The organism is Streptomyces sp. ISL-96 (assembly GCF_018614035.1).
Classification (GTDB): domain Bacteria; phylum Actinomycetota; class Actinomycetes; order Streptomycetales; family Streptomycetaceae; genus Streptomyces.
Genome location: NZ_JAGGPA010000003.1, coordinates 55,791 through 143,327, shown reverse-complemented (window position 1 = coordinate 143,327; position 87,537 = coordinate 55,791). Strand labels below are relative to the sequence as shown.

Sequence of the window (87,537 nt, the reverse complement as noted above, 5' to 3'; positions counted from 1 at the left end):
CAACCAGGTCTCGACGGCGATTCCGACCCTCGCGCCCGGCCAGTCCGCGACGATCAAGGCGCAGGTCAAGACCCCGATCAACTCCGACTCGGGCAACAAGCGCAACGACTACGTGTTGGGCTGGGACGTACGCAAGATCGCGGACGGCAGCTGGCTGTCGGCCGGCACCGGCGGCATACCCTCGCTCAAGCAGAACGTGGCGGTGGAGGACCCAACCTCCAACCAGCTGGGCCTGGAGAAGTTCTACTCGTACGCGGGCAAGAACACCGGCGCCGGCTCGACGGTGATGAACAACACCGCGTCCGGCAACAGCGTCTGGTCCTACAACGTGTTCACCAACCCCGGCCGCGGCCTGAACACCTTCGCCCGCCTCTCCTGCAACTCGCTGGACACCTCGGACACGGTGCTCGGCGCGGGCTGGTCGGGGCAGGCAGCCGGGCCCATCCGGATGGGCGCGCCGCTGGAACTGCACCCGAAGCCCAGCCCCACCGAGGTCAGGCTCCCGGACGGCGATGGTACGACGCACGTCTTCCGCAAGGAGCCGGACGGCAGCTGGAAGGCCCCGGCGGGTGTGCACTACAAGCTCACCCCGAAGCTGAACCTGGACTGCACCCCGGCGAAGGACCCGATCCCGGACGCCTGGACGATGACTCGTCCCGACGGCACCCGGTTCCTGTTCGGCTGCGACGGCTACCTCACGTCGGTGATCGACAAGAACGGCAACACGCAGTCGTTCACCTACGAGGAGCGCAAGGCGGGCGGCAAGCCGGTCAAGTTCCTGAAGTACGTCACCGACCCGGCCGGTCGACAGACGCTGACGCTCGACTACTACAACAAGGGCGACGCGACCTACGAGTACCTTGACGCCACCGGCGCCAAGGTCTCCGGCACGAACCTGAACAACTCCAAGATCATCGACCATGTGAAGTCCATGACGGACATCTCAGGCCGCAAGATCTCCTTCTACTACACCGGCGAGGGCTTGCTCGGGCAGTTCACCGACGGTGACGGCTCGGCTCAGCCCAAGGTGTTCAAGTTCACCTACGACGCCGTCCAGGGAAAGAAGAACGTCAAGCTGGTCAAGGCCACCGACCCCCGGGGCAACGCGACCGACCTGGCGTACTACTACCCCAAGGAGGGCGACGACCCGAAGTACCACTGGTGGACGCAGACGATCACTGACCGTCTGAAGGGCACCACGGGCTTCACGTACGCCCCGAACGCTACCAACACCAAGTTCACCGACACCAAGGTCACCGACGCCGAGACACGCACCACGGCATACGTGACGGACGACTTCGGCCGCGCCGTCCAGACCACCAACGCCAAGGGGCAGTACGGCAAGCTGGCGTGGGATGCGGACAACAACGTCACGTACCTCGAAGAGAACAACGGCGCCAAGACCGCCTACTGCTACGACCAGAAGACCGGATACCCGCTCTGGGAGCGCGACGCCGAGAACAACAAGGCGGGCGTACCGCCGTCCTCGGACTGCGCGCCTGGCACGTACCCGGCCAATGCGGCGAGGTACGAGTACCAGACCCGTCTGAACGGCTACTCCACCGACATCTTCCGCAAGACGTCTCCTGAAGGCCGCACCCACCAGTTCGGGTACGACACCTTCGGGAACCTGAAGTCGGTCACCGACCCCAAGGGTGTCGCCACTACCACGGCCGACGACTACACCGTGAGCTACGTGTACGACGCCTACGGTCAGTTGACCAAGGTAACGGACGCCAACGGCAACGCGACGGTGAACAGCGGTTTCAGGCCGGACGGTTACCCGGCGACGATCACCGACCCGCTCGGCAAGGCGACACTGTTCGCCTACGACTCCGTCGGCCGGGTCACCGAAGTGACCGATGCACTGGGCAAGAAGACCACTCAGGCATACGACGTGTTCGGGCGCAGGCTGGCTGGCTCCGTGCCGCAGGACCAGGACACGGGCGTTCTGATCACCACCCCTGCGCCGGTCTACGACGCCAACGACAACGTCACGCAGTCGACCTCCCCGAACGGGGCGGTCGCGACGGGTGTCTACGACGCGGCGGACCAGGTCACCTCGTCGACCGTGCCGAAGGACACCAGCACTCAGGAAACCCGGAAGGCGACCTACACGTACGACAAGGTCGGCAACCTAAAGGCCACCACGGAGCCAAAGGGCAACGTGGCGGGTGCGGTGGCGGGTTCGTACACCACCACCAACAGCTACAACGAGATCTACCAGCTCCTGTCCGTGGTCAACACGAACGGCGACAAAATCTCGTACGAGTACGACGACGTCGGCAACACGGTCAAGTCCGTCTCGCCGAAGAAGAACGCCACCTCGGACCCGGACGACTATGCCGGCAAGACCACCTACGACCTGAATCACCGGGTCGTGCAGGTCACTGACGCGATCGGCAAGTTCTCGTCGCGAAAGTACGACAAGGACTCCCTCGTCGTCGAGTCGACGGATGCGGAAAACAATACCTCGCTGATCAAGTACGACGAACGAGGCAAGCAGACCGAGGTCAAGGTGCCTTACTCAGGCGCCGGCACGATCACCTACCGGACGACCAAGTTCGAGTACGACCAGGTCGGCAACGCCACCAAGGTGATCAGCCCGCGCGGTGTAGAAACTTTGAGCACCGACGACTTCGCCGCCCGCACTGAATACGACCAGCTGAACCGGCCGGTCAAGCAATACCAGCCGTACGATCCGGCGGATCCGCGCTACAACAAGGCGGATGTCTACACGCAGACCACGTACGACGCGCTCGGCCGTGTCTCCAGAGTGTCCGCGCCGCCGTCGGAGGGCCAGACGGTCCGTAACGACACCACGCTCAGTTACTTCGACAACGGCTGGACGAAGTCTTCGACGGACCCGTGGGAGATCGTCACCGGCTATGAGTACAACCAGCTGGGCCAGCAGACCAAGCGGACCCTGACCTCGGCCGGCGGTTCCTCCGACCGCACCATGACCTGGGACTACTTCCCTGATGGCAAGCTGAGGTCGAAGTCTGACGACGGTGTGCCGGTGGGCAAGAGCGTGGTTCTGGTCGACAACACCGACACACAGAACGCCGGTTCCACGGGCACCTGGACGACGGGCAGCCTCGTCGGTCAGCAGGGCTACGACCACCGGGTCCACGCCGCCGGCACCGGCGCAGACGCCTTCACCTGGACCCTCAACATCCCGAAGGACGGCACGTACACCGCGTATGTGAAGTTCCCGAAGGTGACGGGGGTGGCGACCGCGGCAAAATACACGGTCACCGACTCCACGGGCCCGAAGGACACCACGCTTGACCAGAACACCGGCACCGGCAACTGGGTTTCGCTCGGCTCGTACAGCTTCAAGCAGGGCAATGACGCAACGCTGAAGTTGTCCCAGAACAGCGCGGGCGCGGTCGTCGCCGACAGCGTCAAGCTGGTGCGGGACACCAGCGGGGAGACGGACACCGAGAAGAAGTCCTACGCCTACGCCTATGACGTCAACGGCAACCTGACCTCGATCGACGACACCTCGTCCGGTGCCAAGATCGACGCCTACACGATGACCTATACCGGGCTCAACCAGGTCCAGAAGGTCACCGAGGCGCTGGCCGGCCAGGAGAAGAAGTCCTCCTCCTACATCTACGACGTCAACGGCCAGTTCGAGACCGTCACGCATCCCGATCAGTTTTCAAAGTACACGTACGACCCCCGGGAGCAGGTAAAGAGCGTCTCGGTCGGGGACACGCGACAGATCCGAATCCGAAGGTCAGCAGCTACACCTACACCGCCAACGGACGGAAGCTGCAGGAGACCAAGGCGAACAGCAACACCGTCGACTACTCCTACTACCTCAACGGCGCGCTGAAGAGCACGGCGGAGAAAAAGGCCAACGGGACGCTGGTCGCGTCACACAGCTACGCCTATGACACGAATGGCAACAAGGCGCAGGACGTGGCGAAAAAGATGAACGCCGACAACCACTCGGCGTACCTCGACTCCACTACCGACTACACCTACGACCCGGCCAACCGCCTCGCCAAGGCGGTCAAGACCGGTAACGGGGCGGGCACCGAGACCTACGTCCACGACGACAACGCCAACGTCATCAGCCAGAAGGTCAAGGGTGTCCCGGCCACCTTCAGCTACGACCGCAACAAGCTGCTGTCGTCCACCAATGACGGCACGTCCTTCAACTACAACTACGACCCGTTCGGCCGTCAGGAGTCGGTCACCTCGGGCGGAAAGGTGATCGAGCGAAGCGTGTACGACGGCTTCGACCACGTCGTGCAGTCCAGCAAGGCGGACAGCACAGGGGGGCTGAAGACGACGACGTACACCTTCGATCCGCTGGACCGGACCGCGAGCAAGACCGCGGACGGCAAGACGACCGACTTCACCTATCTGGGACTGTCGGACCAGGTTCTGGGCGAAGAGGTCGCAGGCAAGCTCAGCAAGTCGTACCAGTACAGCCCGTGGGGCGAGCGCCTCTCCCAGGTCACGAAGAACACCGACGGGACCAGCGAGGACGGCTACTACGGCTACAACGGCCACACCGACGTCGAGGACGTCACCACCAAGGACGGTGACGCCAAGGCGACGTACGGTTACACCGCCTACGGCTCCGACGACAAGTCCGAGTTCACCGGCATAGACAAGCCCGGCACCGCAGACCCGGCAAAGGAGCCGTACAACGCCTACCGCTTCAACTCCAAGCGCTGGGACGCCAATTCAGGCACGTACGACATGGGCTTCCGTGACTACAACCCGGGGCTGAACCGCTTCACCACCCGGGACATGTACAACGGCGCCCTCGCCGACATGAACCTCGGCACGGATCCCCTGACCGGCAACCGGTACGCCTTCACCGGTGGCAACCCAACCAGCTTCATCGAGCTCGACGGCCACAGGATCGACGACGGTGGCGGCAACACCAGCAGTGGCGGCGGGTTCTTCGAAGACATGATCGCCCAGCTCGAGGCCGGAATCCAGCAGATGATCTCGGCCGCCCAGCGTGCACAGAGTGCGGCTGGCCGTCATCCGATGGACCGAACATTCCCTCACAATCAGGCGCAGAATGTTGCCGCAGGGAAGATCAAGGAGCAGGCGGCCTCGCGCGGAGCCGACTTCGAGGTCGTGCAGGGTATGTCCATCCCCGGGGGGAGCAAGGACTGCCTGTACGGCCGCGCCACACCTCCCTGCGGCAATGGATTCGCCGACATCGTCGGCCACGACAAGTCGAGCGACGTCTACTTCGTCTGGGAGGTCAAGTCCGCGGGTGAGGCGTCCAAGGCCGTACCCGAGGCGCAGTGGTACGTAGACCGGCTGAAGGCCAGCGGTGAGAAAGCCGTCCTCGGATGGACCATTGGCGGCCCCTACAACGTCCCTACCACAGGCGATCAGGTGAACGGTCCCGCGCCGGGAGCCGTCATCTACGGAAGGGGAAAGCGGAGCAACAACAACACCACGCTGTCGTCCAGCCCGACCACCGCGGTCCAGCAGCAGCAACCGCAGCCGGTACCGTCGCCGAGCCCGGGCCCCGGTCCTGGCGCCTACCCGGGGATCGCGCACCAGCCCGGCCTTGGAAACGTCCCATTGTCCACGGAGGGTGTGAGCCATTGGCCGCTGCTGGTGCCCGTGGCCCTGGTCGCCATCCCCGCGGTAGCGGCAGGTGGCAGTGTGGCCACAGGAACGGCTATCACGGTTGGGGTCACTGCGGCCATGTTCCAACTGGCAGCATGACTGCGTCGGTGAGCGCGGAGGGAGAGCGATGATTTCGCAGAGTGCATGGCTTCGGCGGCACATCACGCCGGTGGCCAAGGCGGAAGGGCTGACGAAGAAAGGGAATGTGCTCCGGCTGACCGGTGAGCACGGCGATTGCGCGGTGCTGGAGTTCCATCCACACCTCATTGACCGGTCGATGGAGGTGTTCTTCGTCAGGGTCTCCATTGTTCCGGGCCCGCAGCGGGCCTGGGTGCACCGGGATGGCTGGGAGATCGCGCAACACTGGCTGCCGACCGCGTCCGCGCCCATGGTCCAGTGGGAGCTGATCCCGCCGGCAGAGGTCGCGTACGAGCCCGGGGCGGACATGCCGTCCCGCGGCTACTGGGCGTACGGTCCGCGGATCGATCCGAATGACTGCGCTCGTGCGATGGTCCGGATGCTACGTGAGGAGACGATTCCGGAAATGCGCCGGTTGCTGGACCGGGAGCAACTCTTCGCGGAGGTCCGAGCGCCCTCACCATGGATCCGCCGTCGGCGGCCGCCGGGCTGGGCCGAGGTGCTCCTGAAGGTGGACCGGCTGTCACCGGCCGAGCTGGAACCGCTGCTTCAGCGGGTTGAGCTCGACTATCCGGTGGCGGACGAATTCATCGCGTGGGCGCGCGGCTATGCGGCCAACCGGAGTGCAGGCATGTAGCCGGGTGTGGCTTCGCCCCTCTGGGCCGCCGGTCAGGTTTGCGGAGCCAAGGGGTCAGCGAAAACGTCGTGGCCACGCCAGATCGTCTTGGCGTGGCCACGGCCATGCCCACTCCGTGGCCGGTTGGCACCTCGCCTCGGCGCTCCGGTTCTGCTCGGACGGAGCCCGAAACCGTGAACTGTTATAAGGCAGAGGGCAAAAGCGACGCTGGCCGGGCCGAGCCGTTCATCAGGCACCGACCCCAAGTCGTTCGCCTACGCCTACGACGCCAACGGCAACACCACGTCGATCGACGACACCTCCAATGGCGCCAGGATCGACGCGTACACGATGACCTACGACGGCCTCAACCAGGTCCAGAAGGTTACCGAGGCGCTGGCCGGCCAGGAGAAGAAGGCGACGTCGTACACGTACGATGTGAACGGCCGACTGGACTCCGTTACCCACCCCGACCAGTACTCGAACTACACTTACGGCCTGCGCGAGTTGGTCAAGTCGGTGCAGGTCGGCAAGTCCGCGACCGACACCCCTCCTAAGGTGACCGAGTAAGAGCATGTCTCACGTGGCGAGTCGCTGATGCGGCATGATGCCGCACTGTGGCTGTTGATCTGTCCCGTCGGCTGGTGCCGGACGGGTTGTGGGAGTTGGCGGCACCGCTGCTGCCGAGGTTCAAGTCCCGTCCACAGGTTGGCGGTACGACTCCGGTGGACGAGCGGGCGGTGTTCACGGCGGTGGTGTACGTACTGACCAGCGGTTGCGCCTGGCGGCATCTTCCGCCGACGTTCGGGGTCTCCCCGGCAATAGCGCACCGCCGGTTCACGGTGTGGACCGAGTCCGGACTGTGGCGTCGGCTGCACCGGGCGGTCCTGGATGAACTCGGTGCCCGGGGTGAGTTGGACTGGACCTCGGCGATCACCGACGCGGCCTCCGTCCGCGCAAAAAGGGGGTCCCACTGACCGGGCCGAATCCGGTCGATCGCGGCAAGAACGGCAGCAAGTTACACGTCCTGTCCGAGGCCCAGGGCATCCCGCTGGCCCTCGCGGTCTCCGGCGCGAACGTCCACGACAGCCAGGCGTTCAAGCCGCTGATCCTTGGTATACCCGCCATCCGCTCGAGGCGCGGACCACGCCGAAGGCGGCCGGTCAAGATCCGCGCAGACAAGGCGTACTACTCCGCCGATCACCTCGCATGGCTCCGCACCCGGGGTCTGGTCGCGCGGATCGCGCGTCCGGGCATCGAGTCCGGCGAACGGCTCGGCCGCCACCGCCGGAAGATCGAGCGGTCGATCGCCTGGCTGTTCGGCTACCGCCGGCTCACTGTGCGATACGAGCGAAAGGGCAGCCACTTCCTCGCATTCCTCGGCCTCGCAGCCACCCTGGCCTGCTACAAGAAGCTCGCAAAACTCACCACGTGAGACATCCTCTAAACCTACACCGACAAAAGCAGTACAACTCCGGGTATCACGCGGCCGACTTCCCTTCCTCGGACAAGGAGCCGGGACTGGCGTACTTCGCGAGGAGTCGCAGCCTGGTGGAGGAAAAGTATGCGAGGTACTACGGGGACGGTGTAATCGAAATCCGAATCCCCGAGGACGAGTACAATCGCTACTTCAAGGGCTATGAGAGACAGTACGAGGATGGTCCCGAAATGAAAATGCCGATCCCGCACGGCGCTTTCGGTCAGCTGAATTCGTACGAAAGATTGTGCACAAATGACGCATGACGAATGGGTCGCCGTCAAGGAGAAATTCCCTTTCGGCGCAAAGGTGACGGGCGCCGTTTATCGTGTCGCTCCCTTCGGCATCTTCATTTCGATTGAAGGTGTCCGGCCGGGGCGGTGCTTTCGCCGATGTGGCCGGGATGCACCATGGCGGCGACGATGATTCGGTGGTGATCTGGCCCGAGGTGGGCGATGCGATCACCGGAGTCGTTGTGGACCATACGGACCACAACGAACAGCTCAAGCTTCATCTGACCTGATCGAGCCGAGACCGCCGTTCGCCTGGCGGTCACAGCAAAACTGGGCCGCCTCCTGGACCCCCGGGAGGCGGTCCCTATCGGTTTGAGGTCGGACCGTCATCACGGCGTGAGGTCCCCGCCGGATGAGAAGAAGGCGAATGGGCGTCGATCGGTGCATCAACCGCCCAAAATTGCGGCGCCGCTGGCCTTGTAGCCGACAACTCGCCGTCGCCTACAAGGCCGCGTGCGAACTTGCCGCCCTCCTCATACGGGCACGGCGATGACCAAATCCAGCCCGGTTACCTGATCCCGGCCCGCCGCGCGCGCAGCTCGGAGCGGACGAATTCGAGGAGACGGCCGGTCCAGTTGCGGCCGCGGTCGGCGTTGTCGCCCCAGAAGACGGAGTCGGCGTCGTCATAGATGAGCGTCCGCATGTTCTTCCGGGTGCCTCCGGTCGGCTCCGATGAATGGGCCGTCGGGGTCTACGAGTCGGACGAGGGCACCTATCACGAGTACGCGATGACATTCAATGACTGGATGTTGTCCTAGCTGAGAGGGGAGAACATGACCGTATGGTCTCGCAGTTTCGCCACTGACCGGCCCTTCTACGAGCAGCACCTCTAGAGCAGCTTGTCGTCTATCGGCCGCCATGCCGCGGGCGGCCGATAGACGACCTCGCGCCGGAATGCGAGCCGCGGAGCGATGAAGCCCGTCAGCCGCCTCCGTTGCGGTCGTTACAGTGCCGCGATGGCCAAGGGCTATCGCCGTGACAGGTGACAGCAGTTGAGTGAGTGGGCCCTGTTCCCCGTCGGTCACGACAGGGAACAGGGCCCATTTCTTCTCAGGGGCACGCCGACGATCAACTCCGTTGAGTCTCGCAGGCCGACGGCTAACGGCGACGTTCGCTCAGCCTTGCGTTTCCGTCACCCACCCCGGTGGCGCACCCGTTCCAGAGCTTGCCCCCACTGGAACATTCAGATCTGAAGCTGGAGTGCCAGTGGCGGTTTAGCTTGCCTGTCCGTACGCCCGCTATGGATGAGGTCCAGGCGCCGGGGCCGAATCAACACCGCTGCGGTCGCCCGAAGGTTTGTCTTCCGTCGGATGGCGCCCTGCCTGCTATCGACCGGACTGCCGCTGAGGCTTCGGTCAGTTGGCGAGCGCGGGTGGGGGTGGTCCCGTGCGGAGGGCGAGCTCGAACCAGATGGTCTTGCCGCCGGGTCCGTATGGTCCTTCTCCTATGGCGCACCCGCCCCAGCGGTCGGCGACAAGTTCAAGGATGGCGAGTCCGCGGCCTGCCTCGGCGTCGGGGTTGGCGGGTGGTGCGTACGGCTTGGGCATGTCGGGGCTCAGGTCCCAGACGCTGACTCGGAGTACGGGGTGCAACCACTGGAGACGTACGGCGGCCGGTCCTTTGGCGTGCTGCACGGAGTTGGTGGCCAGCTCGGACGCCAACAGCTCGGCGCGGTAACTGAGTTCGGCCAGGTGATGGGCGGCGAGGATGGCGCGGAGAGTGGTGCGGGCGATGCGGGGGCCGCGCGGGTCGCAGGGGAAGGTGAGTTCGTACTGCCAGGGGGCCGCGAACGGGATAGGCGTGGGGTGGATGTGGGGGGTGGCTTCTGTCCTCACGGGGCACCTCCTGGGGTGCGTGCGAGTGGCGTCAAGTGGGCGTGTGCCGCAGGCTTTGACGTCCGGCGGTGGCAATGCCGGCCTCCGTCCCTGGGGTAGGAGAAACGGTGCGCTTCCGCTGGCGACGGCCGAGCAAGTGGCGTGACTGACAAGCTAGACCACGACAACTCACATGTGAGTTACTTTTCACGAATGAGTGAGTAGTTAGTTGACTCACTGGACCGTGCAACAGCGTCCCTGCGAGACTGTGCGCGCGCGCACGAGAGAGGAACCATGGCTCCACGGAATCCACCCACAGGCCGTCAGCGCCGCTTGGCAGCCGAAGTGCGCCGCATGCGTGAGCAGGCCGGCATCTCGATCCAGGCGGCGGCTGCGATGCTCGGCGCGGACCGAACGATGATTTCCAACATTGAGGCAGGCCGCACCGGACTCAGTGAGGAGCGCGTGCGGCAAATCGCCTGCCACTACGGATGCCCAGACTCAGCGTTGGTCGACGCGCTCGCGGCGATGGCAGGCAGCCGCCGTACGCGACACTGGTGGGACGAATTCCGGGGCAAGCTCCCCGACGGGTTTGTCGACGTCTCCGAGATCGAGCACTATGCCACGCGCATCCGGACGGCACAGACTGTGCACCTGCCGGGCCTCTTGCAGATCGAAGAGCATGCACGGGCAATCTTCGATTTCGCGGTTCCGCAATTGCCCCGGTTGGAGGTGGAACTGCGGGTAGCTCACCGCATGGGGCGACAGGCCGTCCTCGCGGGAGAGAGCCCAACTCCGTACGTCGGCATCATTCATGAGGCCGCGCTGCGGCTGGAGTTCGGCGGCAGGGATGTGGCCCGTGCACAACTGGACCACCTCGCGGACGCATCCGAGCGGGATCACGTAACGCTGCTGGTCATCCCGTTCAACGCGGGCCCATTCCATGGTGCGGGTCAGTCGATCCTCTATACCGAAGGTCCCGTACCGCAGTTGGACACGGTCCAACTGGACACATCGTTCGGTGGCCAATTCGTAGATGCCCCGACACCATTGGCGAACTATCGTTCCCTTCTGGACCTGATGGAGCGCTCCGCGCTCCCTCCCGAAGAGTCGCAAAGGCTCATCCGGTCCATCGCTCGCGAGCTGTGAAAGGTCTAAGAGATGCCCCCACATGACTGGCAGCGTTCATCTTTCTGCGCAGGCGGCGGCAACAACTGTGTCGAGGTAGCCACGGCGGGAAGCGACGGTGTTGCGATACGGGAGAGCGAGAGCCCGGCCGACATCGTTTCGACGAACCGGGCAGCGCTGACGGCGCTGGTCCTCGGAGTGAAGGCCGGGGAGGTCCGGGCTCCCCGATCCTAGCCAGAGATTGGTTGAAGGAGTTCTTGTGCCCGGTAGCGAAGACCGCACAGCGGAGATCCTCGCGAGAGCCGAAGCGGGCGACACCGAGATGTTGTTGATGGCCGAGTCATCGGGTGTGGCGGATCGCGCACGATGGCTACTGCGGGCGGCTCAGGGTGAGAGCGAGACCGGCAGCCGCCGGCTGGCGCAGTTCCGCCCTGCTCTGGAGGAGGCCGCGCGGGGCGGCGATGCCGACAGTCAGAACGTCCTGGGCGGAGTGCTGCTCGCCTTGGACGAGAATGCGACGGAAGCCGCCGCCTGGTTCAGGAAGGCGGCCGATTCCGGAAGCAACGAGGCTCGCCGTTCTTTGGGATATCTCTGCGTCCAAGGAGACGGAGTCGCCCAGGACTTGGCGAAGGCAAGGGAGCTGTTTCTGGCTGCCGCGAGCGAAGGCGATGTGATCGCCGCGCACAATCTCGGGGTCTTCTGCCTGGAGGAGGGCGAAGGTCCGCCTGACCTGCCGGAAGCGATCCATTGGCTGCGGTTCGCAGCCGACGGGGGCGTGGACGAAGCCGCGGCGAAACTCGGCGATGTCCTCTCGGATCTGGACCGGGACGAGGAAGCGCTCTTCTGGTACGAGCGGGCTGCGGAATTGGGGCACATCGCGGCGATGCTGGCGACAGGGTGCTGGTACCGGGACGGAATCGGCACCTCGGAGAACCGGGTTGTCGCGGTCAAATGGTTCTTGCGGATGCTTGAGCATCACAACTTCGACGGTGTGCACGAGGTTTTCCAGATCGCCCCCTTGATGAGAGATTCGGAAATCAGGGAAGGCGGCCGACTGGCCGGGCGCGAGCCGGAGGCGGAGAAGATCATCCAGATGTGCAACAGCGGAGCGGGTCACCCCCCCCCCCACGGCGGGTCCGTGACTGGAGCCACATTGATTAGTTCGAGTGGATATTCAAAAATGTCGGATTCGGTTGATTGAATTTCGTACATCACGCATGAGGACCCGGTCTGGCGGCCGACGAGCAGCTATATCGCCATGGTCGACCTTGAGCCGTTCGGTTTCGAGAATGAGCAGTAGCATTACTGCATCATTACGAGAATGGGGACGACCGCCGGTGATTAACCATCGCTATTCAATCGAATACGTTGCGTGCGTGAGAAACCTTGCGATGCGAGAATACCTTTCTTCGGTCGGTCTGCCTGTTGGGCATGTCCTCTTTTCGGCTTCGGAAGCCACTGGTGGCGGTGCCAAGAATATTGAAGGCCGCGACCTCCTAAAATTGGGATCCGGAGGGGATGGTGCCGATGCATACTGCATTGACTGCGAAAGCGGGCAGGTGTTCAATGTCGACAATGATGGCCTGTCTCTATTTCTTGTGAATTCATCACCGCAGAACTTCTCTAAATGTTTGAATGTATTTGAACTTGAGATCGGTCAAACTGTAGGTGAGGCCGATCCGGCAGTGTTGGAGGGGCTCTCCGATCTGTTGGGAAGGTCACTCGCGGAGATTGATTCGTCGGCACTAGAAGACGATCCGGGTTTTTGGCGTTCAATTCTCTTTGATGTGGCAATTGGAGACTATGTGGATGACGAGGAGTGGTCTCATCGGGCATGCGACGTCGCCCCCGTTCGGCGGTGATCGAGTACGTCGCGTTCCAGACAGATCCGGCCCCCGCCCTCCAGACCACATCAGGAACCGTCCTTTATCAGCTGTCGCGGAACCACCACGGCCACCTCGTGCCAGGTTTGCAGTGGGCCTTCGGCGTCGAGCCGGACACTGGCAGGGTCTACTACGTCCCGCCGGGCGGGGAAGCCTGGTTTGCTAATTCCTCCATCGACCTCCATCGACCTCTGCCTTCAGACACTGCACCACTACGGCCGACACGTGAGCCAGTCTCCGATCCTCAACGACCCGGACGAGCAGGAGGACGAAGCCCTTGCCGAACTTCGCGGGCTGGCGGCGGAACTCAAGGCGATTGACCCACCCGCCTTCGAGGGCTACCTCGGCTTCATCTGGGCCGAGTTCCTCGAACGCTGGCTTTGGTGAGGGACGGTGTTTCGGTTGATCCGGCCCTGCTGTGATGTCGCCGCTCCGCCTGCCGTCAGCCACCACGCTGAAGGCTGTTCAAACGGCACGCGAAGGTTGCGCGGTGTTGAAATCCGTGACAGTTCAGCTCGAAATCTGGGATCCGGCACGCAGCGAGAGATTGATAGGACTCGGCGAGGTGAGGGAGGCGTATCGCAGTCTCCTGGACGGTGTATCGGCCGTCTTCACGTGGAACGACTGTGAAGAGGAGTGCCTCATCGTCGCAGTCGAACCCGAATTCTCCGTCGTGACCATGGGGCGTGACGCGTCATTCTGGAATCTCAAGATCTCCGACGACACGGAAGAGGTCGAGATCAGGATGGGGGTCGACGACTTCACCTGGGCCCGTGGCTGTCTGTTGCCGCGGGACATGGGGTTGGAGGTTCTGCTCAAGGTTGAACACTTCGACTCGTTGTTCTGGGACTACTCATGGGCTGATGGATGAGACCTTGACTGGGTGTGTCCTTGCTAGAGGGCTCGCCCTTCGTGTCGGCAGGCTAAGGTGTGCCGCCATTGGTGGGCGCGAGACGCACGCACGTACGTACGTGGACGTGCGGTCGTGCGACGGGATGTGAGCAGATGGTGAATTATGAATGGGACGCCGTCAAGCAGGAGTTCCCTTTCGGGGCCGAGGTCGCCGGCGCTGTTGAACGTGTCGCTTCGTTTGGCATCTTCATTTCAATTGAAGGTGTGCGACGGTACGGCGCCCTAGCGGATGTGGCTGGGATGCATAAACGTGACGATGACGATTCGGTGTTGATCTGGCCCGAGGTGGGCGAATCAATTACTGGAGTCGTGGTGGGTCATTCGGAACATAACCAACAGCTCAAGCTCCACCTGACGTGATACGCCTTTGGGGAGCCCGCGGCCGCTCATCGTAGTGTCCGGGCAGAACTTGCCTTGTGGTGGCGGGCATTGGATGCTTTGGTGCTTGCGGATGCCGGAATGCGAGCGGGGTTTGTGAAGCCGGCTCCGGCGACCTGGCTGGGGCTCATCCGGCTGAGCCGATGAGCAAACCGGCTGCTCCGCCGTTCATGGCTGTGGAAGGCAGGTGCCAATGAATTCCGTCCAGGCCGAAGCCGTCGTCACCGCGCGTCTGGACCTCCTGCCGCTGCGGGTCGCGTACGCCGAGGAAATGGCCGTCGTACTGTCCGATCCTGGCCTGCACGCCTTCATCGGCGGCGCTCCGGCGTCGTCGGAGGAGTTGCGGGAGCGGTATGTGCGGTTGGTGGCCGGGTCGGCCGATGCTGCCGTCTCCTGGTGCAACTGGGTCGTCCGGCTCCGGGGCGAGGGGTGTCTGGTGGGTACGGTTCAGGCCACCGTCAGTGCGTCCGGCGCCGAGATCGCGTGGGTCGTCGGGACTCCGTGGCAGGGGCGTGGCATCGCGTCCGAGGCCGCGTCCGGGCTGGTGGCGTGGCTTGCGCGGGGGGCGTCCGTACGTACCGTCATCGCCCACATCCACCCGGATCACCACGCGTCCGCCGCCGTCGCCGCGGCGGCCGGGCTCTCGCCCACCGAGCGTCGGCAGGAGGGGGAGGTCGTGTGGGAGGTGGGCGTGTGACTGCCCGGCGCCCGGCGTCTCCTCCGTGTCGCACGGCCGTGCGGTCGGGGACAGACTGGGAGGAGGCGGACAGTCCGAGCCCGCAACCGTCTCGCCCTGGAGGACTCATGCAGGCAACGACCCGGAATGATGCTCCTGTCGCGATCGAAGGCGGCGGAGTAGAGCTGCGTATGCAGGAGGTCGGGGGCGACATGACCGTCGCTTTCGCGCGGTTTCCCAAAGGTACGGACATGGGGCCGCTGGCCAAGGGCCTGCCCGATGACCTGTGTCAGTGCCCTCACTGGGGATACCTGTTCAAGGGCCGGCTGAAGATGCGGACCAAGGACGGCGAAGACATTTACGAGGCGGGGCAGGCCTTCTACTGGGCGCCCGGTCACGTGCCGGAGGCCCTCGAGGACTGCGAGTACATCGACTTCTCGCCGACCAAGGAGTTCAACGAGGTGATCGGGCACCTCAAGGCGCAAATGGGAGGGTGACCCACTACTGGCCGGCGTACAGCCGCTCCAGATCCACCAGCACCACCTCTCCACGCTCGCCCGCCGCCCGAAGTTCCGGAGCGAACCCCACGCCGCTGTAGCAGGCCGGTCTGGCGTGCGTCGTGTCCACGCCCCGGGCCGAGAGCAAGCGCAGGATGTGGCGCAGGCGTTCGAGATGGCGTACGTCCATCACCTTGTGCCACTTCGCCTCGCCGACCGAGAGCAGGATGCCCCGGTCCTGCCCCACCGCGCCGTGTACGACAACGTCGACCTCGTGGCTCGTGCGGGCCGCCGGGTCGGGAACCGTCCCCGCAGCGACGTCGATCGGCATGCCGCCGAACGTTTCGGGGTCGGCGTGCCATTCGACCCACTCGCGGCACAGGCGCTCGAAGTGCGGACCGACGACCTGACTCAGGAAGGTGGCCTGGCTGCGCTCCCAGACCCCGGCCGTGCCGCGCCTGCGGGCGAGCAGGGCCGATTCGGGGCGTACGACCGCGTGGTGGAAGGCGATCAGCGGCTCGGCGACGCGGTACATGGTGCGGTTCTTGCGGAACGCGTCCGGTTCGGCGGTGAGCAGCCCGCACCGCTTCAGCACGGTGAGCGGGAGCGAGATGTCGGTGGCCTTGCGGCCGACTGTGCTCGCGATGCCGCCGCTGGTGGTGTTGCCGGCCGCGACGGCCGCGAGCACTGAGTGGTACAGCGAGCGGTCGCGCAGGTCCGGTTCGGCCGCCAGTAGGAACGGGGCCTCGGCGTGGATGGGGCGGGCCGGATTGAGTACGGTCCGGCAGACCCAGTCGTCGAAGTCGTCCGGTCCGGATGGAACGTCGTCGTCGACGAACTCGCGGCGGTAGGCGGGGGTTCCGCCCACGATCGCGTTGGTGAGGACGGCCAGGCGGCGGTCTCGGATGCCCCAGAATTCGGCTGCCTGCCGGTACCCGAGCGAGTGCACGACCAAGTCGAGTCCGGCTCGCCCGTACAACGGCGACGTCCCGGACAGCAGGCCGCCCATGAACGACATGGCGCTGCCGCAGAGCAGGACCCGTGGGTGCCGCTGGAGGTGGCGGCCGGAGCGTACGCCGATGGCTGCCTGGAGGTGAGAGGGGAGAGCGGGGGCGTTCCGTACGAGGTACGGGAATTCGTCGATCACCACCGGGACCGGTCGGTCCGCCGCGAGGTCGAAGAGGAGATCCAGCGCCTCCTGCCAGTTCGCCGGGCGGGGTGGGACTGCCGCGCCCGTGTACCGGGAGACAGCTTCTCCGAGCAGGTGCAGCGATTCGGCCGCCGAGGCCTCGACAGCCGCGTAGTAAAAGCCGCCCGTGGCCTCGGCCAGGGCTTGCAGCAGGAAGCTCTTGCCTTGTCGGCGACGGCCGGAGACCACACCCAGCCGGGGGCCCAGGCCCTCGCCGGTGGCGAAAGCTGTGAGTTCGCTCCACTCCCAGTCGCGGTCGAACATGTCTTTGGGCTTCGGAAGGTTTCGCACCTTCGGCTTGGGCATGCCGCTGTCCGAATCTCTTAGAGGCGTACCTCGAATAAGTACACCTCTAAGAACGATTCCGGGGCCCGTACGGTGCGCTGCCAGACGCTCGAAGGCTGGTGATGGTTGTACGGAGATCGCGGAAATGTCGGATCTGGGGTCGTGACAACGAACACAGGGTGGTTAGCGTGATGTTCCTGAGGCTCCTGACGCTTGGTCAGTGGAAGGCGTTGATCGGCTGAGCCGGAGGGGCGTGGGTACATGGTTGAGCGCGTGGGGGAGGGCGAGCTGAGGCTGCCCGGTGCGTGCGGCATGCGCGGGTACGCCGCCGAGTTCGTCGAGCAGCTCACCGGGCGCAACCGGCTGCCGCTCGACTACTCCGTGGCCAGCCTGCGGCTCGTGGACCTCGTCGTCGACGGACTGCGGCGCAACGCGCCCGAGCGTGCGCAGATCGACGCGGTGCTGCGCGGGCTCGGGGCGTACACCGGTGAGGTCATCGTCCGCAGGGCGGGCGGGCGTTGGGTCGACTTCGGGGACGAACAGCGTGAGCTGTTCCGGCAGTCGGTCGGGGTGCGGATGCCCGACGGGCGGGTGTGGAACCCGCTCGGGAAGGTCGTCAACCGGTTCGAGGCCGGTTCCGAGGAGTCGGTGCAGCGGTTCTACCTGCTGCTTCACGGCCGGGCTCGCAAGGCCGTCTGCGAGGCGTGATGGGTGACCTTCTGATGGAAGTCTGAGCCGGGCGCGGCGAAGACGCTGTGACGTTTCTGTGGCTCCCGGCGCAGAGCAATGGGGGGCCTGGCTCCCAGGGGGCATGGGCACGGTGACCAGTGCCGAGTCGTACGAAGAGGGTCGTGTGGTCAGGGGCGGGGAGCGGCGTCGTACACAGGCGTACGACGCGGAGCTGGGTGCTGCCGTCGAGCGGGCCCAGCAGGGGGACGAGAGCGGGTTCGCTGCGGCGTACCGGCTCGTGCATCCAGGGCTGCTCGGATACGTGCGGGGGGTGGTGGGGGAAGACGCCGAGGACGTGACGTCCGAGGCGTGGCTGGAGATCGCCCGGGACCTGGGGCGATTCCGCGGCGACGGGGCGGGGTTCCGCGGCTGGACGGCGACGATCGCCCGCCACCGCGCACTGGACCACCTGCGCAAGCGGAAGCGAAGACCCCTTACCTCGCTGATCGAGCAGGACGTACTGGACCTGCCAGGCCGGCAGGACACCGCCGACGACGCGCTCGAAGCGCTGTCGACCGGTCAGGCGCTGGAATTGATCGCCACGCTGCCGCGCGAGCAGGCGGAGGCGGTGCTGCTGCGCGTCGTCGTCGGGCTCGACGGGCCCGCGGCGGCCCGGGTGCTGGGCAAGCGCAGCGGGTCGGTACGGACCTCCGCGTACCGCGGGCTCAAGCGGCTGGCCGAGCAGCTGGCCGCGGGGAGCCGGACGGGCGTTGTGACGTCTGCGGCGCCGCGCACGCTGAGAGATGAGACATGAGACGTGACGCATGAGACGTGACACATGAGACGGGTACGGAGACGGGCGCGGATGCGACAGCGGGCCGGGGCCGGGAAATGGGAAGCGGTGGGTGAGGAGGCGGTCACGCCTGAGGTCGAGGCGTTGCTGGCCGCCGTACGCCGATCCGCGCCTCGCCCCGGCGAGGCGGACGCGCAGGCGGCGCTCGCCGCGTACCGGGAGGCGCGCGACTCCGGCGTGCACGCCGGCCCGGAGCGCTGGTGGCAGGCGCGCAGGCGCGACGACTGGCGGCCGTCCCGGCGGTGGCGCGGCGTGCTGCCCGTCAGGGCGGCGTTCGCCTCGGCCGCGGCCACGGTGACGCTGGGCGGGGTGGCGCTCGCGGCCGGCACGGGAGCGATCCCGGCGCCGTTCGGGATCGGCGACGGTGGTTCGGGCGGCGGCGGGGCCGCCGCTGTGGCGACCGGGACCCACAGCAGTGCCCAGGCCACCCCCGGCGCGGCGCGGGGCAGCGCGGCAGGTGCGGCAGAGGAGGGCGCGGCGCGCCTTCCTTCGGCCGACGTCACCCGCTCGGGGCCGCCGCGCCCGGCACGGGCGCGGAACGACGTCGCGAACTGCGTCGCGTACCTGGTGTCCCACGGTCGCTCGGCCTCCGGCCGCGGTGCGGCTTCCGAGCAGCTGACGGCGGACGCCGAGGACGCCGGGCTGACGGTGGAGGCGTACTGCGAGGGCGTGCTGGCGGCCGAGAAGCGGCAGCCGGGGCCGGGCGCGGGTACCGGCGGCAAGGGCTCCACGAAGGCGCCCAAGGGCTTGAAGGCCTCGAAGCCGGGCGCGGCGCCCGGGACGCCGGAGGAGCCCCCGGCGAAGCCGGACGGCGACGCGGCCGCGGATCCTGCGGATCCGGGGAATCCCGCCGCGGATCCCACGCAGCCCGCCGACAGCGAAGAAGACGGCAACGACGGCCGTCAGAGCGCGAACGGCACCGAGGGCAACGGCGAGAGCGGCGAGAGCGGCGAAAGCGAATCCGGGAAGCCGTGAAAGACGTCACGGGCCGTCAGGAAGCTTCGGAAGATAGGGCCGCCGCAGGTCCTGGAAGGACGACCGGGGCCGCCACCCCCCACAGGAGAGGCCCCGGTCGCCGTCCGCGGACCGTGCGGCGGCCCGTACTACTCTCAGCGCCGTGGATGCGTTTTCTGTCACACCGCTCTCTGTCAGCGATCAGTCGCCCGTTGTGCAAGACGTGGACGGGACCCCTTCGAACGTCGTAGCGTGCTGACTCGCGCGGGGCTGCGCGGCAGTGGTGACCAGCTGCGACTTGGGACAGGTTGAGGGAGTGCTGGGGGACGACGCGGAGCTGACCGCCGCGGTGCTCGCGGCACAGGACGGGGACGAGAATGCCTTCCGTACTGTGTACCGCGCCGTGCACCCGCGGCTGTTGGGCTACATACGAACGCTGGTCGGCGACCCGGAGGCAGAGGATGTCGCCTCCGAGTCGTGGCTCCAGATAGCCCGTGACCTCGACCGGTTCAGCGGCGACGCCGACCGGTTCAGGGGCTGGGCCGCGCGCATAGCGCGCAACCGTGCCCTGGATCACATCCGGATGCGCGGCCGCCGCCCGGCCGTAGGCGGCGACGAGACGGAACTCGCCGCCAAGCCCGGCGCCTGCGACACCGCCGACGAGGCGATGGAAGCCCTCGCCACCGGCGACACCCTCGCGCTCATCGCCCAGCTCCCGCAGGACCAGGCCGAGGCCGTCGTCCTGCGCGTCGTCGTCGGGCTCGACGCCAAGAGCGCCGCCGAGACCCTGGGCAAGCGCCCCGGCGCCGTACGGACCGCTGCCCACCGCGGGCTGAAGCGGCTGGCCGAGCTGCTGAACGCGGCGGACGGCGGTCCGTACGGCGCCGGGGGTTTCGGCGGGGGGGAAGACAGTGACAGCAGCAGTAGCGGTACGTCGGCGGGCCTGCCCGGTGGAAGGCCGGAACTCGGCGCCGTACCGCCCCAGCGAGGCCCGCGACCGGGCCGGGCGACGTCCGCCGGTGTGACGCATTCCGGCGTGCGGACGCAGAGGGACATGTGATGGCCGACGAGCGTTACGAGTGGCTCGACAAGGACACGGCGGAGCGATTGCTGCGCGGAGAACCCGTCGGGCCTGTCGGCGACCACGCCCGCGCCCAGGCCGAGCGCCTCTCCGCCGCCCTCGACGGTGTGGCGCGGGCCGGTTGCCACGAGGCGGGCGAACTCCCTGGCGAGGCGGCCGCGCTGGCGGCTTTCCGCAAGGCCAGGGCCGCGGCCCCCGACACCTTTTCCGCTTCCGTTTCCGTTTCCGCGGTACGTCTCGGACGCAAGGTCTCCGTACCCGTGCGCTGGGCACGTCCCGTACGCCTCGGGCTGGCCGGGGCGCTCGCCGGTGTCGCGCTCGGCGGCGTCGCGGTGGCGGCGGGCACGGGCGTACTGCCGGGCCCTTTCGGACGCGGCGCCGACCCCGCGCCCGCGTCCTCCGTGTCCGCGGCCGCGACGCCCCAGCCGCTCACCTCCGGGACCGCCACGGGTGAACCGGGCGCCACCGGCGAGCCCAAGCCGGGCGCCACCGGCACTCCCGGCGGCGACGTCGAGACGTCCGGCGACGGGGCCGGCGAAGGCGAAACCGGCGGTACGCACGAGTCCTCGCCGGGGTCGGACACCGGCCTGCTCCCCACCTACCCGGGCTGGACCGGCGACGACTCACCGGGAACGGCACCGGGCGACGGTTCCGGCACCGGTTCCGGCGACTGGTACCGCAAGACGGGCAAGGCGTGCCAGGACTACCGCGCCGGCACCCTCACCCCCGACCGTGAGCGACGCCTGGAGGCGGCCGCCAACGGCGCCGACCGGGTGGACCGCTTCTGCGACCGCGTGCTGGACGGCTCCGCGAAGGGGAACGGGACCGGGGGCAAACAAGGCGGCGGCGAAGGCGAAGGCAGCAGCAGCGGCGGCGGAAACGGCGACGGCGACGGCCGCGGCAACGGCGGCGACGAGGGCGGCGACAAGGGCGACGGGAGCGACGGGACCCAAGACGACGCGCCCGGCGGGAGCCGCCACGCTGTGCCGCCCATCTCCTACACCCTGCCGCCCTCCCCGACCGTCGAGCCGTCCGCCACTGTCGGAGCCTCGCCGCAGCCGCACTCACTGCACTGACCTGCGCTTTTATTGCCGCGCTCACGCAGGTGTGACGTTTTTCGAGCGGGTGACGCAGTAGAGAGTGAGCCGACTGGTCATCGGCAGCGCGACGAGCCGGGGTTCCCCCCGTACCTTCGGCTCCGCGCAACAGGCGCGGGCGGGACACGTTCCCCCGGTCCCGCCCGCGCCACTTCTTCTCCCTCATCCGCTACCAGTAGATGACGACCTTGTCGCCGTTGCGCACCTGCGAGAACAGGCTCGCGATCTTCCCCTCGTCCCGGACGTTGACGCAGCCGTGCGAAGCACCGCTGTAGCCGCGGGCCGCGAAGTCCGACGAGTAGTGGACGGCCTGCCCGCCGCTGAAGAACAGGGCGTACGGCATGGGGCTGTCGTACAGCGTCGAGACGTGGTGGCGGGACTTCCAGTACACGGTGAACGTCCCCTCGCGGGTGGGCGTGTACTGCGATCCGAACCGCACATCCATCGCCGAGACGACCCGCCCCTCCACCATCCAGGACAGCGTGCGGCTGGTCTTGCTGATGCACAGGACCCGGCCCCGCATACAGCGCGGGTCGGGCTTGGCGACCGGGTTGGCGGTCGTCGGGTGCAGCTCGGCGCGCGTCGGCTTCCTGGTCATCCCGAGGAGCTTGTCCCAGGTGACGGTGTCGGTGGTGCCCGTGTGGGGCAGGCCGCGCTTGTCCTGGAACGAGGAGACGGCGGCGGCGGTGACCGAGGCGTAGTGGCCGGTCGGAGTGCGGTTGAAGTGGCCGATCTGGCGCAGCCGGGCCTGGAGCTCGCGTACTTGGGCGCCTTCGGATCCGCTGGCCATGAGGATCCTGGGCGCCGGCGCCGGCGGCTCGGGCCTGAGAGTGGGCGTGCGGTTGGGCGCGGGCGTCTGCGACTGGGTCTCGGTGGGGGCGGCTGTGTCCGGCGACGCGATCGCGGCTTCATGCGCGGGAGCGGGAGCCGCCGACTTCGTCACGCCCGCCGCCGCTCCCGCTCCCACCCCGCTCGCCCGCGCCGTACACCCCGCTGTCACGGCCACCACCGCTACCGCCGTCAACGCCACCGCTCTGCGCACGGCTCTGTTGCTCCGCTGGTTCTCGTCCATCCCCGCCCCCCGGCATCTCGTATGTCCCTATGGACTGTTTCCCGCTCTGCCCGGTTGCGAAAGCCCCCGCATGATGGGAACAGCGACCAACAGCGACGTTGTGAGCAAGGTCCCAGCCTGCGGCTCTCCACCGGCCGCACGCTCGCCGCTACAGTCCGTCGCGAGGGTCGGTTAATTACCAGCCAGTACGTTCAGCGGGAGGCACAGCAGATGGCGCGCGAGTCGGAGTCGGGACTGCCTATTGAGCCGGTGTACGGGCCGGACGCCCTGGAGGGCTGGGACCCCGCGGAGAAGCTGGGCGAGCCCGGCAAGTACCCCTTCACGCGTGGCGTGTACCCGTCGATGTACACGGGCCGGCCATGGACGATGCGCCAGTACGCCGGTTTCGGTACCGCCACCGAGTCCAACGCCCGCTACAAGCAGCTGATCGCCAACGGCACGATGGGCCTGTCGGTCGCCTTCGACCTGCCCACCCAGATGGGCCACGACAGCGACGCGGAGATCGCGAGCGGTGAGGTCGGCAAGGTCGGTGTCGCGATCGACTCGATCGACGACATGCGCGTCCTGTTCGGCGGCATCCCGCTGGACAAGGTCTCGACGTCGATGACGATCAACGCGCCGGCGGCTCTCCTCCTGCTCATGTACCAGCTGGTGGGCGAGGAGCAGGGCGTACCGGCCGACAAGCTCACCGGCACGATCCAGAACGACGTGCTGAAGGAGTACATCGCGCGCGGGACGTACATCTTCCCGCCCAAGCCGTCGCTGCGCCTGATCGCGGACATCTTCAAGTACTGCAAGACCGAGATCCCGAAGTGGAACACGATCTCGATCTCCGGCTATCACATGGCGGAGGCCGGTGCCTCGCCCGCGCAGGAGATCGCGTTCACGCTCGCGGACGGCATCGAGTACGTCCGCACGGCTGTTGCCGCCGGCATGGACGTCGACGACTTCGCGCCGCGCCTGTCCTTCTTCTTCGTCTCGCGTACGACGATCCTCGAAGAGGTCGCCAAGTTCCGTGCCGCGCGCCGGATCTGGGCGAAAGTCATGCGCGACGAGTTCGGCGCGAAGAACCCGAAATCGCTGATGCTGCGCTTCCACACGCAGACGGCGGGCGTGCAGCTGACGGCGCAGCAGCCGGAAGTCAACCTGGTGCGCGTCGCCGTGCAGGGCCTGGCGGCCGTCCTCGGCGGGACGCAGTCCCTGCACACCAACTCCTTCGACGAGGCGATCGCCCTCCCGACCGACAAGAGCGCCCGCCTCGCGCTGCGGACGCAGCAGGTCCTCGCGTACGAGACGGACGTCACGGCCACCGTCGACCCGTTCGCCGGCTCGTACGTCATCGAGAAGATGACCGACGAGGTCGAGGCGGCCGCCCTGGAGCTGATGGCGAAGGTCGAGGACATGGGCGGCGCGGTCAACGCGATCGAGCGCGGCTTCCAGAAGAACGAGATCGAGCGCAGCGCCTACCGCATCGCGCTGGAGACGGACAGCGGCGAGCGCGTGGTGGTCGGCGTGAACCGATTCCAGCTGGAGACGGAGGAGCCGTACGAGCCGCTGCGCGTCGACCCCGCGATCGAGGCCCAGCAGGCGGAGCGGCTGGCCAAGCTGCGGGCCGAGCGCGACCAGGCGGCGGTGGACGCGGCGCTGGCGGAGCTGAAGAAGGCGGCGGAGGGCACGGACAACGTCCTGTACCCGATGAAGGACGCGCTGCGGGCGCGGGCGACGGTCGGGGAGGTCTGCAACGCGCTGCGGGAGGTGTGGGGCACGTACGTGCCGACGAAAGCGTTCTGAGGTCCGTACCTCGGACGAGTGATCCCGAGCGGAATGCCGGTGGTGGTGGATACGCTCGAGAAGAGTGGTCTCGAATGGAGGTTGCCGTGGCCGTAATACTGCACGAGTCGTCGCTTGCTGATGCTGCCGACCGCCTCTGGGAAGAGCTGCCCGGGCACCGGGTGGAGATCATCAGGGGGGGCATTTTCGTGACACCGCCGCCGGACGGTCCGCATCAGGAGGTGCTGCTTGAAGTCAGCTGTGAGTTCCTGAGCGCCGGAGGCAGAGCACTCGGGCTCAAGGTCCTCCAGGGTATTGGTTTGTGGCTGCCGACCGGGCCGGACGACTATGCGGTCCCGGATCTGTCCATCGTCGACGCCGACTACAAGGACGCGCTGGTCGCGAAGAACTGCTACGCGCCGAACGTCTTCCGCCTGGTGCTGGAGGTTACGTCCTCCAATTGGGGTAACGACCTGGTGACCAAGGTCGAGACCTATGCCGAGGCAGGGATTCCGGCGTACATCATCGCGGACCGCAAGCACGACGAGGTGCTGGTGTATGTCGACCCCGAGGGGGACCGATATCGCACCTGCTCGACGTACAAGAGGGGGAGCAGTGTCCCGCTTCCTCCCTCGGTGGGCGTCGGCATGGAACTCTCCGTAGACCGGCTCCTCGACGGCGACGAGGACTGACAGGCGCCCCGGCTGCCTGCCATGTGAAACCCAGAGGCGGAGTGTCGCACGTACATGCGACACTCCGCCCATGCTGGGTGTCACCGATCTGCCGACCTACCTCGTTGGGCTCGTCCTGATCATTCTTCTGCCGGGTCCGAATTCCCTCTACGTCCTCTCCGTCGCGGCGCGACGCGGCATACGCACGGGCTATACGGCCGCCGCGGGCGTGTGGTGCGGCGACGCGGTCCTGATGGTGCTGTCCGCGGCCGGTGTGGCCTCGCTGCTTCAGGGGAACGCGCTGCTCTTCGGCATCGTGAAGTACGCGGGCGCCGGCTACCTGACGTATCTGGCGATCGGGATGATGCGCGCGGCCTGGTCGATGTGGCGCACGCGGAACGAGCGCGCGGACGACAGTACGGCCGTCGCCGAGGAAGCCCCGGCCGTGGAGCGCCCGTACCGGCGCGCGCTCGTGATCAGCCTGCTCAACCCGAAGGCGATCCTCTTCTTCATCTCCTTCTTCGTACAGTTCGTCGACCCGGCGTACGCCCACCCCGCCCTCTCGTTCGTCCTGCTGGGCACCCTCGCCCAGGTCGCGAGCGTGCTGTACCTCTCGGCCCTGATCTTCGGCGGCACCCGCCTGGCCGCCACCTTCCGCCGCCGCAAGCGGCTGTCGGCGGGCGCGACGTCGGCGGCGGGGGCCCTGTTCCTGGGCTTCGCGGCAAAGCTGTCATTCAGCAGCGTCTGAACCGGCTGCCGCACCGGCCGCACCGGCCGCACCGTTCCCGGCGGAGGTGTCGGCGGACGAGTGGTGCTCGTGTGCGACGACCCGTCGCGAGGCCGGCGAATCGGTGCCTCACTCGTGCCAGGCCTGGCCGCTGGTGTTGTGGATCATGCGCTGGAGGACCTTGAGCGTACGCACGTACTCCTCGTCCGTGATGTCGGCGTGGATCTCGTCACGCAGGACCTGCTGGCGTGTGGCGGTGGTCTTCTGGAGCGCCCGGCCCTCGTCGGTGATCCGAAGACGCTTGTCGTCGTCGCCCTGGGTGATGAGGTTCCTGGCGGTGAGGACGTCGATGTCGCCTTCCAGGGTGGCGCCCACGTCCAGGTAGCCCGCAAGGACGGCCACCACGTCCGCCCGGGACCTGCCTTCCGGGTGGTCGACGAGCTGGCTCAGGATCCACCACTGGGGCTGAGTGAGGCCGAGCTCCGCGAGGGCGGTGCGGATGTGGGTGACGACCGACTTGTGGGCCGCCCAGCTCCAGTAACCGATCGGCTGGCGTACGAGTCCTGCGTCGTCGTGCGAGTACTCCATGGCTCTGCCCTCAACTCGTCGTTGTAGTGCGGTGTTCACGCTGATGAGACCGACCGTAGAACCTCAAGCACACTTGACGTCAACGGCGTTGAGACCTGAACCCCTACCCTGGGCGTCATGCCGATCCAGGTGCCGATGAGTGACGAGTTACGTTCCGCTGTGGGCACACCCTCCCGGGCCACGCTGCTGGAGAGCAGCCCGCGTTCCCGGGTGTGGCGGGTGGAGCTGCGCGGGGGTGACCGGGTGATCGTCAAGCAGTCGGCCGGCGGGGGAGGGGCCGGGGCCAAGGCTGACGAGGACGCGCGGTACGCCCGTGAGGTCGCCGCACTGCGCCTCGCCGCCCGAGCCACCGGAGCCGGCGGACCGGCCGTCGCCCCCGCGCTGCTCGCCACGGACCCGGCGTCCCGGGTGATGGTCCTGGAGCACCTGGACGACCTCGGGGCGGCCGTGGACGACTGGATGCCGGCGTACGCCGAGACGCTGGCCCGCCTGCACGCGCTGACCGGTCCGGCCGACACCGGCACGCTTCCCGCCTGGTCGGGGCCGACGGCCGCCGACGCCGATTCCTTCCTCGCCCTCGCGAAGGCACTCGACGTAACCGTCCCGCCAGGACTCCCGAACGAACTCGCGGACCTGATCGACCGCCTGGACCCGGCCCCCCACCACGCCCTCCTCCACGGAGACCCCTGCCCCGGCAACGACCTGCGCACCGCCGAGGGCCTGCGCTTCATCGACTTCGAGCAGGCATCACTGGGCAACGGCCTCGTCGAACTGGCGTACTTCCGCATCGGCTTCCCGACCTGCTGGTGCGCCATGTCGGTGACCGGCACCCCGCTCACGGAGGTCGAGGACATCTACCGGTCCACCTGGCGCGGCCTCACCGGCACGGACGTCCCCGGCGACCTCGCCGACGCCTGCGCAGGCTGGCTGATCCGCGGCGACGCCCTCGTCCAGCGCGCCGAACGCGAGTCCACCGACCACCTCGCCCGCATCCCCGCCGAGGACTTCGCCTGGGGCTACGTCTCCGCCCGCGAACGCCTGCTCCACCGCCTGAACGCAGTCGCCGCCCTGACCCGCAGCCACGACCCCCTGCACACCCTCGCCCACCTCAGCAACACCCTGGCCACCCGCCTCCTGACCCGCTGGCCGACCCTGCGCCCACTGCCCACGCACGGCGAGCGGCCCTGGTTCTGACGTACGGGTACGGACGCGTACCCGTACGGCATCGTCGTCGGGTCGGTTCGGCGTCCGCTCCAGCCGGCGGTCGGCACGGGCCGCGTGGGGCTCACGTGGGCCGAAACACCCCCGTGGTGGCCGAAGGCATTGAGCCTGAGACGGGTGGGACTGCAGGGGCGATCTGCCGCGCAGCAACGAAACTCGGCGCCAGGAGGAGGCGAAGCCCTGGACGGCTTGAGCGGCTTGTCTCTGACTCCATCGGGCGCGGGTACGGGCGCGCCGTTTGGCTGAGGGAGGCCGTCGTCGCGGTCAGAACTTGCCGTAGGTGCCGGTCAGGTCGGCCTCCGGGCAGGTAATCGAGCCGACCAGGCACGAGGCGTTGGCGTACTTGCGGGTGTAGACGTTGGTGACCTTGCCACCGTCGTAGATGTAGATGTGGTGGTTGGGCATCAGGCGGTGCTTGCCGGAGCGGATGGTGTAATTCCCGCTCTTGGTCAGGTTGATGGTGAAGGCCCCGTTGATGGCACCCTTGACGCTGCCCAGACCCTTGCAGAAGGGGTTGGTGGCGTGCAGGGACATCCGCACGTCCACGTAGTTGCTGCCGGAGCCCAGCTTCTTGGCCGACATGTGCTTGCTGGTGGCAGTCTTGGTGGCGACCTTCCTGCCGGTCTTCTTCACGTAGACGTTGGTGGAGCGGACGTCCTTGTTGCCCACCACCTTCTTGGACTTCCACGTGACCGTGGCATGCAGGGCGGTGCGGTAATTGCTGGACTTCCAGTCGAACTTGGTGCGCCCGTCACCGCCGAACTGGAATTTGCCGCCGTAGTCGCATCCCACTGTGGGAGCGTTGATCTTCTTCTGTGGGATGAAGGTGACCCAGGAGAGGGTGGACGTCTTGGCAACGCCTGCGGCGGCCGCTTGGGAGACCGCCTGCGCGCGCAGTGCCGTCGGCGATCCGGAGACCGGGACGGACACCTTCATGCCCCACAGCCGTGCCTGCGGGTTTCCGCCCTTCGGCAGTACCGGTGCGACCTGGTAGTGGTAGTCGGCTCCCGGTGCCACGTTCGTGTCGCGGAAGGAAGTGACCCCCGCGTCCAAGCGGGCCACTTCCTTGCCGCCGCGGGTGACCACGTAGCGGGCGTCCTTCGCGTATCCCTTCCACGAGAGGTCCACGAAGGACTTGCCGGCTGCTGCGGTGATCCCTTCGCGGGCCGAGGAACGGTCCACAACAGCCGTCTCTCCGGAAGCCGCCCGCATCACGCTGAACCCCTGTGCTGCCAGCGTCTTGCCGTCCGCGCTGTTTGCGCTGACGCCGGACACGTCCTTCAGTTTGCCGGAGGACAGGGCGGATATGGAGAACGCCGAAGTGCCCAGCCGCGGGTCATGGTCGGGGGTGGCAGATGCGTGGAACCCGGTCGCAACAAGTGTGAGCGGGGCCAAGGACAGCGCCGCCGCCTTTGCGGAACGAGAAAGCTGCATAGATCTTCCCTTTCATCCTCTTCGACTGCTGATCTGTGGGAGCGGGCAGTCCCGCTCGTCCCTGCCAGGCCTCTGCGGGCAGCGCCGCCTACCGGCCGAAGGCCGGTGGACTACCGCTCCAGGCCGATGCCTCTGCGTTCGGTGAAGGTCGTGGGCTGGAGAGGTGCGGGGGCGGAAGGGTTAGCCGGCGTTGCCTTGTTTCGCCTGGGCCGGACTGAAGGCTGGCAATGCAACAGGCGCTGCTGACTGATCTGCACAGCGCTGACCTGTGGAGGGCAGAGCGTCGCGAGCGACGCCTCCTCCATCAGGGCCCCTTAAAGGGGGCTCGCACCTGCCTTCCTCCTTCTGGCAGGGGATGTATCAACGACCCTAAGAAGGAGGGGGATTGCGGCGTAAGTGTCTCCTGGGGCAGTGCCCTGGTGGGCAGTGCACGAAGGGGCGGCTGTCTTACGTGCCCATGACATTCTGTTCAATGTGAGGAACTGCGCCACGCCGCACTGAGTGAGCGGCTCTGCTGAGGCGCAGGGCTCCGGGAAAGGGGGTGGAACGCCGTGTACGCGGCGCTGCTGGTTGCTCCGTCTCCGTCCAGCGCCGTACGAACGGAGACCCGGTCAGGGTGTGTATCGAAAGCGGATCTTGAGCATTGGATGATCCCGCTTCGTGGGTGTGGGACCTCAATGTCGACTCCACGGTGTGCCGGGCCCATCATCGACACCTCGTGAGCTCATCGCTCCTGTCGCGATGAGAGGGAGGGCCCTCGGACAGGCCGCGGTGGAGTGTCCGGTGGGTGCTGAGCTCGTCAGGCGCTCAGGGCAGCGGCGAGGAAGATCGGGTAGAGCACGCTCAGGGATCCGGCGGTGAGGCCGATGGCGCACTGGCCTCGGTTGAGCTTGCGTGCCAGGCCGAGGAGCGCGAAAGTGACGGCGAGGCTGCCGAACAGGAACGGGATCGCGATTCCGATATAGCCGGCGAACACCGCGGCGATCAGAGCAACAGTGCCAAGGACGAGTGAGACGGGCCCGTAGAGGGTTGCGGGGCTGTCTGCGGATCCGGTGGCCATGTCGGGTTCCTCGCTGTTGGGTGTCGGCATCTTCGACACGCAGGTATGAGACTCCTGCAGGCCCCATCATGGCACTTTCCGGGCGATCTCTCGGATCTGCACCACACAGAGGGGCGCCTGTGAGATCAAGCTCACGCACAGTGTGACTGTCGGCAGCACGCTGCCGCGAGCCCGGCGGTCGGTGAATCCGCCTCCAGATGGGCGTCGAACCCGTTCGGGATCATGATCAGAGACCATGAGACGAGCTGTTGACAGCGTCTCCGAGCCAGAGATCCCAAAGGGTGACTGCCGCCGCCAGGGCCGCGGTCCCCGCGATCTTCGGCATCATGCGCATCTTCATGTGAGCCCCAGTCGGTCATGGCTGCCCATCCGGCAACCCGAGGCTCGAACGTAGACGCGAGTTCCTCATTCTCGCGACGTCCAGCAGGGAGGTGTACGAAAGGGCAATGCCCCTTGGGGATGCGTCCCGCCGCGGTAGGCGTCGCCCTTGAGCCGTCTGTCACGTAAGGCTTCGTTGGATACGCAGCACACCCTGCGAGATCGGCACAGTCGCATCACGCGCATACGCGGAGGCATTGCACCCTTGTCATGTGCAACGCTCAACTATTGCGCATGGCAAGGGCGCTGTCCGAGAAGCCCGAGTGACGCATGTGCACCTGAGGAGCCCTCGCTGTGGCATGTGAGAGTGAGGTGTACCAGGCAGGCAGTGTCCACACGGGGCGCCTTCGGGGAGGCCGCGCCCGACCCCGGGTCAGGGGGTCGGGCGCGACCCGCACTTACGCGGCAAACGCATTCCGGATGCCAGGCGGCAGCGCGGAGTGCCGGCACGGACACGATGGATCGACGCAGAGCACGCTGTGGGCGAGCACGGACAGCACTGCAGCCTGCAGTCGAGTTTCCTGCCCGAGTTTATCCACTATGCGGGCGACATGCGCCTTCACTGTCCGCTCCGCTATGCCCAGCTCACGCGCCAGTTGCCGATTGCCCAACCCCGTACCCAGCAGGAGAAGGACTTCCTTCTCCCGGCCCGTCAGCTCCTTGAGTCTCCCGATCCCACTCACTGGAGCGATTCCGGTTCGCCGGTAGGCGCAAGCCACATCTGCCGCATCGGACCGTTTGGACATGCTGGTCCTTCCTGATGCCGCTGTTCCCAGCAGAGCCCCGTGCCCTGGGTGCGGCGGCGATCACGACCCAACCTAGTCCCCGCCACTGACAAGAGCACGCCAGAAAAGCGGGGTCCCTCAAGGGCAGTGCCCCAAGAGACAATTTCGGCCAACCCGGCGGATTCATAGTGTCGTTCTGCGCAATAGCAAACATCAAAACCACCGGGAGACACCATGCACAGCCGCATATCCACGCGCCGCCTCGCAGCGTCCGCCGTCGCCGGCGCCGCTGCCCTCGCCGTCCTGGCCCCGACCACGTCCGCCATGGACGCCAACGCGCAGCCCAGCAACAACCAGGCCGTCCAGGCGGAGGCGCAGCCGGTTGCCGCCCAGCTCACCGTCAAGAGCTACACCGCCTACCTCAAGCAGCAGAAGACGCCCGAGGCCAAGAAGGCGCTCAACGCGTTCACCAAGCTGCCCACCAGCAAGCAGGCCCGGTTCGTCAAGTACCTCCAGGACCGGGACATCTACAAGGCCCTCATCGACCAGGCCAGGGGCAACATCGACCGCAGGCTCAAGGTCGTCGACCCCTACAACAAGGACGTCACGTTCATCACCGAGGTCACCGCCGGCAAGACCGCCATGGGCAAGAGCACCAAGCAGGTCTCGTTCACCGTGACCGAGACGATCTTCGGCATTCCGGTCACCAGTGAGACGCTCAACCTCCGCTACGAGATCTTCAAGGGCAAGGTCAGCGGCACTCCGCGCGCCAGTAGTGAGATCAAGAACGTCAACGCCGCCATCAGGATCACCAAGGGCAAGGTCGCCCGCACCGGCCACACCGGCGTGGCCACCGCCTCCACGGTCTGGAAGGCAGTCCCCCGAGTGCAGTCCTTCGGCAAGGGCGTGGACAAGGTCCAGGAGATCACCGCCGACACCCGCACCTGGAAGGCCAAGCTCGCCAACCGCTGATCCGCCACCTGTCGCATGGATGGAGAACGGTCACCCAAGGAGAGGCTGCTCGCCCTTCGTCAGCTCGGTGACTGAGCCTTTTCAGCGTTGCCTCTCCAGGGTGAGGACGGCCTTAGCGACTGACGTCATTCGGTTCGGGCTGATCCGGGATCTTCGGAAGATCCGCCAGGACTTCAGCCGTGCCATGCCGCGCTCGACGGGTGCCCGGGACGTGGCGAGCGCCCGGTTAATCGTTTCCTGTGTGGGAGAGAGCTGTCCGCCAGGCGGTCGTCTGCGTCCGGTGGTAACCCAGGGGCCAGCGCCCGTGTAGGCGCGGTCGGCAAGGACGGGGACTCCCTGGCGTTCGCAGATCCGGATGATCCGGTGGGTTCGTGCCGCGGTCAGGTCGTGGCAGCGGCCCGGGAGGGCCGGCGAGATCCACAGCACGTGCCCGGCTGGGTCGGTCACGACCTGCACGTTCACGCCGTGGCGGCGGTGCTTGTGGGAGTAGTCGGCTCGACCGTCGCCCACACGGTCGCAGTCGGCGAGCGTGCCGTCGAGCAGGGCGTACTCCGGTTCGTGCTCGCGCAGGACCTTGAGCAGGCCCGGAGCCCGGGCGGCCAGGAGGTCGATGACCGCGGCGGTGTAGGCGTGGGCGGTGCCGACCGAGATACCGAAGCCGGCGGCGATCTGGGCCAGGGTGTCGTGCTTGCGCAAGTACACCAAAGCGACGAGCGCGCGTTGGTGCGGCGGAAGCTTGCAGCGACGGTCACCCTGGCGGGTGACGATGAGCATGGTGACCCACTCGACCAGCGCATGCGGCAGGTCGAGTGCGGCAGGATAAGAGACCAACGAGGCACCTGCGCTGATGAGTTGAGGCTTCGAACACCTCCCTCAACGGCACGGGTGCCTCGTGCGCTGCGTCCTCGTCGCCGTCATGTGACTGAGCGCTTCAGTTGGCGGATGAACGCCCTACTTGGCGGGACTGGGCGATGCAATTGGCGTTCCGCGCGGCTGGCGGTCCTCCGAAGCGGTACGCGCGCCGTCGCGGGCGCGTCCCTCTACGAATTCACAACAATCTGATCTTCCCCGGCTGTGTGAGTGAACGCGACCGCCGGCAGCTCCGCTTCCGTCTCCTCCCAGGGGAGGTAGATGCCGAGCTCGCCCTCCAGGAACCGTAGGAACGCCACATCCCCTACCTCGTCACCACGGTGAACGAAACCGAGCGCCACCTCGGCCGGAGCGCCGTCCCCGAGATGGGGCAGACCCGGCTCGAACGATGACACAACCTCGCCGTGCAGGCCGTAGCTGACGCGGCTGAAACCCTTCGCATTGCGATGCACGACAAAAGCCCGTCCCCGCTCGGACAGCGCCGCGACGTAGGTACTGGTGTGACAGGTGAACTCCTCCAGCGCGTACGCCCAGCCCGCCACCGAACCCGCTCGGACGATGGCGTCCGGCGGGGCGGGAAGGAAGCCCCCGCTCGTCAATCGGGCCACTGCCGCGTCGTCTTCCCAGTCCAGGAAGTCCAGGTCGCTGATGTGGTCCTCTTCGGTTCTGAGTAGCAGGTCGTACGCCGCGTGACGGGTCAGCGGGACGATGTGGCGCTCCTCAGCTCCTACGCTGCGTAGCAGTTCGTACGGCGAGAGCCCCTCGCTGAGCGTGAGCGTGAAGCTGTCGCTACGTGGGTCCGCTACCCAGCGCAGCCCGTTCTCCCGAGATCCCCGGTTCATGACGCCCCCTGCCAATGGTCCACCACGATGGCGGCCCCGCGAGCAGAACCTAGCGCTCAGACCCGCCAAGTAGAGCGCTCATCCGCCATCTGTGATGCTCAGTCACACGTCACCCGATCGGTGGTCACGCTGAAAACGCTCACTGCCTGAACCTCTGCGGGCCCTCAACGGCTGGCCGTCAAGGGCCATTTACGGAAGGCAGCCGCTCCAGCTCTTGGTCTTCAGTTGGCGCGAAATCCGGTGGGGGTCCCGTTAGGGCGGTGCTCGAAAGGACACTGCCCTAACGGGACATCGCGGGCATGGCGCCCTCACGCCTTCGTTCGAACATCAATGGCGCGGATTCGGTCCCCGCATACAAGGTTGAGGTCACACGTCTTCAGAGTTCAGGCATCGAGTGTATTTCTTGATCGGCTCAACCAGCTTGGACAGGTCGACCAGGACGGCGTCCATGGCGGCGACCTTGTCGGAGACCACGGCTTCTACAGCCGGAGTCCGGCCGTAGGTGAGGACCACCTTCTTGCCGTCCTTGGAACGGTCTTCGAGGAAGACCCAGTCCACGCCGTTGACGTTGGCGCACGGGTCGACGGTCGGGGCCGGCGGCGTGAGGCCACAGCGCAGAACAATCGCGTCATCGCCCCACACTGCGACTCCGGGGCGTCCGGTGAAGGTCAGCCTCTGGCCCGCGAGACGGTCCGGGTAGCGGGACGCGGCCTTCTCGCATTCAGGCCGCTCGGCTCGCGGGGCGGACTCAAACCCGTATCCGGGCGAGCTCACCTGACGTGCCACCAGCACACCGCCAGTCAGGGCGCCGATCGCCGCCGCTGTGACGGCCATCCGCGCCCGCGAAACACGAACCACAGAAGGGAACCTCTCGTGAAGAAGACAGCCCGTACGCTCATCCTTGCCGCATCGGCCACCGCGCTTGTCGGTGGCGGCGTAGCTCCGGCCGCTGCTGGAGAGACAGGAACTACCGGAAGCTACACCAACGTCCGCCTGGGCAAGGTATGGGGTACCCCCAAGGGCAAGGACGTGTGCATCTCCAACGACGGCAAGAAAAACAGCGGCGCGGTCCTGGTGATCCGGCGGTGTGGCAGTGGCTCTGAACAGCGCTGGACGCTGAAGGGCAACAGCAGGGGCCTCTACACGATCAGGAACAAGAAGTCGGCCAAGTGCATGGGCGTGACCTCCAAGGCGTCCGGCACGCAGGTGAAGCAGTACGGCTGCAGCCCTTCCTCCACGAAGCAGCAGTGGGCGTTGAACGCCAGCAAGATCATCAACAAGTGGTCGGGCATGGCCATCACTGCCGAGACCAGCAAGAGCGGCAGGAAGCTGACCATCACCAAGTGGAACGACAGCAACAGCAAGCGCATCAAGCAGGAGTGGGGACTGAAGTAATGGTCGCCACGAAATGCCCATGATGGACCCGGGCATCATGGGGCGGCGAGATGGGCGGGACGGTCCGCCCGGTGATCAAGCGGATCTTCGAATCCCTTGCCGGTCGAGCTGCCCTGCGTTGCACAACCGCCTCTGATCGGCCGGCCCCGTCCCCAGCGGAAAGCCGCCGGGGACGATTCCTCCGAGGCCACTCGTGGCAGCTGTCGCCATCCTCGGGGTGCCTTCCTGTCCATCTGTTCCCAGCAGAGCCATGTTCCCCTGGGTGCGTCGCTGCTCAACGTACCTAGCAGCCAGCACTGATAGGAGCGCCCAGAAGCGGACAGTGACCTGAAGGGCAATGCCCCAAAAGACAATTACCGAATGCGCGCAGACGTGGTGTGATTATCACGCATCCCCGACCGGAGGTTGCCATTCGCCCCGCTGAATGCGGAGATAGCCCAAGGGGGAGACGTGCATCTGGACAGGTCCCGTAACGTCAAGACCATTTTCTCGGCTTTCGTTGTGGCCTCGGCTCTGACGATACCGGCGGCTGTGCCTGCGACCGCCGCGCCCTCTTCGTCGACTCAGGCTGCCGCCGACAGTATCGACGCGACGTGCAAAAGGAAGAACAGTAAGTACATCGTGAAGAAGTATCACCGTGGCCCCGGGGTGTACACCCTTCGTTGCGGCACGAAGACTTGGGGCTGGAAGCACATCAAGCGACGTCACGGCTGGAACAACACGATGGACAAGCGAATCAGGGCGGCCATCTGGTCCGGCAAGCCCAATGGCCGAGGCGGGTTCTCCACTTACGCCCCCGCGTGCCCTCCGAAGGAAAAGTTCCGCACCATCATCGGAACCCCCGCCGGAACCAATGACCTGCTCACCGCCTATACGGTGACCACCGGTTACGCTGCCAAGTGCTGACCGCAGCAAGAGGGGAAGCATTCCCTACCTGATGAGACGAAGGGGCGGGTGGGCCACATGCCGGCGCGGACACCAGCTGAGCGCGCTTTGGCCCGCTCGTACACCACGGGTGACCCACCAACCACGTACCACGTCTCCGGCTTGTCGGTCGATCATCACCCGAACCGCACGGTGACATTGACCTACCGGCTTACCGTGATGCGTCAAGGTCACCAGGACGAGCGCTGGGTCTTCACCCTGCCGTGGGACGAAAAATCCTTCACGGATGTATTCACCTCGCCCGCCCCTGATCCGGAACGTCTGGACCAACTCGTGCACCTGGTACACGCGCTCTTGGAAGAGTGGTGGGACACCAAGGACCATAACCGGAAATCGGCAAAGATGGGGCGCCGCATTCCAGACTGAAGCGTGTTGCAGAAGGCTGTGACTGCGCAGGTCAGGGCCGGGGTCGTGTCCGGGAGAAGGCGTGCTCGGCGCGGGCGTGCACCCGGCGATGCTCCGCGGTGTCCGCGCGGCGCGGAGCCGGCTCCGGGGCGAGAAGCGGCCGCAGCCGCTGGACAACCCGGCACACCGTTATCGGCGAGCATTCGAACAGCGGCGCGAGCTGCCGCATCCGCCACCCGGTGAACGTTTTCACCCACAACGGCTCAGCCCACAACTCCACACGCGTGCACGAGAGGGGCCCCGGTCGCAGCCTTCTGCAACACGCTTTAGGAACGGGTGGCCCTCAAGTGCAATGCCCCAAGAGTCAATATTGGCCAACTCGGCATATCCATAGGCTTGTTGCCCCCCCCCGCCAAATACCGCAGCCTCAGGGAGAACATCGTGCACAGCCGTATCGCCACGCGTCGCATCGCTGCCTCCGCCGTCGCCGGCGCCGCCGCACTCGCCGTCCTGGCCCCCACCGCGTCAGCCATGGACGCCACCGCGTATCTCAACAGCACGCAGGCCGTCGCCCAAGCCGAGGCGAAGCAGCCCGCCCAGCTCACTGTCAAGAATTACACCGCCTACCTGAAGCACCAGAAGACGCCCGAGGCCAGAAAGGCCCTCAACGCGTTCACCAAGTTGCCGGCCGACAAGCAGGCCCGGTTCGTCAAGTACCTCCAGAACCGGAACATCTACAAGGCCTTCAGCGGCCAGGCCAAGGGCAAGATAGACCGCCCGCTCAAGGTCGTCGACTCCTACAACAAGGACGTCAAGTTCGTCACCGAGGTCACCTCCAAGACCGACCAGGCCGTCCAGGGCAAGAGCGTTGAGTGGATCTCTTTCACCGTGACCGAAAGGATCTTCAACGTCCCGGTCACCAGCGAGACGCTCAACCTGCGCTATCAGTTCGACAAGGGCAAGGTCACTGACGTCCTGCGAGCCGGCAGCGAGGTCAAGAACGTCAACGCCGCCATCGCCATCCACAAGGGAAAGGTCGCCCGCAGGGGCCACCACGCGGCCGTCGCCACCGCATCCACCGTATGGACGATCTACCCCCTGGTGAAGTCCTTCGGTAAGGACTTGGACAAAGTCCAGGAGGTCGCCAGCGGCTCCGGCACCTGGAAGGCGAAGCTCGCCACCCGCTGATCTCCGAATTTCTCCCGCGTGTAACGGCGCGGCATCCCAGCCCTCGCTCAGGGCTCGCACGGCTTCCTGCCCTTCCGCCTGTAGCCGCGGTTCCCATGCGGTAACGGCCGATCGCAAGGGCCACTTATGAGCACACGCCAAGCGGCCCCCGTCACCCGGACCTCAATCCGGGCGGCGGGGCTGCTTTTTGCGGATTCTGCGGGCTCCGAGGCATCCGTCGTGCACGCCAAGGACGCACGCTCTTTCTGTAGTTGGATCCCCACGCACACGACCGCCCACGTAGGGGCAGTCGTTTTCCGGGGGGACGAGGGGAGTTCACCCTGGGGTCGTGCTGGGTTCCTAGGGTGACGCGGACCCGCCACCTGTCAGCGGGGTGGAAAGACCTTGGAGCATCATGACGAAGGCCCGCAACCGATGGCCGAGACCGCGCGACGGGGAGAATCCCACCGGCGCGCCGAACGGCCAGTCACCTCATGAGCCATCTGCCGGGATCAAGCCGACCGGGCTCGACGAGTGCCTGCGTGCGTGCGCCGTGCACAGCGGCAAGCTTGTCTCCGGGCTGGATCGACGGCGTACGGAACTTGCCGAGAAGTTGCGACAGTTGCTCGCTGTGCAGGCCATGACGCAGGAACCGGCGCTCGTGACCGCCGCCTCCGGTGCCACCGCCCTGATCCGGCGCGCCGCCAAAGGCGCGGGTGGTCCCGCCGATGTGTGGGGCGGTGAGCTGCTCGATGCGCTGCTTGCTGTGGGCAGTAAGGCTCTGGAGTGCGGGTACGACGACGAGCTGAGGCTGGCGCTGCTCATCAGCGACACCGTGCTGACCCGGCGGGCAAAATCGCGCGCCGGCTGGCGGCTGCGCGCCCGGACGCTGGACGCCATCGGGGACGAGGCCGCCGCCGTCGAGGCGTACGAGCGGTATCTCGCGCTCACCGACGACGACGGGTTCGGCGTCGCGCCGAAAATCGCCGGCATGCGGGCCGGCGGGCAGCGGCAGGACGAGCTGCTGCGGCTGCTGGAGCGCGAGTGCCCCAAGGCGAGGGAGTACTCCGCCGGGCCCGCCACCGATGTCTGGGCCGAAGGGCTCGCGCTGCACGCGCGTGGGGACTGGGCGCAGGGCGAGGCGCGGCTCGTCGGTGCGCTGCTCGCGATGGAGCGGAGCGGTAGCCCTGTTCAGGATATTCAGGAGGCTGTCGGTCAGTATCTTGATCTGCGGATCGGGATCAACGGGGGCGAAGCGGCAGGGCTGTGCGAGGTCATTACGCTCTACGCCGAGCAGCGCAGGAACCGCATGCGAGGGCCCGTCGCCGACCCCACCTTCGGCGGGGTGGAGTGGATCACCCTGGGGGAGTTCCGGAATCAGATCGCCGGCAAGTCCGTATGCCTTATAGCCAATTCTCAGCGGGTGGGGCGCAGCTCGCTGGGGAGCGAGATCGACGCGTACGACCTCGTCCTCCGCTTCAACTCGTACAAGATCGACGCGGCGGCGACCGGCAGCCGCACCGACATCCACGCCACCATCCACAAGCACGGCTTCAACTGGGAGCGGCCGGTCACGACGCGGCTCGTCTTCGGCGGCGTCTCCGGCGACTGGAAGCACTCGCTGCGCAACCGGCTGGTGCCCGGAGCACAGAAGTACCTCGGCGACGAGTCGCTGCGCTGGCCCCTGCGCAATGTCGGCAAGGTGGGACCGGATGTGTGGTCCTCCATCCCCACCAGCGGTTTCAACATGCTGTGGCTGCTCGACTTCCTGGACGTCAGCCCCACGCTCGATCTCATTGGCTTCGACTTCTACGAGAGCGGCGCCTACCGCCTTCAAGAGGCCATGCGGATGCCCATCACCTCCGTGCACGAATACACCAGCGAAAAGGCGTGGGTCATGGAACGCGCCCAGAGCGTCAGTGACATGAGGATTTCCCTGCGATGACATCCACCACCCATGCCCTTACCGGCAAGCGCCGCATCGCCTTCGCCAGCTTTGTCGACGAGAACTACCTGCCCGGCTTTCTTGTGCTGCTGCGCAGCCTCGCCCTGTCGAATCCCTGGCTGTGCGAGGACTTCATCGTTCTGCACGACGATCTGAAGCCTTCGTCCATTGCCCGGATACGGGCCCTGCACCCGCGCGTCGAGCTGCGCCGCGTCGATGCGGCGCACTACGACTCGTACGCCAAGGGGGGCCAGGACAATTACCTGGTACGCAAGGCTTACTTCATCCTCGACGTCTTCCGCATCCGCGACTACGACACCGTGATCACCCTCGACACCGACATGGTGGTGCTGGGGGATTTGAGTGAGCTGCTGAAGCTGCGGGAAGGGCTCGCCGCCGTACCGCAGTTCTTCTACGGGCAGCACAAACTCAACAGCGGGCTGCTGGTGATTCAGCGTGAGTATCTGAGTGACGAATTCTGCGCCCGCATCGACGAGACCGGCCGCAGTGGGGACTACGAGCTCGACAAGCACGACCAGGGCATCCTCAACGCCGTACTCGACGGAGACTTCGTCCAGCTCGACGCCCGCTACAACTTCGTCAAGCGGCGGCTGTCCGGTGACCTGCCGGTGCCCGACGACACCGCGATCCTGCACTTCACCGGACGCCACAAGCCCTGGCAGGGCGGCGAGGCCGGGTACGGGAAGGCCGAGGACCGCTGGCGCGAGTTCGAGCTGTCCGACGCGCAGTTCTACGCCGCCTGCCTGGCGCTGGGCAAGAGCATGCACCACGACCTGCTCGTCCACTTCGGCACCCCGCACGTCGAGCGCACCGGCGACGTCGAAAGCGCCCGCAAGGTCGCCGCCGCCCACATCGCCGCGGGCGAGTACCAGGAAGCGGTGGATCTGCTCGGGCGCGTACGCATCCCGCTCGACTGGTCCTGGCCGCACGAGGTGCTCGGCCACGCGCTGATGAGCGTGTCGCGTTACGACGAAGCCCGGGCGCAGCTGCTGCTCGCCACCGCCGCCCCCAACCGGGCCCCCACCGCCTTCGGCCGGCTGGCGCAGATCGCCTGGATCCACGGCGACGACGACGCGGCGCAGCGGCACGCGCTCGACGGGCTGCGGGTCGATCCGACGCACCGGGCCAACCGGCTCATGCAGCGCCGTACGCGAAATCCACGGCCCGCCGAAGTGGGTGTGCCCGGCGAACAGTTGGCGCACGTCGCCTTCTACATGGAGCAGCAGGGCAACGCCGGCGACAAGCTCCTGCCCGAGAGCGTACGGCTCGCCTTCGACACGGACGGCGACACCGGGCCGCGCACATGGCACTCCATCCACGCCCACCGCCTCTTCGACGAGGCCGCCCTGGAGCGCGTCAACGCCCGGCGCGGCCTGGTCATCGGCGGCGGCGGGCTGTTCATCCCCGACACCGCGCCCAACGGCAACAGCGCCTGGCAGTGGAACGTCCCCGACGCGCTGCTGAACCGCATCGACGTACCCGTCATGGTGTACGCCGTCGGCTTCAACGCCTTTGACGGCCAGTCCTACCGCGCCGACCGCTTCAACACCGCCCTGCGCGCCCTCGTCGAGCGCGCCTCCTTCTTCGGGCTCCGCAACCACGGCTCGATCGAGAAGGTACGCGCGCTGCTCCCCGCCGAGCTGCACGACAAGGTCCGCCTCCAGCCCTGCCCGACCACCGTCACCCGGCAGCTCGTCGACGGCTGGACCGACCCCCTCCACCGCGAGAACACCGTCCTCGTCAACGCGGCGTACGACCGGGCGGGGCTGCGCTTCGGCCACGACTACGGCCACTTCCTCTCCGAGATGGCGAAGGCGGTACGGGCGCTCGGCGCCCACGCCGAGGTGAAGTGCGTGGCGCACTCGCTCGACGACGAGAAGATCGCGTTCGACCTGCGGCGCGAGCACGGTGTCTCGCTGCCGGTCATCCCGATGTACGACTTCGACAACGACGCGATCAGGGACACGTACGCGCGCACGAAGCTCGTCATCGGGATGCGCGGCCACGCGGGGATGATCCCGTTCGGCTGCGGTACGCCGATCATCAGCCTCATCTCGCACCCCAAGATGGCGTACTTCCTGTCCGACATCGACCGGCCCGAGTGGGGCATCTCCGTACACGACAAGAACCTCGGCGCGGTGCTCACCGAGCGCGCGCTGGGCCTGCTCGACGACCACGCCGCATCGGTCGCCGACGTGCACGGCCGGCAGCAGGAGCTGTGGAAGGTGACCGAGGCGAACGCCGCCGATCTGAGGGCGATCCTGGGGCGCCCGGCTCGCTGATGGACAGCAGAAGGGTGGGGCACCCGTCCAGGGGGCGCCCCACCCTTCTCCTGCCCTCCCCTCTAGCGCCTCGCGGCGAGCGATCTGCGCAGCAGCGGAGTGAGCGGCTTCTCGACGCAACGGTTCAGCAGCTGGGCCAGCAGCAGCATCCCGGCGATCGTCAGCCCGAAGGTCGCGCAAGACGGCAGGCCCAGGCGCTGGTGCAGTACGTCGACCGCGACCCAGCCCAGGTGCTCGTGCACGAGGTAGAACGGATACGTCAAGGCGCCGGCCACCGTCAGCCAGCGCCAGTTCGCCCACCGGAAGTACCCCAGCGCTATCGCGCCGACGAGCACGAAGCCGGCCGTGACCACCGCGATGATCACCGAACCCGAGCGGTACGAGAAGAACTCCGGGCTGTCCGGGTGCCAGAGCTCCGCCACCGCGTAGTGCTGGCCGAGCAGCCAGCTCACGGCGACGATGCCCCAGGCGGTGGCGTCCCGGCGGTCGCGGTGCAGCAGATAGAGGCCCACGCCGCCGATGAAGAAGGGCGCGTACTCGGGCATCAGGACGACGTCGAGCAGCGGCTCGTTCGCGGCGTCCGCGAGGACGGCGGCCAGTGTCCACACGGCGCAGAAGAGCACGACGCGCTGCCGGCCGGCGCCGGGCAGCACGACGAACAGAGCGAACAGCGCGTAGAAGCGCAGTTCCGCCCAGAGCGTCCAGCACACGCCGAGCACGCGGTCGGCGCCGACCGGCTGCTGGAGCATGCTGAGGTTGACGAGCGCGTCGCTGGGCGAGACCGCCTCGTACGCCACCCAGGGCAGCGCGAAGACCGCCGTGACCAGCACTATGGCGGCCCAGTAGGCGGGGAAGAGCCGCGAGACGCGGGAGGCGAAGAAGGACCGCAGCGGGCGGCCCCAGCCGCTCATGCAGATCACGAAGCCGCTGATGACGAAGAAGACCTGCACCCCGAGGGAGCCGTAGGCGAACCACGCGTGGGCCGTGGGGAACTGGACCTTGGGCGAGGAGCCCCAGGCCGTGGTGATGTCACCGCCCCGGCCGCCGTAGTGGTACGCGGCGACCATCAGGGCGGCGGCCAGCCGCAGCCCGTCCAGCGCGCCCAGCCGCGCGGAGGGCGCAGGCTTGGTGTGGTGCTGCGGCTTGTCGTCGTACGTCGCAGGCTTGGAGTCGCGCGCGCCATCCGGTATGCGCGGCGGCCCGGCCAGCACGGCCTCGGCGGTGCTCATCCCACTGAGGCGTGCTTGAGCGCGGCCCGCTTCAAGGACCGCGCCCTGCGCACCACCCGCCGCAGCCCAGCACTGCGCGGAATGAACGCGAACTGCTTCGGGATCGCGCCCGGCAGCGCCAGGGTCGTCAGGCGGCGGCGCTTGAAGTAGCGCCAGGTGTGGCCGTCCAGATGCCGGGAGAGGAAGCGTTCGGCCGCCGGCCGCAGGTCGGACCGGATCTGCGGCTGCATCGCGAAGCCGACCGCCTGGAGGAGGCCCGCCAGGTCGGCCGGAGCCGGCTGCGGGGTGCCTTCCGCCAGGTCGGGCACCAGCGCGTCGACGATCGTGACCGGTACGCGGTTGCTGTTCTGGTACGGCGAGAGCCGTTCCAGCAGTACGTCGGTCCCGGTGCGGGCCACCGGGATTCCGTAGAACGTGCTCGCCGTCAGCAGCGCCGTCGAGAAGCACCCGACCACCAGCGCCGGCCGGTACCGCTGGTACAGCACCTCGGCCAGCACCGGGCTCTCCAGGACGGTGAGTTCGACCCCCAGCGTCCGCGCCTCGCGCTCCAGCATGCGTGACCAGCGGGCCGGCGCCGTGGGGTGCGGCTTGAAGACAATCTGCCGGTGGCCCCGCTCGACCGCCCCGAGCAACATCCTGACGTGGAGGTTCTCCTCCTCCTCGGCGGTGAGGATCGACAGCGCGGACAGGTACTGGCCGAGGAGGAGAGCAGAGTCGGCCGGGACCGGCAACCGCTCCTCCCCGTCGGCCAGTTCCGCGAGGACCTTCAGGAACGCCTCCGTCGGTACGAGCTCCGGCGGTACGTCGAATTCCCCCAGCAGCAGCGGAGTCAGGCCCGGCACCAGGTCCAGGTGGAGGAGGCGGCGTACGCGCGTGCCGACCAGCGGGTCGATCTTGTTGCGGGTCGGGCCGTAGCTCATGAGCCCGTCGGCGTACACCTCGATCGGCGCGTCCGTGAACAGCTGGGCGAGCGCCAGCGCCGGGTTGACCTGGATGGACTCGACGAACAGCTCCACCGTGTCGTCGCCGAGCCCCCACAGCAGCCGCAAGTGGCGTTCCCACAGTGGGATGTCGTCCGCGCGCGGCGACCAGCCGCCGGGGTGGAAGGGGGCGATGGTCTCGTTCCAGGACAGCACGCGGTCGAAGCGGCCGCGCAGCCGCTCGAAGCCCGGCATCTCGTCGAGGGCGGGCGTCGTCTCGGGCGTCGTGGTGTTGTTGCTGACGAGCAGCAGCCGCCGGGCGCCCGGCGAGAAGCAGTCGCTGTCGATCGCGGCGGCGAGCGTCGCGGCGCCGTACAGCGTGGAGGCGAAGAAGATCTGCGTGGTGGCCATCAGGCAGCGACCCCCGACGCGGCGGTCGTGCCGGGGGCCACGGGACGGCGGCGCAGCCGGCGCAGCCGCCCCGAACGCTCCATGTCCATCGAATCCAGCGCGTCCTTGAGGAAATCCTGCGGCATTCGCTTGAGGGCCGCCGTGCTCATCGTCCGCAATTTCCGTGCCACGGCCGGTTCGAACCTTTCGATACTTCCCAAGTGGTGGGAAATGATGGCGCAGTACGTACGCACCGCTTTCGGCAGAAGACGGTCCGCGTCCGGGTCCTTCGCCGTTTCCTCGATGACCTGATCGAAGGCCCGGATGAAATCGAGTTGGCGTACGTCGCCGATCTGCGTCAGCGAGGAAGCGACGCCCCGCCGGTAGAAGACCCCCAGCGTGCCGAGCGCCGCGAAGCTCTCGGCCTCCCGGTGCAGCCGCCAGATCCACGGCCGGTCCTCCGCCGTGCGCAGGCCGTCGGTGAAGTGCAGCAGCCCCCGGTCGGCGAGCCTGCGGTGGTACATGCCGGCCCAGGCGAACGCGTAGTCGACGGAGGTGGAGCGGGTGGCGGGCAGGATCGCCTCGCGCGGTGACATGACGACGCCGCGCCTGCCGTGCGGGACGCGGTGGACCGTACGCGTACGTCCGGTGCACTGCACATGGTCCGTACGGACGAAGTCGCAGCCCAGCTCCTCCATGGTGGCGAGGAGCCGCGCGTAGTGGCCGGGGGCCAGCCAGTCGTCGCCGTCGAGGAAGGTCAGGTACTCGCCGCGCGCGGCGTCGAGGCCGGTGTTGCGGGCGGTGGCCAGGCCGCCGTTGGTTTCGTGTCTGACCAGGACCGCCCCCGGGAGGTCGCGCTCGGCGCGCTGGAGGATCTCCGGCGTTCCGTCGCTCGAACAGTCGTCGACGAGGATGAACTCGAAGTCCTCGCGTGCGTTCGCGGCGAGGCTTCGAAGGGTGTCTGGGGCGTATGTCTGCACGTTGAAGAACGGCACGACGACAGAGAGCTTGACCACCTGCGTGACGCTAGGGCGCACCGCGGCATTCGTTGCGACCGCCGGAGAGATGGCGGGTGAACGAAGAATGGCGGAATGGTTAACCTGCCTTTTCTGCAAGGGCCGACGCCGATCGTCGATGTGCTGTTAACCGTTTGTTGCGGCTGAGTTGGGCCGTCAATCGGAATGCGTGCCTAACTTCGTCGATGTGCCAGCAAGTACCAGCAAAACCCTGCGGATCGCCGTGATCGCCGATTCCGATACGCGATGGAAATGGGGCGCCCTCACCGCCCGCCGTATCGCGCCGGAAGCCGAAATCGGCGGATTCCTGTTGCGCGGCCGGGCCACCCCCACACCGCGCCAGCTCGCCGAGGTCGGCGTGCCGGTCGACGGTGTGCGCGAGGTGACCGCCGCGGAATTCATCGGCGAGATCGAGCACGAGGCGTACGACGTCGTCCTGCTCGCCCTCGTCGGCGGCGCCGTACAGGCGATGCTGCACGGACTCGCGCCGCTGTGGCCGGACACCGGCCGCCGGCCCGTCATCGGCACCGGTTACGTCGGCGTCGTCTACGAGAAGCTCGCCGACGGGCTGCTGCTGCGCCACGGCGCGGACATCGTCATCGCCAACTCCCGCCACGACGCGGAACGTTTCCGCGCGGTGTACGAGGGTGTGGGCGCGGACGCGTCGGCGGTCACGGAGGCCGCGCTGCCGTTCCTGGGCGGCGACAGCTACACGGGTACGGACACCCGCACCGTCGTCTTCGCCGCCCAGCCCTCCGTGCCGCAGTCCCGCGCCGACCGCTCGTACCTGCTGCGCCGCCTGGTCCAGCACGCCCGGCTGCATCCCGGCCGTGAGGTGCTGCTCAAGCTCCGCAGCAAGCCGGGCGAGCACACCACGCACATCGAGGAGCTGCCCTACCAGAAGCTGGCGGCCCGTATCGAAGGCGGCCCGCCCCCCAACTTCCGGCTCGTCTACGGACACATGGGCGAGGTCCTGGACCGCACCGACCTCCTCGTCACGGTCAGCTCGACCGCCGCCCTGGAGTCTCTGCACCGCCGCATCCCGACCGCCGTCCTCACCGACCTGGGCGTGCGCGAGGTCCTCGGCAACCACCACTTCCTCGGCTCCGGGTGCCTCGCCTCCTGGGACCAGCTGGACGCCGGTCACCGGCCGCGGGCGGACGAGGAGTGGCTGGCGGGCCAGGGAGTGGCGGCGGACGGCTCGTACGGGACGGCCTTCGACGCCGTACGTAAACGAGTCACCGCACTCCTGGAGCGCCCCGGCCTGCCGCCGATCGCCCCCTACTACACCTCCGCCACCGCGCCGGGCTATCTCCCCGGCGTCCTCGCCCGCCACCGCCTCGACGGCACCCGGACCACCACCACCGATGTCACCGGCGTACGCCGCGTCCTGCGCGACGCCGTACGGGAGGCGGCGCGCGGGGCGTACCGCCACGGGGTGCAGCGCGTGGCCCCCGTCATCCGCCGCATGGGAGAACTATGAGCAGCCGGCCGCAGACCGACACCGACACCGCGTCCGTACGCCGCGTCCTGGCCGTCATCCCCGCCCGCGGCGGCTCCAAGGGCGTACCGGCGAAGAACCTCGCCCCGGTCGGGGGCGTGCCGCTGGTGGCGCGCGCCGTACGGGCGTGCCTGGGCGCCGGCCGGGTCACGGACGTCGTGGTCTCCACGGACGACCCCGCCATCGCGGCGGCGGCGCGCGGCGCGGGCGCCGAAGTGGCGCTGCGCCCGGCGGACATAGCGGGGGACACGGCGACCAGCGAGGCGGCCGTACTGCACGCCCTGGACACCCACGAGGCGCTGCACGGCGCGGTGGTGGACGTGGTGCTGCTGGTGCAGTGCACAAGCCCGTTCCTGACGAGCGAGGACGTCGACGGCGTCTGCGCGGCGGTCGTCGAGGACGGCGCCGACACGGCCCACACGGTGGCCCCCTTCCACGGCTTCGTCTGGCGGGAAGGGGACGCAGGGGACACAGCCACCGGCGTCAACCACGACAAGAGCTTCCGGCCCCGCCGTCAGGACCGGCCGCAGGACTTCCTGGAGACCGGGGCGGCGTACGCCATGGACGCCGCCGGATTCCGGAAGGCCGGGCACCGCTTCTTCGGACGGACCGCGCTCGTCGTCACGGACCCGGCCCGCGTCCTGGAGATCGACGACCCGCACGACCTGGCCCGCGCCCGCGCCCTCGCGCCGCTGCTGGATCCGCAAGCCACCGACCTCCCGACCCGCGACGACATCGACGCCGTCGTCATCGACTTCGACGGCACCCAGACCGACGACCGGGTGCTGATCGACTCCGAAGGACGCGAACTCGTCGCCGTGCACCGCGGCGACGGACTCGGCATCGCGGCCCTGCGCAACGCGGGGCTCAAGCTGCTGATCCTGTCCACGGAACAGAACGCGGTCGTCGCCGCACGGGCCCGCAAGCTGCGCGTCCCCGTGCTCCACGGCATCGACCGCAAGGACCTCGCCCTCAAGCAGTGGTGCGAGGAGCAGGGCGTCGCGCCCGAGCGCGTGCTCTACGCCGGAAACGACGTCAACGACCTGTCCTGCCTGGCCCTCGTCGGCTGGCCGGTGGCGGTCGCCAACGCCCACGACACGGTCCGCGGCGCCGCCCGCGCCGTCACGACCATCCCCGGCGGCGACGGAGCGATCCGCGAGATCGCCGCCTGGATCCTCGGCCCCTCCCTTACCCCCACCCCGTAACGCACATCCCCCCTCCGTAAGGAAATGAAAGACATGAGCACCAACTCCCGCCTGCGCACCCTCGGTTCCAAGACCGCGGGCCCCGGCCACCCCGTCTACGTCACCGGTGAGATCGGCATCAACCACAACGGCGACATCGAGAACGCCTTCGCGCTCATCGACGCCGCCGCCGACGCCGGCTGCGACGCGGTCAAGTTCCAGAAGCGCACCCCGGAGATCTGCACGCCGCGCGACCAGTGGGACATCGAGCGCGACACCCCGTGGGGCCGGATGACGTACATCGACTACCGCCACCGCGTCGAGTTCGGCGAGGACGAGTACCGCGCCATCGACGAGCACTGCAAGAAGCGCGGCATCGACTGGTTCGCCTCCCCGTGGGACACCGAGGCCGTCGCGTTCCTGGAGAAGTTCGACGTACCGGCCCACAAGGTCGCCTCCGCGTCCCTCACGGACGACGAGCTGCTGCGCTCGCTGCGCGCCACCGGCCGCACGGTCATCCTCTCCACCGGCATGTCGACGCCGCGGCAGATCCGCCACGCCGTGGAGGTGCTGGGCAGCAGCAACATCCTGCTCTGCCACGCCACTTCGACGTACCCGGCCAAGGCCGAGGAGCTCAACCTCCGGGTGATCAACACCCTCCAGGCCGAGTACCCCAATGTCCCGATCGGCTACAGCGGCCACGAGACCGGCCTCCAGACGACCCTGGCCGCCGTCGCCCTCGGCGCCGCCTTTGTCGAGCGCCACATCACCCTCGACCGCGCCATGTGGGGCTCCGACCAGGCCGCCTCCGTCGAGCCCGGCGGCCTGACCCGCCTGGTCCGTGACATCCGCACCATCGAGGCCTCCCTCGGTGACGGCGTCAAGAAGGTGTACGAGTCCGAGCTCGGCCCGATGAAGAAGCTGCGCCGGGTCGCGGGCGTCGTCGCCGAGGGCGCCGACCGCGAGCCCGTCGCGGTCTGACGGACAGACCCGACGGACGAACGGTCGTAGTCGCCGTGAACGGCACCGTTCCTAAACAGTGTCCAGGAGTGAGTCTTGGACCCACGTCCTGGAACTGTGCGCATCCCGAACGGTGTTGGATGCGCTGGTCACCCGCGTTCTCGTTCCCTCCGTCCGGCGGCGTGCATCGTGTGCACGCTCCGTGACGGGGTGGCGGGGTTCCTCGCGCCCTCGGATACCGCGGTCGGCCTGGACGGTCCGATGCCCACGACGATCACTCTGGTCGTCGTGGGGCGGTGCCGTCCGTCGCCGGATCGGGTGCCCGAGGGCGCGCCTGCCAATCGCCACCGAAGCGGCGTCATGGCGAGTCATTGTGCGGTTTGTGCTGGCCAGGGGCTTACGCCAGTGTTGGTCGCCCCACATCGAGGTGTATGCCGGATCGACTGCGACGATCGAGATGCCCAGCTCGGCGGCCATGGAGACGATGCGGGCCTTGAGCTTGCCGGTGGGCATGCCGGAGATCAGCTGCCGGAACCTTCTGCGCCGGCCGTGCTTTTCGCGGGTCTTCTCCGCGGTGAAGTCCAGGTTCTCGATACCGATCGCGGTCGCGCCGGTCTGCTTCGTCCAGTGCAGGAGCTGAGTGAGTGCGTGGCGGATCTGGGCGTCGCGGTGATCAGCCGCCCCGGACAGGTCGTAGGAGAACCGCTTGGGATCGCCGACAGGGTTGCCGTGCGCATCGAGCCGGTAGGCGGCGAAGTGGTCGGCGTTCGTATCGACGCCGACCATGCCCTTGGTGCGGGCTGTGGCCAGCGGGATCGTCTGGACGACCGGGCGTTGCCAGGAAGCGGTGAGGTACCAGCGTCCGCGTTGCACGTCGAGGTGGATGCGGTAGGCGACGGCCTGGTTCGCGCTGATGCGGTCGGCCCACTCTGCGCCCCGGTGCTGGAACGCGACCTTGGAGGCGAGGACGTACCGGCCGTGCTTCGCGTTCGCCAGGTCGGCCAGCGGGGCCGGGAGCTTGATGCTGACTTCGCCGTCGGGGTTGACGCGGATCGTCTCGTTCCCGAAGCGCTTGCCGGACTCGCCGTCAGCGGCCAGGAACCAGCGTTCCGCCTCCCAATGCTGACGCCACTGGGTCTCGGTGAGCTGCGCTGCCTGGAGATTGTGCCGGGTATTGAGGAGTCGCCGGCCACCGCGCACTACATGCACGACACCGGCCTCACGGTCTGCACGGGCCGCATCGAGCCGGTGTTTCAGAACCGTCAGGCGGCGCGTCTTGTGGAACCACTCGCCCTCGGACCGGTAGCCGCCCGGAGCCCGCTTGCTGCCCTTCTCCCCGATCGGCAGGGAGAGGCGGTGCATCAGCGTCTGCACACCGGCCTCAAGGCCCTGGATGTGCGCGATCTGACAGCGCCGGGAAAGCGCCCACTGGTCGTGGGTCGCCTTCGTGATGCTTCCGGCCCAGCGCGAGGAGCACTCTTCGGTCAGTTCCCGCTTGCGGGCCGCCCAGGTCTCGTTGGAGTGCTCCAGGCCATCTACGCAACGCTGCTTGAGGTCCTGCGATGCGAGGCGCCCAAGGTGCTCGCCGACCAGCCGCAACACCTTCTCGTCCTCGACGGTGAGGTGCTTGAGCCGGTCGCGTATCGCCACACCGGACGGACCGAGGGCGACGAACGGATCATCGATGGTTCGCAGCTGCTTCTTGTCAGTCATCGGCAGCCGCTGCCTCAAGGGCCTTCTTCGCGCGGTTTTTCGCCGAGCGGCCGCCGTACAGGCGGGCACAGAACGAGGTCACAACCTCCACCATGTCGCGCACCAGGTCGTCTTCGGCCTCGCCGTCTTCCAGCACCACCAGGCGGCGGCCGGTGGCGGACAGGGCGGCTTCGACGAGTTCGACGTTCATGCAGCCGAGGCGGTCCTTGCGCTCCACCACCACGGTGGTCACCACCGGGTCGGCCAGCAGGCGACGGGCCTTGGTACGGGCGCCGTTCACCCCCGAGGCGATCTCGGATTCGACCCGCACGACCTTGTGTCCGGCCTTGGCGGCCCACGCCGACAGCCGAGCCGTCTGCCGCTCCAGGTCGGCCTTCTGATCACGGGAGGAGACACGGGCATACAGACCCAGCCCACCAGTCACAGAAGGTGAAGTGTTCGCGTCCATGTTCACCAGGATCGTGCGCGGCCCCACTCGCTTGGCAGGGACCGGCAACGTGCCCTCACGGAACCAGCGGTAGGCGGTACGCGGGGCGATCCCCTGCGCGCGCGCCCATTCAGTCAGATTCACACACGAGATCATACATCACTTGTGATACCTAAAGGACACTCATGGACACTCATTTGGGAGTAGTTCCAACCCCCGCCACCGGGCCTCCAGGGACGCTCGCCTTCGTCGAGAGCCCGGTCCAGCTCCTGAACGTCCTGGAGTGGGCCCACGCGAAGGCTGATCCGAAAACGAACGACCTCACGGTCGTCGTCCTGTCACCCACCGACCCCATGACCCGCGGCCAGCTGCGGCGCATGGCGGAGCTCGCGCGCCACGAAGGCATGCGGGTGCGGTGGGAGGAGGCCCGGGGCGGGGCGGGGGCGCCGTTCCAGACCATCGGCGGGCTGGCGTCGGCCCTGCGCCGGGCGCGCCGCGTAGTGATCGGGGACCCGTTCTCGCGGTACGTACAGCTGCTGCTGACGATCACCCGCGCCCGTGATCTGGTCGTCGTCGACGACGGCACGGCCACCATGGAGTTCGTCGCCCAGCTCACCGGCGGCGAGCGCCTGGAGCGCTGGCACCGGCGCGGCGGCCGCCGGGGGCCGCGCGATCTGGTCTTCGGGCCGGTTTCGGCGATCGCGCGCCGCCGCCTCACCCCGTCCGGCGCCCGCACCGTCGAGGTCTTCACCGCGATGCCCCTGGGAGAGGCCCCGGGGATCACCGTCACCGCCAACGACTTCGGCTGGACGCGCGCCCGCTTCGGCCCGCCCCGCATCTCGCGGGGCGCCGACCTCGTCGGTACGTCGCTGGTCGAGACCGGCGTCGTCGACCCGGACCGGTACGTCGAGGCGGTCACCGCCCTGGCCCGCGCCCACGGGGCCACCCGCTACTTCGCCCACCGCCGGGAGAGCGCGGACAAGCTGCACCGCCTGGCCGTCGAGACGGGCCTGGAGATCGTCCGCCCCGACCTGCCGCTGGAGCTGATAGCCCGGCGCGGCCCGATCGGCCGCCTGATCCTGAGCTTCCCGTCCACCGTGGTCCACACGCTCCCCCTCGCCCTCGCGGGCACAGGCGTACAGGTCGCGGTCTGCGACGTGAACCCCCTGTGGCTGCGGGAGACGGCTTCGCCGCGCGCCCAGGGCTTCCTGTCGGGCGTCACGACCACGGCGCGCGACGTCCAGCGCCTGCCCGCGCTGGGGCAAATGTCTACTTAGTCACGTATGTGACCTTGCCCACGTGGATCACGCGTCCGGTCGGCGCCCGAGCGCGCCCGCGAACGGACCCGCTGGAGGGAAAAACACCAGGCCGGCACGGGGACGAGGAGCGGCGGAGCATACCCGCCCCCAGCGACGCTTATGCGCCCCGGAACCAGATTCTTTTCCCCTATGCGGCTGAAATTTCGTTGATCGCTGGTTAGTTACCCCCATAAGACGCCTACTCTTTCAGGGATGAGCCAGCTGATCTGCGAGTCCGAAGAAGCAGCCCTGCCGGTGGCGCCCCAGCTCCCCGGCACGCTGCACGAGAGCCTGCGCCGTGAGCTGATCGCCTTCCGTCGCGACCTGCACATGCACCCGGAGCTCGGCAACCAGGAATTCCGCACCACGGCCGCGATCAAGGCCCGCCTGGAGCAGGCAGGCCTCACGCCGCGTGTGCTGCCCTCCGGCACTGGACTCATCTGTGACATCGGCACCGGCGCGGCCGGCTGGGACGGCGTACGCCCGATGCTGGCCCTGCGCGCCGACATCGACGCGCTCCCCATCCCGGACACCAAGACGGACGTGCCGTACCGCTCCACGGTCCCGGACCGCGCGCACGCGTGCGGCCACGACGTGCACACCACGGTGGTGCTCGGCGCCGGCCTCGTCCTGGCCGAGCTGGACCGCCAGGGCGTGCTGATGCATCCGGTACGGCTGATCTTCCAGCCGGCCGAGGAAATGATGCCCGGCGGCGCGCTCGGCGTGATCGAGGCCGGTGGGCTCGACGGCATCGGCCGGATCATCGCGGTGCACTGCGACCCCAAGGTCGACGCGGGCCGCATCGGTCTGCGTACGGGCCCGATCACCTCGGCCTGCGACCGCATCGAAATCACGCTGGACGGGCCCGGCGGCCACACCGCCCGCCCGCACCTCACTACCGACCTGGTCACGGCCGTCTCGAGGGTCGCCACCGACGTGCCGGCGCTGATCGCCCGCCGCGTCGACGCGCGCGCCGGCCTGGCGGTGACCTGGGGCCGCATCGAGTCCGGTCACGCCTGCAACGTCATCCCGCAGCGCGCCGTCCTCGCCGGCACCGTCCGCTGCCTGGACCTCCAGGCGTGGCACGAGGCGCCGGACCTGGTCCATGCCGCCGTCGACGAGGTCGCGACCCTGCACGGCGCCAAGTCGGTGATCAACTACGTGCGCGGCGTCCCGCCGGTCGTGAACGAGCACGACGTCACCGAACTGCTCGTCGCCGCCATGACCGCCAGGCGGGGACTGCACTCGATCGAGGACACCGAGCAGAGCCTGGGCGGCGAGGACTTCTCGTGGTACCTGGAGCAGGTTCCCGGCGCGATGGCCCGCCTGGGCGTACGCACACCGGGTGACACGGCCCGGCGTGACCTGCATCGTGGTGATTTCGACGTGGATGAGGCCGCGATCGAGGCCGGCGTCGAACTCTTCACCGCTGCCGCGCTGCTTGACGAGCACCGTTCGTAATCAGCCACGGCGCCTTCCGTTCACGACGATCCGATAACAGCTGTCGTACGGTCGCTTATCCGGCATCTACGCGCGTTACGATCGCGGCGAAACCAGCGCCGGCAGAGGCGCTTCGGTCAGGTTGAAGGAGCCCTCCCTTGCGCCGCGTAACCAGGATCGCCACTGTGGCCATCGCGTCCACAGCCCTCGCAGTTTCCGCCACCGCGTGTGGCAAGACGTCCGACTCCGCTTCCGGCACGAAGGAACCCAGCGCCGCCATCGCGTACGACATCGGCGGCCGGGGCGACCAGTCCTTCAACGACGCGGCCTACGCCGGTCTGTCGAAGGCCGAGAAGGAACTCGACATCAAGGGCAACGACCAGGAGCCCTCCGAGGGCGAGTCGGACGCCGACAAGGTCCAGCGCCTCACCGAGCTGGCCCGTACCGGCAACAACCCGGTGATCGGTGTCGGCTTCGCCTACGCCCCGGCCATCAAGAAGGTCGCGCCGAACTTCCCGAAGACCACCTTCGGCATCATCGACGACACCTCGGTGACCGGTAAGAACATCGCGAACATGGTCTTCAACGAGGAGCAGGGCTCCTACCTCGCCGGAGTCGCCGCCGCCAAGGCCACCAAGACCGACAAGGTCGGCTTCATCGGCGGTGTCGAGGTCCCGCTGATCAAGAAGTTCGAGGCGGGCTTCGCCCAGGGCGTCAAGGACACCAAGCCCGGCGTCCAGGTGCTCAAGCAGTACCTGACGCAGCCGCCGAACTTCGACGGCTTCTCCAAGCCCGACCTCGGCAAGGCCGCAGCTGAGGGCCAGCTCGACAAGGGCGCCGACGTGATCTACCACGCCGCGGGCCTCGCGGGCTCCGGCTCGATCGAGGCGGCCGCCAACCAGGGCAAGTGGGCCATCGGTGTCGACTCGGACCAGTACAAGCAGCCCGGCCTGGCGAAGTACAAGGACAAGATCCTGACCTCGGTCACCAAGGACGTCTCCGACGCGGTCTACAACCTGATCAAGTCGGTCAAGGACGGCAAGCCGCAGTCCGGTGAGGTCCGCTACGGCCTCGAAGAGGACGGCGTCGCCCTCTCCGACTCCAACCCGGAGTACAAGAAGATGACGGACCTCGTCGCCGCCGTCGACAAGGCGAAGGCCGACATCATCGCCGGCAAGATCAAGGTCAAGACCGCGCCGTAAGGCCGGCCGGCCACGACGACGCGAGACCCGGGGGCCGGGGAGGCGGTTTTCCGCCGCCTCTCCGGCCCCGGGCCGCATCCGAATAAGCCCGCATCGCCCCGTCTTTTTGATATTTGGCAGTGCTACGCGCGTAGACACTCTCGCAGCACGATAGTTTCGCCGCGCCCCAGCCTCCCTGCCTCCCGCTCCTTTCCGCCAAGGAGAGTGCGTCATCAACGCGTCCAGCCCGCCCCCCGCCGTAGAACTGCACGGCATCACCAAGCGCTTCCCCGGCGTCGTCGCCAACCACGACATCGACATCACCATCCGCAAGGGCACCGTGCACGCCCTCGTCGGTGAGAACGGTGCCGGAAAGTCGACCCTGATGAAGATCCTCTACGGCATGCAGAAGCCGGACGAGGGCACCATCACCATCGACGGGGAGCAGGCCACCTTCCACAGCCCCGCCGACGCCATCGCACGCGGCATCGGCATGGTGCACCAGCACTTCATGCTGGCCGACAACCTCACCGTCCTGGAGAACGTCGTTCTCGGCGGCGAGAAGCTGTACGGCATCGGCGCCAAGGCCCGTAACAAGATCAAGGAGATCTCCCAGGCGTACGGACTGAACGTGCGGCCCGACGCCCTGGTCGAGAACCTGGGCGTGGCCGACCGCCAGCGCGTGGAGATCCTCAAGGTCCTCTACCGCGGCGCCCGCATCCTCATCCTCGACGAGCCGACCGCCGTCCTGGTCCCGCAGGAGGTCGACGCGCTCTTCGCCAACCTCCGCGAGCTCAAGTCCGAGGGCCTGACGGTCATCTTCATCTCGCACAAGCTGGGCGAGGTCCTGTCGGTCGCCGACGACATCACCGTCATCCGGCGCGGTACGACCGTGGGCACCGCCGACCCGAAGAAGACCACCACCAAGCAGCTCGCCGAGCTGATGGTCGGCACCGAACTCCCGTCGCCCGAGACCCGCGAGTCGACGGTCACCGACGTACCGATGCTCCGCATCCAGGACCTCCACCTGAACGCCATCGACCCCGACGGCGCCGTACGCGAGGTGCTGGCCGGGATCGACTTCACCATCCACAAGGGCGAAGTCCTCGGCATCGCGGGCGTCGAGGGCAACGGCCAGGCGGAACTCGTCGAGACGATCATGGGTCTGCGCACCCCCGACGGCGGCGCCATCACCCTCGACGACACCGACATCTCCCGCGCGCCCACCCGCAAGCGCCGCGAGCGCGGCATCGGCTACATCCCCGAGGACCGCCACCGGCACGGCCTGCTGCTGGAAGCGCCGCTGTGGGAGAACCGCATCCTCGGCCACGTCACCGAGGAGCCCAACTCCAAGCGCGGGCTGCTCGACCTGAAGGCGGCCCGCGCCGACACCGAACGGATCGTGCGCGAGTACGACGTCCGTACGCCCGGTATCGAGGTCACCGCGGCCTCCCTGTCCGGCGGCAACCAGCAGAAGCTGATCGTCGGCCGCGAGATGAGCCACGCCCCCAAGCTGCTCATCGCCGCGCACCCCACGCGCGGTGTGGACGTCGGCGCGCAGGCGCAGATCTGGGACCAGATCCGCGAAGCACGCCGCGAGGGACTGGCCGTACTGCTGATCTCCGCCGACCTGGACGAGCTCATCGGGCTCTCCGACACCCTGCGGGTCATGTACCGCGGCCGCCTGGTCGCGGACGCCGACCCGGCCACCATCACCCCGGAGGAGCTGGGCTCGGCCATGACCGGCGCCGCCAGCGGTCATCTGGAGCACGCCCCGGAGGACGAGGCCTGATGAAGAAATTCGACAAGGACCGGCTGATTCTGGGCCTCGCCGGCCCAGTGCTCGCGCTGGTCGTCGCCATCGCGCTCACCTCGGTGGTGCTGCTCGCCTCGGGCCGCGACCCGTTCGAGCCGTACACGCTGATGGTCGAGAGCGCGCAGTACGCCGACATCCAGGTGCTCATCCTGAACCAGGCCGGCACGTACTACCTGGCGGCGCTCGCCGTGGCCATCGGCTTCCGGATGAACCTGTTCAACATCGGCGTCGACGGCCAGTACCGGCTCGCCGCGATGATGGCGGCCCTGGCCGGCGCCGCCGTCGAGCTGCCGGGTCCGCTGCACGTCGCGATGATCGTGATCGTCGCGATGCTGACCGGTGCCTTCTGGGCGGGTATCGCGGGTGTGCTCAAGACCCTGCGCGGGGTGAGTGAGGTCGTCTCCACGATCATGCTCAACGCGATCGCCACCAGCCTCATCGCCTGGCTCATCCTCACCGACAACTTCGGTGTGCAGCTGCCGGGTTCCAACGACCTCACCACGGGTGAGATCGCGGAGTCCGGCTGGTTCCCGAGCGTCAGCATGGGTGACGGCGGCGAGATCTATGGCTTTACGTTCGTCGCCTTCGCACTCGGCGTCGTCTACTGGTTCATCCTCAACCGCACCCGCTTCGGCTTCGACCTGCGCGCCACCGGCGCCAGCGAGAGCGCCGCCGCGGCCTCCGGTGTCGACGCCAAGAAGATGATCCTCACCGCGATGCTCATCTCGGGCGGCGTCGCCGGTCTCGCCGGTATGCCGACGCTGCTGGGCGACACCCACACGTACAGCCTCAGCTTCCCGACCGGAATCGGCTTCACGGGCATCACCATCGCCCTGCTCGGCCGCAACAACCCGGTCGGCATCTTCTTCAGCGCACTGCTGATCGCGTTCCTGGACAAGGCGTCCGCCGCGCTCGACCAGTACGGCTACGAAAAAGAAATCGCCACGATCATGCAGGGCCTGATCGTGATCGCGGTCGTCGTCAGTTACGAACTCGTCCGCCGTTACGGGCTCCGCCGCCAGCAGCAGAAGGTGGGCGAGGAGCTCGCCGCAGCCGCCCGCAAGAACCGTGAGGAGGTGGCGGCGTAATGAGTACCAGCACTGTCTCCGCCGTGAGCGCGGCGCCGAAGAAGAGCGCCCGCCGCAAGCTGTCCGTACCCGTCATCCTGCTGATCATCGCGGGCGGTCTCGCCCTGATCTCGCTGGTCCGCCTCATCAGCGGCGCCGACGACCTGACCTCGGTCGGCCAGGTCTCCGGCGCGCTCCAGCTCGCCATCCCGATCGGCCTCGCCGGTCTCGGCGGCCTGTGGGCCGAGCGCGCGGGCGTCGTCAACATCGGCCTCGAAGGCATGATGATCCTGGGCACCTGGTTCGGCGCGTACGCCGGCTACCAGTGGGGCCCGTGGACGGGTGTCGCCTTCGGCATCCTCGGCGGCGCCATCGGCGGTCTGCTGCACGCGATCATCACGGTCACCTTCGGCGTGAACCACATCGTCTCCGGTGTGGCCATCAACATCCTGGCCGTGGGCGCCACCCGCTACCTGTCCAACTTCACCTTCGACAAGGTCGAGGGCGGCTCCTCCAAGCAGTCCCCGCGCATCGACGAGATCACCAAGGTCACCGTCCCAGGACTGTCCGACTGGCTACAGGACATCCAGGGCAAACACTGGTTCTTCATCTCCGACGTCGCCGGCGTCCTCGGCGGCCTGCTCACCAACCTCTCCCTGCTGACGATCTTCGCGCTGCTCCTGATCCCGGCGACCATCTGGATCCTGTGGCGTACGGCGTTCGGCCTGCGGCTGCGCTCCTGCGGTGAGAACCCGATGGCCGCCGAGTCCCTCGGCGTGAACGTCTACAAGTACAAGTACATCGCCGTCGTCGTCTCCGGCGGCCTGGCCGGCCTCGCGGGCGCCTTCCTCGCCATCGTCGCGACCGGCATCTACCAGGAGGGCCAGACCGGCGGCCGCGGCTACATCGGCCTCGCCGCGATGATCTTCGGCAACTGGATGCCGGGCGGAATGGCGCTCGGCGCGGGCCTCTTCGGCTTCACCGACAGCCTCAAGCTGCGCGGCGGCGCCGAGAACGTCCACGCGATGCTGCTCCTGCTGGCGATCCTGCTGCTGCTCGTGGTGTTCTGGCAGGTGTACAAGAAGAAGTACCTGCCCGCGGCGATCTCCGCCGTGGCCGCCGTGCTCCTCTTCACCTGGTACGCGTTCACCGACGAGGTCCCGAGCCAGTTCGTGGACGCCGCGCCCTACATCACCACGCTGCTCGTCCTGGCGCTGTCCGCGCAACGGCTGCGGATGCCCAAGGCCAACGGCATGCCGTACCGGAAGGGCCAGGGCAAATGACGGACGCCGCGGTACCAGCCGACTGGGAAGCCCTGCGGGAGGCGGCGCGTGAGGCCATGTCCCATGCGTACGCCCCGTACTCGGGCTTCCCGGTCGGCGCCGCGGCCCTCGTCGACACCGGCCGCATCGTCACCGGCTGCAACGTGGAGAACGCCTCGTACGGCCTCTCCCTGTGCGCCGAATGCGGCCTCGTCTCGCAGCTCAACGCCACCGGCGGCGGCCGCCTGACGCACTTCACCTGCGTCGACGGCCGGGGCGAAAACCTGATGCCGTGCGGCCGCTGCCGCCAGCTGCTGTACGAATTCGGCGGCCCGGCGCTTTTGCTCGACACGTCAGCGGGCATCCGTACGCTCGCCCACATGCTCCCCGACGCCTTCGGCCCCCAGCACCTGGCGCCCGGCACCCCGGAAGGAACCCGATAAACCCCATGGACGTCATCTCCGTCATCCGGACCAAGCGCGACAAGGGCGAACTGAGCCCCGAGCAGATCGACTGGGTCATCGACGCCTACACGCGCGGTGAGGTCGCCGACGAGCAGATGTCAGCGCTCGCGATGGCGATCCTGCTCAACGGCATGAACCGCGTCGAGATCGCCCGCTGGACCGCAGCGATGATCAACTCGGGCGAGCGCATGAACTTCGCGCAGCTCTCCCGCCCCACCGCCGACAAGCACTCCACGGGCGGCGTGGGCGACAAGATCACGCTGCCCCTCGCCCCCCTGGTCGCGGCCTGCGGCGCGGCCGTACCCCAGCTCTCGGGCCGGGGCCTCGGCCACACCGGCGGCACGCTCGACAAGCTGGAGTCGATCCCCGGCTGGCGTGCGCTGCTCTCCAACGAGGAGATGCTGCACGTCCTCGAATCCACCGGCGCGGTCATCTGCGCGGCGGGCGACGGTCTGGCCCCGGCCGACAAGAAGCTGTACGCCCTGCGCGACGTCACCGGCACGGTCGAAGCGATCCCCCTGATCGCGTCCTCCATCATGTCGAAGAAGATCGCCGAGGGTACGGGCTCGCTCGTCCTGGACGTGAAGGTCGGCTCCGGCGCCTTCATGAAGAACATCGAGGACGCCCGCGAGCTCGCCGCCACCATGGTGGGCCTGGGCACCGACCACGGCGTACGCACGGTGGCACTGCTCACCGACATGACGACGCCGCTGGGCCTCACGGCGGGCAACGCCCTCGAAGTCCGCGAGTCGGTCGAGGTCCTGGCGGGCGGCGGCCCGGCCGACGTCGTCGAACTCACCCTCGCGCTCGCCCGCGAAATGCTCGACGCGGCCGGCCTGAAGGACGCCGACCCGGCCAAGGCACTGGCCGACGGCTCCGCGATGGACGTCTGGCGCCGCATGATCGTGGCCCAGGGCGGCGACCCGGACGCGGCCCTCCCGGTCGCCCGCGAGCAGCACGTGGTCCACGCCTCCGAGTCCGGCGTCCTCACCACCCTCGACGCGTACGCCGTGGGCGTCGCGGCCTGGCGCCTCGGCGCGGGCCGCGCGCGCAAGGAGGACCAGGTCCAGGCGGGCGCGGGCATCGAACTCCACGCCAAGCCGGGCGACAAGGTCACCGCGGGCCAGCGCCTGATGACCCTGCACACGGACACCCCGGAGAAGTTCGAGTACGCCCTCGAAGCACTGAACGGCGGGGTCCTGACGGCCCCCGAGGGCACGGAGTTCACCCCGAACCCGATCGTGCTGGGCCGCATCGCCTGACACGTAACGACATGCACGACCGAGCGGGACCGGTGGAAGCCACCGGTCCCGCTCTTCTCGTCCACGTCCTCCACCGATGAGTTACAGCCGCGGCCCCGGTCTCCCTGATGTGGATGCCACGATGCCGGCCGTTCTCGTCGTCGTCGGCCGGGTGACCCCGGCCGACGTCCCTCGTCTGTGCGACGAACTCGACAGCCTGCTGTACGAGTCCGGGGCCACCGAGGTCATCTGTGACGTCACCGGACTGACCCACCCGGACCTCACCGCCGTCGACGCCCTGGCCCGCCTGCGGCTCACCGCCCGCAAAGCAGGCTGCCGGCTGCGGCTGTGCGGCGCCCGCCAGGACCTGCTGATGCTGCTGCGCCTGGTGGGCCTCAGCGACGTCGCCTAGGCCCGAGGCAGGACAAGCAGGACGGCCAGCGCGATGAGCAGCGAATCGATCCTGTCCAGGAGGCCGCCGGAGCCGGGCAGCCAGCGGCCGGCGTCCTTGGCCCGCGCACCTCTCTTGATCATGGATTCGAGAAGGTCGCCGGCCGGGCCGCCGACCGCCACCGCGACCGCCATCGGCCAGCTCAGCGCGGACAGTACGGCGAGCGCGCCGAGGCCGGCGGCGGCCCCCGCCAGAGTGCCGCTCCACCGCTTGGCCGGCGACAGTGGCGACAGCCGTGGCCCGCCCAGCCCCCGACCGGCGAAGTACGCCACGATGTCGGCGACCGAGACCGCCACGAACAACGCCAGCGCGCTCGCCCCGAGCGGCACCAGCGCGGCCGTCACACTCAGCCAGGCCAGCCCCAGCAGGCCGGCGCCGAGCCGGCGCAGGCCATGATCGGCGTCGCCCGCCAGGAGCGGCACCGCGGCCACCGCGAGTGCCCCGGCCGCGACCGCCCGGAGCACCTGTCCGGGCGCCAGCCAGGCGGCCAGCACCACGCCCACCACCGCCGCGGCGAGCACCACCCGGTCGACCCGGCCCAGCCGCATCAGCCCGCCGTACTCCATCACGGCGATCACCCCGACCACGATGGCGACAGCCGCGGCGCCCGGGCGGCCCAGCCAGAACGCACCGGTGACCAGCGGCACTCCGACCGCCCAGGCGCACCACCGGATCACCAGCTCACGGCGCCGGGACGCTGCCACCGCGAGGCCGCCCAGGACCAGCGCCCCACCGAGGTGGGGCGCCAGGGAGGCGACGGTGATCACCGAGCGGATCCGGCGGCGGAAGTGACCGCGGGCATCGCGACGAGCGAGTCCGAATCCGTCCCCAGCACCTCCAGGGCGGCCCGACACGCGGCCACGATGCGCGCGTTCTCGGCGGTGTCCCTGACCGCGATACGCACGGTCCGCCCCCGGTACTCCGGCGACAACGGCGACAGGTCGCGCAGGTAGACGTCGTGGCGGCGGCACTCGTTCACCAGTTGCGCGGCACTCGGCCCGCCGGCCGGCAGGGTCACGGTGAGGAAGTTCGCCACGCCCTCCTCGACCACCACGGCCCCGTCCAGCCCGGCGAGTCCGTCCAGGTCCCCGGCCAGCTGCCGGCGCAGCGCGTGGGTGCGAAGCCAGCAGCCGCGGTAGTGGGCCGGGTCGCGCAGGGCTGCCACCGCGGCCAGTTGCGCCGGGAGGCTCACCGGCCAGGGTGGCGTCCATCGGCGCAGCCGCCCGGCGGTCACCGGGTCGGCCACCAGATACGCGGCCCGCATGCCGGACAGCGCGTACATCTTCGACAGCGAGGTGCAGACCACCACCCGCGGATCCGTCGCGGCGAGCTGGGCGAGCGACTCGGCCAGGTCGACATAGCCCAGGTACGCCTCGTCGATCCACCAGCGGGTGCTGTCCGCAGCGGCGGCGATCACCGAGCGCAGCTCGGCGGCCGGCGCGTGGCGTCCGGTCGGGTTGTTCGGGTTGACCACCACCACGAGGTCGTAGCGACCGGATTCGACGGCAGCGGACAGCCGGGCCGGATCGATCCGCCAGCCGTCCTCACGGCGCAGCCGGAACCGGTCCACCCGGCAACCGATCACCTTCTCCGTGACGTGGGCATACTCGCCGTATCCCGGGTCTGTCAGAAGCACCCTGCTCTCCGGGGTCAGCCACTGGCCGAACGCCCTGAAGATCAGGTCGGAGGAACCGGCACCCACCGCGAGCGTCTCCACGGGCAGCGCCCGGGCCGCGGCGATTTCCGCCAACAGGCCCTCGGCGCCGCTCGGCGGCGATGTCCGGGCGGCCCAGTCCGGATCCTCCGCCAGCGCCGCCCGCACTCCGGGAGCCGGCGGGAACCAGGCGTCCAGCACGTCGGCCGCGACCACCTGATGGCGTCGGTGCAGGCTGCGGAAGTCCGTGCCGATGGCGGTGAACGAGGCGCCGCCGTGTTCGCAGCCGTCCGGCCGGGGCGCGAACGGCACGTCCAGCCGCCAGTCCACTTCGGACCTCAGACGCTCCAACGTCGTGCCGTAACGGTCCATCGTGACCTCTCTCAGCCCGGCCACGTCGCCGGTCAGCACCTCGAACGTCAGCGCACCGCTGTGGACCGTACGGCCGACCGGGCGCAGGCCGACGGCGAGGTACATGTCGAGCAGCTCGCTGCGCCCCATCGCCACCACCCGGCGCCCGCCCCGGGCGGCGATCCAGCGCAGCGCCGCGTACATCAGCAGTGGCGCCGCCGCGGTGGTCCGCCAGCGCGGTTCAACGGTGAGGACGCGCACCTCGAACAGGTCGCCGTCGGTCAGCAGCGGCAGCTCGTCTCGGGTCAGGTACTTGTCCAGCGCGTACCGCCCCAACCAGGGCGGAGTCAGGCTGACAAAGCCGATCCGGGCCGCTCCTCGCGCCGCGACCAGGTAGACGTTGTCGCCGTCCAGCCCGTCGCGAAGCCGCCCGGCCGGATCCGGCGCATGCTGGCCCAGCTCCTCCGCGTACACCCGGTGACGCAGTTCGTAGATCCACTCCAGATCCTCAGGAGTGGCAGCGCGCAGCTGCAGGCCCATGGGCACCTCTTTCAACACGGCGGGGGGCCAGGCCATCGTGGGGAACGGGGACCGGCCGCGTCAGGGCCGGGCGACGCAGTCAGCCTGAGTACGCGTACTCAGGCGCGGCAGTCCCACCCGTGGCAGCGATTCCGCTTACCGGGCCCTGCGGCGCGATCACCCGATGGGTTATTTCCGCAAAAGCAGAGAACGCCTGTTGACGCAAGTCAATGCCCCTGAAGAGGCGTCCCGGCCATAAGGCTCCAAATGGCCGAACAGGCGAGTCCAGCGTGATTTTCCAACCGGCTTTCTGACAAAGTTCACTCCTGATTTTGTCAACTTGTTTCAAAGCCGAATTCCGCGGTTGCTTTCTCGGTCAGGAGCCGCACGTGCCGCAAAGAAGTTGGACCGAGAGCCAACTGACGGTTTTTCACCTTGTTCAGCCCGTGGAGGGGGGAGTTGCGCGCGTTGTCACCGATCTCGTCAGAGCGCAGACACGTGAAGGCCTGCGCACCGTTGTCGCCTGCCCGCCGGGCGGAGCGCTGGCGACCGAGGCCGCCGAGGCAGGCGCGTACGTACACGCCTGGCCTGCCGTACGAGCTCCCGGTCCCACCCTGGCCGGCGAAGTCATGACCGCGGCCAGGCTGATCCGCCAGAGCCGCCCCCATGTCGTGCACGCCCACAGTGCCAAGGCCGGGCTCGCGGGCAGGCTGGCCGTACGCGGCCGGGTGCCCACGGTCTTCCAGCCGCACGCCTGGTCCTTCGAAGCCGTGCAGGGCCGTGAGGCGGCACTCGCCCTCAAATGGGAGCGGTACGGGACCCGTTGGACCTCCAGGACCCTGTGCGTCAGCGAGACCGAACGTAAAACAGGCGAGGAGGCCGGCATCGCCGCCCGCTGGTCGGTGATCCGCAACGGCATCGACCTCCGCCATTTCCGCCCCGACGAGGGCGCGAGCCGGGCCCCCGCCCGCGCCGCCCTGCCCCTGCTGACCGGGATGGCCGCCGGAACCCCGCTGGTGGTCTGCGTGGGCCGCCTGTGCCGTCAGAAGGGCCAGGACATTCTGCTGCGAGCCTGGCAACACGTGGCCCGGACGGTACCCGGCGCCAGGCTGGTACTGGTGGGCGACGGCCCGGACCGCGACCGGCTGATGTCGGACCCCCACCCCGGCGTTCTCTTCGCCGGCGCGAGCCGCGACCCCCGCCCCTGGTTCCACGCGGCCGACATCGTGGTCCTGCCGTCCCGCTGGGAGGGCATGGCCCTTGCTCCGCTCGAAGCCATGGCCTGCGGCAGACCGGTCGTGGTCACCGACGTCAGCGGCGCCAGGGAGAGCCTGCCGCCCGGCCACGAAGCCCACTGCCTCGTACCGCCCGAGGACCCGGCGGCCCTCGGGGCGGCACTCACCAAGCTGCTGACCAACCCCGGTCTCCGGGACGCGCTGGGCCGCGCGGCGCAGACCCACACCCGGTCGACCTGCGACGTACGGAAGACCGCCGCAGCCGTCAGCGGCCTCTATCGGGAACTTCTCAGCCTGCACCGACCCACGACGAGGATGGGCACCGAGCGATGACGACGGAGAGTGCGTTCGCACCCAACACCGCCCAGGCCACGGCCGTACCGCTCGCGGCTCCATCCGTACACCCGCCACGCAGCGCCACCGGCCGCCGCCCCGTACCCCTCGCCCCACGGAGCATCCGCCGACGCGGCCCCGTCGCGGGCCTCATCGCCGCCGACGCCCTCGCGCTGGCCCTCACTCTGGCCCTGATGCCGTGGCCGGCCATGGTGTTCGCCCCGCTCGCGACCCTCATGCTGGCGCTCCACTCGTACCGGGGCCTCTACGGCGCACGCCTGTCCCCGTCAGCGCTGACCGAGCTTCCCCCACTCCTCGTCCTCGCCCTGATCCAGTGGTACGCCACAGCAGAGGCCCTCGCGGCGTACGCCCCGGAGCACACAGTCACCTGGGCGGCCATCACCCTCGCGACCGCCACGCAGACAACCCTCACCTGCACCGCCCGCGCCCTGGTCTACCGGACCCGCCGCAGGACGGCCGTCCGGCGCCCGCAGTCGGCACTGATCGTCGGCCGCGGCCAGGTGGCCCAACAGGTCACGGCGGCCCTGCAGGAGCGGCCCGAGTACGGACTGCGCCCGGTCGGCAGAATCGACGCCTCACCCACAAACGCCACCGAGACACTCCCCGTCCTCGCCACCCTGGAGGACGTCAGCCGCGCGGTCATCCAGAACTCCGTACGCCACGCCGTCTTCACCCACCCGCCCGAGCAGGCCCCCGACGCGACAGCGCTCGTCGCGCTCCTCGCCGAGCACGACTGCCGCCTCTGGCAGGTGGACGGCCGCACCCCGCCGCACCACGCCGACCACCTCTGGGGCTTCGCCGTACGCCCCCTCCACACCCGGCTCCACAACCCAGTGGCACACGCGGCCAAGAGAGCGCTGGACGCCTTCGTCGCCGCGCTGGCCCTGCTACCGGCAGCGCCGGTGATGGCGGCCTGCGCCCTGGCCGTACGCCTGGCCGACGGCCCCGGCGTGATCTTCCGTCAGGAGCGCATCGGCCGCGACGGCCGCCCCTTCACCCTCCTCAAGTTCCGTACGCTCAGGCCGGCCGACGAGCACGAGTCCGCCACCCGCTGGAGCGTGGCCACGGACCGCCGCATGAGCTCGACGGGCAACCTCCTCCGCCGCACGTCCCTGGACGAACTTCCCCAGCTCTGGAACGTCCTGCGCGGCGACATGAGCCTGGTGGGCCCCCGCCCGGAACGCCCGTACTTCGTCTCCAAATTCAGCCACGCCTACCCCGGCTACCAGGCCCGCCACCGCATGCCCGTGGGCATCACCGGCCTGGCCCAGGTGAACGGACTGCGCGGCGACACCTCGATCGAGGACCGAGCGCGCTTCGACAACCTCTACATCGAGACCTGGTCGCTCTGGCAGGACGTGTGCATCCTCATGCGCACCGCCGCTTCCCTGTTCCGGCTCGGAGGCAGCTGAGCATGACGGCAGTGTGGACCACACCCGTACCGCACCTGCGCGGCGACCGACTGCCCCTCCTGCCTCTGATCGCCACAGTGCTGCTGCTGGCGGCGCCGATCCAAACCGCGGGAGCGGACACATCGGCGAACATCACACCAGCGGACCTGGCCTCCTGCGCCCTGGTGCTCAGCGCGCTCGCGCAAGCACTGCACCGACGCCGACGCCCGCTCACCCCCACGGCCGCGCTGGTCCTGGGCCTGCCCGCCGTAGCCATCGCCGTGGCAACGGCAACCGCCACGGACCCGACAGCCGCCCTCACCGGCTTCGTCCGCTACCTCCAGGTCTTCGTCCTGGTCCCCGCGGCGGTAGTCCTCCTCCTCCGCACCCCGGACCACTTCCGGATCATCACGACCGCACTGATCGCCCTAGCGGTAACGCAAGGAGCCACAGGGGTCTACCAGTACGCGACCAGCACCGGCGCGTCGTACATGGGCGAGGACATCAGAGCAGTAGGCACCTTCGGCGCCACCGACGTCATGGGAATGGCCACAGTGGTCTCCTACGGCCTCCTGGCAGCACTCGCCCTCGCACTCCGCCCGCCCAAGAACGCTCACCCGTACCTGCGCCCCTGCGCGATCACGGCAACAGTCGCACTGACCGTCCCCTTGGCGCTCTCCTTCAGCCGAGGAGCCTGGATCGCCACCCTCATCGCCGCGTTCGCCATGATCCTCCTCACGGGCCGGCGCCAGGCAGTACGAGCTCTGACCACCGTCACAGCAACCGCAGTCATCCTCGTCGGCGGCTTCGGCATCGGCTCAGAGATGATCTCCCAACGCCTCACCAGCATTACGGAGGTGACCGAAGCGCCCGACCGTTCGGTCACCGACCGCTACACCATGTGGACCGCAGCGGCGAGCATGTGGCAGGACCGCCCCGCGACCGGAGTGGGCCTCAAGGGCTTCCCCGCCCACCGTGACGCCCACGCGTCGATCGCTCTCTCCTCAGGCAGCGACACCGCGGGAGCGGGCCAGAGCTTCCACAAACAAGCCCTGCTCTCCCCGCACAACATGTACCTCCTGGTCCTGGCCGAACAGGGCCTGATCGGCCTCACCGCATTCCTGGCAAGCTGGGCGGCGATCCTCCTGGCAGCCCTGCGCAGATTGAGATCGCCCACCACATCAGCGGACTGCGGCCTGGCGGCAGTAGGCCTGGCAACCTGGCAGACGGTCGACTTCCTCTACGCCGACATCGGCGGCCCCTCGACCGTCCTCACCGGAATCATCCTGGGCCTGGCCGCCTGGTGGGCCCTGGCGCCGTCCGAGGAGAGGGCATGACAGACGCCCCCGCCCACCCCACGCGGGCACTCGACGAGCCCGGCCCCGCCCCGCGCAACACGGTGCCGGGAGGGGACGTGCCGGGGCGCTCCCCGCAGGGCGCCGAACGCAACGATCCCGAAGAAACAACGCGCTACCCGAACGTTCGGCGTCCGAGGAGACGCCACGGCGCGGCACCGACCCCACAGCCCCGCGAGCCGCATCCGCCGAAGCTGGGCCGGTTTCTGGCGCGGGCCGCCGCCGTCACCGCCGGCCTGACCGCGGCAGGGGCGCTGCTGGGTCTGGTACGCGACCAGGCCATCGCCCACCTCTTCGGCGCGAGCGTCGACAGCGACGCCTTCCTGATCGCCTGGACCCTGCCCGAGATGGCGTCCACCCTCCTCATCGAGGACGCGATGGCGCTGCTGCTGGTCCCCGCCTTCAGCCACGCCATCGCCCGCCGAGCCGCCCAGCGCGACGCCGTGAGAACGCTGGTACGGGCCACCCTGCCCCGGTTGTTCGCCCTGCTGTCCTGCGCAGCCGGGGCCCTGATCCTGGGCGCGCCCTGGATCGTCAAGGTCCTCGCGCCGGGCTTCAGCAACCCCCAGCTGGCCACCGACTGCACCCGCCTCACAGCGGTGACCGTACTGACCTTCGGCATCACCGGATACTTCAGCGCCGCCCTGCGCGCACACGGCCGCTTCTGGCAACCGGCCGGTGTCTACGCCGCGTACAACCTAGGCATCATCGTCACGATGCTCACGCTGCACTCCCTCTGGGGCGTACGAGCAGCCGCGGCCGGGGTGGCCGCAGGCAGCCTCCTGATGATCCTGACCCAACTCCCCACGTTCCTCCACCTGGTAAAGCCCCACTGGCCCCGCCACAAACACCCCCGCACCACAATCCCCCCACTCCTGGGCACAGCCGTCCTGGCCCCCGTGGTCCTCTTCGCGGTGAGCCGCCAGGCCCAGGTCCTGGTCGAGCGCTTCCTCGCGTCGTCCCTCCCCGGCGGCGCCATCTCGCACCTGAACTACGCGCAGAAGGTCGCGCAGATGCCGATGGTGCTGTCGCTCATGATCTGCACGGTGACGTACCCCGTCGTAGCAAGAGCCATGGCCGAGGGAGACCAACAAGGAGCCCGCCGCAGGGTGGAAAGGGACCTGGCCCTGGCCGGAATGGTCGTCCTGCTGGGGACAGCGCTGATCCTCGGCTACGCGCCGCAGATCATCGAAGTCCTCTTCGAACGCGGCGCGTTCGACGCCCAGGACACCGCCACGACGGCAACCGTCATGCGCGTGTACGCCGTCGGCCTCCTGGGCCACTGCCTGGTAGGCGCCCTGAGCAGGCCGTTCTTCTCCACCAGCCGCCCCACCTGGTACCCGGCCGCCGCAATGGCCGCGGGCCTGGTCGTCACCACCGCCACCGGCGCCGCCGCGGTCGGCAGCTTCGGCGTACACGGCATCGCGGCGGCGAACGCGGTCGGTATCAGCACGACGGCGCTGCTCCTGCTCACGGGCCTCGGCTCACGCGTGGTCCCCGTACGGGTAAGGGCCATCACCGCCTCCCTCGGCCGCCTGACGCTCGCGGCGGCAGCGGCGGCCACGGCGGGCGCGGCGGCCGCACCAACGATGTCGGACCCGTTGCTGAGCCTGACCGTCGGCTGCGTACTGGTCCCGACCGTATTCGTCCTCTGCGGACTCGCGGTAAGAGCCCCAGAGGTCGTTCACCTGCTGGCCCAAACCCGACAGAGGTTCCACCATGGCCACTGAAACGACAACCCGCACCGCCCAACGCCCCGTAGGCGCCCCCCACCCCCAGCCATGGATCTGGATGTACCACTCGGTGGCCGACCCGGCGGACGACCCGTACGGCATCACCGTCGCCCGCGACCGCCTCGACCGGCACCTGACCTGGCTGCGCCGCCGAAGACTCACCGGAGTCGACGTGGACACACTCCTGCGAGCCCACGCCGCGGGCCGCGCCGGCCGCCTCGTCGGACTGACCTTCGACGACGGATACGCCGACTTCCTGCACGAGGCGCTGCCGGTGCTGCGCCGGCACGAGTGCACGGCGACGGTGTTCGTCCTGCCCGGCCGCTGCGGCGGCTCCAACGAGTGGGACGCGCTGGGCCCGCGCAAGCGGCTGCTCACGGCGGAGGAGATCAGAACGGCCGCATCAGCCGGCATGCGGATCGGCTCGCACGGCCTCTACCACCAGGACCTCACCACCCTGTCCGACACCGACCTGCGCCAGGAAACCCTCCACAGCCGGGAGTTGATCCGCGACATCACCGGCACAGCCCCGGACAGCTTCTGCTACCCGTACGGCATCGTCGACGACCGGGTGGCCGACGCGGTGCGGGCCGCCGGTTACACCTACGGCTTCGCGATCGCCCCCGACCCGCCGCTCGGCGCGTACGCCCTGCCCAGGACGCACATCAGCCACGCCGATGGCGGCCTCCGCCTCCGGGCGAAGCGCCTGCGCCACCGTTTCGCCGTACGGGGTCCCGGCCGATGAAGGCACTGCACATCATCACCGGACTGGGCACCGGAGGCGCCGAACAGCAACTGCGGCTGCTGCTGCGACACCTGCCCGTGCCCTGCGACGTCGTTACGCTGACGAACCCGGGCCCGGTGGCCGAGGGGTTGCGCGCGGACGGCGTCCGGGTCGTCCACCTGGGGATAAGGGGCAACCGGGACCTCAAGGCCCTGCCCGCGCTGACGAACCTGATCCGGCGCGGGAAGTACGACCTGGTCCACACGCACCTGTACCGCGCCTGCGTCTACGGGCGGATCGCCGCACGGCTGGCCGGGGTCAAGGCCACGGTCGCCACCGAACACTCCCTCGGGCAGACGGAGATCGAGGGCCGCCCGCTCACCCGCGGCGCCCGCGCGCTGTACCTGGGCACCGAACGCCTGGGCTCCGCCACCGTGGCCGTCTCCGCCACCGTCGCCGGGCGACTGCGCGACTGGGGCGTACCGGCCGCGCGCATCCACGTAGTGCCCAACGGCATCGAAGCCGCGCGCTTCCGTTTCGACGCCGCGCGCCGCCTCACCACCCGCGCACAACTGGGCGTCCCCGCCGACGCGTTCGTGGTGGGTGGGGTGGGCAGATTCGTCCCCGGCAAGCGGTTCGACGTACTGGTCCGTGCGGTCGCGGCCCTGCCCGGCGCGTGGCTGCTGCTGGCCGGCGACGGCCCGGAAACAGACGCACTGCGCACGCTGACCGCGCGCCTGGGAGCCACGGACCGCATCCGCTTCCTGGGCGACTGCTCCGGCGACACCGGCGGCGTCACCAAGACCCACAGCCGTACGCCCGGTGTCCGCGTCCGCGTCCCCGCGGTGCTCTCCGCAGTCGACGTCTTCGTCTCGACGTCGCGCGAGGAGGCCTTCGGCCTGGCCGTGGTGGAGGCACTGGCCGCGGGCCTGCCCGTACTCCACCGGACCTGCCCCGCCATCGACGACCTGCCTCCGGGCCACTCACCCGGCGCCCGGCGCATCACCGGCGACGTCGGAGAGCTGACGGCGGCGCTGCGCCGGCAGATGGAGGGCGGAGCACGGCGCCTGGTTCCGCCGCCCGCCGTCGGCCACTACGACATCGCGCGCAGCAGCGCACGCCTCATGGACGTATACGAACACGCACTCGCCTCCACTCCCTCGACCAGGAGAGAAACACACCGATGACAGAGTCACCCGACCAGCCGCAGCCCACCGCCCCCGGAAGGATGAGCCGGCTCCTGACGAAGACCGGACAACAAGTCAAAGCCACCAGCCTCCCCGCGTGGTGGCCCGTCCCCGTCTGCGCCCTCCTCGGCACGCTGTGCGGAGTGTCGTACGGCGCCCTCAAGACCCCGGAGTACGCCGCCACCAGCTACGTCGTAGCCGTCCCCGGCAAGGGCATCGAGCCCACCGCGGCGCTCGGCTACGCCCAGGCGTACGGCCGGATCACCACCAGCGACTCCACCCTCGCGTACGCGCGCGTGGCCGCGGGGGTCCCGCCGAAGGCGCTGCGTACACAGGTCAGTACGCAGACCTCCCCCGACTCGCCGATGATCGCGATCACCGGCACCGCCGCCAAGCCGGCCGGGGCGGCGGACATCGCCAACGCCGTAGCCGAAGCCGTCCTCGTCAGCAGCAACCACGTCTCCAAGAACACCGGCGTGAAGCTGCTCGTCTTCTCCCGGGCGATCGCGCCGGCCGAGCCGGTCTCTCCCTCCGTCCCGATCAGCGCGGCCGTGGGGGCGAGCACCGGCGGCCTGATCGGCGGACTGGCGCTCCTCGTACGGCCGAGGCGCCCCCGCAGGACGGCGTCGGTGCCCGCACCCTCCACGGCCCACGCCACGGCCAACACCAACTCCAACACCAACTCCAACACCAACTCCAACGCCAACAACAACGCCGACCGGGAGCTGGTGTGACGGCGCCCGGCGGCCGGCGGGACCGGGGCCTCACCGTCACGCTGTGCCGCGATCCCGCCCGGTTCGCCGCGCTCCCGCAGGAGTGGGACGGACTCCACCGCCGCTGCGCCGCCGCCACACCGTTCCAGAGCCACGCCTGGCTCCACTCCTGGTGGCTCTCGTACGGGACGAACGGCCGGCTCCGTGTGGTACTGGCCCGCCGCGACGGCCGGCTGATCGGCGCGGCGCCGCTGATGCTCGTGCACCGCCCGATGCCACTGCTCGTCCCCATCGGCGGCGCGATCTCGGACTTCTCCGACGTACTGGTCGACGCCAACGAAACGAAGGACGCCATCACGGCACTGGAACGCGGACTCGACCGCGCGGCCCGCCAGGCGGTGATCGACCTGCGGGAGGTACGGCCCGGCGCGGCGGCCGAGCTGCTGTACGAGCGATGGACCGGAGCCCGGGCCCACCTCACGGACTCGACGTGCATGGAGCTGCCCGCCGAGCCGATCGACGCGCTCCTCAAGCGGATGCAGAGCAGCCGGGCCCAGCGCGTACGGGCCAAGCTGCGCAAGATCGACGCCCTGAAGATCGAGGAGCGCGAGGTACCCGAGCACGACGTGCCCGGAGCCATCGGCCGCCTTCTCCACCTGCACGAACTCCAGTGGCGGGGCCGCGGCGTCAACGTGGAGCACCTCAGACCGCGATTCGCCGAGCACCTGGCGCGCGCCGGGCGGCGGATGCTGCGCGACGGTGACGCGGCGGTCACGGAGTTCCGGCTGGACGGCGACGTGGTGGCGGTGAGCATGACGCTCCAGTCCGGCCTCCTGTCCGGCGGCTACCTGTACGGCGCCGACCCGGCACTCCGGGACAAGAAGGTGGACGTGACGACGATGCTGCTGCGCCACGAGGCGGACCTGGCCGCGGGCTCGGGCCGCGGCGTGCTGAGCCTGCTGCGGGGATCGGAACCGTACAAGAACCACTGGCGGCCGGCGACGGTCACCAACCAGCGGCTGCTGCTGGCCCGGCCCGCCCTGGAACCCCTGCTGCGCGTGCGCGAGTCGCAGGTGACCATGCGGGACCGGGCCGCCGAGACCGTGAGTACGCGCTTTCCGGCGGCGCGTGACTGGCGTGACCGGGTGAACAGCTGGCGGGCGGACGGTGCGGTCAGGACTTCCAGTGCTTCCAGTGCTTCGGAGTCCCGGGGTTCACACAGACCGTGAAGTCACGCATCCACCGGTTGATCCATTCGCCCATTTCGACGGGCACGCACCATTCCTCGTCGGAGTCCGGCTTCCCCGGCGGATCGGTCGGCGTGGGCCTGACCGGCTTGCTCTCCGCCGGCTTCGGCACGGAAGGCGCGGGGGCCTGGGGCGGCGTCGGCGCCGGGCCCGGCGGTGTGGGCGCGGGCGCCGGCGTGTCGGGCGCCGGCGTGTCGGGAGTCGGCGTACCCGGCGGCTGCTTCCGCCCGAACAGCTTCTCGCGGAAGACTTCCGACGACTGCGGGTTCTCGTCGCACTGCCAGACGCCGTGCGGACAGTAGTCGGTAATCGTCTGGTACAGCGGCTTGTGCTCGTCCATCCAGTCGAGCATCCGCCTCATGTACTCCGGATTGTCGCCGTTGCGGAAGAGCCCCCACTCCGGATACGAGATCGCCTTCTTGTGCTCGGCGGCGAAGTCGACCTGTGCCTGCAGCCCGTACGGATCCGACACCTGCTGGTCGAAGGTGTCGCCGGGAGGCTGGTCGTACGAGTCCATGCCGATGATGTCCACGACGTCGTCGCCCGGATAGCACTCGGTCCACGGAATCGAGTCGATGCCGCGGTTCGGGGCGAAGTCGAAGCGGAACTTCTGGCCCGGAACGGACCGCATGGCACCGACGATGCGGTTCCAGTACGTCTTCCAGGCCTCGGGGTCGGGTCCGCAGCGATGTGAGTACGTCGTGCCGTTCATCTCCCAGCCGAGGACGATCACCGTGTCCGGTACGCCCAGCTCCACCAGGCGTGTGGCCAGCTTCCGGTAGTGGTGGTCGAAGCCGCCCCCGGCGCCCTCCTGGAGGAGTGCGCGGACCTCGTCGTCGTCGAGGCGCTCCTCGTTCCGCTCCAGCATGGGCACGTTGAGCACGAACATGCGGTCGTCCGCGCCGCGCCGCCAGTCCGCCCAGGAGCGCAGGAAGCCGGGGCGGCCTTCGATGTTCGCCCAGACATCGCCCGGCAGGTAGGTGTGCCCGACCGAGAGGTCCGCACCGCCCAGCCACTGGGACAGTTCAGCCATCCGTGTCACGCCGTCGGGCCCGTAGCCGAGATACGCGCCGATGGCGGGCCGGGGATCCTCCGACGTGAACACGGGCGGCGCTGCTTCAGCCGCTTTTCCCCCGAGAACACCACCGGCGACGACGAGACTTATGGCAACCGTCCCGATGCAGGTGCCGGTGAGACGGCGCCTCTTAGCCATGACTCCTCCTACGATCGGTCGTTCTTACCGACGCGTCCGACAGTAGGCAGAAAGTCGTACTAATGGGCTGTCTGAATGCCGGTCAGTAGGCCATTGGCGATACGGGCCACCTCGAAAACGGCCACTCGGGTGAAATTCCTCAGGACAGGTCGAAGGCGAAACGCAGGGCACGGACCCGGTTGTCGAAATTCGAGTCGACAAGTTCCGGAATTCCCACCGCCCGCAGATCCCGTGGCCGGGTGAGCAGCTCGTGGAAGAGGGCCTTCATCTCCTGCCGGGCAAGATGTGACCCCAGGCAGTAGTGCGGCCCGCCGCCGCCGTAGCCCAGATGCGGATTCGGGTCGCGGGTGATGTCGAAGACATCGGGATTGGTGAACACCGTTTCGTCGCGATTGGCCGAAGCGTAAAAGAGCACCACCTTCTCACCGGGATGGAACTCCCGTCCACCCAGCGAGCATTCAGCGATGACCGTCCGGCGGAACTGAATGATCGGTGTCGAGTGACGGACGATCTCGTCCACCGCCCCGTCGGCGTACCGGTCGAAGTCGGACACCAACAGGGCCCGTTGCTCCGGGTGTTCGGTCAGCAGCGCCAGCCCGTGGGCGATCGCGTTACGGGTGGTCTCCACCCCGGCGACAAGCAGCAGCGAGAAGAAGGCGCCGAGCTGGCGGGAGGAGAGCGACTGGCCATCGATGTCCGCGCGTACCAGCGCCGAGATGAGATCGTCGGTGGGCCGGCGGCGGCGCTCACGGGCAAGCTTCGCCATGACGAGCTGCATATGGGCCAGGGCCCGCAGACCGCGCCCCGGCACCCGCAGCCTGGCCCGCAGGCCGCGCTTCACGCCGACATTCTCGGACGCGTGGTTGACGCGGTCCGCGATCTCCGGGCGATAGCGTTCCGGGATTCCCATCAGGTTGCAGATGACCTCGAACGGCATACGGGAAGCCACCGACGGGACGAAGTCGCCCGGCCGCCGGTCGATCATCTCGTCCACCACACGCCTGGCGACATCGCGGATGTCCTCCTCGGCGGCGGCGAGCAGGCGCGGCGTGAAGGCGCGGGAGACGATTCGGCGCATCGTGGCGTGCTCGGAGCCGTCCATGTTGACCATGGAATTCCCGAAGACGGCCTTCGCCCAGGCGGCCGGCTCCGGAGTGGTGACGCCCGGAGCGCTCGCGAACTGCCGCGGCTGCCGGCTTGCCTCCATCACGTCCGCGTGCTTCACCAGCGCGTAGAAACTCTTGCCCTTACTCTCCCCGAATCGCACCGGGGCGTCGAGCCCGCGCAGCAGCGCGAAGGCCTTCAGCCGTTCGGAGCGCGGCAGTTGCCAGAACAGCGGATCGGCGAGATCGGCGTTGTGCGCCCGCAGCATGTGCTGCGTGGACGCCTGCGTCGGGATGTTCATAGCTACACCCTTCGGGAGCTCGGGCGGCCGTTTTGGCCCGAGTCGGTTGCTGCGGACGGGGGAACTATGCACTGGTTCGGGCGTTTGGCTCGTTCTTGCAGAGCAACAGCGTGTCTGCGAATCAGAGGGGACGTACGTATCAATGAAGTTGACCATCCGAGGCTCTGTCACGGCGGCATTCATGGCGTGCATGGCGACCGCGGCGGCGGCCTCTCCCGCCGCCGCCGGCACGTCGGCGCCGGTCGACCTGCCGCTGGAGCACCTGGAGCGGGTTCTGCCGGTCCACGCCCCCGGGCTGCGCACCGGAGTGCCGGTGCCCGTGGCCGGCGTACCCGACGGGCCGCGTTACGTCACCGGCCGGCTCCTGCCGGCGAAGACGCTGCCCGCGGTGCCGTTCACGGCCGAGCTGCCGGAGACCGAGGTCGAACTCCCCGTGAAGGATCCGCTGGGGGAGGGCAACCTGGGCGCGCTGCGCGCCGCCTCCGGTGCCTCCGATCTGATGCTGAGGGCGCCGGGCGCCACTGCGGGTGCGCCGTTGTCGGCGCCCCGCGAGGACCTCTCGGGGCTGCCCGAGCCGGTACTGCCCCAGCTCGGGCTGGTCTCGCCGATGCTGCAGGGCACGCCGGCCGGCGCCCTGCTCATGGGCTGAGGTCGCGCATCCGGTGGCCGGCGTCTCTCACAGGCGCCGGCCACCTGCCCCACGAGAACTGTTTCGCCGACGGGTCGTTGTCAAAACCGAGGCATGCGCACATCGCAAGAGTGGACCAACGCGAAGGGCAAGGGGTTTCGGCATGGGCCTGATCACGCGCAGGAACGCAGCGACCGTGCGAGGGGATTCCCTGACCCGCCGCATTCTGCTGCGTGGCGTCTTCGCGATGGGCGTGATCGCGGGCACCGCGGGCGCGCTCGCCCCGATCCTCGCCAAGAGGCCGGGAGGCACGGCAGGACCGGTGCAGGAGCGGTTCGCCGAGCGATTCGCCGAGACGTACCGCGGCCGGCACATCCAGGGGACCGCCAGGGTCACACTGCCCGCGAGGGCGGCCGGCCGCGTACGGGCCGCCGGTGACGCCATGACCGTCGCCGCCGTACGGGACGCCGAGGTACGCATCGACGGCCGGCCACTGCATGTCATGCGGCGCGCCGACGGCAGTTATCTCAGCCTGGTGAACCACTACGAGTCGTTCCCCACGCTGCTCGACGCGGCACGCGCGGCGGTGGACGAGCTGGGTGACGCCCAGCTGTCGGCATCCCCCATGCACAGCATCTGAAGAGGGGAAGGTCAACAGTGGTGTACACCCGGAAGAACCAGCGCGATCTCACCCGTACGGAGAAGAAGCGTCTGGTCAGTGCGCTCCTGGAGCTGAAGCGCTCGGGGCGGTACGACGAGTTCGTGACCCTGCACGGCCGGTACTACGTCACCGACGACGAACCCGGGCCACGGGCCAGCCACATGACCCCCTCCTTCTTCCCGTGGCACCGCCGCTATCTCCTGGAGTTCGAACGCGCCCTGCGGGCCGTCGATCCGGGGGTGTCGGTTCCGTACTGGGACTGGACGAAGGACAACACTCCCGCCGCGTCGCTGTGGGCGGAGGACTTCCTCGGAGGCAACGGCCGGGCCGGCGACCAGAAGGTCATGACCGGACCGTTCGCCCACGCCACCGGCAACTGGAACATCCGCGCACGGGTCGGCGACGGCACCTACCTCACCCGCAACTTCGGCCGGCCCTCCGCCCCCGTCTCGCTGCCCACCAGGCAGGACGTGGCCAAGGCGCTGAGAGATCCGCTCTACGACGCCGCGCCGTGGGACTCCACCGTGACCAGGGGCTTCCGGAACAAGATCGAGGGGTGGGGGCGGGGCGGCACGGCCACGACGTTCAACCACAACCGGGTCCACCGCTGGGTCGGCGGTGTGATGCTGGGCGCCACCTCGCCCAACGACCCGGTCTTCTGGCTCCACCACGCCTTCATGGACCTGCTCTGGGACCGCTGGCAGCGGGCGCACCCCCGCTCCGGCTATCTGCCGCGCAAGAAGCTGACCGGGTCCGATCCGCAGCGCGGGCGGGTCTTCAGCCTCGACGAGCCGATGCCGCCATGGAACGTGGCGCCCGCGCAGCTCCTCGACCACAGCCGCATCTACCGCTACGCCTAGCACCGGACGCACAACTGCGGCCTCCCCGTACCTGAAGGGGAGGCCGCAGTTGTGTGAGGCGGGGATCAGTGGCCGTAGGCGCCGTGGTCCGAAACGTTCTTGCAGATGTTTCCGAACGCCGGGTTGAGTGCGGCGACGAAGTTCACGGTGTTGCCGCAGAGGTTGACCGGGATGTGGATGGGCACCTGGACGGCGTTGCCCGAGATGACACCGGCGTTCCCGATGGTCTCACCCTGCGCTCCGGCGTTGGCGGTGGCCACGCCGGCCCCGCCGGCCAGGATGGCACCGGTGCCGGCGATGACGGCAGCTGCCTTCGCGATATGCGACATCAGTTCTCCTTGCGAGATGAAGAGGTCGACCGCAGGGCTTGCGGCCTTCACCTTCCTTCAACGCGGCAATAGGAGGGCAGTAACGGATCGAAAGGAAAATCGTCGGAATGCGGGCGGTCCGAAGTGAATTCGCCATTCGCCCCGAATGATAAACGGGAAAGGTGGTCGGTCGTAGAAATGGAAGGGGGCGGGGGTTGTGAATCACCGCTCCGACCGGTCTCAGTCCGCCGTCTTGACGGCGCAGAGGATGACGGTCCCGTCCCAGGGCTTCGGCGTAGTCACGTGACGCCCGGTTCGTGGCGGTCCGTCAGATGGGCGGCAGGGCCCGGAACATGACAGGCACGGCTTCCAAGATCATGGAGTTCTCGACGCCCCGTGATCAGAGTGGAAGACCGTGCCTGCCGACGCATCATCGCTGATCCCGCCTGCCCTTGACCAGCTCCGCGAGCAACAGGTGGTCGCATCCGAGGAGGTCGCGGGCCTGCTGGAACGGTTGGCCGAGGTCCCCGATCCGCGTGATCCACGCGGGGTGCGCCACCGCCTGACCGTAGTGCTCGCGCTCACCGCGTGCGCGGTGCTGGCCGGAGCGAGATCGCTGCTGGCGGTCGGCGAGTGGATCGCCGACGCCCCGCAACACGTGCTGGAACAGGTCGGCGCCCATCCTGATCCGGTGGTGCCCGGGCGGGTCCTGTCGGCTGAAACGACGGTGCGCCGGCTGCTGGCCCGTATCGACGGCGACGTACTGGACCGGGCGGTCGGACGCTGGCTCGCGGACCGCAGGCCGAAGGCGACCGGGGACGCCGGGCTGCGCGGCCTGGCGGTGGACGGCAAGAGCCTGCGCGGTGCGGCGAAGGCGAAGGACCGGAAGATCCACCTGCTCGCCGCCGTGGAGCACACCACCGGTCTGGTCCTCGCCCAGCTGGACGTCGGTGAGAAGACCAACGAGATCACCTGCTTCCAGCCGCTGCTGCAGACCGTACCGACCTGGCCCAAACCGTGGTCACCAGCGACGCGCTGCACACCCAGCGCGAACACGCCGACTACCTCCTGGCCCGCGGCGCCCACTACATCGTGATCGTCAAGGGCAACCAGAAGAAACTGCGCAGACAGCTCAAGCGCCTCCCCTGGAAGGACATCCCGCTCCAGGGCCGCACCAAGGACGTCGGCCACGGCCGCTCGGAAATACGCCGGATCAAGGCCGCCACCGTGAGCAACCTGCTCTTCCCCGGAGCCCGCCAGGCCATCCAGATCAAACGACGCCGCACGAACCGCAGGACCGGCAAGACCACGATCAAGACCGTGTACGCCGTCACCAGCCTGACCGCCAGGGAGGCCACCGGGGCCCAACTCGCCCAACTGGTCCGTGACCACTGGAAGATCGAGGCTCTGCACCACGTCCGCGACACCACCTTCGCCGAGGACGCCTCACAAACCCGGACCGGCAACGCACCCCGCGTGATGGCCACCTGGCGCAACCTCGCCATCGGGGCCCTGCGGCTGAGCGGCGCCACGAACATCGCAGCGGGCCTCCGCCACAACGCCCGCGACTCCCGTCGCCCCCTCGCACTCCTCGGCCTCGGATGATCGCAAACCGGGCGTCACACGACTACGCCGAAGCCCTGGGTCCCGTCCTCGTGGTCCTCCGGCGTCGGGCACCCCGCGTCCGGCGCCGGCGGGGACGGTGGCGACGGGTCCTGCGGTGACACCCGGCCGGTCGGGAAGGTGATTTCCCTCGGCTCGTCGAGCAGCACCGTCAGCCCGTACCCCGTCACCGCGAGCGCCGCCCAGGCGATCACCAGAACCTTGCGCACTTCCCGGCTCCGCTCCTACTCCTTCTCCAGGCGCGGCGGCAGATCGAAGAGCGGGAACCAGCGCTTCGTGTCCAGGAAGGACGTGATCCCGCTGACTTTGCCCTCCACGATCTCGATGACCATGAGCGCCCACGGCTCGAAACTGCCGTCGCCCGACTGGCTCGGGTGGTAGTGGGCGAAGGCCGGCGTGCCGTTGGCCACGACCGGGACCAGCTTCGAGCCCCGGCAGACCTCGCCGACGCCCAGCATCCAGCCGACGATGTTGTCGTGCCCCTGGAGCCACAGGTCGTACGGCGGCATGGACAGCGTGGCGTCCTCATGGAGCAGCGCCGTCAGGGCCGCCATGTCGTACCCCTCGAAGGCCGCGACGTACCGCTCCAGCAGCTTCTGCTGCTCCTCGTCCAGCGGATTCGCGGTGTCCGTCTCCTGCGAGCGGTGCTCGGCGATCGTCGCGCGGGCCCGCTGGAGCGCGCTGTTCACCGAGGCGACCGTGGTGTCCAGCAGCTCCGCGACCTCGCTCGCCTTCCAGGCCAGCACCTCGCGCAGGATCAGCACCGCCCGCTGTTTCGGCGGCAGATGCTGGAGCGCGGCGACGAACGCGAGGCGCACGGTCTCCCGCGCCACGGCGGTCTCCGCCGGATCCGCCACCGAAGGCAGCACCCGCCCGTCCGGCACCGGCTCCAGCCAGGTGACCTCGGGCCGCGGATTGAGCGCGGCCTGCGCCACCGGCGTCGCGGCCGTCAGGTCCATCGGGCGGGCCCTGCGATTTCCCGCGTTGAGCATGTCGAGGCATACGTTCGTCGCGATGCGGTACAACCACGAACGCAGCGACGACCGCCCCTCGAACTTGTCGAAATTCCGCCAGGCCCGGACCATCGTGTCCTGCACGGCGTCGTCCGCTTCGAAGGCGGACCCAAGCATCCGGTAGCAGTACCCGGTCAGCTCGGTCCGGTGCTTCTCCAGCCGGGAATCCAGGTCCTGCGTCGTCACGACATCACCCATCGGGTCCACCCCACTCGCCGCCTTTGGCACCAGCACTTCGGAAGTTACCGGACGCCACTGACATTCAGGGGCGGGCCGCGAAAACGGGCCGCGAAACGGATCGCGAAATGTGCTGCCGCTGTTCGACCCTGGCGACCCGGGTGCCGTACAGCGTGATCGACACGACCCCGAGCACCGCGACCAGTCCGAGGAGCACGGTCCCCGCCCAGCCGCCGGCGTGGAAGGCCACCGCGCCGAGCGTGCCGCCGACGCTGCTGCCCAGGTAGTACGCCGACTGGTAGAGCGCGGATGCGTGCGCCCGGCCGGTCTTCGCCGTACGGCTCACCGAGGAGGACGCGACCGCGTGCCCCGCGAAGAACCCGGCGGTGATCAGCACCAGGCCCGCCAGCACGGCGGCCAGCGCGTCGGCCACCGAGAGCAGCAGACCGGCCGCGGTCGTCGACACCGCCAGGTACAGGGCACCCCGGCGGCCCAGGCGGGCTACCAGCTTTCCGGCCGCCGCGGAGGAGACCGTACCGACGAGATACACCAGGAACACAGACCCGATGACGCCCTGCGGGAGGCTGAAGGGAGCCTCGACCAGCCGGTAGCCGATCACCGTGTAGACCGCGCCGAAGACCGTCATGAAGAGCGCGCCGATGGCGTACAGGCGCAGCAGCAGCGGGTCGGCCAGGTGGCCGCGGACCGTCTTCGCCAGCGCCCGCGGGTTCAGCGAACCGGGCGTGAAGTGGCGGGCCTTCGGCAGCATCAGCCGGTACACCACCACGCACACCACGGACATCAGTCCGACGGCGGCCAGCGCCACGCGCCAGTCCCACAGCTGGGCCGCCCAGCCAGTGACGATGCGGCCGCTCATCCCGCCGATGGAGTTGCCCGCCACGAACAGCCCGATCGCCCCGACCAGCGCCTTCGGCCGTACCTCTTCCGCCAGAAAGGCCATCGCGGAGGCCGGCACACCGGCCAGCGCGGCGCCCTGCACCACGCGCAGCGCCACCAGCCACTCCAGCGAGGGCGCGAACGGCACCAGCAGGCCGACCGCGACGGCGACCGTCAGCGAGACCGTCATCATCCGGCTGCGCCCGAAGCGCTCCGAGAGCGCGCTCATCGGCAGTACGAACAGGGCCAGCGCACCCGTGGCCGCCGAGACGGTCCAGCTGGCGGCGCTCGCGCTCGCGCCGAAGTCGGCGGAGATCAGCGGCAGCAGCGCCTGGGTGGAGTAGAGGAGGGCGAACGTCGCGACCCCGGCGGCGAAGAGCGCGAAGCTCATCCGGCGGTAACCGGGCACGGAGGGGGCGAGACGGGAGTCGGTGTCAACGTCAACAACGGCGTCGGCGTCCACATGGGTGGTGGACGCCTTGGTACTGGCAGGAGGCATGCATTGAACGTAGGCACAGCAGCTTCATGCGTCCAATGCACAAACCCGCGATAATCAATCCCATGCTGCATAACCCGAGCTCACGGCCCCGGCTGTCACCCAGCAGTTACGAAGAAGACATCCAGCAGGTACTCGCGCCGCGCCTCGCGTACTTCGCGGCGGTCGCCCGCCACGAGCACGTCACGCGCGCGGCCCACGAGTTGGCCGTCCCGCAGTCGACGCTCTCGCGCGCCATGGTCAGGCTGGAGGAGGACCTGGGCGTCGCGCTGTTCGCCCGCAAGGGCCGTACCGTCTCGCTCACCCCCGCCGGGCGCACCTTCCTCACCACCGTCGAGCGCGCACTGGCCGAGGTCGAGCGGGCGGCGGAGTCGGTACGCGCCGACGCGGACCCCGCGACCGGCAAGGTCGCCTTCGGCTTCCTGCACACCATGGGCTCGGAAACCGTCCCCGGCCTGATCCGCGCGTTCCGCGCAGACCACCCGCGGGTCCGCTTCCAGCTCGTCCAGAACTACGGCGAAGCCATGATCGAACGGCTGCGCGCCGGCGACCTCGACCTCTGCCTGACCTCCCCCGTCCCCGACGCCCCCGACCTCGTCGCGCGCCGCATCGACGAGCAGCGGCTGCGCCTGGTCGTCCCGGACGACCACCGCCTGGCCACCCGGAAGCGCGTGCGGCTCGCCGAGGCGGCCGACGAGGCGTTCGTCACCCTCGAACCCGGCTACGGGCTGCGCCGTATCACCGACGACCTGTGCGCCGAGGCGGGCTTCAAGCCGCGCGTCGCGTTCGAGGGCGAGGAGGCGGAGACGCTGCGGGGCCTGGTGGCGGCGGGCCTCGGCGTCGCCCTGCTGCCGCCCCCGGCCGTGGCCCGCCCCGGCGTCAGGGAACTGACGGTGACGGCCCCGCGCGCCGTACGCGAGATCGGAGTCGCGTGGCTGGACGGCCACCCGGACACACCGCCGGTGGCCGCCTTCAAGCGCTTCCTGCTGTCGCGCAGGGGCCACTTGCTCCCGGAGTGAGCGAGGGGGACCGCTGGTCACGGACTGACGGCACCAGACGGATCACGCGTTTGCCCCTGGCAGAGGGTGGCGCGGGGCGCGCGTCGTGCGGGGCGGACGGTAGTGGGCGGCGCTAGCGTCGAAGTATGCCGACTCCTGCTACTCCGCAGCCGCCGCCCGCCCGCTACACGGTGGAGATCAAGCCCCGGGCTGCGGATGCCGACGGTCATCCCGACCATGGGTCCACGCTGCGGACAGCGGTGGTGGAAGCGACTGGCGGTACGGGGGCGTCCGGCTACCCCCGCTACGAGGGCGACGGGGTGGCGGCCGACATCGATCCCCGCACGCGCGCGGTGGAAGCGATCACCCTCGACGGAGGGGAGCTCCCGTACGGCTGGGTGGCGGAAGCGGTGCCGGAGGGTTGAGAGCCGGCTTCCCGAACTGGGGCTCCGTCCCAACCCGCCCTTCCTCAAAGGCCGGAGAGGCTGGACTCCAGCCCGTCCGCGTTCGGGAAGAGGCGGGTTGGGGAAGAGGCCCCGCGCAGCCGGAGTGCGTCAGCGCCGTAGCGCGTGGCCGAAGCCGGAGGCCAGGGGCATGCGCAAGCCCAGCGGCGGCGGCGCGGCCAGCGCGTCGGCCAGGGGGCGGGCGTACCCTCGGCCGAACAGCGCGCCCAGGACGAAGTCGGCCGCCAGGGCCAGCACTTCCGGGCGGTGCTGGCGCAGCGAGTGGCCGTCCGAGTGGACCTCGAAGCGGCACGTGTCCCGGTTGACCTTCTTCGCCCGCTCCGCCAGCCGGTACGACAGTTCCGGATCGGTACGTTCGTCATTCGTTCCGTGCACGATCAGCACATGGCGCCCGGCCAGCTGCTTCACCGGCTCCTCCGCCGCCGCGACATCGTCGTCCGGAAGCCACGGCGCGACCGCCAGCACGGAGTTCACAGCCGGGTGACCCGCCGCGTGCAGCGCCGCCCGCCCGCCCATGTCGATCCCCGCCAGACACACCGGTACGTCCCCGTAGCGCCGTACGACCTCGTCCGCCGCCCACGTCGCATCCGCCGCGAGCCGCGCGTCCGAGCCGTTCCAGCCGCGGCCGCGGTAGCGGACGACGTGGGCGACGAGCCCGTCCGCCCGCCCCGCCGCGGCCAGACTCCGCGCCAGCGGCCGTACACCGGCGTACGCCAGCGGGGAGGGTCTGCGCGCCGACATCGGTTCGCCTGGGGGGAGAAGCAGGACTACGCCGCACACCGTGCGGCGGTCACCGCCCCCGGCCACTCGGGCCGCTCCGACCGGCCGGCCCAATCGGGCGGCCCCGGAAACCGGGATTGCTTGCTGTGCCATGACAGAACAGTCTCAGAAGCCCAGATGTACTCCACCCGTCCGCGCGGTCACTGTTACGTATCGACAGAGGCGATCTACGCGCGTAGGAGGTAGAGTGCGCAGATGACGAGCGAGACCCCTAACACGCCCACCGCGGACCAGATCCGCCGCGCCCCGAAGGTGCTGCTCCACGACCACCTCGACGGTGGTCTGCGGCCCGGCACGATCATCGATCTCGCCCGCGAGGCGGGTTACCAGGCCCTTCCCGAGACCGACGCCGACAAGCTCGGCATCTGGTTCCGCGAGGCCGCCGACTCCGGTTCGCTGGAGCGATACCTGGAGACCTTCGCCCACACCTGCGCCGTCATGCAGACGCGTGACGCGCTCTTCCGCGTCGCCGCCGAGTGCGCCGAGGACCTCGCCGAGGACGGTGTCGTCTACGCCGAGGTCCGGTACGCCCCCGAGCAGCACCTGGAGAAGGGGCTGACCCTCGAAGAGGTCGTCGAGGCCGTCACCGACGGCTTCCGCGAGGGCGAGCGCCGCGCGAAGGCGAACGGCCACCGCATCCGGGTCGGCGCCCTGCTGACCGCGATGCGGCACGCCGCCCGCGCCCTGGAGATCGCCGAGCTCGCCAACCGCTACCGCGGCAACGGCGTCGTCGGCTTCGACATCGCCGGCGCCGAGGCGGGCTTCCCGCCCACCCGCCACCTCGACGCCTTCGAGTACCTCAAGCGCGAGAACAACCACTTCACGATCCACGCCGGTGAGGCCTTCGGGCTCCCCTCCATCTGGCAGGCGCTCCAGTGGTGCGGCGCCGACCGGCTCGGTCACGGCGTACGCATCATCGACGACATCGAGGTCGCCGACGACGGCAGCGTCACGCTGGGCCGCCTCGCCGCGTACGTGCGCGACAAGCGCATCCCGCTGGAGATGTGCCCGACGTCCAACCTCCAGACGGGCGCGGCCGACTCGTACGCCGCACACCCCATCGGGCTGCTGCGCAAGCTGCACTTCCGCACCACCGTCAACACCGACAACCGGCTGATGAGCGGCACCAGCATGAGCCGCGAGTTCGAGCACCTGATCGACGCTTTCGGCTACACGCTCGACGACATGCAGTGGTTCACAGTCAATGCGATGAAATCAGCATTCATTCCTTTCGATGAACGCCTTGCCATGATCAATGACGTGATCAAGCCTGGATATGCCGAGTTGAAATCCGAATGGCTGTTCCGGCAAACCGCCACGACCAGCGGTTCTTCCTCCACCCGAGGCTGAGTACTCCGCACCGGAGGCGGCCGGGAACGCGATTCCCGGCCGCTTTCGCGTGTTTGCGGCGGAGTCGCGGCGTGGCTAGCTTGCAGAGCCGCTCCCCATCCCCGTTTGCGAGGACGTTCTTTTCATGAAGCAGTCTGCTGCCAAGACCCTCGGTGTCGCCGCTCTCGGTGCCGCGTTCGCCGCTGCCGCCGCCGGCAGCGCATCCGCGGCGCCGGCCCTCCCGGCCGTACCCGACCTGACGGGCACGCTGAGCTCCGTCACCACGACGCTGCCCGTGCAGGACGTCGTCACCAAGCTCCCCGGCGGAGCTCCCGAGGCGCTGGCCGGTGCCCAGAACGCGCTCACCGGGGCTGCCACCACGCTGCCGGCGGCCCTCGGCGAGGCCACGTCCAAGGCCACGCCGAGCGGCGAAAAGGGCGGGCCCCGCAGCGCCGACCCGGTCAAGGGGCTGCTCGGCGGGCTGCCGACGGGCGGGCTGCCGGCGGGCTCGCTGCCCGGCCTCGGCGGCTGACGCACCCGCGCACCGCACGCGCAAAAGGGGCGCGCACCGGAATCCGTTCCGGTGCGCGCCCCTCCGTGTTCGTACGCCGGACTACCAGGCGGTCTTCGCGGTGTCTTCGCTGGGCAGGAACACCCACAGCGCCAGGTACAC

Annotated in this window: 84 protein-coding genes and 2 pseudogenes (1 of these 86 cut by a window edge); 59 read left to right on the top strand and 27 right to left on the bottom strand. The window is 68.6% G+C overall.

Annotated elements, in window-relative coordinates; translation table 11 throughout:
• The 5 genes and pseudogenes from J7E96_RS02815 to J7E96_RS02795 all read left to right on the top strand — a co-directional run.
• Positions 1–4,887 (top strand): annotated as a pseudogene (locus tag J7E96_RS02815) (RHS repeat-associated core domain-containing protein); the annotation flags it as partial.
• Positions 4,888–5,746: 859 nt separating this feature from the next.
• On the top strand, positions 5,747–6,394 hold the full coding sequence (locus J7E96_RS02810; protein ID WP_215127059.1) for a hypothetical protein: 648 nt from the start codon (positions 5,747–5,749) through the stop codon (positions 6,392–6,394).
• 183 nt (positions 6,395–6,577) lie between these two features.
• Positions 6,578–6,943, top strand: a complete 366-nt coding sequence (locus J7E96_RS38070; protein ID WP_215127086.1) for a hypothetical protein — start codon at positions 6,578–6,580, stop codon at positions 6,941–6,943.
• Between the two features lie 47 nt (positions 6,944–6,990).
• Positions 6,991–7,808 (top strand): IS5 family transposase gene (locus J7E96_RS02800; RefSeq protein WP_215127057.1). Its coding sequence is split into 2 segments (ribosomal slippage): positions 6,991–7,344 and positions 7,347–7,808, totalling 816 coding nucleotides; the frame shifts between segments, so codons are not numbered across the junction.
• Positions 7,809–8,208: 400 nt separating this feature from the next.
• On the top strand, positions 8,209–8,373 hold the full coding sequence (locus tag J7E96_RS02795; RefSeq protein WP_215127055.1) for a hypothetical protein: 165 nt from the start codon (positions 8,209–8,211) through the stop codon (positions 8,371–8,373).
• 278 nt (positions 8,374–8,651) lie between these two features.
• Here the strand turns inward: J7E96_RS02795 and J7E96_RS02790 are convergent, their stop codons facing one another.
• A complete protein-coding gene (locus tag J7E96_RS02790) occupies positions 8,652–8,786 on the bottom strand; it encodes a hypothetical protein (RefSeq protein WP_374196632.1) in 135 nt (44 codons plus the stop codon).
• A 712-nt stretch (positions 8,787–9,498) separates the two neighbouring features.
• Positions 9,499–9,978, bottom strand: coding sequence for an ATP-binding protein (locus J7E96_RS02785; protein WP_308295813.1), 480 nt, complete (start codon positions 9,976–9,978; stop codon positions 9,499–9,501).
• A gap of 273 nt (positions 9,979–10,251) precedes the next feature.
• On the opposite strand from J7E96_RS02785, the gene J7E96_RS02780 reads away from it, so the two are divergent.
• The 9 genes from J7E96_RS02780 to J7E96_RS02740 all read left to right on the top strand — a co-directional run bounded on the left by J7E96_RS02780 (position 10,252) and on the right by J7E96_RS02740 (position 15,431).
• A complete protein-coding gene (locus tag J7E96_RS02780) occupies positions 10,252–11,106 on the top strand; it encodes a helix-turn-helix transcriptional regulator (RefSeq protein WP_215127053.1) in 855 nt (284 codons plus the stop codon).
• Positions 11,107–11,118: 12 nt separating this feature from the next.
• Entirely contained in the window at positions 11,119–11,319 is a 201-nt protein-coding gene (locus J7E96_RS02775; protein ID WP_215127051.1) for a DUF397 domain-containing protein, read from the top strand.
• A gap of 25 nt (positions 11,320–11,344) precedes the next feature.
• On the top strand, positions 11,345–12,286 hold the full coding sequence (locus tag J7E96_RS02770) for a tetratricopeptide repeat protein (RefSeq protein WP_215127049.1): 942 nt from the start codon (positions 11,345–11,347) through the stop codon (positions 12,284–12,286).
• 88 nt (positions 12,287–12,374) lie between these two features.
• Complete coding sequence (locus tag J7E96_RS02765; RefSeq protein ID WP_215127047.1) at positions 12,375–12,947, top strand: SUKH-4 family immunity protein; 573 nt, start codon at positions 12,375–12,377, stop codon at positions 12,945–12,947.
• 246 nt (positions 12,948–13,193) lie between these two features.
• Positions 13,194–13,355: a hypothetical protein gene (locus tag J7E96_RS37025; RefSeq protein ID WP_251069294.1), complete on the top strand. Its 162-nt coding sequence runs from the start codon at positions 13,194–13,196 to the stop codon at positions 13,353–13,355.
• Positions 13,356–13,470: 115 nt separating this feature from the next.
• A complete protein-coding gene (locus tag J7E96_RS02755) occupies positions 13,471–13,839 on the top strand; it encodes a hypothetical protein (protein ID WP_215127045.1) in 369 nt (122 codons plus the stop codon).
• A gap of 134 nt (positions 13,840–13,973) precedes the next feature.
• Complete coding sequence (locus J7E96_RS02750) at positions 13,974–14,240, top strand: hypothetical protein (protein ID WP_215127043.1); 267 nt, start codon at positions 13,974–13,976, stop codon at positions 14,238–14,240.
• Between the two features lie 211 nt (positions 14,241–14,451).
• Complete coding sequence (locus tag J7E96_RS02745; RefSeq protein ID WP_215127041.1) at positions 14,452–14,955, top strand: GNAT family N-acetyltransferase; 504 nt, start codon at positions 14,452–14,454, stop codon at positions 14,953–14,955.
• 107 nt (positions 14,956–15,062) lie between these two features.
• Positions 15,063–15,431 carry a hypothetical protein gene (locus tag J7E96_RS02740; protein WP_214972130.1) on the top strand — a complete coding sequence of 123 codons (369 nt, stop codon included), beginning with the start codon at positions 15,063–15,065 and terminating at the stop codon, positions 15,429–15,431.
• Between the two features lie 4 nt (positions 15,432–15,435).
• Here J7E96_RS02740 and J7E96_RS02735 read toward each other — a convergent pair whose 3' ends face one another.
• On the bottom strand, positions 15,436–16,926 hold the full coding sequence (locus J7E96_RS02735; RefSeq protein WP_251069293.1) for an ATP-binding protein: 1,491 nt from the start codon (positions 16,924–16,926) through the stop codon (positions 15,436–15,438).
• 240 nt (positions 16,927–17,166) lie between these two features.
• Here J7E96_RS02735 and J7E96_RS02730 point away from each other — a divergent pair, with 240 nt between their 5' ends.
• The 5 genes from J7E96_RS02730 to J7E96_RS02710 all read left to right on the top strand — a co-directional run bounded on the left by J7E96_RS02730 (position 17,167) and on the right by J7E96_RS02710 (position 21,538).
• On the top strand, positions 17,167–17,613 hold the full coding sequence (locus tag J7E96_RS02730; RefSeq protein WP_251069292.1) for a hypothetical protein: 447 nt from the start codon (positions 17,167–17,169) through the stop codon (positions 17,611–17,613).
• A gap of 145 nt (positions 17,614–17,758) precedes the next feature.
• Complete coding sequence (locus J7E96_RS02725) at positions 17,759–18,388, top strand: RNA polymerase sigma factor (protein ID WP_215127078.1); 630 nt, start codon at positions 17,759–17,761, stop codon at positions 18,386–18,388.
• Positions 18,389–18,439: 51 nt separating this feature from the next.
• On the top strand, positions 18,440–19,402 hold the full coding sequence (locus tag J7E96_RS02720; RefSeq protein ID WP_215127039.1) for a hypothetical protein: 963 nt from the start codon (positions 18,440–18,442) through the stop codon (positions 19,400–19,402).
• A 295-nt stretch (positions 19,403–19,697) separates the two neighbouring features.
• Entirely contained in the window at positions 19,698–20,441 is a 744-nt protein-coding gene (locus tag J7E96_RS02715) for an RNA polymerase sigma factor (RefSeq protein WP_215127076.1), read from the top strand.
• Positions 20,441–21,538: a hypothetical protein gene (locus tag J7E96_RS02710; protein WP_215127037.1), complete on the top strand. Its 1,098-nt coding sequence runs from the start codon at positions 20,441–20,443 to the stop codon at positions 21,536–21,538. The genes J7E96_RS02715 and J7E96_RS02710 overlap by 1 nt, the downstream gene beginning before the upstream one ends.
• A gap of 190 nt (positions 21,539–21,728) precedes the next feature.
• On the opposite strand, the gene J7E96_RS02705 is transcribed toward J7E96_RS02710, so the two are convergent.
• Entirely contained in the window at positions 21,729–22,631 is a 903-nt protein-coding gene (locus tag J7E96_RS02705) for a L,D-transpeptidase family protein (protein ID WP_215127035.1), read from the bottom strand.
• 210 nt (positions 22,632–22,841) lie between these two features.
• Between J7E96_RS02705 and J7E96_RS02700 the strand changes: the two genes are divergently transcribed.
• The 3 genes from J7E96_RS02700 to leuE all read left to right on the top strand — a co-directional run bounded on the left by J7E96_RS02700 (position 22,842) and on the right by leuE (position 25,820).
• On the top strand, positions 22,842–24,422 hold the full coding sequence (locus J7E96_RS02700) for a methylmalonyl-CoA mutase (protein WP_215127033.1): 1,581 nt from the start codon (positions 22,842–22,844) through the stop codon (positions 24,420–24,422).
• An 86-nt stretch (positions 24,423–24,508) separates the two neighbouring features.
• On the top strand, positions 24,509–25,093 hold the full coding sequence (locus J7E96_RS02695) for a Uma2 family endonuclease (protein ID WP_308295812.1): 585 nt from the start codon (positions 24,509–24,511) through the stop codon (positions 25,091–25,093).
• 70 nt (positions 25,094–25,163) lie between these two features.
• A complete protein-coding gene (gene leuE, locus J7E96_RS02690; protein WP_215127029.1) occupies positions 25,164–25,820 on the top strand; it encodes a leucine efflux protein LeuE in 657 nt (218 codons plus the stop codon).
• 108 nt (positions 25,821–25,928) lie between these two features.
• Here the strand turns inward: leuE and J7E96_RS02685 are convergent, their stop codons facing one another.
• On the bottom strand, positions 25,929–26,387 hold the full coding sequence (locus J7E96_RS02685) for a MarR family winged helix-turn-helix transcriptional regulator (protein ID WP_215127027.1): 459 nt from the start codon (positions 26,385–26,387) through the stop codon (positions 25,929–25,931).
• Between the two features lie 117 nt (positions 26,388–26,504).
• Here J7E96_RS02685 and J7E96_RS02680 point away from each other — a divergent pair, with 117 nt between their 5' ends.
• Complete coding sequence (locus tag J7E96_RS02680; protein WP_215127025.1) at positions 26,505–27,581, top strand: phosphotransferase family protein; 1,077 nt, start codon at positions 26,505–26,507, stop codon at positions 27,579–27,581.
• A 291-nt stretch (positions 27,582–27,872) separates the two neighbouring features.
• Here J7E96_RS02680 and J7E96_RS02675 read toward each other — a convergent pair whose 3' ends face one another.
• The 3 genes from J7E96_RS02675 to J7E96_RS02665 form a co-directional block, all read right to left on the bottom strand.
• On the bottom strand, positions 27,873–29,042 hold the full coding sequence (locus J7E96_RS02675) for a hypothetical protein (RefSeq protein WP_215127023.1): 1,170 nt from the start codon (positions 29,040–29,042) through the stop codon (positions 27,873–27,875).
• 799 nt (positions 29,043–29,841) lie between these two features.
• A complete protein-coding gene (locus tag J7E96_RS02670) occupies positions 29,842–30,102 on the bottom strand; it encodes a hypothetical protein (protein ID WP_215127021.1) in 261 nt (86 codons plus the stop codon).
• A gap of 776 nt (positions 30,103–30,878) precedes the next feature.
• Complete coding sequence (locus J7E96_RS02665) at positions 30,879–31,226, bottom strand: helix-turn-helix transcriptional regulator (protein ID WP_215127019.1); 348 nt, start codon at positions 31,224–31,226, stop codon at positions 30,879–30,881.
• Positions 31,227–31,439: 213 nt separating this feature from the next.
• Here J7E96_RS02665 and J7E96_RS02660 point away from each other — a divergent pair, with 213 nt between their 5' ends.
• Complete coding sequence (locus J7E96_RS02660) at positions 31,440–32,177, top strand: hypothetical protein (RefSeq protein WP_215127017.1); 738 nt, start codon at positions 31,440–31,442, stop codon at positions 32,175–32,177.
• Between the two features lie 81 nt (positions 32,178–32,258).
• Here the strand turns inward: J7E96_RS02660 and J7E96_RS02655 are convergent, their stop codons facing one another.
• The 3 genes from J7E96_RS02655 to J7E96_RS02645 form a co-directional block, all read right to left on the bottom strand.
• On the bottom strand, positions 32,259–33,008 hold the full coding sequence (locus J7E96_RS02655) for a transposase family protein (RefSeq protein WP_215127015.1): 750 nt from the start codon (positions 33,006–33,008) through the stop codon (positions 32,259–32,261).
• A 209-nt stretch (positions 33,009–33,217) separates the two neighbouring features.
• Positions 33,218–33,889, bottom strand: a complete 672-nt coding sequence (locus tag J7E96_RS02650) for a DUF6461 domain-containing protein (protein ID WP_215127013.1) — start codon at positions 33,887–33,889, stop codon at positions 33,218–33,220.
• Positions 33,890–34,255: 366 nt separating this feature from the next.
• On the bottom strand, positions 34,256–34,723 hold the full coding sequence (locus tag J7E96_RS02645) for a DUF3515 family protein (protein WP_251069290.1): 468 nt from the start codon (positions 34,721–34,723) through the stop codon (positions 34,256–34,258).
• Positions 34,724–34,762: 39 nt separating this feature from the next.
• Between J7E96_RS02645 and J7E96_RS02640 the strand changes: the two genes are divergently transcribed.
• The 3 genes from J7E96_RS02640 to J7E96_RS02630 all read left to right on the top strand — a co-directional run bounded on the left by J7E96_RS02640 (position 34,763) and on the right by J7E96_RS02630 (position 36,595).
• Entirely contained in the window at positions 34,763–35,284 is a 522-nt protein-coding gene (locus tag J7E96_RS02640; RefSeq protein WP_215127009.1) for an RICIN domain-containing protein, read from the top strand.
• Positions 35,285–35,734: 450 nt separating this feature from the next.
• Positions 35,735–36,190 carry a hypothetical protein gene (locus J7E96_RS37020; protein WP_251069289.1) on the top strand — a complete coding sequence of 152 codons (456 nt, stop codon included), beginning with the start codon at positions 35,735–35,737 and terminating at the stop codon, positions 36,188–36,190.
• A 57-nt stretch (positions 36,191–36,247) separates the two neighbouring features.
• Positions 36,248–36,595 carry a hypothetical protein gene (locus J7E96_RS02630; RefSeq protein WP_215127007.1) on the top strand — a complete coding sequence of 116 codons (348 nt, stop codon included), beginning with the start codon at positions 36,248–36,250 and terminating at the stop codon, positions 36,593–36,595.
• 109 nt (positions 36,596–36,704) lie between these two features.
• On the opposite strand, the pseudogene J7E96_RS02625 reads toward J7E96_RS02630, so the two are convergent.
• Positions 36,705–36,803: pseudogene (locus tag J7E96_RS02625) on the bottom strand (IS5/IS1182 family transposase); the annotation flags it as partial.
• A 212-nt stretch (positions 36,804–37,015) separates the two neighbouring features.
• On the opposite strand from J7E96_RS02625, the gene J7E96_RS02620 reads away from it, so the two are divergent.
• The 3 genes from J7E96_RS02620 to J7E96_RS02610 all read left to right on the top strand — a co-directional run bounded on the left by J7E96_RS02620 (position 37,016) and on the right by J7E96_RS02610 (position 41,989).
• The gene (locus tag J7E96_RS02620; protein ID WP_215127005.1) at positions 37,016–37,762 is read left to right on the top strand and encodes a hypothetical protein; all 747 of its coding nucleotides are present in this window, start codon (positions 37,016–37,018) and stop codon (positions 37,760–37,762) included.
• Between the two features lie 394 nt (positions 37,763–38,156).
• Positions 38,157–39,686 carry a glycosyltransferase family 29 protein gene (locus tag J7E96_RS02615; protein WP_215127003.1) on the top strand — a complete coding sequence of 510 codons (1,530 nt, stop codon included), beginning with the start codon at positions 38,157–38,159 and terminating at the stop codon, positions 39,684–39,686.
• On the top strand, positions 39,683–41,989 hold the full coding sequence (locus J7E96_RS02610; RefSeq protein WP_215127001.1) for a glycosyltransferase: 2,307 nt from the start codon (positions 39,683–39,685) through the stop codon (positions 41,987–41,989). Before J7E96_RS02615 ends, J7E96_RS02610 begins: the two co-directional genes overlap by 4 nt.
• Positions 41,990–42,051: 62 nt before the next feature.
• On the opposite strand, the gene J7E96_RS02605 is transcribed toward J7E96_RS02610, so the two are convergent.
• From J7E96_RS02605 to J7E96_RS02595, 3 genes are read right to left on the bottom strand one after another with little or no spacing between them, the layout of a single operon-like run.
• Positions 42,052–43,218 (bottom strand): acyltransferase, encoded by a 1,167-nt coding sequence (locus tag J7E96_RS02605; RefSeq protein WP_215126999.1) that lies wholly within the window; start codon positions 43,216–43,218, stop codon positions 42,052–42,054.
• Positions 43,215–44,549 (bottom strand): alpha-2,8-polysialyltransferase family protein, encoded by a 1,335-nt coding sequence (locus tag J7E96_RS02600; protein ID WP_215126997.1) that lies wholly within the window; start codon positions 44,547–44,549, stop codon positions 43,215–43,217. The genes J7E96_RS02605 and J7E96_RS02600 overlap by 4 nt, the downstream gene beginning before the upstream one ends.
• The gene (locus tag J7E96_RS02595) at positions 44,549–45,544 is read right to left on the bottom strand and encodes a glycosyltransferase family 2 protein (RefSeq protein WP_215126995.1); all 996 of its coding nucleotides are present in this window, start codon (positions 45,542–45,544) and stop codon (positions 44,549–44,551) included. The genes J7E96_RS02600 and J7E96_RS02595 overlap by 1 nt, the downstream gene beginning before the upstream one ends.
• A 187-nt stretch (positions 45,545–45,731) precedes the next feature.
• On the opposite strand from J7E96_RS02595, the gene J7E96_RS02590 reads away from it, so the two are divergent.
• The 3 genes from J7E96_RS02590 to J7E96_RS02580 are packed head-to-tail and all read left to right on the top strand — an operon-like array spanning position 45,732 to position 49,210.
• Positions 45,732–47,027, top strand: a complete 1,296-nt coding sequence (locus tag J7E96_RS02590) for a DUF6716 putative glycosyltransferase (protein WP_215126993.1) — start codon at positions 45,732–45,734, stop codon at positions 47,025–47,027.
• Positions 47,024–48,250 (top strand): acylneuraminate cytidylyltransferase, encoded by a 1,227-nt coding sequence (locus J7E96_RS02585; protein ID WP_215126991.1) that lies wholly within the window; start codon positions 47,024–47,026, stop codon positions 48,248–48,250. Before J7E96_RS02590 ends, J7E96_RS02585 begins: the two co-directional genes overlap by 4 nt.
• 33 nt (positions 48,251–48,283) lie before the next feature.
• Positions 48,284–49,210, top strand: coding sequence for an N-acetylneuraminate synthase family protein (locus J7E96_RS02580; protein WP_215126989.1), 927 nt, complete (start codon positions 48,284–48,286; stop codon positions 49,208–49,210).
• Between the two features lie 51 nt (positions 49,211–49,261).
• On the opposite strand, the gene J7E96_RS02575 is transcribed toward J7E96_RS02580, so the two are convergent.
• Positions 49,262–50,902 (bottom strand): transposase, encoded by a 1,641-nt coding sequence (locus tag J7E96_RS02575; protein WP_215126987.1) that lies wholly within the window; start codon positions 50,900–50,902, stop codon positions 49,262–49,264.
• The gene (locus J7E96_RS02570) at positions 50,895–51,473 is read right to left on the bottom strand and encodes an IS607 family transposase (RefSeq protein ID WP_215126985.1); all 579 of its coding nucleotides are present in this window, start codon (positions 51,471–51,473) and stop codon (positions 50,895–50,897) included. Before J7E96_RS02570 ends, J7E96_RS02575 begins: the two co-directional genes overlap by 8 nt.
• Before the next feature lie 53 nt (positions 51,474–51,526).
• Here J7E96_RS02570 and J7E96_RS02565 point away from each other — a divergent pair, with 53 nt between their 5' ends.
• From J7E96_RS02565 to J7E96_RS02525, 9 genes are all read left to right on the top strand, one after another.
• Positions 51,527–52,606, top strand: coding sequence for a hypothetical protein (locus J7E96_RS02565; RefSeq protein ID WP_251069286.1), 1,080 nt, complete (start codon positions 51,527–51,529; stop codon positions 52,604–52,606).
• A gap of 234 nt (positions 52,607–52,840) precedes the next feature.
• On the top strand, positions 52,841–54,088 hold the full coding sequence (locus tag J7E96_RS02560; RefSeq protein ID WP_215126982.1) for an amidohydrolase: 1,248 nt from the start codon (positions 52,841–52,843) through the stop codon (positions 54,086–54,088).
• 137 nt (positions 54,089–54,225) lie between these two features.
• Entirely contained in the window at positions 54,226–55,269 is a 1,044-nt protein-coding gene (locus J7E96_RS02555; RefSeq protein ID WP_215126981.1) for a BMP family protein, read from the top strand.
• A 211-nt stretch (positions 55,270–55,480) separates the two neighbouring features.
• Entirely contained in the window at positions 55,481–57,040 is a 1,560-nt protein-coding gene (locus J7E96_RS02550) for an ABC transporter ATP-binding protein (protein ID WP_374196633.1), read from the top strand.
• Entirely contained in the window at positions 57,040–58,152 is a 1,113-nt protein-coding gene (locus J7E96_RS02545; protein WP_215126979.1) for an ABC transporter permease, read from the top strand. Before J7E96_RS02550 ends, J7E96_RS02545 begins: the two co-directional genes overlap by 1 nt.
• Positions 58,152–59,414: an ABC transporter permease gene (locus J7E96_RS02540; RefSeq protein WP_215126977.1), complete on the top strand. Its 1,263-nt coding sequence runs from the start codon at positions 58,152–58,154 to the stop codon at positions 59,412–59,414. The genes J7E96_RS02545 and J7E96_RS02540 overlap by 1 nt, the downstream gene beginning before the upstream one ends.
• On the top strand, positions 59,411–59,836 hold the full coding sequence (locus J7E96_RS02535) for a cytidine deaminase (RefSeq protein WP_215126975.1): 426 nt from the start codon (positions 59,411–59,413) through the stop codon (positions 59,834–59,836). The genes J7E96_RS02540 and J7E96_RS02535 overlap by 4 nt, the downstream gene beginning before the upstream one ends.
• A 5-nt stretch (positions 59,837–59,841) precedes the next feature.
• Positions 59,842–61,119: a thymidine phosphorylase gene (locus J7E96_RS02530; RefSeq protein WP_215126973.1), complete on the top strand. Its 1,278-nt coding sequence runs from the start codon at positions 59,842–59,844 to the stop codon at positions 61,117–61,119.
• A 76-nt stretch (positions 61,120–61,195) separates the two neighbouring features.
• Complete coding sequence (locus J7E96_RS02525; protein WP_215126971.1) at positions 61,196–61,510, top strand: STAS domain-containing protein; 315 nt, start codon at positions 61,196–61,198, stop codon at positions 61,508–61,510.
• Here the strand turns inward: J7E96_RS02525 and J7E96_RS02520 are convergent.
• Positions 61,507–62,316 (bottom strand): phosphatidate cytidylyltransferase, encoded by an 810-nt coding sequence (locus J7E96_RS02520; RefSeq protein WP_215126969.1) that lies wholly within the window; start codon positions 62,314–62,316, stop codon positions 61,507–61,509. The genes J7E96_RS02525 and J7E96_RS02520 overlap by 4 nt on opposite strands.
• Entirely contained in the window at positions 62,313–64,094 is a 1,782-nt protein-coding gene (locus tag J7E96_RS02515) for a histidinol-phosphate transaminase (RefSeq protein ID WP_251069285.1), read from the bottom strand. The genes J7E96_RS02520 and J7E96_RS02515 overlap by 4 nt, the downstream gene beginning before the upstream one ends.
• Positions 64,095–64,519: 425 nt before the next feature.
• Here J7E96_RS02515 and J7E96_RS02510 point away from each other — a divergent pair, with 425 nt between their 5' ends.
• The 8 genes from J7E96_RS02510 to J7E96_RS02475 are packed head-to-tail and all read left to right on the top strand — an operon-like array spanning position 64,520 to position 73,994.
• Positions 64,520–65,641, top strand: coding sequence for a glycosyltransferase (locus J7E96_RS02510; protein ID WP_215126967.1), 1,122 nt, complete (start codon positions 64,520–64,522; stop codon positions 65,639–65,641).
• The gene (locus J7E96_RS02505) at positions 65,638–67,074 is read left to right on the top strand and encodes an exopolysaccharide biosynthesis polyprenyl glycosylphosphotransferase (protein WP_215126965.1); all 1,437 of its coding nucleotides are present in this window, start codon (positions 65,638–65,640) and stop codon (positions 67,072–67,074) included. The genes J7E96_RS02510 and J7E96_RS02505 overlap by 4 nt, the downstream gene beginning before the upstream one ends.
• 2 nt (positions 67,075–67,076) lie before the next feature.
• On the top strand, positions 67,077–68,390 hold the full coding sequence (locus tag J7E96_RS02500) for an O-antigen ligase (RefSeq protein ID WP_215126963.1): 1,314 nt from the start codon (positions 67,077–67,079) through the stop codon (positions 68,388–68,390).
• Complete coding sequence (murJ, locus tag J7E96_RS02495; protein WP_215126960.1) at positions 68,387–70,138, top strand: murein biosynthesis integral membrane protein MurJ; 1,752 nt, start codon at positions 68,387–68,389, stop codon at positions 70,136–70,138. Before J7E96_RS02500 ends, murJ begins: the two co-directional genes overlap by 4 nt.
• The gene (locus J7E96_RS02490) at positions 70,128–70,886 is read left to right on the top strand and encodes a polysaccharide deacetylase family protein (RefSeq protein ID WP_215126958.1); all 759 of its coding nucleotides are present in this window, start codon (positions 70,128–70,130) and stop codon (positions 70,884–70,886) included. The genes murJ and J7E96_RS02490 overlap by 11 nt, the downstream gene beginning before the upstream one ends.
• Entirely contained in the window at positions 70,883–72,052 is a 1,170-nt protein-coding gene (locus tag J7E96_RS02485) for a glycosyltransferase (RefSeq protein ID WP_215126956.1), read from the top strand. The genes J7E96_RS02490 and J7E96_RS02485 overlap by 4 nt, the downstream gene beginning before the upstream one ends.
• Positions 72,049–72,786 (top strand): lipopolysaccharide biosynthesis protein, encoded by a 738-nt coding sequence (locus J7E96_RS02480; protein ID WP_251069284.1) that lies wholly within the window; start codon positions 72,049–72,051, stop codon positions 72,784–72,786. Before J7E96_RS02485 ends, J7E96_RS02480 begins: the two co-directional genes overlap by 4 nt.
• Complete coding sequence (locus J7E96_RS02475; RefSeq protein ID WP_215126954.1) at positions 72,783–73,994, top strand: GNAT family N-acetyltransferase; 1,212 nt, start codon at positions 72,783–72,785, stop codon at positions 73,992–73,994. The genes J7E96_RS02480 and J7E96_RS02475 overlap by 4 nt, the downstream gene beginning before the upstream one ends.
• Here the strand turns inward: J7E96_RS02475 and J7E96_RS02470 are convergent.
• Positions 73,939–75,225 (bottom strand): glycoside hydrolase family 26 protein, encoded by a 1,287-nt coding sequence (locus J7E96_RS02470; RefSeq protein ID WP_215126952.1) that lies wholly within the window; start codon positions 75,223–75,225, stop codon positions 73,939–73,941. The two genes, J7E96_RS02475 and J7E96_RS02470, sit on opposite strands and share 56 nt — an antisense overlap.
• Positions 75,226–75,364: 139 nt before the next feature.
• On the bottom strand, positions 75,365–76,630 hold the full coding sequence (locus tag J7E96_RS02465) for a cytochrome P450 (protein ID WP_215126950.1): 1,266 nt from the start codon (positions 76,628–76,630) through the stop codon (positions 75,365–75,367).
• Between the two features lie 142 nt (positions 76,631–76,772).
• Between J7E96_RS02465 and J7E96_RS02460 the strand changes: the two genes are divergently transcribed.
• From J7E96_RS02460 to J7E96_RS02450, 3 genes are all read left to right on the top strand, one after another.
• Positions 76,773–77,279 (top strand): hypothetical protein, encoded by a 507-nt coding sequence (locus J7E96_RS02460; RefSeq protein WP_215126948.1) that lies wholly within the window; start codon positions 76,773–76,775, stop codon positions 77,277–77,279.
• Positions 77,280–77,421: 142 nt separating this feature from the next.
• Entirely contained in the window at positions 77,422–77,898 is a 477-nt protein-coding gene (locus J7E96_RS02455; protein WP_215126946.1) for a tyrosinase cofactor, read from the top strand.
• A gap of 20 nt (positions 77,899–77,918) precedes the next feature.
• The gene (locus J7E96_RS02450; RefSeq protein ID WP_215127069.1) at positions 77,919–78,779 is read left to right on the top strand and encodes a tyrosinase family protein; all 861 of its coding nucleotides are present in this window, start codon (positions 77,919–77,921) and stop codon (positions 78,777–78,779) included.
• Positions 78,780–78,844: 65 nt separating this feature from the next.
• Here the strand turns inward: J7E96_RS02450 and J7E96_RS02445 are convergent, their stop codons facing one another.
• Entirely contained in the window at positions 78,845–79,108 is a 264-nt protein-coding gene (locus tag J7E96_RS02445) for a chaplin (protein ID WP_215126944.1), read from the bottom strand.
• 394 nt (positions 79,109–79,502) lie between these two features.
• Between J7E96_RS02445 and J7E96_RS37015 the strand changes: the two genes are divergently transcribed.
• The gene (locus J7E96_RS37015) at positions 79,503–80,183 is read left to right on the top strand and encodes a transposase family protein (protein ID WP_308295811.1); all 681 of its coding nucleotides are present in this window, start codon (positions 79,503–79,505) and stop codon (positions 80,181–80,183) included.
• Entirely contained in the window at positions 80,105–80,692 is a 588-nt protein-coding gene (locus J7E96_RS37010; protein WP_308295810.1) for an ISAs1 family transposase, read from the top strand. The genes J7E96_RS37015 and J7E96_RS37010 overlap by 79 nt, the downstream gene beginning before the upstream one ends.
• Positions 80,693–80,706: 14 nt before the next feature.
• Here J7E96_RS37010 and J7E96_RS02435 read toward each other — a convergent pair whose 3' ends face one another.
• The 3 genes from J7E96_RS02435 to J7E96_RS02425 form a co-directional block, all read right to left on the bottom strand.
• The gene (locus tag J7E96_RS02435) at positions 80,707–80,919 is read right to left on the bottom strand and encodes a hypothetical protein (RefSeq protein WP_215126942.1); all 213 of its coding nucleotides are present in this window, start codon (positions 80,917–80,919) and stop codon (positions 80,707–80,709) included.
• 15 nt (positions 80,920–80,934) lie between these two features.
• A complete protein-coding gene (locus J7E96_RS02430) occupies positions 80,935–81,921 on the bottom strand; it encodes a sigma-70 family RNA polymerase sigma factor (protein ID WP_215126940.1) in 987 nt (328 codons plus the stop codon).
• A 64-nt stretch (positions 81,922–81,985) separates the two neighbouring features.
• Positions 81,986–83,296, bottom strand: coding sequence for an MFS transporter (locus J7E96_RS02425; RefSeq protein WP_215126938.1), 1,311 nt, complete (start codon positions 83,294–83,296; stop codon positions 81,986–81,988).
• Between the two features lie 62 nt (positions 83,297–83,358).
• Here J7E96_RS02425 and J7E96_RS02420 point away from each other — a divergent pair, with 62 nt between their 5' ends.
• Together J7E96_RS02420 and J7E96_RS02415 are read left to right on the top strand one after the other, a co-directional pair.
• Positions 83,359–84,312 (top strand): LysR family transcriptional regulator, encoded by a 954-nt coding sequence (locus J7E96_RS02420; RefSeq protein WP_215126936.1) that lies wholly within the window; start codon positions 83,359–83,361, stop codon positions 84,310–84,312.
• A gap of 125 nt (positions 84,313–84,437) precedes the next feature.
• Positions 84,438–84,716, top strand: a complete 279-nt coding sequence (locus J7E96_RS02415) for a hypothetical protein (RefSeq protein WP_215126934.1) — start codon at positions 84,438–84,440, stop codon at positions 84,714–84,716.
• A gap of 129 nt (positions 84,717–84,845) precedes the next feature.
• On the opposite strand, the gene J7E96_RS02410 is transcribed toward J7E96_RS02415, so the two are convergent.
• Complete coding sequence (locus tag J7E96_RS02410; RefSeq protein ID WP_215126932.1) at positions 84,846–85,628, bottom strand: S9 family peptidase; 783 nt, start codon at positions 85,626–85,628, stop codon at positions 84,846–84,848.
• A gap of 102 nt (positions 85,629–85,730) precedes the next feature.
• Here J7E96_RS02410 and J7E96_RS02405 point away from each other — a divergent pair, with 102 nt between their 5' ends.
• Both J7E96_RS02405 and J7E96_RS02400 read left to right on the top strand, forming a co-directional pair.
• Entirely contained in the window at positions 85,731–86,885 is a 1,155-nt protein-coding gene (locus tag J7E96_RS02405) for an adenosine deaminase (protein ID WP_215126930.1), read from the top strand.
• Between the two features lie 124 nt (positions 86,886–87,009).
• Complete coding sequence (locus J7E96_RS02400; RefSeq protein WP_215126928.1) at positions 87,010–87,396, top strand: ATP-binding protein; 387 nt, start codon at positions 87,010–87,012, stop codon at positions 87,394–87,396.
• An 81-nt stretch (positions 87,397–87,477) separates the two neighbouring features.
• Here the strand turns inward: J7E96_RS02400 and J7E96_RS02395 are convergent, their stop codons facing one another.
• Positions 87,478–87,537: the 3' end of a PspC domain-containing protein gene (locus J7E96_RS02395; protein WP_215126926.1), read on the bottom strand. The gene runs 141 nt beyond the window's last position; 60 of the gene's 201 nt are visible here — the last part of the coding sequence; its start codon lies off the right edge, out of view; the stop codon is at positions 87,478–87,480.

Excerpts from the sequence above, each read along its gene's own strand:
- J7E96_RS02460 (WP_215126948.1), top strand. The coding sequence starts at position 76,773 with ATGAAGTTGACCATCCGAGGCTCTGTCACGGCGGCATTCATGGCGTGC.
- J7E96_RS02650 (WP_215127013.1), bottom strand. The coding sequence starts at position 33,889 with ATGAACCGGGGATCTCGGGAGAACGGGCTGCGCTGGGTAGCGGACCCA.
- J7E96_RS02775 (WP_215127051.1), top strand. The coding sequence starts at position 11,119 with ATGCCCCCACATGACTGGCAGCGTTCATCTTTCTGCGCAGGCGGCGGC.
- J7E96_RS02410 (WP_215126932.1), bottom strand. The coding sequence starts at position 85,628 with ATGGCACAGCAAGCAATCCCGGTTTCCGGGGCCGCCCGATTGGGCCGG.
- leuE (WP_215127029.1), top strand. The coding sequence starts at position 25,164 with ATGCTGGGTGTCACCGATCTGCCGACCTACCTCGTTGGGCTCGTCCTG.
- J7E96_RS02425 (WP_215126938.1), bottom strand. The coding sequence starts at position 83,296 with ATGCCTCCTGCCAGTACCAAGGCGTCCACCACCCATGTGGACGCCGAC.
- J7E96_RS02615 (WP_215127003.1), top strand. The coding sequence starts at position 38,157 with ATGACGAAGGCCCGCAACCGATGGCCGAGACCGCGCGACGGGGAGAAT.
- J7E96_RS02610 (WP_215127001.1), top strand. The coding sequence starts at position 39,683 with ATGACATCCACCACCCATGCCCTTACCGGCAAGCGCCGCATCGCCTTC.
- J7E96_RS02630 (WP_215127007.1), top strand. The coding sequence starts at position 36,248 with ATGCCGGCGCGGACACCAGCTGAGCGCGCTTTGGCCCGCTCGTACACC.
- J7E96_RS02720 (WP_215127039.1), top strand. The coding sequence starts at position 18,440 with ATGCGACAGCGGGCCGGGGCCGGGAAATGGGAAGCGGTGGGTGAGGAG.
- J7E96_RS02810 (WP_215127059.1), top strand. The coding sequence starts at position 5,747 with ATGATTTCGCAGAGTGCATGGCTTCGGCGGCACATCACGCCGGTGGCC.
- J7E96_RS02545 (WP_215126979.1), top strand. The coding sequence starts at position 57,040 with ATGAAGAAATTCGACAAGGACCGGCTGATTCTGGGCCTCGCCGGCCCA.
- J7E96_RS02765 (WP_215127047.1), top strand. The coding sequence starts at position 12,375 with ATGAGCAGTAGCATTACTGCATCATTACGAGAATGGGGACGACCGCCG.
- J7E96_RS02470 (WP_215126952.1), bottom strand. The coding sequence starts at position 75,225 with ATGGCTAAGAGGCGCCGTCTCACCGGCACCTGCATCGGGACGGTTGCC.
- J7E96_RS02530 (WP_215126973.1), top strand. The coding sequence starts at position 59,842 with ATGGACGTCATCTCCGTCATCCGGACCAAGCGCGACAAGGGCGAACTG.
- murJ (WP_215126960.1), top strand. The coding sequence starts at position 68,387 with ATGACAGACGCCCCCGCCCACCCCACGCGGGCACTCGACGAGCCCGGC.
- J7E96_RS02660 (WP_215127017.1), top strand. The coding sequence starts at position 31,440 with ATGCACAGCCGCATATCCACGCGCCGCCTCGCAGCGTCCGCCGTCGCC.
- J7E96_RS02735 (WP_251069293.1), bottom strand. The coding sequence starts at position 16,926 with ATGCCCAAGCCGAAGGTGCGAAACCTTCCGAAGCCCAAAGACATGTTC.
- J7E96_RS02535 (WP_215126975.1), top strand. The coding sequence starts at position 59,411 with ATGACGGACGCCGCGGTACCAGCCGACTGGGAAGCCCTGCGGGAGGCG.
- J7E96_RS02780 (WP_215127053.1), top strand. The coding sequence starts at position 10,252 with ATGGCTCCACGGAATCCACCCACAGGCCGTCAGCGCCGCTTGGCAGCC.
- J7E96_RS02700 (WP_215127033.1), top strand. The coding sequence starts at position 22,842 with ATGGCGCGCGAGTCGGAGTCGGGACTGCCTATTGAGCCGGTGTACGGG.
- J7E96_RS02515 (WP_251069285.1), bottom strand. The coding sequence starts at position 64,094 with ATGGGCCTGCAGCTGCGCGCTGCCACTCCTGAGGATCTGGAGTGGATC.
- J7E96_RS02575 (WP_215126987.1), bottom strand. The coding sequence starts at position 50,902 with ATGACTGACAAGAAGCAGCTGCGAACCATCGATGATCCGTTCGTCGCC.
- J7E96_RS02420 (WP_215126936.1), top strand. The coding sequence starts at position 83,359 with ATGCTGCATAACCCGAGCTCACGGCCCCGGCTGTCACCCAGCAGTTAC.
- J7E96_RS02685 (WP_215127027.1), bottom strand. The coding sequence starts at position 26,387 with ATGGAGTACTCGCACGACGACGCAGGACTCGTACGCCAGCCGATCGGT.
- J7E96_RS02490 (WP_215126958.1), top strand. The coding sequence starts at position 70,128 with ATGGCCACTGAAACGACAACCCGCACCGCCCAACGCCCCGTAGGCGCC.
- J7E96_RS02525 (WP_215126971.1), top strand. The coding sequence starts at position 61,196 with ATGAGTTACAGCCGCGGCCCCGGTCTCCCTGATGTGGATGCCACGATG.
- J7E96_RS02740 (WP_214972130.1), top strand. The coding sequence starts at position 15,063 with ATGCAGGCAACGACCCGGAATGATGCTCCTGTCGCGATCGAAGGCGGC.
- J7E96_RS02675 (WP_215127023.1), bottom strand. The coding sequence starts at position 29,042 with ATGCAGCTTTCTCGTTCCGCAAAGGCGGCGGCGCTGTCCTTGGCCCCG.
- J7E96_RS02670 (WP_215127021.1), bottom strand. The coding sequence starts at position 30,102 with ATGGCCACCGGATCCGCAGACAGCCCCGCAACCCTCTACGGGCCCGTC.
- J7E96_RS02480 (WP_251069284.1), top strand. The coding sequence starts at position 72,049 with ATGACAGAGTCACCCGACCAGCCGCAGCCCACCGCCCCCGGAAGGATG.
- J7E96_RS02540 (WP_215126977.1), top strand. The coding sequence starts at position 58,152 with ATGAGTACCAGCACTGTCTCCGCCGTGAGCGCGGCGCCGAAGAAGAGC.
- J7E96_RS02745 (WP_215127041.1), top strand. The coding sequence starts at position 14,452 with ATGAATTCCGTCCAGGCCGAAGCCGTCGTCACCGCGCGTCTGGACCTC.
- J7E96_RS02665 (WP_215127019.1), bottom strand. The coding sequence starts at position 31,226 with ATGTCCAAACGGTCCGATGCGGCAGATGTGGCTTGCGCCTACCGGCGA.
- J7E96_RS02445 (WP_215126944.1), bottom strand. The coding sequence starts at position 79,108 with ATGTCGCATATCGCGAAGGCAGCTGCCGTCATCGCCGGCACCGGTGCC.
- J7E96_RS02455 (WP_215126946.1), top strand. The coding sequence starts at position 77,422 with ATGGGCCTGATCACGCGCAGGAACGCAGCGACCGTGCGAGGGGATTCC.
- J7E96_RS02710 (WP_215127037.1), top strand. The coding sequence starts at position 20,441 with ATGGCCGACGAGCGTTACGAGTGGCTCGACAAGGACACGGCGGAGCGA.
- J7E96_RS02750 (WP_215127043.1), top strand. The coding sequence starts at position 13,974 with ATGGTGAATTATGAATGGGACGCCGTCAAGCAGGAGTTCCCTTTCGGG.
- J7E96_RS02430 (WP_215126940.1), bottom strand. The coding sequence starts at position 81,921 with ATGGGTGATGTCGTGACGACGCAGGACCTGGATTCCCGGCTGGAGAAG.
- J7E96_RS02400 (WP_215126928.1), top strand. The coding sequence starts at position 87,010 with ATGAAGCAGTCTGCTGCCAAGACCCTCGGTGTCGCCGCTCTCGGTGCC.
- J7E96_RS02405 (WP_215126930.1), top strand. The coding sequence starts at position 85,731 with ATGACGAGCGAGACCCCTAACACGCCCACCGCGGACCAGATCCGCCGC.
- J7E96_RS02485 (WP_215126956.1), top strand. The coding sequence starts at position 70,883 with ATGAAGGCACTGCACATCATCACCGGACTGGGCACCGGAGGCGCCGAA.
- J7E96_RS02705 (WP_215127035.1), bottom strand. The coding sequence starts at position 22,631 with ATGGACGAGAACCAGCGGAGCAACAGAGCCGTGCGCAGAGCGGTGGCG.
- J7E96_RS02500 (WP_215126963.1), top strand. The coding sequence starts at position 67,077 with ATGACGGCAGTGTGGACCACACCCGTACCGCACCTGCGCGGCGACCGA.
- J7E96_RS02790 (WP_374196632.1), bottom strand. The coding sequence starts at position 8,786 with ATGCGGACGCTCATCTATGACGACGCCGACTCCGTCTTCTGGGGCGAC.
- J7E96_RS02645 (WP_251069290.1), bottom strand. The coding sequence starts at position 34,723 with ATGGCCGTCACAGCGGCGGCGATCGGCGCCCTGACTGGCGGTGTGCTG.
- J7E96_RS02505 (WP_215126965.1), top strand. The coding sequence starts at position 65,638 with ATGACGACGGAGAGTGCGTTCGCACCCAACACCGCCCAGGCCACGGCC.
- J7E96_RS02415 (WP_215126934.1), top strand. The coding sequence starts at position 84,438 with ATGCCGACTCCTGCTACTCCGCAGCCGCCGCCCGCCCGCTACACGGTG.
- J7E96_RS02580 (WP_215126989.1), top strand. The coding sequence starts at position 48,284 with ATGAGCACCAACTCCCGCCTGCGCACCCTCGGTTCCAAGACCGCGGGC.
- J7E96_RS02600 (WP_215126997.1), bottom strand. The coding sequence starts at position 44,549 with ATGGCCACCACGCAGATCTTCTTCGCCTCCACGCTGTACGGCGCCGCG.
- J7E96_RS02465 (WP_215126950.1), bottom strand. The coding sequence starts at position 76,630 with ATGAACATCCCGACGCAGGCGTCCACGCAGCACATGCTGCGGGCGCAC.
- J7E96_RS02680 (WP_215127025.1), top strand. The coding sequence starts at position 26,505 with ATGCCGATCCAGGTGCCGATGAGTGACGAGTTACGTTCCGCTGTGGGC.
- J7E96_RS02560 (WP_215126982.1), top strand. The coding sequence starts at position 52,841 with ATGAGCCAGCTGATCTGCGAGTCCGAAGAAGCAGCCCTGCCGGTGGCG.
- J7E96_RS02605 (WP_215126999.1), bottom strand. The coding sequence starts at position 43,218 with ATGAGCACCGCCGAGGCCGTGCTGGCCGGGCCGCCGCGCATACCGGAT.
- J7E96_RS02585 (WP_215126991.1), top strand. The coding sequence starts at position 47,024 with ATGAGCAGCCGGCCGCAGACCGACACCGACACCGCGTCCGTACGCCGC.
- J7E96_RS02730 (WP_251069292.1), top strand. The coding sequence starts at position 17,167 with ATGGTTGAGCGCGTGGGGGAGGGCGAGCTGAGGCTGCCCGGTGCGTGC.